The 110,891-nt window shown below is 63.7% G+C and carries 115 protein-coding genes and 3 pseudogenes (1 of these 118 running past the window's edge); 76 read left to right on the forward strand and 42 right to left on the reverse strand.

Annotated elements, in window-relative coordinates; translation table 11 throughout:
• Positions 1 to 128 precede the first annotated feature (128 nt).
• A complete protein-coding gene (locus tag IPF76_RS08275) occupies positions 129 to 650 on the reverse strand; it encodes a lipocalin family protein (protein ID WP_293842305.1) in 522 nt (173 codons plus the stop codon).
• A gap of 122 nt (positions 651 to 772) precedes the next feature.
• Between IPF76_RS08275 and IPF76_RS08280 the strand changes: the two genes are divergently transcribed.
• Complete coding sequence (locus IPF76_RS08280; protein WP_293842308.1) at positions 773 to 1,102, forward strand: hypothetical protein; 330 nt, start codon at positions 773 to 775, stop codon at positions 1,100 to 1,102.
• Between the two features lie 24 nt (positions 1,103 to 1,126).
• On the opposite strand, the gene IPF76_RS08285 is transcribed toward IPF76_RS08280, so the two are convergent.
• From IPF76_RS08285 to IPF76_RS08295, 3 genes are all read right to left on the reverse strand, one after another.
• Positions 1,127 to 1,330, reverse strand: coding sequence for a hypothetical protein (locus IPF76_RS08285; protein ID WP_293842311.1), 204 nt, complete (start codon positions 1,328 to 1,330; stop codon positions 1,127 to 1,129).
• A gap of 185 nt (positions 1,331 to 1,515) precedes the next feature.
• Positions 1,516 to 1,779 (reverse strand): DksA/TraR family C4-type zinc finger protein, encoded by a 264-nt coding sequence (locus IPF76_RS08290; protein ID WP_293842313.1) that lies wholly within the window; start codon positions 1,777 to 1,779, stop codon positions 1,516 to 1,518.
• Between the two features lie 88 nt (positions 1,780 to 1,867).
• Positions 1,868 to 2,125: a hypothetical protein gene (locus tag IPF76_RS08295; RefSeq protein ID WP_293842316.1), complete on the reverse strand. Its 258-nt coding sequence runs from the start codon at positions 2,123 to 2,125 to the stop codon at positions 1,868 to 1,870.
• A 750-nt stretch (positions 2,126 to 2,875) separates the two neighbouring features.
• Between IPF76_RS08295 and IPF76_RS08300 the strand changes: the two genes are divergently transcribed.
• The 3 genes from IPF76_RS08300 to IPF76_RS08310 all read left to right on the forward strand — a co-directional run bounded on the left by IPF76_RS08300 (position 2,876) and on the right by IPF76_RS08310 (position 4,442).
• Positions 2,876 to 3,355 (forward strand): GFA family protein, encoded by a 480-nt coding sequence (locus IPF76_RS08300; protein ID WP_293842319.1) that lies wholly within the window; start codon positions 2,876 to 2,878, stop codon positions 3,353 to 3,355.
• A gap of 75 nt (positions 3,356 to 3,430) precedes the next feature.
• The gene (locus IPF76_RS08305) at positions 3,431 to 3,781 is read left to right on the forward strand and encodes a response regulator (RefSeq protein ID WP_293842322.1); all 351 of its coding nucleotides are present in this window, start codon (positions 3,431 to 3,433) and stop codon (positions 3,779 to 3,781) included.
• Positions 3,782 to 4,157: 376 nt separating this feature from the next.
• The gene (locus tag IPF76_RS08310) at positions 4,158 to 4,442 is read left to right on the forward strand and encodes a DUF1153 domain-containing protein (RefSeq protein WP_293842325.1); all 285 of its coding nucleotides are present in this window, start codon (positions 4,158 to 4,160) and stop codon (positions 4,440 to 4,442) included.
• Positions 4,443 to 4,729: 287 nt separating this feature from the next.
• Here IPF76_RS08310 and IPF76_RS08315 read toward each other — a convergent pair whose 3' ends face one another.
• Entirely contained in the window at positions 4,730 to 5,092 is a 363-nt protein-coding gene (locus IPF76_RS08315; RefSeq protein ID WP_293842328.1) for a hypothetical protein, read from the reverse strand.
• A 146-nt stretch (positions 5,093 to 5,238) separates the two neighbouring features.
• Positions 5,239 to 5,901, reverse strand: coding sequence for a dienelactone hydrolase family protein (locus IPF76_RS08320; RefSeq protein WP_293842331.1), 663 nt, complete (start codon positions 5,899 to 5,901; stop codon positions 5,239 to 5,241).
• Between the two features lie 313 nt (positions 5,902 to 6,214).
• Here IPF76_RS08320 and IPF76_RS08325 point away from each other — a divergent pair, with 313 nt between their 5' ends.
• Positions 6,215 to 6,976: a histidine phosphatase family protein gene (locus IPF76_RS08325; protein WP_293842334.1), complete on the forward strand. Its 762-nt coding sequence runs from the start codon at positions 6,215 to 6,217 to the stop codon at positions 6,974 to 6,976.
• Positions 6,969 to 7,853, forward strand: a complete 885-nt coding sequence (locus tag IPF76_RS08330) for an NAD(P)H-hydrate dehydratase (protein WP_293842337.1) — start codon at positions 6,969 to 6,971, stop codon at positions 7,851 to 7,853. The genes IPF76_RS08325 and IPF76_RS08330 overlap by 8 nt, the downstream gene beginning before the upstream one ends.
• 157 nt (positions 7,854 to 8,010) lie before the next feature.
• Here IPF76_RS08330 and IPF76_RS08335 read toward each other — a convergent pair whose 3' ends face one another.
• Together IPF76_RS08335 and IPF76_RS08340 are read right to left on the reverse strand one after the other, a co-directional pair.
• Positions 8,011 to 8,415, reverse strand: a complete 405-nt coding sequence (locus tag IPF76_RS08335) for a response regulator (RefSeq protein ID WP_293842340.1) — start codon at positions 8,413 to 8,415, stop codon at positions 8,011 to 8,013.
• Positions 8,382 to 8,771, reverse strand: coding sequence for a response regulator (locus tag IPF76_RS08340; protein ID WP_293842343.1), 390 nt, complete (start codon positions 8,769 to 8,771; stop codon positions 8,382 to 8,384). The genes IPF76_RS08335 and IPF76_RS08340 overlap by 34 nt, the downstream gene beginning before the upstream one ends.
• A 380-nt stretch (positions 8,772 to 9,151) precedes the next feature.
• Here IPF76_RS08340 and IPF76_RS08345 point away from each other — a divergent pair, with 380 nt between their 5' ends.
• Positions 9,152 to 9,802, forward strand: a complete 651-nt coding sequence (locus IPF76_RS08345) for a TIGR02281 family clan AA aspartic protease (RefSeq protein WP_293842346.1) — start codon at positions 9,152 to 9,154, stop codon at positions 9,800 to 9,802.
• Between the two features lie 205 nt (positions 9,803 to 10,007).
• Here the strand turns inward: IPF76_RS08345 and IPF76_RS08350 are convergent, their stop codons facing one another.
• Complete coding sequence (locus IPF76_RS08350; RefSeq protein WP_293842349.1) at positions 10,008 to 10,907, reverse strand: hypothetical protein; 900 nt, start codon at positions 10,905 to 10,907, stop codon at positions 10,008 to 10,010.
• Positions 10,908 to 11,465: 558 nt separating this feature from the next.
• On the opposite strand from IPF76_RS08350, the gene IPF76_RS08355 reads away from it, so the two are divergent.
• Positions 11,466 to 13,316, forward strand: a complete 1,851-nt coding sequence (locus IPF76_RS08355; protein WP_293842352.1) for an EAL domain-containing protein — start codon at positions 11,466 to 11,468, stop codon at positions 13,314 to 13,316.
• A 245-nt stretch (positions 13,317 to 13,561) separates the two neighbouring features.
• Here IPF76_RS08355 and IPF76_RS08360 read toward each other — a convergent pair whose 3' ends face one another.
• Both IPF76_RS08360 and IPF76_RS08365 read right to left on the reverse strand, forming a co-directional pair.
• Positions 13,562 to 14,677 carry an AraC family transcriptional regulator gene (locus IPF76_RS08360; RefSeq protein WP_293842355.1) on the reverse strand — a complete coding sequence of 372 codons (1,116 nt, stop codon included), beginning with the start codon at positions 14,675 to 14,677 and terminating at the stop codon, positions 13,562 to 13,564.
• Complete coding sequence (locus IPF76_RS08365) at positions 14,674 to 15,240, reverse strand: TetR/AcrR family transcriptional regulator (RefSeq protein WP_293842358.1); 567 nt, start codon at positions 15,238 to 15,240, stop codon at positions 14,674 to 14,676. Before IPF76_RS08365 ends, IPF76_RS08360 begins: the two co-directional genes overlap by 4 nt.
• Before the next feature lie 328 nt (positions 15,241 to 15,568).
• On the opposite strand from IPF76_RS08365, the gene IPF76_RS08370 reads away from it, so the two are divergent.
• From IPF76_RS08370 to IPF76_RS08395, 6 genes are all read left to right on the forward strand, one after another.
• Positions 15,569 to 16,261, forward strand: coding sequence for a hypothetical protein (locus IPF76_RS08370; RefSeq protein ID WP_293842361.1), 693 nt, complete (start codon positions 15,569 to 15,571; stop codon positions 16,259 to 16,261).
• A 44-nt stretch (positions 16,262 to 16,305) separates the two neighbouring features.
• The gene (locus IPF76_RS08375) at positions 16,306 to 18,348 is read left to right on the forward strand and encodes a M13 family metallopeptidase (protein ID WP_293842364.1); all 2,043 of its coding nucleotides are present in this window, start codon (positions 16,306 to 16,308) and stop codon (positions 18,346 to 18,348) included.
• 53 nt (positions 18,349 to 18,401) lie between these two features.
• Entirely contained in the window at positions 18,402 to 19,211 is an 810-nt protein-coding gene (locus IPF76_RS08380) for a hypothetical protein (RefSeq protein WP_293842367.1), read from the forward strand.
• 86 nt (positions 19,212 to 19,297) lie between these two features.
• On the forward strand, positions 19,298 to 19,849 hold the full coding sequence (locus tag IPF76_RS08385; RefSeq protein ID WP_293842369.1) for a hypothetical protein: 552 nt from the start codon (positions 19,298 to 19,300) through the stop codon (positions 19,847 to 19,849).
• An 18-nt stretch (positions 19,850 to 19,867) separates the two neighbouring features.
• Positions 19,868 to 20,290, forward strand: coding sequence for a hypothetical protein (locus IPF76_RS08390; protein WP_293842372.1), 423 nt, complete (start codon positions 19,868 to 19,870; stop codon positions 20,288 to 20,290).
• Between the two features lie 426 nt (positions 20,291 to 20,716).
• Positions 20,717 to 23,371: a CPBP family glutamic-type intramembrane protease gene (locus tag IPF76_RS08395; RefSeq protein ID WP_293842375.1), complete on the forward strand. Its 2,655-nt coding sequence runs from the start codon at positions 20,717 to 20,719 to the stop codon at positions 23,369 to 23,371.
• 62 nt (positions 23,372 to 23,433) lie between these two features.
• On the opposite strand, the gene IPF76_RS08400 is transcribed toward IPF76_RS08395, so the two are convergent.
• From IPF76_RS08400 to IPF76_RS08420, 5 genes are all read right to left on the reverse strand, one after another.
• Positions 23,434 to 23,649, reverse strand: a complete 216-nt coding sequence (locus IPF76_RS08400; protein WP_293842378.1) for a hypothetical protein — start codon at positions 23,647 to 23,649, stop codon at positions 23,434 to 23,436.
• A 59-nt stretch (positions 23,650 to 23,708) separates the two neighbouring features.
• Positions 23,709 to 23,921: a hypothetical protein gene (locus IPF76_RS08405; RefSeq protein ID WP_293842381.1), complete on the reverse strand. Its 213-nt coding sequence runs from the start codon at positions 23,919 to 23,921 to the stop codon at positions 23,709 to 23,711.
• A 4-nt stretch (positions 23,922 to 23,925) separates the two neighbouring features.
• Positions 23,926 to 24,393 (reverse strand): hypothetical protein, encoded by a 468-nt coding sequence (locus tag IPF76_RS08410; protein ID WP_293842383.1) that lies wholly within the window; start codon positions 24,391 to 24,393, stop codon positions 23,926 to 23,928.
• On the reverse strand, positions 24,390 to 24,770 hold the full coding sequence (locus IPF76_RS08415; RefSeq protein WP_293842385.1) for a hypothetical protein: 381 nt from the start codon (positions 24,768 to 24,770) through the stop codon (positions 24,390 to 24,392). The genes IPF76_RS08410 and IPF76_RS08415 overlap by 4 nt, the downstream gene beginning before the upstream one ends.
• A gap of 144 nt (positions 24,771 to 24,914) precedes the next feature.
• Entirely contained in the window at positions 24,915 to 25,955 is a 1,041-nt protein-coding gene (locus IPF76_RS08420) for an XdhC family protein (protein WP_366499416.1), read from the reverse strand.
• A gap of 3 nt (positions 25,956 to 25,958) precedes the next feature.
• On the opposite strand from IPF76_RS08420, the gene IPF76_RS08425 reads away from it, so the two are divergent.
• Complete coding sequence (locus tag IPF76_RS08425; RefSeq protein ID WP_293842391.1) at positions 25,959 to 26,525, forward strand: nucleotidyltransferase family protein; 567 nt, start codon at positions 25,959 to 25,961, stop codon at positions 26,523 to 26,525.
• 13 nt (positions 26,526 to 26,538) lie between these two features.
• Here IPF76_RS08425 and paoC read toward each other — a convergent pair whose 3' ends face one another.
• The 3 genes from paoC to paoA are packed head-to-tail and all read right to left on the reverse strand — an operon-like array spanning position 26,539 to position 30,341.
• Positions 26,539 to 28,746: an aldehyde oxidoreductase molybdenum-binding subunit PaoC gene (paoC, locus tag IPF76_RS08430; protein ID WP_293842394.1), complete on the reverse strand. Its 2,208-nt coding sequence runs from the start codon at positions 28,744 to 28,746 to the stop codon at positions 26,539 to 26,541.
• A gap of 3 nt (positions 28,747 to 28,749) precedes the next feature.
• Complete coding sequence (locus tag IPF76_RS08435; RefSeq protein ID WP_293842397.1) at positions 28,750 to 29,700, reverse strand: xanthine dehydrogenase family protein subunit M; 951 nt, start codon at positions 29,698 to 29,700, stop codon at positions 28,750 to 28,752.
• On the reverse strand, positions 29,697 to 30,341 hold the full coding sequence (gene paoA / locus IPF76_RS08440; RefSeq protein ID WP_293842400.1) for an aldehyde dehydrogenase iron-sulfur subunit PaoA: 645 nt from the start codon (positions 30,339 to 30,341) through the stop codon (positions 29,697 to 29,699). The genes IPF76_RS08435 and paoA overlap by 4 nt, the downstream gene beginning before the upstream one ends.
• Before the next feature lie 757 nt (positions 30,342 to 31,098).
• Between paoA and IPF76_RS08445 the strand changes: the two genes are divergently transcribed.
• The 3 genes from IPF76_RS08445 (at position 31,099) to IPF76_RS08455 (ending at position 34,573) form a co-directional block, all read left to right on the forward strand.
• Positions 31,099 to 31,302 (forward strand): hypothetical protein, encoded by a 204-nt coding sequence (locus tag IPF76_RS08445; RefSeq protein ID WP_293842403.1) that lies wholly within the window; start codon positions 31,099 to 31,101, stop codon positions 31,300 to 31,302.
• Between the two features lie 67 nt (positions 31,303 to 31,369).
• Positions 31,370 to 33,982, forward strand: coding sequence for a PAS domain S-box protein (locus IPF76_RS08450; RefSeq protein ID WP_293842417.1), 2,613 nt, complete (start codon positions 31,370 to 31,372; stop codon positions 33,980 to 33,982).
• Positions 33,983 to 34,336: 354 nt separating this feature from the next.
• Positions 34,337 to 34,573, forward strand: a complete 237-nt coding sequence (locus IPF76_RS08455; RefSeq protein WP_293842419.1) for a hypothetical protein — start codon at positions 34,337 to 34,339, stop codon at positions 34,571 to 34,573.
• Positions 34,574 to 34,866: 293 nt separating this feature from the next.
• Here the strand turns inward: IPF76_RS08455 and IPF76_RS08460 are convergent.
• Positions 34,867 to 37,029 (reverse strand): annotated as a pseudogene (locus tag IPF76_RS08460) (catalase); the annotation flags it as partial.
• Positions 37,030 to 37,308: 279 nt separating this feature from the next.
• Here IPF76_RS08460 and IPF76_RS08465 point away from each other — a divergent pair.
• The 4 genes from IPF76_RS08465 to IPF76_RS20750 all read left to right on the forward strand — a co-directional run bounded on the left by IPF76_RS08465 (position 37,309) and on the right by IPF76_RS20750 (position 39,375).
• Positions 37,309 to 38,058: a Crp/Fnr family transcriptional regulator gene (locus IPF76_RS08465; protein WP_293842421.1), complete on the forward strand. Its 750-nt coding sequence runs from the start codon at positions 37,309 to 37,311 to the stop codon at positions 38,056 to 38,058.
• Entirely contained in the window at positions 38,055 to 38,249 is a 195-nt protein-coding gene (locus IPF76_RS08470; protein WP_293842423.1) for a hypothetical protein, read from the forward strand. Before IPF76_RS08465 ends, IPF76_RS08470 begins: the two co-directional genes overlap by 4 nt.
• Positions 38,250 to 38,382: 133 nt before the next feature.
• A complete protein-coding gene (locus tag IPF76_RS20745; protein WP_366499360.1) occupies positions 38,383 to 38,562 on the forward strand; it encodes a hypothetical protein in 180 nt (59 codons plus the stop codon).
• Between the two features lie 90 nt (positions 38,563 to 38,652).
• On the forward strand, positions 38,653 to 39,375 hold the full coding sequence (locus IPF76_RS20750) for a PRC-barrel domain-containing protein (RefSeq protein ID WP_366499362.1): 723 nt from the start codon (positions 38,653 to 38,655) through the stop codon (positions 39,373 to 39,375).
• Here the strand turns inward: IPF76_RS20750 and IPF76_RS08480 are convergent.
• On the reverse strand, positions 39,273 to 41,618 hold the full coding sequence (locus IPF76_RS08480) for a glycosyltransferase family 4 protein (RefSeq protein WP_293842425.1): 2,346 nt from the start codon (positions 41,616 to 41,618) through the stop codon (positions 39,273 to 39,275). The two genes, IPF76_RS20750 and IPF76_RS08480, sit on opposite strands and share 103 nt — an antisense overlap.
• A gap of 426 nt (positions 41,619 to 42,044) precedes the next feature.
• Between IPF76_RS08480 and IPF76_RS08485 the strand changes: the two genes are divergently transcribed.
• The 4 genes from IPF76_RS08485 to IPF76_RS08500 all read left to right on the forward strand — a co-directional run bounded on the left by IPF76_RS08485 (position 42,045) and on the right by IPF76_RS08500 (position 45,317).
• Complete coding sequence (locus tag IPF76_RS08485; protein ID WP_293842427.1) at positions 42,045 to 42,728, forward strand: SRPBCC family protein; 684 nt, start codon at positions 42,045 to 42,047, stop codon at positions 42,726 to 42,728.
• A gap of 10 nt (positions 42,729 to 42,738) precedes the next feature.
• Positions 42,739 to 43,962, forward strand: coding sequence for a zinc-dependent alcohol dehydrogenase (locus IPF76_RS08490; protein ID WP_293842429.1), 1,224 nt, complete (start codon positions 42,739 to 42,741; stop codon positions 43,960 to 43,962).
• Positions 43,949 to 44,731: an SDR family NAD(P)-dependent oxidoreductase gene (locus IPF76_RS08495; protein ID WP_293842431.1), complete on the forward strand. Its 783-nt coding sequence runs from the start codon at positions 43,949 to 43,951 to the stop codon at positions 44,729 to 44,731. The genes IPF76_RS08490 and IPF76_RS08495 overlap by 14 nt, the downstream gene beginning before the upstream one ends.
• A 166-nt stretch (positions 44,732 to 44,897) precedes the next feature.
• A complete protein-coding gene (locus tag IPF76_RS08500) occupies positions 44,898 to 45,317 on the forward strand; it encodes a DUF1810 domain-containing protein (protein WP_293842433.1) in 420 nt (139 codons plus the stop codon).
• Here the strand turns inward: IPF76_RS08500 and IPF76_RS08505 are convergent.
• Positions 45,314 to 45,664 (reverse strand): YciI family protein, encoded by a 351-nt coding sequence (locus IPF76_RS08505; protein WP_293842435.1) that lies wholly within the window; start codon positions 45,662 to 45,664, stop codon positions 45,314 to 45,316. The genes IPF76_RS08500 and IPF76_RS08505 overlap by 4 nt on opposite strands.
• A 598-nt stretch (positions 45,665 to 46,262) precedes the next feature.
• Here IPF76_RS08505 and IPF76_RS08510 point away from each other — a divergent pair.
• Positions 46,263 to 47,570 carry an MBL fold metallo-hydrolase gene (locus IPF76_RS08510; protein WP_293842437.1) on the forward strand — a complete coding sequence of 436 codons (1,308 nt, stop codon included), beginning with the start codon at positions 46,263 to 46,265 and terminating at the stop codon, positions 47,568 to 47,570.
• A gap of 36 nt (positions 47,571 to 47,606) precedes the next feature.
• Here the strand turns inward: IPF76_RS08510 and hutU are convergent, their stop codons facing one another.
• Genes hutU through hutI form a run of 4 tightly spaced genes read right to left on the reverse strand, consistent with a single transcriptional unit; the run spans position 47,607 to position 52,802 of the window.
• Positions 47,607 to 49,274, reverse strand: a complete 1,668-nt coding sequence (hutU, locus tag IPF76_RS08515) for a urocanate hydratase (RefSeq protein WP_293842439.1) — start codon at positions 49,272 to 49,274, stop codon at positions 47,607 to 47,609.
• Positions 49,271 to 50,074 (reverse strand): N-formylglutamate deformylase, encoded by an 804-nt coding sequence (gene hutG / locus IPF76_RS08520; RefSeq protein ID WP_293842441.1) that lies wholly within the window; start codon positions 50,072 to 50,074, stop codon positions 49,271 to 49,273. The genes hutU and hutG overlap by 4 nt, the downstream gene beginning before the upstream one ends.
• The gene (gene hutH / locus IPF76_RS08525; protein WP_293842443.1) at positions 50,074 to 51,594 is read right to left on the reverse strand and encodes a histidine ammonia-lyase; all 1,521 of its coding nucleotides are present in this window, start codon (positions 51,592 to 51,594) and stop codon (positions 50,074 to 50,076) included. Before hutH ends, hutG begins: the two co-directional genes overlap by 1 nt.
• Entirely contained in the window at positions 51,591 to 52,802 is a 1,212-nt protein-coding gene (gene hutI / locus IPF76_RS08530) for an imidazolonepropionase (protein ID WP_293842445.1), read from the reverse strand. Before hutI ends, hutH begins: the two co-directional genes overlap by 4 nt.
• 32 nt (positions 52,803 to 52,834) lie before the next feature.
• Here hutI and IPF76_RS08535 point away from each other — a divergent pair, with 32 nt between their 5' ends.
• From IPF76_RS08535 to IPF76_RS08545, 3 genes are all read left to right on the forward strand, one after another.
• On the forward strand, positions 52,835 to 54,181 hold the full coding sequence (locus IPF76_RS08535; RefSeq protein WP_293842448.1) for a formimidoylglutamate deiminase: 1,347 nt from the start codon (positions 52,835 to 52,837) through the stop codon (positions 54,179 to 54,181).
• A complete protein-coding gene (locus IPF76_RS08540) occupies positions 54,178 to 54,882 on the forward strand; it encodes a UTRA domain-containing protein (RefSeq protein ID WP_293842451.1) in 705 nt (234 codons plus the stop codon). Before IPF76_RS08535 ends, IPF76_RS08540 begins: the two co-directional genes overlap by 4 nt.
• A 158-nt stretch (positions 54,883 to 55,040) precedes the next feature.
• Positions 55,041 to 57,014, forward strand: coding sequence for a transglycosylase domain-containing protein (locus IPF76_RS08545; RefSeq protein ID WP_293842831.1), 1,974 nt, complete (start codon positions 55,041 to 55,043; stop codon positions 57,012 to 57,014).
• 146 nt (positions 57,015 to 57,160) lie between these two features.
• Here the strand turns inward: IPF76_RS08545 and IPF76_RS08550 are convergent, their stop codons facing one another.
• The 4 genes from IPF76_RS08550 to IPF76_RS08565 are packed head-to-tail and all read right to left on the reverse strand — an operon-like array spanning position 57,161 to position 64,000.
• On the reverse strand, positions 57,161 to 58,270 hold the full coding sequence (locus IPF76_RS08550; protein WP_293842454.1) for a DNA alkylation repair protein: 1,110 nt from the start codon (positions 58,268 to 58,270) through the stop codon (positions 57,161 to 57,163).
• A gap of 12 nt (positions 58,271 to 58,282) precedes the next feature.
• Positions 58,283 to 59,683 (reverse strand): efflux transporter outer membrane subunit, encoded by a 1,401-nt coding sequence (locus IPF76_RS08555; RefSeq protein WP_293842456.1) that lies wholly within the window; start codon positions 59,681 to 59,683, stop codon positions 58,283 to 58,285.
• Positions 59,676 to 62,840, reverse strand: a complete 3,165-nt coding sequence (locus IPF76_RS08560) for a multidrug efflux RND transporter permease subunit (RefSeq protein ID WP_293842459.1) — start codon at positions 62,838 to 62,840, stop codon at positions 59,676 to 59,678. The genes IPF76_RS08555 and IPF76_RS08560 overlap by 8 nt, the downstream gene beginning before the upstream one ends.
• Before the next feature lie 11 nt (positions 62,841 to 62,851).
• Positions 62,852 to 64,000, reverse strand: a complete 1,149-nt coding sequence (locus IPF76_RS08565; protein WP_293842461.1) for an efflux RND transporter periplasmic adaptor subunit — start codon at positions 63,998 to 64,000, stop codon at positions 62,852 to 62,854.
• A gap of 139 nt (positions 64,001 to 64,139) precedes the next feature.
• Here IPF76_RS08565 and IPF76_RS08570 point away from each other — a divergent pair, with 139 nt between their 5' ends.
• From IPF76_RS08570 to rplA, 7 genes are all read left to right on the forward strand, one after another.
• Positions 64,140 to 64,745, forward strand: coding sequence for a TetR/AcrR family transcriptional regulator (locus IPF76_RS08570; protein ID WP_293842463.1), 606 nt, complete (start codon positions 64,140 to 64,142; stop codon positions 64,743 to 64,745).
• A gap of 95 nt (positions 64,746 to 64,840) precedes the next feature.
• A complete protein-coding gene (locus tag IPF76_RS08575) occupies positions 64,841 to 66,193 on the forward strand; it encodes an MFS transporter (RefSeq protein ID WP_293842466.1) in 1,353 nt (450 codons plus the stop codon).
• A gap of 159 nt (positions 66,194 to 66,352) precedes the next feature.
• Positions 66,353 to 66,550, forward strand: coding sequence for a preprotein translocase subunit SecE (gene secE / locus IPF76_RS08580; protein ID WP_120215766.1), 198 nt, complete (start codon positions 66,353 to 66,355; stop codon positions 66,548 to 66,550).
• A 35-nt stretch (positions 66,551 to 66,585) separates the two neighbouring features.
• Positions 66,586 to 67,122 carry a transcription termination/antitermination protein NusG gene (gene nusG, locus IPF76_RS08585; protein ID WP_293842472.1) on the forward strand — a complete coding sequence of 179 codons (537 nt, stop codon included), beginning with the start codon at positions 66,586 to 66,588 and terminating at the stop codon, positions 67,120 to 67,122.
• 53 nt (positions 67,123 to 67,175) lie between these two features.
• Positions 67,176 to 68,108, forward strand: coding sequence for an acyl-CoA thioesterase II (locus IPF76_RS08590; protein WP_293842475.1), 933 nt, complete (start codon positions 67,176 to 67,178; stop codon positions 68,106 to 68,108).
• Between the two features lie 447 nt (positions 68,109 to 68,555).
• Positions 68,556 to 68,987 carry a 50S ribosomal protein L11 gene (rplK, locus tag IPF76_RS08595; RefSeq protein WP_077028838.1) on the forward strand — a complete coding sequence of 144 codons (432 nt, stop codon included), beginning with the start codon at positions 68,556 to 68,558 and terminating at the stop codon, positions 68,985 to 68,987.
• A gap of 4 nt (positions 68,988 to 68,991) precedes the next feature.
• A complete protein-coding gene (gene rplA, locus IPF76_RS08600; RefSeq protein WP_293842481.1) occupies positions 68,992 to 69,690 on the forward strand; it encodes a 50S ribosomal protein L1 in 699 nt (232 codons plus the stop codon).
• Positions 69,691 to 69,897: 207 nt separating this feature from the next.
• Here rplA and IPF76_RS08605 read toward each other — a convergent pair whose 3' ends face one another.
• From IPF76_RS08605 to IPF76_RS08615, 3 genes are read right to left on the reverse strand one after another with little or no spacing between them, the layout of a single operon-like run.
• The gene (locus IPF76_RS08605; protein WP_293842484.1) at positions 69,898 to 70,545 is read right to left on the reverse strand and encodes a heme exporter protein CcmB; all 648 of its coding nucleotides are present in this window, start codon (positions 70,543 to 70,545) and stop codon (positions 69,898 to 69,900) included.
• Complete coding sequence (ccmA, locus tag IPF76_RS08610) at positions 70,542 to 71,126, reverse strand: heme ABC exporter ATP-binding protein CcmA (protein ID WP_293842487.1); 585 nt, start codon at positions 71,124 to 71,126, stop codon at positions 70,542 to 70,544. Before ccmA ends, IPF76_RS08605 begins: the two co-directional genes overlap by 4 nt.
• Positions 71,123 to 71,554 carry a metallopeptidase family protein gene (locus tag IPF76_RS08615; protein ID WP_293842490.1) on the reverse strand — a complete coding sequence of 144 codons (432 nt, stop codon included), beginning with the start codon at positions 71,552 to 71,554 and terminating at the stop codon, positions 71,123 to 71,125. The genes ccmA and IPF76_RS08615 overlap by 4 nt, the downstream gene beginning before the upstream one ends.
• A gap of 30 nt (positions 71,555 to 71,584) precedes the next feature.
• On the opposite strand from IPF76_RS08615, the gene IPF76_RS08620 reads away from it, so the two are divergent.
• The 6 genes from IPF76_RS08620 (at position 71,585) to IPF76_RS08645 (ending at position 77,227) form a co-directional block, all read left to right on the forward strand.
• Positions 71,585 to 71,893, forward strand: coding sequence for a 4a-hydroxytetrahydrobiopterin dehydratase (locus IPF76_RS08620; RefSeq protein ID WP_293842493.1), 309 nt, complete (start codon positions 71,585 to 71,587; stop codon positions 71,891 to 71,893).
• 4 nt (positions 71,894 to 71,897) lie between these two features.
• Positions 71,898 to 72,542 carry a DUF1275 family protein gene (locus IPF76_RS08625; RefSeq protein WP_293842497.1) on the forward strand — a complete coding sequence of 215 codons (645 nt, stop codon included), beginning with the start codon at positions 71,898 to 71,900 and terminating at the stop codon, positions 72,540 to 72,542.
• 65 nt (positions 72,543 to 72,607) lie between these two features.
• The gene (locus IPF76_RS08630) at positions 72,608 to 74,008 is read left to right on the forward strand and encodes an amino acid permease (protein ID WP_293842499.1); all 1,401 of its coding nucleotides are present in this window, start codon (positions 72,608 to 72,610) and stop codon (positions 74,006 to 74,008) included.
• A 368-nt stretch (positions 74,009 to 74,376) separates the two neighbouring features.
• Entirely contained in the window at positions 74,377 to 75,516 is a 1,140-nt protein-coding gene (locus tag IPF76_RS08635; RefSeq protein ID WP_293842502.1) for a site-specific DNA-methyltransferase, read from the forward strand.
• A gap of 109 nt (positions 75,517 to 75,625) precedes the next feature.
• Positions 75,626 to 76,756 carry a dihydropteroate synthase gene (gene folP / locus IPF76_RS08640; protein ID WP_293842505.1) on the forward strand — a complete coding sequence of 377 codons (1,131 nt, stop codon included), beginning with the start codon at positions 75,626 to 75,628 and terminating at the stop codon, positions 76,754 to 76,756.
• Positions 76,757 to 76,843: 87 nt separating this feature from the next.
• Entirely contained in the window at positions 76,844 to 77,227 is a 384-nt protein-coding gene (locus IPF76_RS08645; protein WP_293842508.1) for a host attachment family protein, read from the forward strand.
• Between the two features lie 5 nt (positions 77,228 to 77,232).
• Here IPF76_RS08645 and IPF76_RS08650 read toward each other — a convergent pair whose 3' ends face one another.
• Positions 77,233 to 77,949, reverse strand: a complete 717-nt coding sequence (locus IPF76_RS08650; RefSeq protein WP_293842511.1) for an SDR family oxidoreductase — start codon at positions 77,947 to 77,949, stop codon at positions 77,233 to 77,235.
• Positions 77,950 to 77,967: 18 nt separating this feature from the next.
• The gene (locus IPF76_RS08655; RefSeq protein ID WP_293842514.1) at positions 77,968 to 79,401 is read right to left on the reverse strand and encodes a sigma-54 dependent transcriptional regulator; all 1,434 of its coding nucleotides are present in this window, start codon (positions 79,399 to 79,401) and stop codon (positions 77,968 to 77,970) included.
• Between the two features lie 155 nt (positions 79,402 to 79,556).
• Between IPF76_RS08655 and IPF76_RS08660 the strand changes: the two genes are divergently transcribed.
• From IPF76_RS08660 to IPF76_RS08690, 7 genes and pseudogenes are all read left to right on the forward strand, one after another.
• Positions 79,557 to 79,757, forward strand: a complete 201-nt coding sequence (locus tag IPF76_RS08660; RefSeq protein ID WP_293842518.1) for an aa3-type cytochrome c oxidase subunit IV — start codon at positions 79,557 to 79,559, stop codon at positions 79,755 to 79,757.
• A gap of 13 nt (positions 79,758 to 79,770) precedes the next feature.
• Positions 79,771 to 80,887: pseudogene (locus IPF76_RS08665) on the forward strand (NAD(P) transhydrogenase subunit alpha).
• Positions 80,887 to 81,255, forward strand: a complete 369-nt coding sequence (locus IPF76_RS08670) for a PH domain-containing protein (protein ID WP_293842521.1) — start codon at positions 80,887 to 80,889, stop codon at positions 81,253 to 81,255. The pseudogene IPF76_RS08665 and the gene IPF76_RS08670 overlap by 1 nt, the downstream one beginning before the upstream one ends.
• Positions 81,256 to 81,437: 182 nt before the next feature.
• Positions 81,438 to 82,061 (forward strand): fasciclin domain-containing protein, encoded by a 624-nt coding sequence (locus IPF76_RS08675; RefSeq protein WP_293842524.1) that lies wholly within the window; start codon positions 81,438 to 81,440, stop codon positions 82,059 to 82,061.
• A 165-nt stretch (positions 82,062 to 82,226) separates the two neighbouring features.
• Positions 82,227 to 82,508 carry a proton-translocating transhydrogenase family protein gene (locus tag IPF76_RS08680; protein ID WP_293842527.1) on the forward strand — a complete coding sequence of 94 codons (282 nt, stop codon included), beginning with the start codon at positions 82,227 to 82,229 and terminating at the stop codon, positions 82,506 to 82,508.
• 1 nt (position 82,509) lies between these two features.
• Complete coding sequence (locus IPF76_RS08685) at positions 82,510 to 83,994, forward strand: NAD(P)(+) transhydrogenase (Re/Si-specific) subunit beta (RefSeq protein WP_293842530.1); 1,485 nt, start codon at positions 82,510 to 82,512, stop codon at positions 83,992 to 83,994.
• A 134-nt stretch (positions 83,995 to 84,128) separates the two neighbouring features.
• Positions 84,129 to 84,827 (forward strand): amino acid racemase, encoded by a 699-nt coding sequence (locus IPF76_RS08690; protein WP_293842533.1) that lies wholly within the window; start codon positions 84,129 to 84,131, stop codon positions 84,825 to 84,827.
• A 144-nt stretch (positions 84,828 to 84,971) separates the two neighbouring features.
• On the opposite strand, the gene IPF76_RS08695 is transcribed toward IPF76_RS08690, so the two are convergent.
• Positions 84,972 to 85,385: a DUF2147 domain-containing protein gene (locus tag IPF76_RS08695; protein WP_293842536.1), complete on the reverse strand. Its 414-nt coding sequence runs from the start codon at positions 85,383 to 85,385 to the stop codon at positions 84,972 to 84,974.
• 99 nt (positions 85,386 to 85,484) lie between these two features.
• On the opposite strand from IPF76_RS08695, the gene IPF76_RS08700 reads away from it, so the two are divergent.
• From IPF76_RS08700 to IPF76_RS08740, 9 genes are read left to right on the forward strand one after another with little or no spacing between them, the layout of a single operon-like run.
• On the forward strand, positions 85,485 to 86,696 hold the full coding sequence (locus IPF76_RS08700; protein ID WP_293842539.1) for a parallel beta-helix domain-containing protein: 1,212 nt from the start codon (positions 85,485 to 85,487) through the stop codon (positions 86,694 to 86,696).
• Complete coding sequence (locus IPF76_RS08705) at positions 86,693 to 87,721, forward strand: SO2930 family diheme c-type cytochrome (protein WP_293842542.1); 1,029 nt, start codon at positions 86,693 to 86,695, stop codon at positions 87,719 to 87,721. The genes IPF76_RS08700 and IPF76_RS08705 overlap by 4 nt, the downstream gene beginning before the upstream one ends.
• Positions 87,722 to 87,728: 7 nt before the next feature.
• A complete protein-coding gene (gene maiA, locus IPF76_RS08710) occupies positions 87,729 to 88,361 on the forward strand; it encodes a maleylacetoacetate isomerase (RefSeq protein WP_293842545.1) in 633 nt (210 codons plus the stop codon).
• A complete protein-coding gene (locus tag IPF76_RS08715; protein ID WP_293842548.1) occupies positions 88,358 to 90,427 on the forward strand; it encodes a TonB-dependent receptor in 2,070 nt (689 codons plus the stop codon). Before maiA ends, IPF76_RS08715 begins: the two co-directional genes overlap by 4 nt.
• Positions 90,428 to 90,463: 36 nt before the next feature.
• Entirely contained in the window at positions 90,464 to 90,910 is a 447-nt protein-coding gene (locus IPF76_RS08720) for a MarR family transcriptional regulator (RefSeq protein ID WP_293842551.1), read from the forward strand.
• 31 nt (positions 90,911 to 90,941) lie between these two features.
• Entirely contained in the window at positions 90,942 to 91,184 is a 243-nt protein-coding gene (locus tag IPF76_RS08725) for an HPr-rel-A system PqqD family peptide chaperone (RefSeq protein ID WP_293842554.1), read from the forward strand.
• Positions 91,181 to 92,047, forward strand: a complete 867-nt coding sequence (locus IPF76_RS08730) for an HprK-related kinase A (RefSeq protein ID WP_293842557.1) — start codon at positions 91,181 to 91,183, stop codon at positions 92,045 to 92,047. Before IPF76_RS08725 ends, IPF76_RS08730 begins: the two co-directional genes overlap by 4 nt.
• A complete protein-coding gene (locus IPF76_RS08735) occupies positions 92,044 to 92,322 on the forward strand; it encodes a hypothetical protein (protein WP_293842857.1) in 279 nt (92 codons plus the stop codon). The genes IPF76_RS08730 and IPF76_RS08735 overlap by 4 nt, the downstream gene beginning before the upstream one ends.
• Entirely contained in the window at positions 92,211 to 93,062 is an 852-nt protein-coding gene (locus tag IPF76_RS08740) for a nucleotidyltransferase family protein (RefSeq protein ID WP_293842833.1), read from the forward strand. The genes IPF76_RS08735 and IPF76_RS08740 overlap by 112 nt, the downstream gene beginning before the upstream one ends.
• A gap of 118 nt (positions 93,063 to 93,180) precedes the next feature.
• Here IPF76_RS08740 and IPF76_RS08745 read toward each other — a convergent pair whose 3' ends face one another.
• Positions 93,181 to 93,849, reverse strand: a complete 669-nt coding sequence (locus IPF76_RS08745) for an HAD-IA family hydrolase (protein ID WP_293842560.1) — start codon at positions 93,847 to 93,849, stop codon at positions 93,181 to 93,183.
• Positions 93,850 to 93,908: 59 nt separating this feature from the next.
• On the opposite strand from IPF76_RS08745, the gene glmU reads away from it, so the two are divergent.
• The 7 genes and pseudogenes from glmU to IPF76_RS08780 all read left to right on the forward strand — a co-directional run bounded on the left by glmU (position 93,909) and on the right by IPF76_RS08780 (position 99,066).
• Positions 93,909 to 95,270, forward strand: coding sequence for a bifunctional UDP-N-acetylglucosamine diphosphorylase/glucosamine-1-phosphate N-acetyltransferase GlmU (gene glmU, locus IPF76_RS08750; RefSeq protein WP_293842563.1), 1,362 nt, complete (start codon positions 93,909 to 93,911; stop codon positions 95,268 to 95,270).
• Between the two features lie 4 nt (positions 95,271 to 95,274).
• Positions 95,275 to 95,814, forward strand: a complete 540-nt coding sequence (locus tag IPF76_RS08755; RefSeq protein WP_293842566.1) for a GNAT family N-acetyltransferase — start codon at positions 95,275 to 95,277, stop codon at positions 95,812 to 95,814.
• Complete coding sequence (locus IPF76_RS08760; protein WP_293842569.1) at positions 95,811 to 96,125, forward strand: hypothetical protein; 315 nt, start codon at positions 95,811 to 95,813, stop codon at positions 96,123 to 96,125. Before IPF76_RS08755 ends, IPF76_RS08760 begins: the two co-directional genes overlap by 4 nt.
• A gap of 31 nt (positions 96,126 to 96,156) precedes the next feature.
• Complete coding sequence (locus tag IPF76_RS08765) at positions 96,157 to 96,534, forward strand: ribbon-helix-helix protein, CopG family (RefSeq protein WP_293842572.1); 378 nt, start codon at positions 96,157 to 96,159, stop codon at positions 96,532 to 96,534.
• Entirely contained in the window at positions 96,531 to 96,911 is a 381-nt protein-coding gene (locus IPF76_RS08770; protein ID WP_293842575.1) for a PIN domain-containing protein, read from the forward strand. The genes IPF76_RS08765 and IPF76_RS08770 overlap by 4 nt, the downstream gene beginning before the upstream one ends.
• 18 nt (positions 96,912 to 96,929) lie before the next feature.
• Positions 96,930 to 98,656, forward strand: a pseudogene (gene glmS / locus IPF76_RS08775) (glutamine--fructose-6-phosphate transaminase (isomerizing)).
• Positions 98,653 to 99,066 carry an aldehyde-activating protein gene (locus tag IPF76_RS08780; RefSeq protein WP_293842578.1) on the forward strand — a complete coding sequence of 138 codons (414 nt, stop codon included), beginning with the start codon at positions 98,653 to 98,655 and terminating at the stop codon, positions 99,064 to 99,066. Before glmS ends, IPF76_RS08780 begins: the two are co-directional and overlap by 4 nt.
• An 8-nt stretch (positions 99,067 to 99,074) precedes the next feature.
• On the opposite strand, the gene IPF76_RS08785 is transcribed toward IPF76_RS08780, so the two are convergent.
• Positions 99,075 to 99,263, reverse strand: coding sequence for a hypothetical protein (locus tag IPF76_RS08785; RefSeq protein ID WP_293842581.1), 189 nt, complete (start codon positions 99,261 to 99,263; stop codon positions 99,075 to 99,077).
• A gap of 59 nt (positions 99,264 to 99,322) precedes the next feature.
• On the opposite strand from IPF76_RS08785, the gene IPF76_RS08790 reads away from it, so the two are divergent.
• Positions 99,323 to 99,994, forward strand: a complete 672-nt coding sequence (locus tag IPF76_RS08790) for an HAD family phosphatase (RefSeq protein ID WP_293842584.1) — start codon at positions 99,323 to 99,325, stop codon at positions 99,992 to 99,994.
• Positions 99,995 to 100,271: 277 nt separating this feature from the next.
• A complete protein-coding gene (locus IPF76_RS08795; RefSeq protein WP_293842587.1) occupies positions 100,272 to 101,141 on the forward strand; it encodes a dienelactone hydrolase family protein in 870 nt (289 codons plus the stop codon).
• A 5-nt stretch (positions 101,142 to 101,146) separates the two neighbouring features.
• On the opposite strand, the gene IPF76_RS08800 is transcribed toward IPF76_RS08795, so the two are convergent.
• Together IPF76_RS08800 and IPF76_RS08805 are read right to left on the reverse strand one after the other, a co-directional pair.
• On the reverse strand, positions 101,147 to 102,163 hold the full coding sequence (locus IPF76_RS08800) for an aldo/keto reductase (protein WP_293842590.1): 1,017 nt from the start codon (positions 102,161 to 102,163) through the stop codon (positions 101,147 to 101,149).
• A 63-nt stretch (positions 102,164 to 102,226) separates the two neighbouring features.
• A complete protein-coding gene (locus IPF76_RS08805; RefSeq protein WP_293842593.1) occupies positions 102,227 to 102,841 on the reverse strand; it encodes a LysE family translocator in 615 nt (204 codons plus the stop codon).
• A 49-nt stretch (positions 102,842 to 102,890) separates the two neighbouring features.
• Between IPF76_RS08805 and IPF76_RS08810 the strand changes: the two genes are divergently transcribed.
• Positions 102,891 to 103,343 (forward strand): Lrp/AsnC family transcriptional regulator, encoded by a 453-nt coding sequence (locus tag IPF76_RS08810; RefSeq protein ID WP_293842596.1) that lies wholly within the window; start codon positions 102,891 to 102,893, stop codon positions 103,341 to 103,343.
• A gap of 67 nt (positions 103,344 to 103,410) precedes the next feature.
• On the forward strand, positions 103,411 to 104,397 hold the full coding sequence (locus tag IPF76_RS08815) for an LLM class flavin-dependent oxidoreductase (RefSeq protein WP_293842599.1): 987 nt from the start codon (positions 103,411 to 103,413) through the stop codon (positions 104,395 to 104,397).
• 7 nt (positions 104,398 to 104,404) lie between these two features.
• On the opposite strand, the gene IPF76_RS08820 is transcribed toward IPF76_RS08815, so the two are convergent.
• Both IPF76_RS08820 and IPF76_RS08825 read right to left on the reverse strand, forming a co-directional pair.
• On the reverse strand, positions 104,405 to 105,310 hold the full coding sequence (locus IPF76_RS08820) for a cation diffusion facilitator family transporter (RefSeq protein ID WP_293842602.1): 906 nt from the start codon (positions 105,308 to 105,310) through the stop codon (positions 104,405 to 104,407).
• Entirely contained in the window at positions 105,307 to 105,762 is a 456-nt protein-coding gene (locus tag IPF76_RS08825) for a hypothetical protein (protein WP_293842605.1), read from the reverse strand. Before IPF76_RS08825 ends, IPF76_RS08820 begins: the two co-directional genes overlap by 4 nt.
• A gap of 128 nt (positions 105,763 to 105,890) precedes the next feature.
• Between IPF76_RS08825 and IPF76_RS08830 the strand changes: the two genes are divergently transcribed.
• From IPF76_RS08830 to queE, 6 genes are all read left to right on the forward strand, one after another.
• Positions 105,891 to 107,078, forward strand: a complete 1,188-nt coding sequence (locus IPF76_RS08830; protein WP_293842608.1) for an aspartate aminotransferase family protein — start codon at positions 105,891 to 105,893, stop codon at positions 107,076 to 107,078.
• On the forward strand, positions 107,075 to 108,001 hold the full coding sequence (gene argF, locus IPF76_RS08835) for an ornithine carbamoyltransferase (RefSeq protein WP_293842835.1): 927 nt from the start codon (positions 107,075 to 107,077) through the stop codon (positions 107,999 to 108,001). Before IPF76_RS08830 ends, argF begins: the two co-directional genes overlap by 4 nt.
• Before the next feature lie 10 nt (positions 108,002 to 108,011).
• Positions 108,012 to 108,929, forward strand: coding sequence for an Hsp33 family molecular chaperone HslO (locus IPF76_RS08840; protein WP_293842611.1), 918 nt, complete (start codon positions 108,012 to 108,014; stop codon positions 108,927 to 108,929).
• Between the two features lie 115 nt (positions 108,930 to 109,044).
• A complete protein-coding gene (locus IPF76_RS08845; RefSeq protein WP_293842613.1) occupies positions 109,045 to 109,449 on the forward strand; it encodes a hypothetical protein in 405 nt (134 codons plus the stop codon).
• 139 nt (positions 109,450 to 109,588) lie between these two features.
• Entirely contained in the window at positions 109,589 to 110,338 is a 750-nt protein-coding gene (gene queC / locus IPF76_RS08850; RefSeq protein WP_293842616.1) for a 7-cyano-7-deazaguanine synthase QueC, read from the forward strand.
• 3 nt (positions 110,339 to 110,341) lie between these two features.
• Positions 110,342 to 110,891, forward strand: the 5' portion of a protein-coding gene (queE, locus tag IPF76_RS08855) for a 7-carboxy-7-deazaguanine synthase (RefSeq protein ID WP_293842619.1). It continues 83 nt past the right edge of the window; only the first 550 of its 633 coding nucleotides appear in the window; the start codon lies at positions 110,342 to 110,344; its stop codon lies beyond the right edge, outside the window.

Genomic DNA, 110,891 nt, shown 5'->3' on the forward strand with positions numbered 1-110,891 from the left:
GCCGCCCGCGCTGCGCATCGGCCACGCCTCTTGAAAGACGTGCCTTATCCGGGTTGACGGCCGTGCATTGCCGCAACGACGAGTCCATTGCTGGTGCGGCGATTCAACCTGGGTTTGGAGCCGGGGGGTTAGCTCGCCTCGAATGCGCTGTCGGGGATCATCTGCCCCGACTGCCGGGGCGTAATCAGCCGGTCGAGGTTGAAGCCCTGCGACTTTGCCAGCGCGAGGTAGTTTTCGACCGTCTCCGTGGGTAGCGCGGCGGTGCGGGCGATCAGCCAGAGATGTTCGTGGTCGGGCGTGCCGACGAGCGCCACCGAATAATCGGGTGCGACGCCAAGGATCCAATAATCGCCCTGCGTGAAAGGAATCCAGCGAAGATATTCGGGGAGAAAGCTGACCTTCAACTTCGCATGGCTTGCGTCCTGCGGCACCGCGATGCCGATCGAGCGATCGGGCTTGCCATCCTTGTCGAGGCAGCGGTTCTCGACCCTGATACGTCCGTCGGCGGTCTCGCTATAGGTCGCGCTGATGTCGCTCGCGTCGGCATCTTCCCATTCGAGCGGCAACCGGCAAATTTCGAACCAGTTGCCGAGATAGCGCTGAAGATCAATGCTCGGCACCGCGACGACATCCGTTTCTGAACCTTGCATATTGTTTTCCATGCTTGGGGAAACTTCGCAGGGCCTGACTCGTTCCTTTCCCGTCGGACGCGCGACGATCGCGCACGCGTGTGCCGATTGCTCGGCGTTCGGCCGCGCGAGGGGAGAGCGACTTGAAATTTTTTACGCTGATCATTGCCACCGGATTGACCCTTGGCGCTTGCCAGGGACCCGCGGCGCAAGCGGGCGCCGACAAGGACAAGGCTGCCGCCGAGGCCGCCGGCCAGACCTATGACGGTGACGGCCCGAATGAACGTATTGGCGCCGCGCGCGACCGAGCGGCGGAGGCGGCAGAGGATGCGCGCGAGGCTCAGGCCGAAGCGATCGAGAAGGAGCGCGACAGCATTCGCTCGGCGGCCGACATTGAGGCCGAGCGCCTGGAGCAGCAGGCGGAGGCGGTGCGCAAGGCGGCCGACCAGCGCGCCGATGCGGTCACGCAATAGGTCGCTCGGCGATAGGCGGCCGCGTCAGTTCGACTGGCCGGTCATCCCCCGGCTTTGGGCCCAGCCGTAAAGATCGGCGATCATTCCGCGCTCGGTCTCTGCCTGGAGGAACACGACAACCGCCGTCTCCGCCTCATGATCGATGAACCGCATCGTTGCAAAAGTTTGACCATCACGCTCGGTGTCGCCGCCCTCGATCGCGTCCGGCCAGATTTCAATCGTCCGCACTTTCTCCTCCCTTCTGTGGGTCAGACTCAGCGAATGATCCGAAAATGCCGCGACGGAAAAATGGTTGCATCCCCGGCCAAAGTGGGCGCGAGAGCTGATTGGTTGACGCTTGCCGGTGAAGGAGGGCGGGCGGCCTGCGCGACGCGGCTTTGCGCAGCTCGACCCCGAGTCCCGCGTAGCCTGTATCAGCGCAGCTGGCTGTCCTTGCTACCGCGGCGATTGAATCCGGGAGGCCGTAGCGCGCCGTCGCGTTTGGACTGGCAAGCTACGCAGGTGCGAATTCCCGGAAGCGCCTTGCGCCGGCCCTTCGGAATGTCTTCACCGCAATCGTCGCAATAGTCGGCGCCGTCGCCTGCCGGCTGGCGCGCACGCGCGCTTTTTACCGCGTCCGAAACGGTATCGTCGATCTGATCCTGCACCGCGCCATCGCGGGCCCAGCCGTTGGCCATATCCTGTCTCCGACAGGATAACGCCCATGCTGGGTATAAGCTCCCGGATGCGCAGCTCGCGCCCTTAATCGCTTGAGCCTGGAAGCTTTTATAGCCCGGCCTTTTCGAGCGCGGCGGCGAGTTCAGCGTCCATTGCGCCGCTGCCCTTCGCGGTCAGACGATTGAGCACGGTCTGCACGCGCTTTTGCGCGACTTGTAATGTCTTGTGCCGCACTTCGCGGATCTGGTTGGTTCGCCAGGACCGGCTTTCGCCGAGCAGCGCCGACCATTTGGCTTCTTCGGCGGCGAGCACTGCAAGTGCCAGCCGCAGGCCATCGCGCTGGCCATGAGCATGTTCTTCCGACATTGCACACATCTATAAGAAATCATGGTCCCACGGCAATGGCGCGTCGGCAAAGCGATGGCCGACGGGAGACCTCCACGCGACGCACCCCTAAAACCCGCGCGCGTCTTTTCATCTCGGCCGACAAATGCGCCAGCACTTTTTCTGCCGCGACCGGTTTGCAGAAGATGAGGACATCGACACCCGCCTCGCGCAAGGATGATGGCAAACCGGTTCCGGTCTGGACGACCAGCGGTTAGTCCATCGCGATAAGCCGCAGCGCGACGGGGAGCAAACACTGGAGTCCGGTGACGACCAAGCCCCCCCCCAAAAACCCCGCCCACCAAAGACCACCCCCACAGTTTGCGGGAGGGTGAAAGAAACCGAGAAGGGGGGGAAAGACGGGCCGTGATATCACGGCGGTGGCGGCGAGGAAGGCGAGAGCTTGCTCGCGCGTCAAGCCGCATGAAGGCGGGACCAGGGCGCCGCTTTGAATTTCTGCGCTGGGCCGGCGGGTATGAGTTAATTCCAGCCGTGTTTGTGCGAGGGAGGCTTCGAACAAGCCCATCGCGCCCACAACGCAATGGCTTGCCAGGGCTTTGCCGCCGACCGTGTGGTGCGGCACCGGTCTGAAACGCTCTTGGTGCGCTGCAAGCGCTGGCCGGCAAGGTCGAGGGAACAATGGGCCGCATGAGGAATTTCTGAGGTCGCGATGGCTGCAAGAAAGGCCTCGGCCGGACGCAGTTTCGAAGCGCGGAGAGAGGACAAGAGCGGATGGCCGAACGACAGGGTGAGCCGACGCGCAATGATGATGCGCCCCTGGAAGGGGGCTGCGCATGCGGCGCGGTGCGCTATCGCCTGGAAGCGGCGCCCTATGACACCGGCTGGTGCCATTGCCGCGTTTGCCAGCGTGTATCGGGTTCGGGCGGGATGGTGTTCACGACGGTGCACCTTATTCAGTACCGCGTGGTCCAAGGCGAGGACGATGTCGGCAGCTTTGCCTCGACGGACTTCGGCACCCGCACCTATTGCCGGCAGTGCGGATCCCCGCTGACGATCCATGTTCGCCACCAGCCGGACGAAATCGACATTGCGGCGGGAACCCTCGATGATCCAGAGGAGGTCGCACCGAGCTTTCACATCTATGCCGCGGAAGCGCCCAGCTGGATGCCGATGATGGCATTCCTGCCTCGCTACAAAGCGCTGCGGCCTGATACGCGCGGGCTCAAGGAAGGTCAGACGGAAGTTGGCTGAGGAAAATCTCGGTTGTTCCATTCGTTCTAAGACTGCGGGCATGGCCGCTTGCCGTCGCGACACTGAAATGAACCCATGCACAGATATATCTTCATAGTTGAAGACGACCCGCTCGTTGCGATGATGCTCGAGAATTATCTCGACGCGATCGAGCGGCAGACCGTCGGCTGCGCCGAGGATGTCGCGAGTGCGCTCGCAGCCATTGCGGAGCTCAGCTTCGACGCCGCGATCGTTGACCTACATCTTGCCGGCGGTGAGACCAGTGAGCGCGTTGCCGCGGCGCTGAAGGCCGCGAACATTCCGTTTATCATGACAACGGGTTCGGGTGTGAGTAGCGATGCCGCTTATGACGGGACGCCTTTTCTTCTGAAGCCCTTCACGCTCGCGAGCCTTGAGGCGGCCCTGTCCGAGCTGCCTGGAACCTGACCGCAAAAAAGACGCCCGCCAGATCGGGATCGGGCGGGCGTCAGATGAAGATCTCTGGTTTCCTGAAAGGAAAGAGCTCTCCTGGGTCGCCCGGCGCGGATAGATCCACGAGGCGGCAGATAATTGTACCGCAGCGCCAAAAACGGACTTGTCTCGAAATGCGACAGTGGAGCTTGCAGGCGGTCGGCCCTGCAAAGGCGCACGCTCGCTGGCCGCGGCAAAAGTGCTAGATGCCATGCGAGGCCGCGCTCGTGCCTTGGCAAGGCACGTCTCACCGCAGGGAACAGCCGGCGGAAAGATTTTGTTAACCCTGTGGGGAGCACGTCGTGAGCGGGGGGCACAAAGCGGCGAAAGCCGCGCGAATGGAGCGTTCGCTGTGCTTGAAATCAATGGTGGTCGGCCAAAATCGGTCATGGGTCCGCTTGGCCCCCTCACCCTGGACGACTTGCCGTCGTCCATCACCACCCATTGGGTCAGTCGCCGCAAGGCCGAGCTTCTGGCGGCCATCGATGGCGGATTACTCACGGTCGAAGAGGCCTGTGGCCGATACCGGCTCAGTCTGGAGGAACTTGCGGCGTGGCGGCGATCGGTTGACCGCGCCGGAATAGCGGGGCTGCGAGTCACCCGGCTCCAGCAGTATCGAAAACCCTTCAGTGACTGAGTTTCGGCCGTTGCCGCGTTTCCAACCTTCATCAACAGCGCCGAGCAAGACCGAGCGAGCCTGATCGCCCGATCGCGCCGTGCCTTTTCCGTCGCGCATGGCGATATTGAGGAAGCGCCTTTTGCCGAGTTTCCGCGGCTCGCCGACGCTTTCGGCGACGCTCTCGGCGATCAGAGGATGTGGTGGTGGTGGCAGCGCTCGATGACGCTGATCGTGTCGATCGCTCGGGTCAGGGTGTCGAGCGGGATCCCCCGGCAATGGGTTTGCGGACTTACGCGCGGCCGTGCTTACTGATAGCGCAAGGTTTTCTCGAACCCTTCATTGGCCTTTGTCATCTTTGCCAGTTTCCGGAGGTGACCGCGAACATTTCGGTGGAAGCGCGCATCGTCGTAGATGCCCGTCGCGGGATAATCCTCCTGCGCGGCCAAGCTCTTGATATGCGCCGCGAATGCTGCCTGCTCATTTATGGAGTCCGCGCGTTTAAGCGCTCGGCAGACCCATTCCTCGGCCGCCGCCTTGTCATAGTCATCCTGCGCGTCATAGCCGCGCCGGTCGGCGGCCGCCTGATCCAGCTTCGAAGCCTCGAAGCGGCGCTCCAGCCAATTGCGGACCTGCTCCCCATTCCATGCTTTGTCCGGATTGTTTACCATAAGGCTCTCCAAGTGATTTCAGCTCCGCTCAAAGAGCTGCCGCATCGGGCAAGCCTCAGCCTAGAGCCGAGGATGTGAAGGGCTCGTGGCGGGCAGGGACTTTGCCGCGAGCGGGCGAAGCGGGGAGCGATCTGGACGTCGCGCGATCAGGAAGCAAGCTTGAACGCGTCCGCCACGAAATCGCGGCCCAGCCGCAGGCCGACCGGGTCGACGCTATGGGCGACCCCAAAGGCAATATGGGTCGTGACGGCGACGCCCAGCCGTTTGAGCTCGCTCTCCGCCATATGCAGCGCCGCGATCGGGACCACCGGATCGGCCGTACCATGGACCAGCAGCACCGGCGGTTTGGAAAAGTCACGGTGCGCCAGCTCGGCGGCCCCGGTGAGCATTCCCGAATAGCCCACGACCGCCGCGACCGTTTGCGGTCGGCGCAGCGCGACATGAAGCGCCATCATCGTCCCCTGGCTGAAGCCAACCAGCGCGAGATCCGCCTCGGTCAGTCCATATTGCGCGAGCTTGCGGTCGATGAAGGCGTCGATCGCCGGCGCCGCTGCAGCCGCGCCCGCCGCGAGCGCCGACGGTGAAAATCCCGACAGCCCCCACCACTGATATCCTGCGCCCATCATTCCGCAGCGCTGCGGCGCATGCGGCGCGAGGAACAGGGTGTCTGGAAGCGCATCCTGCCATTGCGGCGCGAGCGATATCATGTCGGTCCCGCTGGAACCGAAGCCGTGGAGGAGCAGCACGATCTTGCGGGGCGCTGCTCCCGAGCGCGGCTTCAGGCTGGCGCCATTGACGATCTTGGACAAGGATGGGCTCTTTCAATTCATGGAGGCGACCTGCTTGCCCGGCGGCGAGCGGCGAAATGGCGGTCGATTCTGCAGCTTCACGTGTTTCATCGGTCTGTGTGGCCAAGGCCTATTCGAGCGAGACCGGCGGTTCGGACCGCGAAGCGCTCCGCTCGAAAAATATTCGAGCAAGCCATATCGGTAGCCAGGTCCGAACATCAAGCCCGGTAGCACTCTTATGCAGATCGCCCATCGACCAACGTCATTGGTGTCGCGTGTCCCTGGCAACCCGCCGCGGCCTTCGGCGTTGATCCGTCATGCAAGGCCTGTTTTCATGACCCCCCGCTGGCCCGCTACCCTCTGGGTCGTCCGTCACGGTCAGAGCGCTGGCAATGTCGCGCGCGATGCCGCGCACGCGGCCCGCGCAGCGCGGATCGAGCTCGACCACCGCGATGTCGATGTGCCGCTGTCGAAGCTCGGAATGGAGCAGTCGCGCGCGCTCGGCGAATGGTTCGCGGCGGGCGAAGAGCATGGCCGACCCGAGATCATGCTCGCCTCGCCCTACGTCCGCGCGGTTCAAACGGCCGAGATTTTCCGCAAGTCCGGAGGATGCGCGCCCGATGAGAAAATCTGTATCGACGAGCGGCTGCGCGAAAAGGAGTTCGGCATCCTCGACGGGCTGACCCGGTTCGGCATCGAGGGTGTGCATCCTGAACAGGCGGAGTTTCGCAGTCTGCTCGGCAAATTCTATCACCGCCCGCCCGGCGGCGAGAGCTGGTGCGATGTCATCCTGCGGCTCCGTTCGCTGCTCGACACGGTTTCGCTGCATTATGGCGGACGCCGGGTGATGATCGTCGCGCACCAGGTTGTCGTGCTGTGCCTGCGGACGATCATCGAAAATCTCGGTGAGGCCGAGATCCTGGCCATTGATAAGGAGGGCGATGTGGCAAACTGCGCGATTACCGAATATCGCTTCGACCCCGATGTCGGCCGCGACGGCAATCTGGTGCTGGCACACTATAATGTGACCGCGCCGATGAAGGACGAAGTGCCGGTAACCCGGGAACCCGATGCGATGGTCGCCGCTCGTGGCTGACCCAGTCGCGCTCGACACCGCCTGGCTCAAGGCCAACCCGCTGCCCGACCATCACGACAATATCGACAAAAATGGTCGAGGGCGCGTGCTGGTGATCGGCGGGTGCCGCCGCGTTCCCGGCGGCATGTTGCTGACCGCCGAAGCGGCCTTCCGTGCGGGCGCCGGAAAGGTGACGATCGCCACCATTGCCTCAGCTGCGATCCCGATGGGGATCGCCTTTCCTGCGTGCGCGGTGGTGGCGCTGCCCGAGACCGAAAGCGGCGAGATCGCGCCCGAGAGCGCTGACCTATTGATCGCCGAACTGGCGCTTCATGATGCGATTGTTTTCGGTCCGGCAATGATCGACGACGACATCGTCGCCGCGCTGCTTGCCGCGCTCCTGGCCGCGCTGCCGGACGATCTGTTCCTACTCCTCGATGCCGCCGCGCTCCGCGCCGCGGCGGCACATGCCAATACGATTTCCGCCCGTGGGAGCCGAACCATATTGACCCCGCACGCGGGCGAACTTGCAGCCCTGCTCGGGGCAGACAGGGACGCGGTGGCGCGCGATCCGCTCACGGCGCTGCGCGAAGCGGCCGGACGCTACGGCGCGGCGGTCATGGTCAAGGGGGCCACCAGTCATCTCATGGCCGGCGACACATGTCTCGCTTACGCCGGAGGCGGGCTGGGCCTTGCCGTCAGCGGGTCGGGCGACGTCCTGGCGGGCCTGATCGCCGGACTAGGCGGGCAGGGCCTCGGTCCGCTGCAAGCCGCCGCCTGGGGTATTTGGCTTCATGGCGAGGCCGGGCGCCGTTTGTCGGAAACGATGGGGCCGATCGGATATCTGGCGCGCGAACTCGCGCCGCTTGCGCCGGGACTGATGCGCGGGGTTCGATAAGCCGAGGCAAAGGCTCTCAGTCATTGCCGTGGCTCCGTGATCGCCAAGGCCAGCCGGCACAGAACCGCGCCGTTCGGCGCGCGAACGTGAAGACGCGCATCACGCTTCCGAAAGCGCAGCAGCTACTCCTGACCGGCGATAGCGACAGAAAGGCCTGTTAGCGCTTTTGGCCCCTGGTCGCTGCCAGCAGCCGCTTGATGTGCGCCGCCACGCTTTCCGGGTCATAGGGCCGCTTGAGATGCGGCCCCTCGTCGCATAGCTGGCCGGCGGCCTTTGCCGCCGCGTCGACGTTGCCGGCCAGCACCACCTCGACACCGGGATGATGGTCCTTGACCCAGATCCGCAGCTCGAAAACATTATAGCGTCCCGCGAGGTCGGCGTCGGCGAGCAGCGCGTCGATCTGCAGCGTGCCCTCCTCGAGCGCGATGACGACCTCGTCCGACGTCGCCGCTTCAAAGACCTTGTAGCCGCAATGCCGCAGATATTCGGCGAGCGCGTTGCGGACGAGGACGTCGGCGTCGGCGACAATCAGGCACTGTGGATCTGGGGTACCGTCTGCCATGGATCTCCTATCAGCCGGGCGATCAAGCCGGCGAGCGCTTCGAAACTATAGGGCTTGGTGAGAAATTCGTCGGCCGGATGAGATTCGGATCTGAGCAGGTCCGCCGAACACACGATGACTGGCCGAGCGGGCGCCAGCGATTTGGAGCGGCGCGTCAGATCCATCCCGTCGATGGTGCCAGGCATCCGAACATCGGTGACGATCAGATCGACGGCCTGTCCCGTCAGGAGGATGGCGAACCCTTCGTCGCCATCCACCGCTTCCAGCACCTGATATCCCAGTTCGCGAAGCGAGTCGGCCAGCATGAAACGGATGAGAAATTCATCCTCCACCACCAGTATCGTTTGTGCGCCCACCTTCGGTCCTCATCCACTCTGCGAAACCAGCGAATCCGGTGGAACCCGCACCCGTCGCGTCGTGGATAGAAGCTAAACGTCTGTGGATAAAGGCGGGTTCCGCTAAAGCGGCCGCGATATGCGCTGATCATCGTTCGGCGCTCTCGTCGCGAAGTCCGGAGGGCAGGGCGGTGTCTTCGACCAATCGGCCTGCCGCCACGACAGGCCAAGGCGAGCGCCTGTCGCCATCCGCTGCGATGATCCCAGGGCAAACAGCGGCCAGCGGCGCGTCTCTGCCGCGTCTCGCTTTTCGGGCGATCGTGATAGCCGCAGGCCTGCGCGGATGGACAAAGCCCTTGCGGCGCCGACGCCGAAACCCAAGCCGATAGTGCGAAGACGGCATGGCAGATCGCGCGGCCAATCCCTACATGACTTGGATGCCCACCTTCGCAACCGACTTGCCGTGGCAGCAAATTGCCATCTACGCCGCTGGCGCGGCGCTGATCCTCATCCTGCTGTTCAAATTGCCCTATGTCGGGCGGGCCTTGCGCGCGCTCTTTTCATTCGCACTGCTCGCTTTCGGCATCTTTCTTGTTCTGCAGCAAGCGCCTTTCGACCCCATCCTCTCGCGCGCCGCCGCCGACCTCGGCTTCGACCGCCAGCAGGTCGTCGGCGACGAGGTGCGCATTCCGATGGCCCCGGACGGACATTTCTGGGCGAAGGTAAGCCTGAATGGCGCCGAGCGGCGCATGCTCGTCGACAGCGGAGCGACAGTGACGGCGCTCTCAGAGGCCACGGCGCAAGCCGCTGGCGTCGAAGCCGACGCCACGCTCGTCCCGCTGCTCATGAAGACCGCAAACGGAACGGTCCGGGCGGCCGGCGGAACCGTCGAACGGCTCGAAATTGGCGGGATCGAGGCGAAAGCGCTGAAGGTCGTGATCTCGCCCGGGCTCGGCAACACCGACGTGCTGGGCATGAACTTCCTCTCGAAGCTGCAATCCTGGCGGGTTGAAGGCCGCACCCTCATTCTCGTGCCCGAGGCGCAGGAATAGCGCGGGGTCGATGCGCAGACCTGCGATAATCCACCCGGGCGCGTCTGCATCGCTGAACCTGTGATGCCGCGCCGATCGCGGTGCGCCGGACCGAAGCTTAAAGGTCACGGGTTGCAGCGGACGCGATGTTGGTCGCGCCCGGCGCATCGAACCGCGTAAACTCTGCAGAATGTCCGCTGCGCCGAAGCGCAACGAAACAACGCGATTAGCGGCGGCTATTGGCAAGCATCTGGTCGAGCTCACCATAACGCCGCGTCAGATACGTCCGCTCGTCGGCACTGTAGCCGCCGGTCGCATAAGCGGCATCGAGCCGCACCAGATCGCTGAGCTGGGCCCGCACCTGCATCGCATCGTTACGGCTGATACTGCCGCCGCGTTCGGACGCAGCCAGACGCGCTTCCAGCTGGCTCCACCTCGCGCTGTTGCCGTCATTGCCAAAGCTGCCGCCAAGGCGGCTGTCGATCGCATTGTACCGCGACCACAGATCGGCCTGCTCGCGTGCATCGAACCCGCCGCGCTGATAGCTGGCCTCGAGCTGCGCCAACGACCGCCAATCGCTGCGAAGCCGCGTGGCCTCTGCCTGCGTCAAGCTACGATTTCGCAGTCCTGTCGATATCCGCTGTTCGAAGTCTGCGTTCCGCGTGGACAGCATCTGCCAGCGACCTTCATTCTGATAACCACCCTGGTCGGCAGGCTGACCGGAATACTGACCGCCGATCCGCTGGTTCAAGGCCCGGTACCGCATCCGCAAATCACTGCGCTGCTGCTGCGACATATTGCCATTTACCGAGTATTGCGCCTCGAGCCGAACGATCTCGTTATATTCTCTGCGCATCTGATCGGCCTCGCTTCGGCCGAGCGAGCCGTCGCGCACAGCGCTGTCGATCCGCTGCTCCAGTGCGGCTCGGCGCTGAGCGAACGGCCGCCGCCCCTGGTTCCAATCAGATTCCAGCGTTTGCTCGCTTGCCTGTTCGTTGGTGCCGAACACCGAACCCAGCAGCTGCTCGAGGATATTGCCCTGCTGCTGACGCTGCTCCTGCGCCATGGCCGTCGTGGAGAGCAGGAGCGCGCTTGTAGCGGCGCCTAGGACAAAGATGCTTTTCATGGGCTTGGACCTTCATTGAATGAGCGGACGGCTCTTTGGCCGGAGACTTGGGGGCAGATCCGCTGCTATCGCTGCCGGAAGTTCATTCCTCACAAGCCGAGCGGATATCCCTGATCGCCATCCAACGCTCTGGTGGTGCCTCGGTTGCAAGGCAGCATGAATTGTGGACACGCCGAACTGCGATGGCGGCCAGTGGGGATAGCGCGGTGGAGCCGGCCGGCGTTGGGCGTGAGCCGCACTCGCTCGCTGCCGGGCAAAGTGGTCGATCGCGGTCAGGCGGCTTTTCGGCGACCTCTTGGGAAAAGCTGGTCGAGCGCGTGGCGCGCTGGCGGAACATCGCGACGGAACCTGGTTCAGGCGACGACTGGTACCGTGCCGCTGGTCATTTGGCCGACAGCGTAAAACGCTGATATTCAAGAAAACGAGCGACCATGCATACTTAGTCCCGCATGAAGCGTTGAAACGCGATGAGGGAGAATCTTAAGCTTAGTGTCACAAGCTTCGGGCCTCGGTCCGATCCCCATCATGATCGCTGCTGGCGCCGGGCCTGAGGAGATCATGTTAAAGCTTCAGAACATCATTCTCGAGATGATCGCCAAGGGTGACACGCTGGTGAATACGGCTACGTGGCTGTGCATCGAGGCGGAGACCCTCGTCCCGGATGCCATCTGCTCGGTGCTGACGGTCGATGCCGCCGGGATGATCCATCCGCTCGCCGGTCCAAGTCTTCCGGCGCACTATTCGGCGGCCCTCGATGGCCTCCAACCCGGTCCAACCGCAGGATCGTGCGGAACCGCGGCCTATCTTCGCTCCGAGGTCACCGTAACTGATATCGCAAGCGACTCGCGATGGGCCGGCTATAAGCATCTCGCGCTGCCGCTCGGCTTGCTCGCCTGCTGGTCGAGCCCCATCTTGGACGCTACTGGCGAACCAGTCGGGACCTTTGCCTTCTATTACCGTGAACGGCGGGGTCCGACCGAGCTTGAACGACAAATCGTCAGGCAATGCGTTCATCTGTGCGCGATCGCGCTTGAACGCGAGCAGCGTATGGAAGCCCATCAGCTGCGCGCGTTCACCGACGCGCTCAGCGGGCTTCCGAACCGGGCGGCGTTCAACGCCGCGCTGGGAGCCCTGGACTGCGGCGCGCCGGGCGACTGGGCGCTGCTTGTCATCGATCTCGACAATCTCAAGGTCGCAAACGACACCTTCGGCCATCACGCAGGCGACTGCCTTCTGAAGATCGCTGGCGAAAGGATCGCTGCAGCGGTGGCCCCGAACGCAGCCTTTCGCATCGGCGGTGACGAATTCGCGGCCTTGCTCCGATCGCCGGCTACTCTCGAGGATCTGGATGGCACCGCCGAGCAGATCCTTGCCGCGCTCGCAGAACCTGCGGAATGCGGTGATCATGTCATTGTGCCGCGCGCGACAATCGGCGGCGCCACGCTTGCCCTTGGCGACCGGGTTGCCGAGCGGGTGCGGCAGAATGCTGACTTCGCGCTGTATCACGCCAAGGAAACCGGGCGCGGCGGCTTCGTGCGCTACTGGCCAGGCCTCGGCACCAATATCACGCGCCGCCTCGGCGAGATCCGCGATGTCGACGCAGCACTTCGCGATCACAGGATCGATGCCTATTATCAGCCCGTCGTGCGGCTCGACACGCGCGAAATCGTGGGCCTCGAGGCCTTGTGCCGGATGCGGATTGGCGACCGGGTCATTCCTGCGGCCGACTTCCAGGAAGCGACCAAGGATGTGCATGTCGCGGCCGCAATGACGGCGCGTATGATGGCACTGGTTGCAGCGGACGTTCGCGCATGGCTGGACATGGGAATTCCCTTCCAGCACGTCGGCATCAACGTGTCGTCGGCGGATATGCACGGCGGAATGCTCGACCGCTTGCTGGCGGCAGCGTTCGATAAAGAGGGCGTGCCTTTGCACCACGTCATCCTCGAGGTCACCGAAACGGTTTACATGGGTGAAGGCGACCGCCTCGTACAGCGCGCCGTTGAGGCACTCCGCGCCAAGGGCCTGCGCGTCGCGCTCGACGATTTCGGAACGGGTTATGCCTCCCTCACGCATCTTTTGACCGTCCCTGTCGATATCCTCAAGATCGACAAGAGCTTCATCGCGCGCCTCGCACCCGGCGATGCCAGCATGGCGATTGTCGAGGGGTTGATTCAGATTGCCGGCAAGCTCGATATGCGCGTGATTGCGGAAGGGGTCGAAACCGAAGATCAGGTCCGCGAACTGATTTCGGCCGGCTGCCTGCTCGGCCAGGGATATCTTTTTTCTGAAGCGGTCGACCGTGTAGCCACGACCGCGCTGCTGCTTGGCGGCGCACAGCGGCTCTCCGCGTCTCCTATTCGCCCGGCCGGACGGATAAAGCATAAGGTTCACGAAATATCCCGCTGATCGGAGAGGAAGCGCCGCTAGACTTCGGCGGTGGAATGCCTGAATTTTGCCGGGGAGGGGACATGCCAGCCGGCTGGTGTGACCCAATTGTCAAAAACAGGCACCGCAGCAGCGCCGGAAACTGCGCGGCTAGTGCACCGTGCTCGTTTCCCCGAAGCACTCAAGAAGAAGGCCGCCCCGTCGGCTTCCCGCCCTATGTCGACCGTTCTCGTTTTTAATTGCTGATGCCAAAACCGGTCATGCAGTCAACTGATGGTTGAAGCTCCTCTTTCGCCGTTGCGAAACCGCCCAGGCGTTTGACCGAACCATAAGCGAAAGGATCGGCCGAAACTCGACATATCGGTGAATCCCAACGAGGTCGCGATTGTCTGGAGGCTGAGCGAGGGATCGTTGATTAGCTTTGAGGCGCGGTACCGGCGTTCCTGTTCGACGATTTCGTGAAAGCTGGTTCCCTGCGCCGCGAGCAGACGGGTAATGGTACGCGGCGAAACTCCGGTTTCGGCCGCCATCTGCTTGAGCCGCGGCGCGCGATGTCTATCTGACAGGATTTGAGCGACTTTGACGCGAATTTCCATCAGCGCAGCGGACGGCGATCGTTCTCGCTCGGCATGGGCAATCTGCTCGTTGGCCAGCTTCCACAAGCTGTCGTTAAATGAAATATTGGCCTTGTCGGCCCAGTGCAGCGGCATCAAGAGCCCGTTCGCCGGGGCTCCGGTCACAATCTTGCACTGAAAGAGAGTGCCGATTGCCCGGGCGTGGCGGTTATTGGGATATGTCGAGTTTAGGACGAGATCCTGCGAGAGGTCGAACTTCGACGACGCGATCAACCGATAGGCATAAATCAGCTTCGTAAGCCCCAGGAGATCGGACGTGCGACCAAGCGGCACGACATCCTCCAGATTGAAATGCAAAATGGCGCCGGTTTTCTCCAGCGACGCCCGCAGATGCCCGCCGTTCAGGTTGATAAGCCTGACGAGCGCTTCGAGTGCGTGGCCCAATGTCGGCGCGTTCGCGAACGAGAGTTCGGCGAAGGGCCCGGTCGGTTGATGAACCTCCTGCATGATCCGTTTCAGAAACTGGTCTTCGCCGACATGTTCGATGATATTGGCTGTGATATTGAGGTCATCGGCCAGCGATATAAAGGGCGGAAGGGGTCCCGAACCGCTGAGCGAGGTGCCGTCCCGCAGCCAGTCCGGCCATTCCAGCCATTCGCCGAAATGTCCAAGGATGACCGTCGGAACACTGTTTTCGGCAACGAGGCCGAGGTTCGCGATCGTATGATTCACATGCGTCCGAAACGACGAAAGCCGTTGGATGTTCGAGTTTTTCCGTTGAGGCGTCGACCGTTCCGTCAGGCTCATTGTCGTTTGCCCTTTTGTGACAAGGGCTCGGCCAAGAGATGCCGGGTCACGCTCCGCAGATTATCGGGAGAATTTGGCCGGAGGCCTAGGTAACGGAAAAAGGCTGATCCAAAAGCAAGGGATACGGCGGCGAAGGCACGGTCGTGCTCCTGCTCGGCGGTTGCCAAAGTCGACACCTTGATAACCAATATTTCGTAAACCGAGGCCAGTCGCTGTCGCAGCCGGGCGTCGCGAAGTGCAAGGTACCAAAGTTCCATAATCACAGCGTTGGTGGTGGGATCGTCGAACACATGTTCGAACAGGAGTGTCAGAACCTGTTCCACTGAATCGTTCTCGGGAATGGCCTGCAACTGAGCTTCCGCGCGCTCAAGCAGCCGGTCGATCAGCGCTCCGATCATGTCTTCGCGGTTGCCGATGAAATAGCGCACTAACGAGCGTTGCTGTCCCGCTTCCTCCGCTACGTCGGCCAGGGTCGTCTTAGCAAAGCCGCTTCGGATCACGCACGCTTCAAAGGCGGCGAGGATTTGCTCCCGGCGTTCTGTTCCCACACGCGGCCTTGCCATCGCGGAACCCTCCAACACCTATTTTGTCACCATTGACAATAAACGATTTGCGAACATCGAGCAAGGGCGCGAGCTTTGAAAAGCGCGGCTCCACGATCGCAAATGGCGCAATTCGTCCAACCGCTGTCCGCAATTGTCGATAGTTTGTCGCGCCATGACGTGAGACACAATTGGGACATCAGAAAAGCTGGGCGCAGCGAAATTTTAGAGTCGGGGGCTGTGGAAGCCTCCATTGCGGCGGGCCGCTCGGCCCGATCGCATTGACGAGTCCATGCCTTTGGGCGGCGCAGGCCGTTCCAGCCGCAAACACTGCAGGGGAGTGTTTTCGATGCTGTCTGAGAAAATTCGGATGAGCCTGCTCGTCGCAATGACGGTCATGCTGGCGGGATGCGGCGCAACCGATGGTCCCGGCAATGAAACGGAGGGGGCGTCGCGCGCATCCGCTCCTGCGGGGTGGCCAAGCTCGCTCAACGCCGTCGGCGACGGTTTCCCGACGCCGGGCGCGCCGTGCCGCATCGTCGGTGAGAGCGAGGCGACCGTCAACCTGCTGGATGATAGCGCCACGCTTGTCGGTTGTCCTTCCGAAGCTGACGCGGCCAAACTCGGCGGCAAAATCATGACCAATGTCGACGGCATCACGCTGGTTTCCGTTCCGCGCAACGCAGGGCTCCAGTCGCCGGTTGGCGACGACCAGAGCGACGCCAAAGTTGCCGGCACCGACTATAATGCGACGGCCGAGGTCAGATGCACCGGTTATCGCAAGCATCCGCCCGGCAGCTGTCCCGCGGGCGTGAAGCGCAATGGCGAAGGCGGGATGACGATCGTCGAGATCAAGTGGCCGGCGGGTGACAGCCGGACGCTATTTTTTGACAAAGGCGGCAAGCTCGTCACCGCCGATACATCGCAGGCCGATGGTTCGGCTGCCTTCCCGCCAAAGGGCATGAAGCAGGGCGACGTCACGATCGTGACGATCGGTCCCGAGCGATACGAAATCCCCGACGTCTTTGTCCTCGGCGACTGAGCGAATTCGGGCGGATCCGCATGGCAGGGTAGCGGGAGCGTAATATGAGGCAGCGATTTGTAATCGGCTTGGTCGTCTTGTCCCTTGCAGGCGTTTGGACGACCGCGGCCGCAGGAGAACCGGCACCGCAAGCGACGCTGGGTAAATGGGGCATTGAAACGGACAGTTTTTCCACGACGGTGAAGCCCGGCGACGATTTCTATCTCTATGTCAACGAAGGCTGGCTCAAGACCGCAAAAATCCCTGTCGGCCTCGATTCCTATGATGACCCGACCAAATTATACCTCGGCAATCAGGATCGGATTAACGAGATCATCAAGACCGTGTTGGTAAAGCCCTATCCTAACGGCTCGGACGAACAGCAGATTGCCGATACCTATCGCGCCTATTTCGATGTAGCGGCGCAGGACAGGCGCGGCCTTGAACCCATTCGCGGCGACTTGGCCGCGATCGCCCGGGTCAAGACGCGGACCGATCTTGCGATACTGATGGCAACCCCTTGGCAGGGCGGCCCGTTCGCATCGGGCGTCCTCCCCAACGCGGCCGACCCGCAGCATTATATCGCTGCCGTCGTCCAGTCGGGGCTGACACTGCCCTCCGACTATTATCTGGCGGCAGGCGAACCTTACGCAACGAACCGGGTCCAACTTAAGGCCTACATCGCCGATTTGCTTTCGCGGGCGGGCGTGAAGGACGCGGGCGCCAAGGCCGGGCGTATCGTCGCGCTCGAAATCGAGATCGCCAAGCTGCACTGGACAGCCCAGCAGCGACGCGACGTCGTCAAGATGTTCCATCCGATGTTACCGGACGAACTGGCGAGTTTCGCACCCGGCTTCGATTGGCCTGCCTATCTCAAAGCGCGGGGATTTGGCGGCATTTCGCAGATCGACGTGGGCACCGACACGGCGGTGCAGGGTCTGGCCCGTCTTTTTGCGGCGACGCCGGTCGATGTGTTGAAGGACTATCTCACCTTTCATCAGCTCGACAATTGGGCGGAAAATCTGGGCGCCGATTGGCAGGAAGCCCATTTCGATTTTTATTCGCGCAAGCTGCGAAACGTGCCGCAGCAGCGCACTCTCGAAGAGCGCGCGGTTGAGGCCACAAATGCTGCCGTGAGCCAGCAGATCGGCAAGATTTTCGCGCGGCAGTATTTTCCCGCCACTTACCGCGCGCAGGTCGACGAGATGGTGGGGTACATCCGCCAAAGCTTTGCCGACCGGATCGACAAGCTGCCGTGGATGGACGCCCCGACCAAGTCGGAGGCGCGAGCCAAGCTTGCAAAGGTCGCAAGTCACATCGGATATCCAGATCAGTGGCACGACTATAGCAGCATCGAGATCCGCCCGGACGATCCGATCGGCAACGCAAAGCGCACCATCGAATGGAGCCGCGCTGACGAAATCCGCCAGCTCGGCGAAACACGGCGCGATTGGGAATGGCCTTATCCGCCGCAGGAAATCAACGCCGGCTATGTGCCCTCGTTAAATTCGATCACCTTTCCGGCGGGAATATTACAACCGCCATTTTTCGACCCCGCCGCCGATCCGGCGGTAAATTTCGGAGCCATTGCCGCCGTGATCGGACATGAGTTCGGTCATGGGTTCGATGATCAGGGCAGTCGCTCCGACGGCGACGGCAAGCTACGTGACTGGTGGACCGCCGGATCGCGTGCCGAGTTCGAACGGCGGACCGAGGGACTGGTCGAGCAGTACAATGCCTATGAGCCCGTTCCGGGGGTTCATATCAATGGGCGCCAGAATCTGGGCGAGAATATCGGCGATCTTGGCGGGCTGTCGATTGCCTATGCCGCCTACCGGCGCTTCGTCGACGAAAAGCAGGGCGGGAAGGCGCCGGTAATCGACGGCTTCACCGGCGATCAGCGTTTTTTCCTGTCGTGGGGCCAGGTTTGGCGCGGCATTCGCACCGAGGCCGAGGAGCGCCGCCGCGTTCTCACCGATAACCATAGTGCTACCCGCTTCCGGGTGAACGGCGTCGCTCGTAATGTCGACGCCTGGTACGTTGCCTTTGACGTGAAGCCCGGAGACAAGTTGTACCTGCCGCCCGAACAGCGGGTGAAGATCTGGTGAAAGATAACCGCTTGAGGTCCCGGCCGATTAGGTTTGAGTAGAGGAGACGTCCGATGAATACCAAGTTAAGAACAGCGTTCTTGGGCTGCGCTGCACTGGCCACAGCGGCCAGCCCGACATTGGCGATCGCCAAGAGCGCGAGCGCTCTTCAGGATTTAGTGGGGGCAAAAGCCGGGGGCGCCGAAAGCGACCTCCGATCGCGCGGCTGGGTAATCACCGACGGCCACAAGGGATCGAGTTCGTCGTACACCTATTGGTGGAACGGGTCGCGGAATGATTGCGTGATGGTGACGACCCGCGATGGCCGCTATGCGTCGATCGCCGATGTTCCCAACACCGACTGCAATCAGCACAAGGGCGGATCGGACGGAGCGGTCGCGGCTGTCGGCGCCGTCGCGGCCATTGCCGCGATTGCGGCCATCGCCTCGCACAAGTCGGGCCACCACGACAATGGGCAGCATTATTCGGATAACCAGCAGGAGGCCGAATATGAGCGCGGTTATAATGACGGCCTCTACAGCGAGCCCTATCATAATTATTCGCGCAACGATTCCTACAGTTCAGGATACCAGAACGGGGTCGAACAGAGGCGCAACAACACAAGCTACCGCAACGATCACCGCTGGGGCGCGGGCTATGCCGCGTCGGCCGACGTGTCCGATCTGAACGGCGCGCGCGCCGCTGGCGCCGAGCGCGAGCTTCAATCGCGCGGTTTCAGGAGCGTCGATACCTTCGCATCGGGCGGCGACGGACGGGGGACGATCTGGTGGAACGGCCGGACCTACCAATGTCTGCAAGCGATCGTTGTCAATGGCTATGTCGACAGCATTTCCGATATCGGCAGCCATCGCCGCTGTCGCTGAACCGGGGTGGAAGGGGATGGCGGCGCCATTCCCTTCCGCCGTCATGATTGCGGCGGAGCCACATCATTCTTGCAGCATCGCTCTATTTGATCGGCCTGACGGCTATCAACGTGCAAGCGGTACCGCCGCCTGCCGAGCAGATCGGCGCGAACTGCGCGGCGCCGGTTTATGCGTCGGACCGCCTTGTGTGTGACGACGTTGAATTGCGCGCGATCGATACGGCGAATGTTCGGGCTTCCGCCGCCTTCGCCTCGCTCCCGCTTGCCAACGGAAGTCTGATCGAAGCCAATGCGCCATGGTTTCATCGCAGAAGCCTCTGTGCTTTCGAAGGCGAGCATCGGGCTTGTTTGCTCGAAGCTTATGGTGATCGCGCGTTGATCCTGCAAGGCGCCCTGGCGAGCGGCGGCATCGGCCGGCGCCTGCGATGCCAGGGAGAATGGAGCAAGCGAGCCCTTCAAATGACAATTTCTGGCAACGGTGCCATTTTGCTTGCCGACGCAGGCCAGCTCTTCGCCGCCGCGACCCCGCAACGACCAGATGCCATCTGGCAGCCCGCCGTAATCTATCAACAGCGCGGCAAGCGCTTTGCTTTCGAACCGCGCGGCAAAGCGGCGATCATCTGCCATTCTGATAGCTGACGATGGAGGAAATGAGTCATGACATCCGCTCTACGCTTCACGGCTGCGGCGCTCGCGAGCGTCTGCATATTGGCCCCCATCGCTATTCACGCGCAGGCACCGACCCCGAAGCCCGAGCGCGTGCAGTTTGCTAAGGGCACGTCGTCGAAAATCATCAAGGGTTCGATCAAGGGCGACCGGTCACGCCTCTTCTTGATCAATGTGCGTGCCGGGCAGACTCTGAAGGTCAAACTGGTCAGTTCAAACGCGTCGGCCAATTTCAACCTCACCGCGCCGGGCGCGGCGCAAGCGCTGTTCATCGGATCGACTTCGGGCAGCGACTTCGAAGGCGTCGTCCCTTCTTCCGGCGACTACAAGATCGACCTGTTTCTGATGCGCAATGCTGCGCGGCGCAACGAAACCGCGAATTTCACCCTGACAATCGGAGTAAACGGCCGATGACGAATGCGGCGGCGCAATGCCGCCATCTTTTCTTCGTGTGGCGCGCAATTGCTATTCGGTGGCGTGCTTTTCTATGCCTTGTCACTGGCAATTTTCGCCGATGCGGCGCGGCCATTTAGCAATGTCGTGGGAGCCTGACAGCGTACCGAAGCGATTTTAACCAGAAGGGACACGGGTTTGGCTATTATCAGTTTTAACCGGATCCTGTTTGCGCTTGCGGCAATGGTTCCAACAACGGCGGTTCCTGTCGTCGCCCAACCCGCATCCAGAACGAGCGCGCCCCCCTGGCTGATTTCGAATGGCGAGACGGATTCAGAAATTTATGTTCCGCGCGATATCGAACGACTTTACCAGAGTGGCACGAGGAGCCGTGATGGCAAACCCGGACCAATTTATTGGCAGAACCACGCGACGCATAAGATTAAGGTGACGCTCGCTCCGCCGAACAAGCGCGTGCAGGGCGAACAGGAGATTATCTACACCAACAACAGCCCCGACCCGATGCCGCTGCTGATTTTCCGCCTGTATTTGAATGCGCACCGGGCGGAAGCACTTCGCGAACTGCCAACCAGCAGCGACTTCATGACGTCCGGCATTGCCGTCGAAGAGTTCAGCATCAACGGCAAGACGGTGCCCTGGAACGATCCGGCCAGCCCCCTCGGTTCTATCAACTTCCTTGGCAGTACCATGCATGGCATCGTCCTGCCCACGCCGCTGGCGTCCAAAGCCAGTGTCTCCATCAAGATGCGCTGGAGCTATGATCTTGTCCGCGACAAGGGGTGGAAGGAAGGGGCACTCGACGAGAACAGCTTCTTCCTCGCCTATTTCTTTCCGCGGGTGACCAACTACAGCGATGATGGCGGCTGGGACACCAAGCTGTTCACCATGGGGCGCGAATTCAACAACGACTTCGCCGATTTTGAGGTCGAGGTCGTCTCGCCCCGCGACTATGTCGTTTGGGCCACTGGCGAGCTGCAGAATGCCGCGGAGGTTCTTCGTCCCAAGATCGTCGCCAGCCTGAAAAAAAGCCGGACAAGCGATCGTGTGCTGACGATCGCCGAGTCTCCCGACATCCGCGGCGGCCAGGTTACCGCTCGTGCCGATACGCTAAGCTGGAAGTGGCGCGCCAACCATGTCCCGGATTTCGCCATCGCGCTCAGCAATCACTATCGTTGGCAGGCGTCGAGCGTCGTGGTCGATCCTGCAAGCGGCCGGCGTGCCAGCGTCCAGGCGGCCTATCCCGACGATGTGGCGGACTTCGAGCCGATGGTCGAATTTGCCAGGCAAGCGTTGCGCTTCGGCTCGACCAAATATCCGGGCGTGCCCTATCCTTACTCCAAGACGACCATCGTGCTCGGCAGCGCCGACGAAGAATATCCAATGATGGTCAACGACGGATCCAACATTGGAAATCCTAGTGCCGCCAAGCTGCCTGAAAATGCCTTTACGGGCTTTGTCGCAACGCACGAAATTCTGCACAGCTGGTTCCCCTTTTTCATGGGCATCAATGAGAAGCGCTATCCGTTCATGGATGAGGGATGGACGACCACTTTCGAGTATCTGCGTAATCGCGAGGAGCTCGGCGTCGCCGTCGCGGATCAGCTGTTCAAGGATTTCCGGGTAAACGGGCCGGGCTGGCCTCAACCGAGCTCTGGGAACGAGCTCCCGATCATCACGCCGCACGATTCCTTGTTCGGGCAGACCCCTGTTTTTGCTTTCAACCAATATGGCAAAGCGGCGCTGGGCTATCTGGCGCTGAGGGACCTGATGGGCGATCGGGCGTTCAAGATGGCCCTGCACCAGTTCATGGAACGCTGGCACGGTAAGCGCCCGCTGCCTTGGGATATGTTCAACAGTTTCAACAATGCCGGCGTCGGGAACCATAGCTGGTTCTTCAAGAACTGGTTCTTCGGGTATAATTATATGGATCTGGCGCTCGGCGACGTGCGCAGCGACGAAGGCGGGCATGCGATCGTGGTGCGCAATACAGGGGGCATGGCGATGCCCTTCGATCTGGTCCTGACCTATGTCGACGGCAGCAGCGAACGGGTGCATCGGACACCTGCCGTGTGGCAGGAAAACGCACGTGCGACAGAGGTCAAGTTGCCCCGGGCAAGGCGCTGGCTTCGGTCACGCTGGACACTGGAATCTTCGTCGATTTCAACCCTGCAGACAATGATTGGAAGCGCTGACATGAACGATATTTCAGAGCCGAAGCCAGCCTGGCTGCGGGTGGTGCAATTTCCCGTGACCCGCCTGATCCTGCTCGGCGGATTCATGTTTTTCATGATCGCAGTGAACGGGACCATCTTGCTGAAGTTCGCTGACTCGCCCATTCTCGCCGCGTTGCTTGTCATCGCCATGGATGCGGTCGGATTTGCGACATATTATGCGTTCGTGCGGTACATCGAAAGGCGACCAGTCAGCGAACTGGCGCTGCGGGGCATGGGGCGAGAGCTTGGCATCGGTTTGCTGATCGGGGCGGGGCTTTATTCCCTTTGCGTCCTGATCCTGATGATCCTGGGCATTTATCGCATCGACGGGTTCAATCCATGGTCCTTCCTGTTGCCGGCAGCGGCGATGGCGCTCAGTTCGGGCGTGTTCGAGGAGCTGTTGTTCCGCGGGGTGCTTTTTCGCATCGTCGAAGAATCGCTGGGAAGCTGGATCTCGCTGGCGATATCGTCCTTCGTGTTCGGGTTCCTGCATCTGCTGAATCCACAGGGGACGGTAACGGGCGCGCTGTTCATCAGTATCGAGGCCGGGGTCCTGCTCGGCGCGGCCTATATGGCGACGCGTCGCCTCTGGATGAGCATCGGCTTTCATATCGCCTGGAACTACACGCAATCGGGCATCTTCTCGGGCATCGTTTCGGGCAATGACGCCAGCCCGGGGCTGATCAAGTCGACCATCGACGGCCCCGCAGCGTTGACGGGAGGCAGCTTTGGCCTCGAATCCTCGCTGATTGCCTTTTTGCTCTGTACGACGACGGGGATCGTCTTGCTTATTCTCGCGGTGCGCCGTGGAAATATCATCCCTCCGGTTTGGAAGCGAACACGCTCGGCGAGCGCCTTCATCCCTTGAATGCAAGAGCAGCTCGCGGAGCGACTTCAGTGGAATGCGGAAATTAGCAGCCTATTGCGCTGTTATGCGGTCGCCGCAGCGTGCCGTTCGTGACGCAAAACTGCCTCCAAGACGATGCTCGCCAGAATGTAGGTGCCGAATTGAAGCACGGGGGACAGCAGCGGCGTCTGCCCAGCTGGCTGCACGCTGAAAGAAGTGAAATCGCACGCACCGTGCATGATCAGTTGACCGAGCGCAAACGCAGACCAGCCGGCAGCCGCGCCGTTCACCAGGACCATCCCGATCTCCCCGTCAATATCAGCGGCAGCGCCCAATTGGGACCCCCCCGCAGGGTGTCCTACAGCGCGGGTCGCCACCAGCCGAGCCACGTTATCGCGCCAGCCATGAACAGGGCACCAAGGCCCGGCGGAAGAGCGAGGCTTGCAAAGGCAACATGTTCGGACACCATGTCGGTATATCGGGCACCGGCAGTGGCCAAAGTCGCAAAGATGATGCCGTTGTAAGCGAGATAAACGCAGACGGCGGGTCGCCAGTTCGGTCTGACGCTCACGCGCCTATTTCGCCCAGATAAGATGGGCCGCCTTGCCGCTGCTGCGTTCTTCGCTGGCAGCCTGACAAAAGGCCTGATGATCATTCGCCGAAATCGCGATCTGAGCACCGAAGGCCATGCCAAGCGCCAAGGTAGCCTTGCGTTCCAGTTCCGTGCGCTGGCTGCTATCAAGACTTCGCGGCTTTCCGGATGAGTCGTCATAGACCAGATCAAACTCGTTCGAGAAAGCCTTCGGATCGATCTCGAAGCCGGTGCAGGTCGCCGCGACCGCCTGCTGGTGGCCAAGCGCCTGCAGCATCGCAATATGACCTTCGTCAAAGGTGCCATCGAGCATCGACCGGATCGCGTCGGCCGCGGCTAAGTCCATCTTTACAGTGTTCGGTGCCGCGGCGGGTGCTTTTGACTGCGCGGCAACCGACGGTGCCGCCGTGAGCGCGGCGATGAGCAAAAGGTGACGAATGGCCATGATCAATATCCCCGCCGATGCGGATCGTAGCCGAACTGACTATCGGTCCAGCCGTAGGAAAACTGGCCGCGGACGAAGCAGCGTCGCTCGCCGCGGTAACAGCTTACGTCAGGCGCCGGAGAGAAATAATCGCTGCCATAGCTGCCGCCATATCCATATCGGTAGGTGTCGCGCTGCTCTTCAGTCTTGCGCTTCTTTTTTGCTGAAATGGCGGCGGCGATCCCGACGAGGCCGATAGCGAGCGCAGCGCCTGCAGCAGCGTCGCCATCGTGATCCCGATAGTGATGGTGATCGCGGTGCCAGTCGTCATGTCGAGCATAGGCTGGCGCGGGAAGAAGAAGAGCGGCAACGACGGCCGCACCGAGAAATCTGGAACGCAGCATGACACTGAACCCCTTCTGTTGCGCCGCGAATAGACCACAGATTCGGGTTTTTATAAAGGAGAATCGGGGGCGAGCGGCTTAGCTTTCCTCGGGCAATCACGTCTTACCACGGTCGGTGCGGTTGAAAAAGTCGGCCAAATGTCGTCAGAAGCGACCTATCAACTGGTTTGCTTCTTCGTCGAGACCGACAAGAGGCAGCGCTGCATCAACCGTGAATTCCTGAACAATTTCGGCGAGGATTGAGGCCGCGAGCGTAGACGGGTCTCGCGTCGAAGGCACAAGCCCGATAGGTGAGCGTATTGCCTGGATTGCCTCGTCCAGAACACCCGATGCAGTGAGCATCTCGCAGCGCTTTTTGTGCGAAAGCCGACTACCAAGCGCCCCGATATAGAATGCGGGTAGGGCAAGAGCCCAAGGGATCAGGGCCTCTTCCCAGTCCCTATCGTGAAAGACAAATATAATCGCGGACCACGGGTCGGAAGCAAGTCCGGGCTGGGCCGCGCGGAATTCGAGAAGCGTTGCCTCGATTGATTTGGCGCGCAGGGTGCGAATATCCCGCGCTGACGGCGAATAAGCCTCGGTTTGAGCGCCGAATGCGTGAGCAAGTTGCGCCGTGGCGGTGAGTTCCTCGCCTTGTCCAAATATGATGAGCCGCAGCCGCGGGGGATAGGTCACCACGAATGCGTCGCCGCGCCAGCCTGTCGGGCCGCGTGCTTCGACGGCGCGGACGCCTCCACCGGTGATTTCGAGCGATACCGGTTCGCGGCGGTCGAGACGGGAAATGGCCTCCGCGATGGCTGCCGGATTTGGGCTTGGTGTGAAGAGGAGGTCGATGCCGCCGCCGCACGGCAAACGAATATCGATATAGGGCGATCCTGCGCCAAAGCGCACCTGCCGCGGACTTCGGCTGGCTAGTGCGACCAGAGCTTCCTCCACAACAGCGGCTTCGATGCAGCCGCCCGACAGCGATCCGATATAGTCTCCGTCCGACGCGACCGCCATCTGGGCACCAAGCACGCGAGGCGAAGCGCCGCAAATGCCAACGAGCGTCACGAGGACGCTTCCGCGCCCGTCCTGCGCGCAGGCACTCAGAAATCTGAGGATATCCTCCGGCGAGCTTGCGAGGCCTGTCATTTTCGACAACCATCGTTTCCGAGCGGCAATGGGGCCGCCGCCGGAGTCCATTCGATGATCGATCCTGCCGACGTTGCCGTGCTCTTGCTTGCAGCAGGGCAGTCTGGACGCTTCGGCAGTGACAAGTTGCTCGTGCCGCTGGGCGGTGCGCCGATGGCGCTCCACGCTGCGAACCGGTTGGCCGAACTTGGGACAGGATGGAGGATCGCTGTCTGCCGCGAGGCAGGCTCGCTTGCCAGGGAATTGGAAGCACTCGGTTTTGAAGTCGTCGTCAATCCTGAACCCTCGCGCGGGTTGTCCTCGTCGCTGGCATTGGGCATCGAGCGCGCAGAAACAGTCGGTGCGAAGGCCGCGCTCGTCGCACTGGGCGATATGCCGTTCGTCAGCCCGGCCCATTTTGCTGCGCTGGTCGCGGCTTTCGATCCAGCGACTGCGCCGATCGTAGCGTCGGACAGGGCAGGCGTGGCCATGCCCCCCGCCGTGTTCGACAAGACTGTTTTCGCAGATTTGCGCAACGGCGAGGGCGACCAGGGCGCGCGCGCCCTGATCCGCGGGGCCGCGCTCGTCGCAGCCGACCCGCACGAGCTCGCCGACATCGATCGGCCCGAGGATATCCGATAGGATCGGCCGATCATCATGCGACGTCCGGAAGCTTGTCGATCAGCTTATCGAGCGTGACGGGGTAGTTGCGCACGCGAATCCCGGTCGCATGATACACCGCGTTTGCGACGGCGGCTGCGACGCCGCAAATTCCAAGCTCGCCGACGCCTTTTGCTTTCATCGGCGACGTGGTCGGATCGACCTCGTCGAGGAAGATGACCTCTTGCGAGGGGATGTCGGCGTGGACGGGCACTTCGTAGCCCGCAAGGTCGTGGTTGACGAAAAAGCCGAACCTCTTGTCGACCGCCAGCTCTTCCATCAACGCGGCGCCGGCGCCCATCGTCATCGCGCCGATGACCTGGCTTCTGGCAGCTTTGGGATTGAGGATGCGACCCGCCGCGCAGACTGCGAGCATGCGCCGGATCCGGATTTCGCCGGTCGCCGCATCGACCGCGGCTTCGACAAAGTGCGCGCCGAAGGTCGACTGCTGGAACTTCTGGCCGAGGTCGCCATATTCCATCAGATCTTCGGCGACGATCTCACCGCTCGCAGCCGCCTTTGCGAGCGCGATGCTCTTACCGCGTGAGCGGACCTTGCCCTTATCGAACACCGCATCGGCGGGATCGAACCTCAGCTTATCAATAATCGCGGTGCGCAGCTTCATACAGGCGGCATAGACGCCCGCGGTCGAGCTGTTAGCGCCCCATTGGCCGCCTGAGCCTGCGGAAACCGGGAAAAGCGAGTCCCCGAGGCGCACCTCGACCTGGGTCAGGGGCACGCCGAGCATCTCGGCGGCGGTCTGTGCGATGATCGTGTAGCTCCCGGTGCCGATGTCTGTCATGTCGGTTTCGACGATGACCATGCCATTGCGGTCGAGGCGCACGCGCGCGGCCGATTTCTCGTTGATATTGTTCCGAAACGCGGCGGCGACGCCTGTGCCGACAAGCCAGCGGCCGTCGCGCGTCAGGCCTGGTTTGGGACTGCGGTCTTTCCAGCCGAATTTTTCGGCGCCCATGGTCAGGCATTCGTTCAAGCGCCGCTGCGAGAAAGGCCGTTCAGGCTTCTCGGGATCGACTTGAGTGTCATTGAGGATGCGAAAAGCGACTGGATCGATGCCCAGCTTTTCCGCCATCTCGTCGATCGCGATTTCCAGCGCCATCAACCCGGGGGCCTCGCCCGGCGCGCGCATCGCATTGCCTTCGGGTAGGTCCAGGACAGCCAGGCGCATCGCGGTCATGCGGTTGGGCGCGGCATAGAGCAGCCGCGTCTGTCCGACCGCAGTTTCGGGACCCCCGCCTTTGAGGTCGCCCGACCAGCTTTCATGGCCGATCGCGGTGAGCTTGCCATCGGTGGTCGCACCGAGCCGGATGCGCTGGATTGTCGCGGGGCGGTGCGTCGTATTGTTGATAATCAGCGGCCGTTGCAGCGCGACTTTGACCGGCCGCCCCGCTGCCTTCGCGCCGAGCGCTGCGAGGATGGCATCGGATCGCACAAACAATTTTCCGCCGAAACCGCCCCCGATATAAGGTGATACGAGCCGGACCTTTTCCTTGGGGATTCCCAGCGTCTTTGCGACGTCACCGACCGACCAGGCGATCATTTGGTTCGATGTCCAGAGCGTTAGCTTGTCGCCGTCCCAGCTCGCGATCGAAGCATGCGGTTCCATCATCGCATGGCTGTGGTCGGGGGTGGTGTAACGGGCATCGAGCTTGACCGGCGCGCTGGCGAACGCCGCATCGAAATCGCCGAACCTGCTGTCGGCTTCGGCGCCGAAGGAGGCGGGGGGCTTGATCGCGCCGTCCAGCGACTTGGCGAGATCGAAATTGCCTTTGCTGCGCGTATATTGGACGCGAACAAGCGCGGCAGCGGAACGCGCCTGTTCGAAGCTTTCCGCGACGACCAGTGCGACCGCTTGATGATAGTGCTGAATCTCGGGCCCGCCCAGCAGCTTTGCGGTATTGAAATCGCCCTTGCCGAGCATTCCTGCGCTGGCGGCGGTTACGACGGCGAGAACGCCAGGCGCCGCCTTTGCCTCCTTCAAGTCCATGGAGGCGATCTGTCCTTTGGCGATTGCCGAACCGACGACATAACCATAGGCCTGATTCGGGACGACATCGTGCCGCTCGTAGGCATAGGGCGCGGTGCCACTGGTCTTCAGCGGACCATCTACACGATCGGTGGGTTTGCCGATGATTTTCAGCTGGTCGATCGGGTTGTCGGTTGCGGGCGTGTCGAACTTCATGGTTCAACCTTTCGCTTGTGCCAGCACACTGGCGAGCGTGCGCTCGACCAGAGGCAGCTTATATGCATTTTCATGGGTCGCCTTCGCGTCCGCGAGCAGCACCGCGGTCGCGGCTTTAGCCCCGCGCGGCAGCTCGGCATCGGCCGACCTTGCGCGCCACGGCTTGTATCCGACCCCGCCCAGCGCGACCCGGCCACTGCCGTCGCGCTGGACGACCACGCCGACCGAGATCAGCGCAAAAGCGTAGGACGCGCGGTCGCGGACCTTGTGATAAATATGCGTGCCGCCGATCGGCTTCGGCAGTGTTACCGCAGTGATCAGCTCGCCCGGTGCCAGCACCGTTTCGAGCTGCGGGGTATTTCCGGGTGCGCGGTAGAGATCGGCCAGACCAATGCTGCGGGTCTCGCCTGCTGCATCGACCGTCTCAACCGCCGCGTCGAGCACCTGCATTGCGACCGCCATGTCGCTGGGGTGCGTCGCGATACAGGCATCACTGGCACCGACGATCGCATGATTGCGGCTGAACCCTGCAATCGCCGCACAACCGCTGCCGGGCTTGCGTTTGTTGCACGGCTGGTTGGTATCGTAGAAATAGGGACAGCGCGTGCGCTGGAGCAGATTGCCCGCGGTCGTCGCCTTGTTGCGGAGCTGCCCTGATGCGCCCGCGACAAGCGCGCGCGCGATGAGGCCATAGTCGCGCCGGATGCGCGCGTCGGCGGCGAGATCGGTGTTACGGACCATCGCGCCGATACGAACGCCGCCATCGCTGGTCGGCTCGATCTTGTCTAAACCGAGCCGACTGACGTCGATCAGGTGACCGGGAGTTTCGATTTCGAGCTTCATCAGGTCGAGCAGGTTCGTCCCGCCGGCAATGAAGCGTGCTCCGGGCGTTCGAGTGAAAGCCATGGTCGCCGCGGCAGGCGAGTCGACGCGTTCGAAGGTGAAGCTCTTCATGCTTTCCCTCCCGCGACATCGACGATGGCATCGACGATGTTTGAATAGGCGCCGCAGCGGCAGATGTTGCCGCTCATCCGTTCGCGCAGTTCAGGCCGTGTGACGGTCGGCGCGCCGGTGAGGTCGGCAGTGACATGGCTCGGAATGCCGGCCTTGATCTCGTCGAGCACTGCGACGGCCGAGCAGATCTGACCCGGCGTGCAATAGCCGCACTGATAGCCGTCGTGCACGACGAATGCTTGTTGCATCGGGTGGAGATTGCCAGGCAGGCCCAGCCCCTCGATCGTGGTGATCATGTCGCCGTCGTGCATCACCGCAAGCGACAGGCAGCTGTTGATCCGCCGTCCGTCGACGATGACGGTGCAGGCACCGCACTGCCCGTGGTCGCAGCCCTTTTTGGTGCCAGTCAGCCGAAGATGCTCGCGCAGCGCATCAAGGAGCGTCGTTCGCGTATCGAGTTCGAGGTCGTGCGCCGTGCCGTTGACGTTGAAGGCAACACGAGCCGTCGGTGGCCGAGCTGCCGCCTTGTTGGGCACGGCTACCACGGTCGAAGGCGACGCTACGGACACCGCAGCAACAGACACAGCACCTCCTGTGATAAGTCCACGTCTGGAAACGGGAAATTCTTCCGGTGTCGCCATGATATGTCCCCGATCATCTTCAATGTCCGCGGACTGCAGTCCCCGCGGAGCCTTGGCATTTCAATGCTTGGAGGGACGATGCGTTGCCGTCCGTGAACAATTTTGACTGATTTGAGAAGCCATCACGCGGCAGGGTATATCTTCGATTGCCGTTCAAAGTTGCGCAGCCCCTCATCGTCCAGGCCGCGTCGATGTCCGCTTCAAGTGCTAAGTGGCAGAAAGCTGCCAGCAAGCGATCGGCCAAATCAGGCGGTCTCCGGAATTGATCATTGTGCGAGCCTGTCGGAACGCAGTCCCCGCAGATGGCTTGCATCGCTGTCCCAATGGTTCGCAATCGCGCCGGTGGAATTTCTCAGCCAGTATTCTTATGCCGCGATCCACCGGTTTGTCCGCTCATTCGGGCAGCGCCGCGTCGCGCTTTCGTGGGTGTGCGTCGCGACGCCGCTGGCAGCCCGGCCTGACCGATTCATCGAATTCTACCTTGGCGAACGCTTCCGGATCAGCGTTGGCAACAACCCATCGACGCATGCCCCGCAAACCGCAGTGGTCGGGCGCAGACGCGACGTGGGCTGCAACTGCACGTGCGCGGCGACATCGACGTTTTTGCGATCCGATTTCGGCCGACCGGGTGGCATCGGCTGTTTTGGGCCCCCATGCCTAGCCTGGCAGACCAAGGAATCGTTATCAGGGACATTTTAGGACATGCCGCGAGCGGCCTAGACGGCGCGATCTCGGGCGCTGAAGGCTTTATGCTCGGATGATGGCGGCGCGGCAGTGGATTGAGAGAGGCGTCCTGCGAAGCAGACGAGAGAGCGGCCTCGACGACGCAGCCCGTTTGCAAGTGGATACGCGCGGCCGCACGAAGATCGATGCAATCGCTGGAAAATCTGGTCTGGGCGACGCGGACATACAGGATCGCGCGATGTTCGCCGTGATCGAGAAGGCCATTTCCGAAAGCTGAACAGCCGGCTGGAACGGTCTTGCGGGACCGTCGTTAGGACAGGCGAGAAACGCAGGGGACAAAAAGGATGTGGAACGCCTGGGGAAACGGAAACGGCGACGGCGACCGCGACTTTCTCCGCCACGACGGGGAAATGGGCCGGCTGATCGATGCCTATGACTGGTCGGAGACCGCGCTGGGGCCGATCGGCAACTGGTCGCCGAGCTTGCGCGCCATCGTTGCCTTCCTCATCCATACACCCGTGCCGATGGTGATGCTCTGGGGCGAGCCCGGGACGATGATCTACAATGACGGCTATTCGGTGTTTGCCGGCGAAAACCATCCGCGCATCCTCGGACTGCCTGTTCGCGAAGCCTGGCCCGAGGTCGCCGATTTCAACGACAATGTCATGAAGGTCGGGCTTGCCGGCGGCACGCTCGCCTACAAGGATCATCTGCTCCAGCTCGACCGCACCGGCGGCCTCGAGGATGTCTGGATGAACCTCGACTATTCCCCGGTGTTCGGCGACGATGGCGCGCCCGCAGGCGTGCTCGCGGTCGTCGTCGAGACGACCGAGGCGGTCGGGGCCGCCGCAGCGCTGCGTGAAAGCGAGGCGCGGCTGCGCTTCCTTGATGACCTCGGCCGCCAAACGATGTTGAGCACCGATGCCGACGAGATATTGGCAACCACCACGCGGATGGTCGGCGAGGAACTCGGCGTCTCGATCTGTGCCTATGCCGACATGGACGAGGATGGCGACGGCTTCACGATCCGCGGCGACTGGGCGGCCGAAGGTTCGGCATCGATCGTTGGCCATTACCGCCTCTCGGCTTTCGGCGAACTGGCGGTTCGCAATCTGAATGCGGGCGATCCGCTCGTCATTCACGATAATGGCAGCAAACTTCCTGCGGCGGCGGCGGCGACCTTTCGCGACATCGGCATCGCCGCGACGATCTGCATGCCCCTGGTGAAGGAGGGGCGGCTCACGGCGCTGATGGCGATCCATCACCGCGAGCCGCATGTCTGGAGCGATTATGAACTCGCGTTCATCCGCGACGTGGCCGATCGCAGCTGGGCGCATATCGAACGCGTCGGCACCGAGGAGGAACTGCGCAAGACCGCCGAACGGCTGCGTGATCTCAACGAGACGCTCGAAATGCGCGTTGCCGACCGCACCGCTGCGCTCGATCGCAGCCAGACCCAGTTCCGCCTGCTCGTGCAGGGGGTGACCGACTATGCGATCTATATGCTCGACGGCGAAGGCCATGTCTCGAGCTGGAACGCGGGGGCCGAGCGGATCAAGGGCTATCGTCCCGACGAAATCATCGGGCACCACTTTTCCGCCTTCTACGAGGAGGCCGACCGCGCGGCGCTGGAGCCGCAGCGCGCGCTCGAGACGGCGCGGCGCGAAGGCCGCTTCGGCGCCGAAGGCTGGCGGATCCGCAAGGACGGAACGCGCTTTCGTGCGAGCGTCGCGATCGAGGCGATCCATGGCGACGACGGCGCGCTCATCGGCTTTGCCAAGATCACCCGCGATATGTCGGAGCGCGAGGAAGTGCAGCAGGAACTTGAGCTCGCCCGCGAGGCCCTGTTCCAGTCGCAAAAGCTTGAGGCGATCGGCCAGCTTACCGGCGGGATCGCGCACGACTTCAACAATCTCTTGATGGCGATCCGCAGTGGCCTCGAACTGCTGCGCAAACGCCCCGGTCTCGAACCGCAGGCGGCGAAGCTTCTCGACAATTGTCTCCAGGCGACCGATCGCGGCGCCGCGCTGACCCAGCGCATGCTTGCCTTCGCGCGGCGCCAGGAACTCTCGACCGAGGCGGTGATCCTCGCCCAGCTCGTCGGCGGCATGATGGAACTGCTGCAACGTGCGCTCGGACCCGCGTTCGTGATCGAAACTCGCTTTCCTGCCGCGCTCGCGGCGGTTGCGGCCGACGTCAACCAGCTCGAAATGGCGCTCCTCAATCTCGCGGTCAACGCGCGCGACGCGATGCCCGGCGGCGGCGCGATCGCGATCGGCGCCGTAGAACAGGATGTCCGGCCCGGCGCGGTCGCCGACCTCGCGCCGGGCCGTTATGTGCGGCTGTCGGTCACCGATAATGGCGCGGGCATGGACGCCGCAACGCTCGCCCGCGCCGCCGACCCCTTTTTTACCACCAAGGGTATCGGCAAGGGCACCGGCCTCGGCCTGTCGATGGTCCATGGGTTTGCCCAGCAGCTCGGCGGCGCGCTGCAGATGGAGAGCGAGGTCGGGCGCGGCACGAGCGCGCATATCTGGCTGCCCCTGAGCGATGCGCAAACCGGTGCGGCGGTTCCCGACACCGAGCCCGTCGAGGCGGCCAGCACCGCATGCCGGCGCATCCTCGTCGTCGACGACGATGCAATCATTCTGATGAACACCGCGGCCCTGCTCGAGGATCTCGGCCATCAGGTGATCGAAGCGGGATCGGGCGAGGAGGCGTTGGAACTGCTGCGCGCGCATCCCGATATCGCGATCCTCATCACCGATCAGGCCATGCCCGGCATGACGGGCAGTGAGCTGATCGCCGCCGCGCGCGCCGAGCGCCCCGCGCTCCCGGTCATTCTTGCCACCGGCTATGGCGAGACCCCGGCCGATGTCACGCAGGGCCTGCAGCGGCTCGGCAAGCCCTTCGGGCAGAAGGATCTTGAGCGCGCGGTCGCGCAGGCGGCGGCGTAAGGAACGGGTGCGGCGGCAGGGAGACGATCCTGTATGTTCCGCCGCTTGTTTATCCCGGCCGCCGAACCGATCGAGCCCGGAGAGGCGGAGGCGTTTGCGAAGCTCCCCCGAGCGCCACTTTACGGCCTTTGCAGCGTCCCCAAGGACGCCGCCGCCTTTGCGGATTGCCTGTGGATATCGATCGCATAACAGATATCGATTCCGCGACCGCCGAAGTCACCAGCGAGATCTACTGTCTCGTCGTTGGCACGGCCCCGCTGGCCTCACCGCTGCAATATATCTTGCGCGTAGGCGCTCGGCGGCGGTCGGGAAAGCTGAGCAAGCCGAAGCGCTAGCCGACCGGCGGCTTTGCTAATGTCCGATCTGCGACGGGCTGCGGTGACCGATCTAACTATTGCGGTTCTGGGCCCGCGCGAGCGCGGCTGCAACGAAGCTGTTTTTCTGCGAAGCTTTGCCGCCGATATCACGCTGGTGTCGCCGGGGGCTCGTGATGAGCTTTCGGAAGCGAAACGCCCGAAGTTGCGCGATGCCGGTGTGGCACGGAGAGGGCACTGCACCGCGAGCGCGCTTGCCGAGGGCGACTGTGCTTGAGGCCGATGGCCGATCAGCTTGTTTCGATTGTCTCTTTCCCGCGCCGGGCTCGGCCATTTGTTCGGTGCTCGCGGCCGAGGTTGGAGCCGCCGTGACCGCGGCAGCCTGTCTACGCCTTCACGGCGATCAGCGCACCGATGCGCCAGAACTCTATGCGGCGGGCGACGTCATCCTCGGCCTCGACCGGATCAGTCACGCGATGGGGGCGGGCGGCGTCGCCGTGACCACGATCGGAATCGACCTGGCCCAGCAGCCGCCGCTTCGCCGCTAACTCCTGCCTTGGGTGCGGGAGCTGCGTCGAGATCGACTTGCAGTTCCCGCCTCCAGAAGCGCAGCGCGCGCGCGGCTTCAACGAAGGGCGCGGCATCGCCGGCCTTTTCAAGAAGCATGCAGGCGTCGTCGAGGTCATCGGCCAGCCCGACCGCCGCGAAAATCGCCGCAGTTTCGGCGGTCATGCCGATAAACTTGCAATGGGCGAACGCGTCGCTCACGAAGTCCTTCGCCGCGGCGTCGGCGGCCAGCTCTGCGGCGCCTTCCTCGGATACGATGATCGCGACGGCATCGAAGAGTACCGAAGGCCCGCCGTCGATCTTGTGGCGCGCTGCGACCTTGGTCCCGTCGGCGAGCGTCACGCCGCCGATCTTGGGCGCGACAACCTCATAGACGGCGCCTTCGGCATCGAGCGCCTTGACGAGCGCCTTGAAGATCGTCGGATTGGCGCCGTCGCTCATCAGGATGCCGAGCTTGCGGCCCTTGAAGCTGTCGGGGCCGTTTTTGAGGATGCTGAGCGCATCCGAGGGGGGCAGATCGGTAATCGGCTTGCGCGCCGAGACCGCAGCGTCGGGCAGGTCCATGCCGAGACCGTCGGCGACAGTGGCGGCCAGCGTCTCGTCGATGTTGCGCAGATGCGAAACGGTGCGCGAGCGGATGTCGGGGCGTTCGACCTTCGACAGCTCGAATACAAGCGCGTCGCCGATATGCTTCTGCTCGATCGGCGTCTGGCTGACGAAAAATTGCCGCGCCTGGCTATAATGATCGGCGAAGCTTTCCGAGCGTACCCGCTGCTTGGGTCCGTCGGCCTCTTCCTCGAAGCTCCGGAAGCCGCGCACCGGATCCTCGCGCGGGCCGCCTTGCGCCGCGCCCCAGCTGTTCGGCTCGTAATTCACGCGGCCAACCGGATTGCGCATCGCCATATGTCCGTCCTGCTGGAAATGCGCCATCGGGCACTTGGGCGCGTTGATCGGGATATGGGTGAAGTTGGTGCTCCCCAGACGTTTGATCTGCGTATCGAGATAGGAGAAGTTGCGGCCCTGGAGCAGCGGATCGTTCGAGAAATCGATGCCCGGCGGCACATTCTGGGTCATGAAGGCGACCTGCTCGGTTTCGGCGAAGAAATTGTCGACCACGCGGTCGAGCACGAGGCGGCCGACAATACGGATCGGGACAAGTTCTTCGGGGATCAGCTTGGTCGCATCGAGCACGTCGAAGTCGAAGCTGTCAGCGAAATCATCGTCAAACAGCTGGACGCCGAGCTCCCACTCGGGAAAGTCGCCACTGTTGATCGCATCCCACAGGTCGCGGCGGTGGAAATCGGGATCGGCACCATTGATCTTGACCGCTTCGTTCCAGACCACCGACTGCAACCCCTGCTTGGGCTTCCAATGGAATTTGACAAAGGTCGACTTGCCCTTGGCGTCGAGCAGGCGGAAGGTGTGGACGCCGAAACCTTCCATCGTCCGGAACGAGCGCGGGATCGCGCGGTCGGACATCGTCCACATGATCATGTGGAAGCTCTCGGGCATCAGGCTGATGAAGTCCCAAAAATTGTCGTGCGCCGAGGCTGCCTGCGGAAAGGCGCGGTCGGGTTCAGCTTTTACCGAATGGACGAGATCGGGGAATTTGATCGCGTCCTGGATGAAGAAGACGGGGATGTTGTTGCCGACGAGATCCCAATTGCCCTCCTGCGTGTAGAGCTTGACCGCGAAGCCGCGAACATCGCGAGCGAGATCGAAGCTCCCCTTCGAACCGGCGACAGTCGAAAAGCGCACGAAGGCGGGGGTGCGTTCGCCTACGCGCTGAAAAACATCGGCGCGGCTGACATCGGACAGGCTGTCGGTGAGTTCAAAAAAGCCGTGCGCGCCATAACCGCGCGCGTGGACGACACGCTCGGGAATACGCTCATGGTCGAAGTGGAAAATCTTCTCGCGGAAGTGGAAGTCCTCGATCAAGGTCGGGCCGCGCGCGCCCTGCTTCAAGCTATTCTGGTCGTCGGCGATCGGAGCGCCGTGCTGTGTCGTCAGCGTCGCGACATCGCCTTCGGCGACCTGGTGCGTCTCGCCGCCTTCGCTCAACGGCCCGTCGAACGCAAAGCTGATCGCGGCGTCGCCGGGAATGGCCGGGGCTTTGTGCGGGCTTTCGCCGCCGATGTCGGCGCCCGCAATGTCCGCCGGGGTCATGGTGGACCCTGACCGGCCGGAGGGGTTTTTCGAAGAAGTTTTTTTGGCCATGGTGCACTTTTGCCGATCATTTGGAGGAAGCAGGACGCCCCGGGATGCTCCAAGCGAGCGACGAGGCGGCGGTACAGGCTTAACCACCAGATGCCCTGCAAGTTGCGCCGTTTGACGCGAAATTAATCTGCATCATCACGATTGCGGGTCGCTGCGTGCAACGCGCTGCCGCATCGACCGTTGGGAGACAAGACAAGTCATCCCGCAAGACCCTGAGGTTCGTCATTCATGTTCACCGAACGCTTTTTGAGAGACAAGCGCGGCGCGAGCCTGACCGCCGACGAGCGGGCACGGATCGAAGGAGCGATCGGCGAAGTGAAGACCCTCGCGCCGCGCAAGATCATCGCGCGCGCCGGCGAGCCGCTCCACCAAAGCACGTTGCTCATCGAAGGCGTGATGTCGCGCTATCTCGACGACCGCCAGGGCCTGCGCCAGCTCGTCGCGATCCACCTGCCGGGCGATTTTCTCGACCTCCATGCCTTTCCGCTCAAGGTCCTCGAGCATGACGTCGCGACGCTGACGTCCGCAACCGTTGCGACGATTTCACATGCCCAGCTTGAAGCGATCACCCAGGATATGCCTGAACTCACGCGCAAGCTGTGGTTTGCCACTCTCCTGGACGCGGCGATCCATCGCGCCTGGCTGTTCAGACTCGGGCGTCTCGACGCAACCGGCCGCATCGCGCACTTTTTGTGCGAGACCAACGCGCGGCTCTTCTCCGCCGGACTGAGCGACGGCCGTCGCTTCGCGCTCGCACTCACCCAGGCCGATCTCGGCGAGATCTGCGGCTTGACGACGGTTCATGTGAACCGCGTGATGCGTCAGCTGCGCGAGAAAGGGCTCTGCAGCTTTCGCGCTTCGCTCGTCGAGATTCCCGATCCCGTGGCGCTCGCGGCACGGGGTCAGTTCGATCCCGACTATCTCTATATGGAAACGATCCCCGATTTTCTCTCGAACGTAAAAAGGCCACGATCATGACGCCAGATACCGCCGGGCCGCAGCCCGAGACCGAACCCGGTACCGCCACCGCCGAGGGTGGCCTTGTCTTTCTCGAGGGTCCCGACGGCGTCGCGGCGACCATGACGGCGGACGCGGCCGCCCGGACAGGTCAGCGCCTGATCGATGCCGCTACGGTAGCGGCGACACAGCAGACGTCCGGCAGCGATTGAGCCTCGAGTTGGGCCGCGGCCGGGTGCTTTCGCGGGTGGGTCACCGGCTCGCGCATGCGGGCCGCAGTAAAGGAGAGGTACGCTGGAGGACAGCGCGGGTCTGATTGCCGCCATCGCGACCATGATCGCCGCGATGATGACCGCCTCCAACCTTGGTGCGCGCATCACCGGCTGGGGCTTTGCCGTCTTCACCATCGGATCGATTTGCTGGTCGCTCGTCGGGTTTTGGTCGGGGCAAACCCATCTCGTTGCGACAAATGTTTTTTTGACTTTGGTGAACCTCGTCGGCATCTGGCGCTGGCTCGGGCGGTAGCGAGCTTATGAAGAGGGCGCGCAGGCAGCGACGCGGGCAAGCCGCAAAACGGCGACGCCGACGCTGATCGCGGCGACAGGCGTGCCGGGCATGCAAGTGATCGATGTGCGGGGCGAGGCGCTGGGCCACGCGGTCGATGCGCTGATCGAATGCCGGGCCGGTCATATCAGCTATGTCGTCGTCGCAACGGGCGGCATGGCCGGTATCGATGAGAAGCTGAGAGCAGTCCCCATGGCAGCAGTCGATTGCCGCGCCGATGGCTTCGTGGTGCTCGAAACTTGCGCAGAATTCGAGCAGCGCCAAATCCTTGAGCCGGGGCAATGGCCAGGCCGCGAACCGCCCCCCCCAGCGCGCGACGGCGACGCTGTCTTCACGCAGCGCAGCGCCGCTCTTGATATAGTCAAAACCTGTGCCGGGCCGATCCGGCGCAATGCCGAAGGGGACGGGCCGGTTTTCGCGCGCCAGCGGCGCGCCTCGGTCGATGGCAATGTGAAAGGCCGGCACATCGGGGATGACATGGCCCGATCAGCAGACGACGAGCGGGTCGGCGAAGGCGCGTCCCGCGACCCGCGCCAGCGTGCCGTTGAAGAGGCTCGCATCGTCGACAATGTCGAGGACTTGCTTGGCGTGCTCGCCGCGGGACGCAGGCTACAGGCGGGTTCCGGCGCCACCGCAAAGGACCACGGGTTGTACCGCGTCGTGCAAATGGCTCAGCCGGCGAGCTCGGGCACCGAGGTGGAGAGACTCCGCGCGCCAACCTCGGGCATCGCTTCGCGCCAGAATTTCGCGGCCATCGTCTGCGAAGCGAGCTGATAAGCGAGGACCGATTCCGCGCCGCTGTTGCTGTTGACCCCGTGTGGAGTCAGGCCATCGACGCAGCGTCCGGAGTTGGGGTCTGCCAGAGCAATAGCGCGATCATTGCGGCCAAAAAACCAGGCATAGGCGGTCTCGGCATGGGCGCGCCATGCCTTGCTCCGCGTCGCATCGAATGCCGTTGCGCAGGCGTCGATCGTCGCCCAGGCTTCGAGCGGCTGCTGGTCGAACGGAAAGCTTTCCCCGGCCCGGTCGAAGCTGTCCGACCCTACCGGACGAAAATGACCCTCGCGAGCGGTCTGGAAATCTGCGAGCCAGTCGAGCGCGGCGAGACCGGCTTCCTCGAGCGGGAGCGAGCGGAGCCGCTGCCCCGCGCGGATCAGCGCTTCTGCCAGGCGGGCATTATCGTAGGAAAGCCCGGCTTCGAACCAGTCCCAGCCCGGCCGGCGTGCAGCTTTCCACAACGCGCACAAAAACGCGCCGCCGCGCTCGACGATCGCGTGCGCCCGGGCGTTGCCAGGTTCATGCGCGAGCCGCGCATCGGCGCCGAGGACCGCAAAGGCGACCGCGCGCGGACTCTTGAACCGCTCGCCCATCGGTGCGGCGAGATCGAACAGGTCCGCGGCCCAGTCGCGCATCGCGGGCGAGGCGGCATGCGCTGCGGCATGACCGAGCGCCCAGAGCGTGCGCCCGTTACTGTCCTCCGAGCCTTCATCCTCGAGCCAGCGGCGGTCGTAACCCATGAAATTGCGAAACACGCGGCGATCGGGATTCCAGCCATGTTGGATAAAGCTGGCGAAGGAAAGCGCGCGCGATTGCGCCAGGACCTGCCCGCGCGCCGGCAAGCCGTGCACAAGCATCAACGCGCGGGCGTTGTCGTCGATGCAATAGCCGTGGCGGCGATCAGGAACGCGATGGATACTGTGCTGGAACATGCCGACATCGTCGCAAAGCGCCCAGGCGCCCTCGATCGCGGGCATGCGGCGCGTGCCCGCGGGGGGCTCGGGCAGGGCGACACCATCGACCAAGGTCGCGCAGGCGCGCGCGATCACGTTCCATGCGGTGCGGCGTCCCCGGGCATAGGCGCGCCGCTGCAATGTACGGCGTTCTTCGGGAACCGCGAGCAGCAGGAGCACGGCTTCGGCGATCGCATCGCTGTCGATTCCGGGGAGCAGGATGCCCACATCGTCGGCAAGCAGTTCGCGAGCGTGAACAAAGGGCGTCGAGACTACGGCGCGGCCGAGCGCCACCGCATAGGCGAGCGTGCCCGACGTGATCTGTTGCAGATTGGGATAGGGTGCGAGGTAGATGTCGCAAAGCTCGATCTGGTCGAGCAGTTCTTCGGTGTCGAGAAAGCGGTTCTCCCACGCGACATTGCCCGCGACGCCGAGGCTTTCCGCGAGCTGCTCCAGACTTTCGCGATAGGCCTCGCCTTCGGCTGCAACGAGATTGGGATGGGTCGCGCCCACGATCCGGTAGAGGACGTCGGGATATTGTGCGACGATCAAGGGCAGCGCCCGGATTGCGGCTTCGAGGCCTTTGCCGGGCCCGATCAGGCCGAACGTCGAGATCACGGGGCGATCGGCGATGCCGAGCGCCTCGCGGAGCGGCGCGATATCGACAAAAGGCCGGTCGGGCGTCCCATGCTCGATATGGACGATCTGAGCGGCGCTCGCGCCATAGACGTCGCGCAAGGTTTCTCGACCATAATCGCTCATGACGACAAGCTTGCTGGCGCGCGCAACGAGCCGGTCCATCACGCGGCGTTGATCCGCACTGGGAGCGGCGAGAACAGTATGCAGCGTTACGATCAACGGCGCAGCAACACGATCGACCAGTTCGAATATCATTTCGCCGGCGGCGCCGCCGTAAATGCCGAATTCGTGTTGAAGCCAGATGGCTTGTGCGCCGCTGGCGTTGATCGCCTCGGCTGCGGCCCGATAATCTGCCGGCGCCTGTTCGTTAATCGCGAGCGAAACCTCGCTGCCCATATCCGGATCGGTGCGGCTGCGCATCGCATAGATGTCGATCGCCAGATCGCAGCGCGCAGCGCGAAGATGATCGTAAGTGTCGGCCGTGAAGGTCGCGATCCCGCATTGGCGCGGTCGAAAACAGCCGATGAGGGCGAGCCGGTGTGCCTGGCGGATCGGCGGTACCTTATCGGCAGGAAGGGAGACCGGAGAGGAAGAATGATGGTCGAGGGAAATATCGCGGAAAAACCGGTCATCGCTATCGTGCTTCATATCCGTCCTCATCGTCAAATGCCACGTGCACGCTTTCGGCCGCGCGTGTGGGCACGCGGGTCTGAAACCGGGCGTTCGACCGGCCTAGCTGTCAGTTTGATCGTATGCCGGAGCAACGCGCCTCCCGGCTCCGGGTTGCAGTGCAACAAGCGAGAATGCGTTTCGATTAACACAGGTTATGCCGATTTTTAACGAAGCTGGAAAAATGCCGCAAAATCGGTCCCACTCGCGCGCGCCCCGTCCGCCGAAGGTGCCGATGGATGGCAACTGCCCGGCTTCCGCCGGAACTATTGGACCGCGCGTGCGTCCCTTTGCCATCGGCTGCGCAGCTGTACGAAAATCCTCAACCCCACTCGAGGTGCCGGCGTTCCCGGCGTCTCGTCGACAAATGCACGTTGGTCGATATCGGCGGGCAAGGAGATGTCTATGCGTATGTTCACCGACCGTTTTGCCGGCAGAGGCAAGCCTGATCCCTTCGCAATAGCCGTTGCCGGCGCGGGCTTGGCCTTTGCCGGAATGGGCTACGCGTTCTGGCGGCGTCGGCAAAAAAGAGGGGCCGAGCCCGAACGCATCGCCACTGACGCACCCCACTGGACGCTCGACAAGCGGTCGGCGCGTGCGCTCTTCGGCAAGTCGGTGCTGGTCAATCGGCCCCGCGAGGAAGTGTTCGCGGCGTGGAAGGTCGAACGCTTCCCCGAATTCATGGAAAATGTTGTCGCGGTCGAGCCGCTGGGCGGCGGGTCCGCGCGGTGGACCATTAAGGGCCCGGCGAGACGCGAGGTCCATCTGGTCAACAGTATCACCGAGAGCATCGAGAATGAGACGATCAGTTGGCACAGCGACGCCGAAAGCGAGATCGCGAATAGCGGCGAGGTCCGCTTCGCCGATGCCCCCGCCGGGCGCGGCACCTATGTGACCCTGATCCTCGCCTACGATCCCCCCGGGGGCAAGCTTGGCCGTCTCGGCGCAAAACTGCTCCAGCGCGAACCCGAGGTGCAGGCGCGCCGCGATCTTCACCGCTTCAAGCAGCTGATGGAGACCGGCGAGGTGACGAGCAATGCCTCGCCATCGGCGCGAAAGTCCGAATCCCCCGTTGAACCCCATATCTGAGGACCAGTTCATGCGAGCAGTCACCTGGCAAGGCCGCCACAAGATCAGCGTCGAGACGGTGCCCGATCCCGAGATCGTCAATCCGCGCGATGCGATTCTTCGTGTTACATCGACCGCGATCTGCGGTTCGGACCTTCACCTTTATGATGGCTTTATTCCTGGCATGCGCGCCGGCGATATTGTCGGTCATGAGTTCATGGGCGAGGTCGTCGAGGTCGGTTCGGGATCGACCCTCAAGCAAGGGCAGCGCGTTGTCGTACCCTTCACGATCAGCTGCGGCTCCTGCTTCTTTTGCGAGAAGCAGCAATATAGCGCCTGCGACAACAGCAACCCGTCAGAGACGCGCGATGCGTCAGAGCTGTTGATGGGGCATGCAATGGGCGCGGCCTTCGGCTACGCGCATTTGACCGGCGGCTATGCCGGCGGACAGGCCGAATATGTGCGTGTGCCCTATTCGGACGTCGGCCCGGTCATCATCCCCGATGACCTTCCTGACGACGATGTCCTGTTCCTCTCGGACATTCTGCCGACCGGCTGGCATGCCGCGGTCAACGCCGATATCGAGCCCGGCGACACCGTCGCGGTGTGGGGCTGCGGACCGGTCGGACTGTTCACGATCCAGTCGGCCTTGTTGCTAGGCGCCGGACGCGTGATCGCGATCGATCATTTCCCCGCGCGCCTGCGGCTTGCAAAGCAGCTCGGCGCCGAGATCCTTGACTACACGCAGGTCGACGTTCGCGAGGCGCTTAATGAGATGACCGGAGGGATCGGGCCCGACGCGTGCATCGACTGCGTCGGCATGGAGAGCCACGGCTTCACCCCTGACAACATACTCGATCAGGTCAAAGTCCAGATTTATTCGGTTACCGAGCGACCGCATGCGCTGCGGCAGGCTATCCTTGCGTGCCGCAAGGGCGGACGTGTTTCGATCCCCGGTGTCTATGGGGGCTTCGCTGACAAATTCCCGTTGGGACAGCTGATGGAGAAGGGGCTCACCGTTAAGAGCGGCCAGACGCCGGTCCAGAAATATAGCGGGGAGCTGCTGAAGATGATCCAGGACGGCAAGTTCGATACGACCTCGCTCGTCTCGCATCACGCCGCGCTCGAGGATGCCGCCGAGATGTACCGCCACTGGCACGGCGAGCAGAACGACTACACCAAGATCATTTTGAAGCCCGGGCTCGAGAAAGGCGCGGTGCAGGCCCGGAAGGAGAGCGAACATGCCGATGCGTAAACTCGCCCTCATCACCGGCGCCTCGAGCGGTATCGGCCGCGAAATCGCCAGGCTCGCCGCCGCCGATGGCTATGACCTTGTCGTCGCGGCCGACGAGCCCATCGTCGACGCCGCGGCGGGACTTTGCGGCCAGGGCATCGAGGTCCAGACGGTCGAGGCCGACCTCGCCACGCCCGCCGGCGTCGAGAAACTGCTCGCCGCCGCGTCGGGACGCCAGATTGATGTGCTTGTCGCCAACGCGGGCCATGGTCTCGGCCGCGGCTTTCTCAACCAGGATGTTGCCGAGTGGCGCCACGTCATCGACACCAATATCACAGGCACCCTGCTACTGCTTCAGCCGGTGCTCAAGCAGATGGTTACGCGCGGCGAGGGCAAAGTGCTGATTACCGGCTCAATCGCGGGCCATCTCGCAGGCTCGTTCCAGGCGGTCTACAATGGCACAAAGGCGTTCGTCGACAGCTTCGCCGCGGCGATCGGGAATGAGCTGAAGGATAGCGGCGTGACCATCACGTGCCTCAAGCCCGGCGCCACGGAAACGAATTTTTTCGCGCGCGCGGGTATGCTCGATACCAAGGTGGGACAGGCGAAGAAGGACGATGCTGCCGATGTTGCGGTTACCGGTTGGGTGGCAATGAAGAACGGCGAGCACTCGGTCGTCCACGGCCTCAAGAACAAGGCGCAGGTGCTGGCTTCGGGCGTCCTCAGCGAAGCGGCGACCGCCGAGATGCACCGCAAGCAAGCCGAACCCGGCTCGGCCGGTAAGCACTGACGGGAAGGTTTTCGTCGTAAACATTGCCAAGCTGCCTACGATCGCCGTCGAGAAGCCGTGGGGCGTCGAGGGTCTGCCTGAACCTTTTGTGTCTGCAATGGCTGCCCGAGAGCAGCCTCGACGTGACCCAGGTTTATGGCAAACCACCGGCCAGGGCGCTTGCGCTATGAGCGAAAACGAAGGCCTGGAGCGATTCGTTGCCGCGCAGGAAGAAACCTATCCTCGCGCGCTCACCGAGATCAAACGCGGCGCCAAGCGCTCGCACTGGATGTGGTTCATTTTCCCTCAGCTCGCCGGTCTTGGTCGAAGCGCTGCTGCGCAGCGTTTCGCAATCCATTCGGCGGACGAGGCGCGAGCCTATCTGGCTCATCCGTTGCTCGGCGCGCGCTACCGCGAATGCGTCGCGGCGCTCCAGAAACTGGACGCGAGCGACCCGGATGCGGTGTTTGGCAAAATCGATGCCGTGAAACTGGGCTCATCGCTGACATTGTTCGAGGCGGTCGATGGCCATCCCCTGTTCGCTGCCGCGCTCGATCGCTGGTTCGGGGGCGAACGCGACGCGCGAACGCTGGACTTGCTCGGTTAACGACCGCTTTGATGTCCGCTGTTTTCGACAAGCGGCCAGACCTCGATCACGCCATGCGCCACCGCGCAGGGCGAATGCTGCGCCAGCTGAATAGCTTCGCCAAGATTGGCGGCTTCGATGAGCGCGAAGCCAGCGACCGGGAGCGAGGACGACAGATAGGGACCAGTCGTGGTCTGCACGCTATCGCCTTCGGGATTGCGGACCTGGATCGGCAGGCCAGCGATGCCCATGACCGCACCGCTTTCCTTCAGTCGATCGTCATGGGCGTGGGCCGCGTCGCGAATGTCTTGCGGGGTCCGCTGATAGCCCGCTTCGTCGCCATAACCGATCGTCACGAATTTGGGCATGTCGCACTCCTTCTCCTTCCACAACCGGGGACGCGCCTTGTCGTTCCATGACGCAGGCGCGGGATCGTTTATTGTTCCGCGGGAGCGAACCGCAGCGGAGCGTCGCGAGTGCGACGCTTTCGCGCCTATTTCAGAATGTCTCATGGAGGTCCGGCGTCTGTGTTTATCCAGCTGCGGCCAGTCCTATTGCCTCCGGGTTTATCGGCTTTGTCGGCTTGGCGCGTGCTTTGGCAGGTTTCGAGCGCGCGGTGTGCCCGCAAAATCGGGCGGGGCGCCTTTGAGGACACGGCGTGCGGACGCTGCCGGGGTGATCGGCGCAAGCCCAATAGATCCGGATGTGCGTGAAATGGCCTTTCCTACAATATTTCGCTGTGCCATTCCTGCTGCATGGATAGCGAACCGAACTGGAAAACCCGCGCAATTGCGGGCGAATATTGGCTCGCGGCTCTATTGGTCGCGGGATCCTTCCCTGCCGGACTGATCGGCGCCATCCGCTCTATGCTCGGCTGAAAAACGGATTTGATTTGCCGCATTCGCTGCGACGTCGGCGGCTCGAGGGGCATGAACGGATGGCCACGCGGCAAGAAGGAGGGGTTTGATGACGCTTCGAAACTGGTCTGCCGCGCTGCTGCTCGGCACCGCCGCGCTGGCTGCCACTCCGGCGATGGCGGATGACGTCGCTCCCAGCGCGCGTGTATCAAGCGCCGTTCTGGTGCGCGAAGGCCCGTCGACCAACACCGCCATTCTTGCGCGCTTGCGCCCCGGCGACAGCGCTACACTCGTCGGCGAAGTCAGCGGCTGGTACATCGTTGAACTTCCGGGCGGTACGCGAGGCTATGTGAGCAAGGCGTGGACGATTGTGCGCGCCGCCGACGGCGATGCGGCGAGCGCGGCAGGGCGTCACACGATCCATGTCATCGATGTCGGCACCGGGCTTGCGGTGTTCGTCGAGGGACCAGGCTTCGCGCTGCTGTATGACGCCGGCAGCCAGGACGACCTGCACGGCGGTGAAGAGAACCGGGTGGTCGCCTATATCCGCGCGGCGCGCCCCGACCTCACCCGCCTCGACCACCTCATCCTCAGCCATCCGCACAAGGACCATCTCCAACTGATGCCCGCGGTTTTCGAGACGTTTCAGATCGCCCACGTCTGGGAATCGGGCCGCGTCAACAAGACCGACGGCTATTGTCATTTCTTGAAAGCGGCCATGGCGGAGCCCGGCGCGCGCTATCACGACGCGATCGCCGCGAATACCACGCGCAGCGTGACCTTCACCGGCAGCGGCTGCAACGGAACCGTGACCGTGAATCAGGCCGACATGATGACCGAAGCGCCGGTAGCGCTCGGATCCGGTGCATCGATGCACTTTCTTTACCGCGACGCGCATCCCTATTCCGATCCCAATGAGAACAGCGTCGTCGTGCGGCTCGATCTCGGCGGCAAACGCGTCCTGCTGACCGGCGATGCCGAAGGCGGCGGGCGCGAGCTTCCGGCAATGCCGCCCAGCCCGCGCAGCATTGAAGGACAATTGATCGCCTGCTGCGCTGCCGAGCTGAAGGCTGATGTGCTGGTGGTCGGCCATCATGGCAGCCTGACCTCGTCGCGTGCGGCTTTCCTCGATGCGGTGGGCGCGTCGATTTACGCGATATCCTCGGGACCCTATCCCTATCATCGCGTCCGACTGCCCGACGCCGAGGTGGTCGCCGAACTTGCTACGCGTGGCCAGCTGCTGCGCACCGACCGCGAGGATGGCTTTCGCCTCGACGACGATGCGCGCTCCTGCGAAATGCGTCAGCGCAAGGTCGGGCCGGATGCCGACGAGACACCGGGTGGGTGCGACAATATCCTGATCGTGATCGAGCGCAATCAGCCGATCGACGCAGCTTATTCCGCTCTGGTCGATTGACGCGGCCGGCGCTTGGAGGGCGCAATCCTCGCCTCGTCACCCCAAGCTCGGCAAATCCAGCCCCTTGTCGCGCGCGCAGTCGATCGCGATGTCGTAACCCGCGTCGGCGTGGCGCATCACGCCGGTGCCGGGGTCGTTCCACAGCACGCGCTCCAGCCGCTTGGCTGCTTCGGGAGTGCCGTCGGCGACGATCACCATGCCGCTGTGCTGCGAATAACCCATGCCGACTCCGCCGCCGTGGTGGAACGACACCCAGGTCGCGCCGCTTGCCGTGTTGAGCAACGCGTTGAGCAGCGGCCAGTCGCTGACCGCATCCGATCCGTCGCGCATCGCTTCGGTTTCGCGATTGGGGGAGGCGACCGAGCCTGAATCGAGATGGTCGCGACCGATGACGATCGGGGCTTTGAGCTCGCCCGATGCCACCATCTCGTTGAACGCGAGGCCCAGCCGGTGGCGGTCGCCGAGCCCGACCCAGCAAATACGCGCCGGAAGCCCCTGAAACCGGATCTTCTCGCGCGCCATGTCGAGCCAGTTATGAAGGTGCGTGTTGTCGGGCAGCAGCTCCTTCACCTTGGCGTCGGTCTTGTAGATGTCCTCGGGATCTCCCGACAGCGCCACCCAGCGGAACGGGCCGATGCCGCGGCAGAACAGCGGGCGGACATAGGCGGGGACGAAACCCGGGAAGTCGAAGGCATTTTCGACGCCTTCATCCTTTGCGACCTGGCGGATATTATTGCCATAGTCGGTGGTCGGCACGCCCGCGGCCTGCATGTCGAGCATCGCCCGGACATGCACCGCCATCGACGCCTTGGCGGCTTTCGCGACCGCGGCGGGGTCGCTCTCGCGCTTCGCAAACCACTCTTCGAGGCTCCAGCCAGCGGGAAGGTATCCGTTGACCGGATCGTGCGCCGAGGTCTGGTCGGTGAGCAGGTCGGGGAAGACGCCGCGGGTGACCATTTCGGGGAGGATTTCGGCGGCGTTGCCGAGGAGGCCGACCGAGACGGGCTTGCCCGCAGCGTGGCTCGCTTCGATCATCGCCAGCGCCTCGTCGATGCCGGACGCCTGCATGTCGAGATAGCCGGTACGCAGGCGCATCTCGATACGGCTCGGCTGGCATTCGATCGCGAGGCACGAGGCGCCGGCCATCACCGCCGCGAGCGGCTGCGCGCCGCCCATGCCGCCAAGCCCGGCGGTGAGCAGCCAGCGGCCCGCGAGACTGCCGCCATAATGCTGGCAACCCATTTCGACAAAAGTTTCGTAAGTGCCCTGCACGATGCCCTGGCTGCCGATATAGATCCAGCTGCCCGCAGTCATCTGACCGTACATCATCAGCCCTTTGCGATCGAGCTCGGAGAAATGCTCCCAAGTCGCCCATTGCGGCACCAGGTTGGAATTCGCGAGCAGCACGCGCGGCGCATCGGTGTGCGTACGAAAGACACCGACGGGCTTGCCCGACTGGATGAGCAGGGTTTCATCGTCATTGAGGCGCTTCAGCGTCTCGACGATCTTGTCATAGCTTTCCCAGTCGCGTGCGGCGCGTCCGATGCCGCCATAAACCACCAGCTCGTGCGGCGCTTCGGCGACGTCGGGGTGCAGGTTGTTCATCAGCATCCGCATCGGCGCCTCGGTGAGCCAGCTTTTCGCGCTGATCTCGGTGCCGGTTGCCGGGCGGATCACGCGGCTGTTGTCGAGGCGGGTGGTCATGATTTTCCTTTCGCAAAATCGAGCGTTGCGGCGATAACTTGTTCCAGCACGGGCTGGATCGCGGGGTTCGGGTCGATGGGGGAGGGCCAGTTGACGTAGGTAATATCGGCGGGCTCAACCATGTAACCGCGCTGCGCGAGCTCCATCTGGATCGCGTGGATGCCGCCGTCGGGCCGGCCATAATGACGCGTTGTCCAGCCGCCCTTGAAACGGCCGTTGACGACGTGGCTCTCTCCGCTGGCAGCGCAGATATTCGCGACAATGGTTTCGAGTTCGGGCGCACAGGTCGCGCCGCCGTTGGTACCGATGTTGAACTGCGGCAGTTCGCCATCGAACAGCCGCGGGACATGGCTGCGGATCGAATGCGCGTCGTAGAGCACGACTTTGCCGTGCAAGGCTTTCAGGCGGTCTAGCTCGCCCGCGAGCGCGTCGTGATACGGTCGGTGGTACGAATGCAGCCGCTGCATGATCTCGGCTTCGTCAGGCTCGCCGAAGCGGTACAGCGGTTCGCCGTCGAAGGTTGTCGTCGGGCAGAGTTCGGTGGTCGCCTGCCCGGGGTAGAGGGACGCTCCCGACGGGTCGCGGTTCATGTCGATCACGCTGCGAGAAATATCGGTCGCGACCAATGTCGCGCCCAGACCGGCGGCGAAGGCATAGAGATCCGCGATCCACCAGTCGGTGTCGAGCTGCGCGCGCCAGGGCGACACGAACTGGTCGTCGAGCCCGGCAAGGTCCGTCCCGCCGTGCGGAAAAGCAATGACCAGCGGCGCGTCGCCGCAATGGACGCGCAGCCAGTCCATCAGGCGAGGCCCGGCAGGTCTGCCGGAACCGCCGCGACCAGGCTGCCTGAGCGAACCAGCGCGGTGGCAGCCTCCATATCAGGGTGGATATGCCGATCGTCTTCGAGCGTCGGCACCGCGGCGCGCAGATGCTTGTGCGCGGCCTCGAGCGCGTCACTCGACGACAGCGGCGCGTGGAAGTCGATGCCCTGGCACGCGGCGAGATATTCGATCCCGATCACCGCGCTGACATTGTCGGCCATCTCGAGCAGGCGGCGGGCGCCATGCGCTGCCATCGACACATGATCCTCCTGATTGGCCGAGGTTGGAATCGAATCGACGCTGGCGGGATAGGCGCGCTGTTTGTTTTCGCTGACCAGCGCTGCGGCGGTGACCTGCGGGATCATGAAGCCCGAATTGAGGCCGGGACGCGGGGTGAGGAAGGCGGGAAGGCCCGACAGCGCCGGATCAACGAGCATTGCGATGCGGCGCTCGGCTATCGAACCGATCTCGCACAGCGCCATCGCGATAATGTCGGCGGCAAAAGCAACGGGTTCAGCGTGGAAATTGCCCCCCGATAAAGCTTCGTCGGTGTCGGCAAAAATCAGCGGATTGTCCGAGACGCCATTCGCCTCGACACCGAGGGTGGTTGCAGCTTGGCGCAGCAGGTCGAGGATCGCGCCCATCACCTGCGGCTGGCAGCGCAGGCAATAGGGATCCTGCACGCGCGGATCATCAACGGCGTGCGAGGCGCGGATCGCCGATCCCGCCATCAGGCCGCGCAACGCATCGCCGACCTCGCGCTGCCCGGCATGGCCGCGCAGCGCGTGAATGCGCGGGTCGAATGGCGCGTCGGAGCCTTTGGCGGCCTCGGTCGACAGCGCGCCAGTGATCAGCGCCGATTGGAACACGGTTTCGGCGCGGAACAGGCCGGCGAGCGCATTGGCAGCCGAAAACTGCGTGCCGTTGAGCAGCGCGAGGCCTTCCTTCGGCCCGAGTTCGAGCGGCGCGAGGCCCGCCTGTGCCAGTGCCTCTGCGGCGGGCCGGGTCTGCTCGTCGAACGCAATCGCGCCGACCCCGATCATCGCCGCTGCCATGTGCGACAGCGGCGCAAGGTCGCCGCTTGCGCCGACCGATCCCTGCGACGGAACGACGGGGGTCAGGCCTTTGGCCAGCATCGCCTCAAGCATCGCCACCGTTTCGCGCCGCACCCCCGATGCACCGACGCCAAAGCTCGCGAGCTTGAGCGCCATCATCAGTCGGACGACGGGGACAGGCGACGGCGCGCCGGTGCCCGCGGCATGGCTCAGCACGATGTTGCGCTGGAGCGTCGCCAGATCGTCGCTGGCGATCCGCACGCTTGCCAGCTTTCCAAAGCCGGTGTTGATGCCATAGACGGGTGCGCCCTTGGCGACGATCCGCGCCACCGCGGCGGCGCTCGCGTCGATCGCGCTCCACGCTTCGTCGTTCAGCGTAGCGCTCGCACCTTCATAGATCGCGCGCCAGTTGGCGAGCGTCATGGCGCCGGGGTTGATGATCATTGTCCGTCCTTGATACGTCGGTGCAGCGGATTGAAGCCGATGCGGTAAACCAGCTCGGCGGGGTCGGTGACGTTCCAGATCGCAAGGTCACACGCCTTGCCGGACTCCAGCGTCCCGGTCTCGGCGCCAAGCCCCAGCGCAGCGGCGGCATTGACCGTCACCCCGCGCAGCGCCTCGACGACGGTCAGCCCGAACAGCGTCGCGCCCATATTGAGCATGAGCAGCAGCGAGGTCGTCGGCGACGTGCCGGGATTGTTGTCGGTCGCCAGCGCGATCTTGACCCCGTGCCGACGCATCGCGTCGATGGGCGGCAATTTGGTCTCGCGCATGAAATAATAGGCGCCGGGCAGCAGCACCGCGACCGTTCCCGCCGCCGCCATCGCGGCGACATCGTTGTCGGTGGCATATTCCAGATGGTCAGCCGACAGCGCGCCGTGGCGCGCCGCGAGCGCGCTGCCGCTCAGCGCCGACAATTGTTCGGCGTGCAGCTTGACTGCCAGCCCATGCACCTGCGCCGCTGCGATCACGCGCGTGCATTGCGCGGGCGAAAAGCCGATGCCTTCGCAAAAGGCGTCGACCGCGGTGGCGAGCGGCGCGGCGGCGGGAATCATCTCACTGCAAACGAGGTCGATATAGCCGTCGCTGTGGTTCCGATACTCGGGGGGCAGGGCATGCGCGCCAAGGAAGGTCGGCTCGACGCGGACCCGACGCCGCTCGCCCAGCGCACGCGCGGCGCGCAGCATTTTCAGCTCGTTTTCGGTGTCGAGGCCATACCCCGACTTGATCTCGATCGTGGTCACCCCCTCGGCGATCAGCGCGTCGAGGCGGGGGAGTGCGGTATCGACCAGTTCGACTTCGCTCGCTGCACGGGTCGCGCGCATCGTTGACACGATGCCGCCCCCCGCCCGCGATATATCCTCATAGCTTGCACCTTCGAGCCGCATCGCCCATTCATTGGCACGATTGCCGCCGTGGACCAGATGAGTGTGGCAATCGATCAGCCCCGGGGTGATTAACCGGCCGCCGCAATCGGTGATCTTCGCGGCCGCCGTCGGCGCGCCATCGGCAGGGCCGGCGTAGGCAATCCGTCCGCCCTGCGCCGCGACGACGCCATCGTCGATCAACCCCAGGCCGTCTCCGGCCATCGTCGCGAGTCGGGTGTTGGTCCAGATCTGCTCCATCTGGACAACATCTCGCGGTTGGGCCATTATGTCTAGACATAATATGAAGGCTCCCGACGATGGCTTACTGGTTTCAGCGCGCATGGATCGATAATCAGTGGCAGCGCGATGTGCGGCTGACGGTCGCCGAAGGGCGGTTTTCGGCGCTTGAAACCGGTGTTGACGCCGCCCCCGATGACGAGCGCCATGCCGCGGCTTTGCCCGGACTGTGCAATGTCCACAGTCATGGCTTCCAGCGCGGCATGGCGGGGCTTTCGGAGCGCCGCAGTCACCCCGACGACAATTTCTGGAGCTGGCGCGAGATCATGTACCGCTTCCTCGACCAGCTGACCCCCGACGATGTCGCGGCAATTACCGCGCAGGCCTATGCCGAAATGCTCGAGGGCGGTTTCACCCGCGTCGGCGAGTTCCACTATCTCCACCATGACCCCGCCGGCGCGCCCTACGCCGATCCTGCCGCAATGGCGGGCGCGATCGTCGAGGCGAGCGCGGCGACCGGCATCGGCCTCACCTTGCTGCCGGTCTTCTACGCCCATGGCAATTTCGGCGGCGCGGCGCCGAGCCCCGGCCAGCGGCGCTTTTTGAGCGATATCGATGGTTTTGAGCAGCTGCTCGATGCGTCGCGCGCCAAGCTGATCGGCGACGCCAATATCGGCATCGCGCCGCACTCGCTGCGCGCGGTGGCGCCCGACCAGCTGGCGGCGCTGCTCGCGATGTCACCCAGCGGCCCGGTCCATATCCACGCCGCCGAACAGGAAAAGGAAGTCGCCGACTGCGTGGCATGGAGTGGCGCGCGTCCGGTCGCATGGCTGCTCGACAATGTCGGGGTCGATGCGCGCTGGTGCCTGATCCACTCGACCCACCTCGACGCGCGCGAAGTGCTGCGGCTCGCCGCGAGCGGCGCGGTCGCCGGGCTCTGCCCGATCACCGAGGCCAATTTGGGCGACGGCATCTTCCCCGCCGTCGATTATTTGACCGCCGATGGCCGCTTCGGGATCGGCACCGACAGCAATATTCTGATCGACGCAGCGGGCGAGCTGCGCGCGCTCGAATATTCGCAGCGTCTCGCGCGCCGCGCCCGCGCGCTTCTCGCCGCAACCCGATCGCCTTTCGTTGGCGCCAATCTCCACGCCCGCGCGCTCGCGGGCGGCGCGCAGGCGCTGGGCGTCGAGGCAGGCTTCGCAATCGGCCAGTCCGCCGACATCGTTTCGCTCGATCTCGATCACCCCAGCTTCGCGGGAACCGACGATGCGACGCTGCTCGACCGCTGGATTTTTGCCGGCGGGGCAGGGACGATCGACTGCGTCTGGCGCGCCGGGGTCAAGCGCGTCGAAGGCGGGCGCCATGTCGATCGCATGGCGATTGCTGCTGCCTACCGCAAAAGCGTTGCGCGGATCGTCGCGTGACGCGCGCGGCGCCGAACCCGGCGCGCCGGATCCGCGAGGATATCGAAGGCCGCATCCATTCGGGCGAATGGAAACCGGGCACGCGCATTCCGATCGAGCAAGAGCTCGCGGCGCGCTATGGCTGCGCGCGCGCGACGGTCAGCAAGGCGCTGGGCGAGCTCGTCGCCGCCGGGCTGGTCGAACGGCGACGCAAGGCGGGCTCGTTCGTCGCGCACCCGCCGGTGCATTCGGCGGTGATGACCGTCCCCGATCTGGCCGAACTTATTGCGGCGCGCGGCGAAGCCTATCGCTGGGAAGCGCGCGCGATCGTCCGCCGCAAAAATGCTGACGAAGCCGACACGCTCCAGATCGACGGCGTTCATTTCGCCGCCGAGGAACCCTTCGCGCTCGAACGCCGGACGATCGAACTCGCCGAAGTCCCCGCCGCGGCGGGGGCGGATTTTGCCGTCGAGGCGCCGGGCACTTGGCTCCTCGCGCATATTCCGTGGACCTCGGCGCGCCACGTCGTGCGCGCCGTCGCCGCCACCCGCACCGAAGCAAAGGCGCTGGCGACCGGCAACGGCGCCGCCTGCCTCCAACTCGAACGCGATACCTGGCGCGGCGATCGGCCGGTCACGCACGTCCGCCAGCTTTTCCGCGGCGACCGCTTCGATCTGGTCGCCGAGTTTCAGGCCGGGATGCCCCGGCGCGAAGGCGAATAAAATCTGCGCGGTATCTTGGACGTTTTCTCTCTTTCCTGCGTAGCGGTGCATAAGCCATTTGCTTATGCTGTATTGCGATATTAATACGGTGGCTGAGCATGACCTGGTTCCGTAAATCCAAAACTCCCGATCCGGCGCCCGCCGCGCCGCCGCTTTCCATGCCCGGCGCGCCCGTTTTCGAGGGGCCACCCCCGGTTGTACCGGAAAGCCGCCGTCGCAAATGGCTGCGGCGCTTTTCGCGCGGCTTTGCCATTTTCTGCATCCTGCTGATCCTGCTCGTCGGCTGGCTCGCGCTCACCGCGCCGCTGTCGAAATCGCTCGAACCGATCGTGCCGCCGCAGATCACCTTGCTGGCGTCGGATGGAACGCCGATCGCGCGGTCGGGGGCAATCGTGGACAAGCCGGTGAAGGCGAGCGCGCTGCCCAAGCACGTCACCGGCGCCTTTCTCGCGATCGAGGACCGGCGTTTCTACAGTCATATGGGCGTCGATCCGCGCAGCATCGCGCGCGCGGTGTGGAGCAACGTCAGCGGCGGGCGGACGCAAGGCGGCAGCACGATCACCCAGCAGCTGGCAAAATTCACTTTCCTCACCCCCAAGCGGACGCTGGGGCGAAAAGCGCGCGAGGCACTAATCGCCTTCTGGCTGGAAGCGTGGTTGACCAAGGACGAGATTCTCGAACGCTATCTGTCGAACGCCTATTTCGGTGACAACACTTACGGTTTGCGCGCCGCGTCGCTGCATTATTTCTATCGCCAGCCCGAAAAGCTGACCCCGGCGCAGGCGGCGATGCTCGCGGGGCTGGTCCAGGCGCCGTCGCGCCTCGCTCCCACCAAGAATCCCGATCTGGCGGCCAAACGCATGCAGCTGGTGGTCAATGCCATGGCCGACGAGGGCTATATTACCGCCGCGCAGGCGACGGCGATCCGCACCCCGAGTATCGATGTCCGCTCGCGCAACACGCTGCCGACCGGGACCTATTTTGCCGACTGGGCGCTGCCCGAGGCGCGCAAGCTGAGCGACGTCGGCTATTCGCGCCAGACGATCAAAACCACTCTCGACGCGCGGTTGCAAGCGGTGGCGCGGCGGGTGACGAGCCGCGCCGGCGTCGGTCAGGCGCAGGTCGCCCTGGTCGCGATGCGCCCCAATGGCGAAGTCGTCGCGATGGTCGGCGGCAAGGATTATGCCGCGTCGCCGTTCAACCGGGTGACACAGGCGCGACGCCAGCCGGGATCGACCTTCAAATTGTTCGTCTATCTCGCCGCCCTGCGAGCCGGGTGGGAACCCGATGACATAATCGACAACCAGCCGATCGAAACCGGCTCGTATCGGCCGAAAAACTCGGGTGGCGCCTATTCAGAAACGCTCACGCTGGAGGACGCGTTCGCGATGTCGAGCAATGTTGCCGCGGTGCGGGTGCTGCGCGAGGTTGGCGACGACAAGGTGATTGACATGGCGCGCGACCTGGGCGTCACCGCACCGATGACCAGGGGTGACCCCAGCCTCGCGCTCGGTACGTCGAGCATGACCTTGCTTGAACTTACCGCGGCCTATGCCGCGGTCGCTGCGAACAGCTATCCGGTCGTCCCGCACGCCTTTCCGGACGAGGAAAAGGGCTGGCTGGAAAATCTGATCTCGGGGCCGCGCCGCTTCGGATCGAGGGTCCATAACGACATCGAACAGATGCTCCGCGCCGCAGTCAATCGCGGCACCGGCCGCGCTGCGCGGCTGCCGCAGGCGAATTTCGGCAAAACCGGGACCAGCCAGGACAATCGCGATGCGCTGTTCGTCGGTTACGCTAACGGCCTCGTCGTCGGGGTATGGATCGGCAACGACGATAATTCGCCGCTGCGCGGCATTTCGGGCGGCGGGCTTCCGGCGCGGATCTGGCGCGATTTCATGACGCAGGCGTCGGGCCAGAAAGCGGCGCCGCCGCGACCCGCCGACCCGCGCGGCCCCGTCGAACCGCAGGACATTCCCGACATCGATGCGATCCCGGTTGGCGAGAATATGAGCGTCGGGATCGAGGGCGACAGTGCCGTAATTTCGACCGAAATCAACGGCAGTCGCATCGATTTGCGGGTGCCGATCCCGAAAGAAGCGCCTGCGGAACCGGCACCCGCGCCCCCGTGAGGGTGCGAGCAACCTCGGCCCAGGATCCGTTTGTGCTGAGCTTGATGGGCCACCTTAGTTTTTTGGTCAGACGGGGAAGAACAGAACGGTCCGTCGACGAGCCCAGGGCAAACGGTTCATAGCGGGCACTAAATGAGCCTGAGTGGTCAACCGGGGTCAGCCAGCAACTCGAACCCGCTGGTCGCCATCGTCTGGCCGTTGACGATCAGCTCGACATCGTGCCGCCCCGGATGATGCCGCCGCGTACTGAAATCACGAATGATCTGACTGATACGCAGTGCGACGGTGTCGCCCCCCGCGAGCTCGAACGTCTTCCACTTGAACACCTTCGCCGCGCTTTTACCGCCGGCGCGTGCATAATGGACGCGGTAATCGACAACCAAAGGCTGATTCGCAATCGAATCCGAAACAACTTCGGCGGTGATCGCGATCCGATCGCCCAGCCGCACCGCCGATGGATCGATCGCAAACTTGCGCACCGTCACGGCCGCGCCATGGCCGACGCCGATCAGCGCCAGCGCGCGCGCCTCGCCCTGTTTGATCAGGGTGCGCAGTGCGTGACGGATGATCCAGGCCGTGTGAACGTTGTCGCTTGGCCAGTCCGCCAGCCGATCGAGCAGCCAGTCGGAGCGGTCCTTGGCAATGTCGTTGAGATGATTGGCGACCGATTTGCGCACATAGAGGCTGGGGTCGGCTTTCAGCGCCTCGAGAATATGCGCCGCGCGGGTCGGATCGGCTTTTAGCGCGGGAACGCGCGCCGCCCAAGGCAGCCGCGGGCGCGCGCCTTCGCTCGCCAGCCGCCGGACATGCTCGTTGTCGCTGCCTGCCCATCGCGCCATCGTAGCCAGCGCGCGGTCCGCGTCCTGCGCCAGATACGGCCGGATCGCGAATTCGGCGGTGCCAAAGCGCGTCAGCGTGGCGAGCGCATCCATCGACCGGTCAAACTCGTCAACGCCGTATCTCGCCACATATTCGGTCACCGCGATCGCCTGAAACCCGTGCGTCAGCCGTGGGGCCATCGCCCCGATGATGTCCAGCGCCGCCGCATAGTCGACGGGTAACGCGCGATACAGGGCGTCGGCGATGTGGCGGACCCGTTCCATGATCGAGAGCGTGTCGAGGCCGTTGGTGGCCGACGCAAGGAATGCCGTCCGGTCAAATCGCGGCGAAGCGGCGGCGCCCGCATTGGCGATCGTCACCAGGGCTTGCGGACCCAAAATGTCCTTCAGCAAGGCAGGGCTGGAGCTGTCCGTCATCGGCCTGGCCGCTCAGCGCCGCTCGACCAGCCCGCCGCCCAGCGCGACATACAGCGTCACCAGGTTGTCGACCTGCGCGCGGCGCAGTTCGATCAGCGTCTGTTCTGCCGCGAACAGATTGCGTTCGGCATCGAGCACTTCGAGATAGGTCGACACACCTTCGCGGTACCGCTTGCGTGCCAGGTCGGCGATCTGGCGCTGCGCCAGCGTGCCGCGCTCCTGCCCCTCGACCTGCTCGGCCAGATAGCGGCGCCCGGCGAGCGCATCGGCGACTTCGCGGAACGCGCCCTGGACGGTGCGTTCATAGGTCGCGACCGCGATATTCTCGCGCGCCTCGGCGACGGTCAGATTGCCCTTGTTCCGCCCGAAGTCGAAGATCGGCAGACTGATTGACGGGCCAAAGCTCCACCCGAATCCGTCGTTGCTGAACAAATTATCGAGCGACCCCGATGCGAAGCCGAGATTGCCGGTCAGCGCGATCGACGGGAAAAAAGCTGCACGCGCGGCGCCGATATTCGCGCGCGCGGCGCGCAACCGTTCTTCCGCTGCCAGGATGTCGGGACGTGCGACCAGCAGATCCGACGGCAGGCCAGCGGTCAGCAACGGCGACTGACCCTGCGCGACGAGCGGCAGCGGCGCGGGCAGGGGGCCGGCCACGGGTCCGCCGGTCAGCACGGTTAGAAAATTATCGGCCTGCGACTTGCCGAGCTTCAGGCTGGCGAGCTGGGTTTCGGCCTGCGTCAGCAGCGTTTCCGATTGGCGGTAATCAAGTGCCGAGGTCACCCCCGCGTCGAGCCGCCGCCGGGCGATCCGCAGCCCTTCCTTGCGGCTGGTCACCGTTGCTTCGGCGAGCGCGATCTGTTCGGTCGCACCGCGCGAGGCGAAATAGGTCGACGCCACATCGCGGATCAGCGCCAGCCGGAACGCCCGCTCGGCCTGCTCGGTCGCCAGATACTGGCTGCGCGCCGCTTCGGACAGGTTCTTGACGCGTCCCCAGAAATCGAGCTCGAACGAGGTCACCCCGACCCCGACCGAATAGCGGCTGGTCGTGTCGGTCCCGGCGCCGGTCAGCGACGGCCCGCGGCTGCGCGCCGCATCGGCGCTGGCCCCCACCGTGGGCAGGCGGTTGGCGTCCTGGATCCGGTACAGCCCACGCGCTTCCTCGATCTGCGCAACGGCCACAACGATGTCGCGGTTGCGCTCGATCGCCTGCGTGATCAGCACTTCGAGCTGCTGGTCGGCGAAGAAATCCTGCCACGCCACATCGGTCGCGCGCTGGCCCAGCGTCACATCGCCGGCGAACGCCTGCGGGTATTGGGGCGCGGTGGGCAGCGCCGGGCGCTCGTGCGGCGGCGCCATGTTGACGCACCCGGCGAGCTTTGTCGACGCGACGAGTGCGATCAGCTTACGCATGTCCGGGCTCCTCATGATGGCCTTTTTCTCCCGGTGCTGGCGGTCGTTTGCGGCTGATCCACTGGCGTACCGACAGATAGAATAGCGGGATGAAAAAGATGCCGAGCAGGGTCGCCGCGATCATGCCGCCCATCACGCCCGACCCGACCGCGATCCGGCTCGCCGCACCCGCACCGCTCGCGATGACGAGCGGCACCATGCCGAGGATGAATGCCAGGCTGGTCATGATGATCGGGCGCAGGCGCAGCTTCACCGCTTCCATGACTGCGTCGTGGGTCGATTTGCCTTCGGCTTCCTGCTCGATCGCGAATTCGACGATCAGGATCGCATTTTTTGCCGACAGGCCGATGATCGTGATCAACCCGACGTTGAAATAGATGTCGGCGCTAAGCCCGCGGAACATCGAGAACAATACCGCGCCAAGAACGCCGAGCGGCACCACCAGCAGCACCGATACCGGCACCGACCAGCTTTCGTACAGCGCCGCGAGCAGCAGGAAGACGACCACCAGTGACAATCCGAGCAGCAGCCCGATCTGCCCAGCCGACTGCTTCTCTTCATACGAAATGCCGGTCCACTCGTACGCGAACCCCGCGGGCAGCGCCTGCGCCAGTCGCTCCATCTCCGCCATCGCCTCGCCGGTCGACTGCCCCGGCGCGGGTTCGCCCGAAATCGTCATCGCGGGATAGCCGTTGTACCGCTGGAGCTGCGGCGCCTCGGCGGTCCATTCGGCCGTGCTGAACGACCCGAACGGCACCATGTCGCCGTTGGCGCTGCGCACGCGCAGTTCCACCACATCCTGCGGCGTCATCCGGCTCGCGGCATCGGCCTGGAGCAGCACGCGTAGGACGCGGCCTTCGCGGGTGAAGTCATTGGCATAGGCACTGCCAAAGGTGATCGCGAGCGTCGCATTGACGTCGCCGATCGACAGCCCGAGCGCGCGCGCCTTGATCCGGTCGATGTCGACCTTCAGCACTGGCGCATCCTCCTGTCCTTCGGGACGAACATTGCCAAGCAGCTTGCTCTGCATCGCGCCGCCCAGCATCTGGTTGCGCGCACCGATCAGCGCCGCTCGCCCGTTGCCGGCGCGGTCCTGCAGTTTGAAGGTAAAGCCGCTCGCGGTACCCAGTTCGGCAATCGATGGCGGGCTGAGCGAAAAAACGAACGCCTCCTTGATTCCCGAAAACACCCCCATCGCTTTGCCGGCAATCGCATCGGCACCATCGCCGTCGCCCGTGCGCTCGTCCCAGGGTTTTAGCGGCGTGAACATGATCGCATTCGCCTGGCCCTGCCCGAAAAAGCTGAAGCCGTTGACCAGCACGACATTGGCGACCTGCGGCTGCTCGGCGAAAAAGGCTTTGACCTGCTTGGTCGCTTCGTTGGTGCGCTGGGTCGTCGCGCCGGGGGGCGCCTGGACGACGGTGATCAGATAGCCCTGATCTTCTTGCGGCAGGAACGAGCCAGGCAGACGCGTGAACAAGAGTGCAGTGACCGCGACGAGCGCCAGGAATACCCCCAGCCAGCGCAGCGGTGCCGACAGCATCTTACCGACCCCGCCCTGATAGCGATCGGTGGTGCGTCCGAACCAGCCATTGAACCAGCCGAAGAAGCGGTCGGCGCGCTCACCGATCGGCCCGCTGCGCTTGGTCTGATCATGCGGCTTCAGCAGCGTAGCGCACAGCGCCGGGGTCAGCGTCAGCGCGAGCAGCGCCGAAAATGCAATCGAAATTGCCAGCGTTATCGAAAACTGGCGATAGATGCCGCCAGTCGATCCAGGGAAGAACGCCATCGGGATGAACACCGCGATCAGCACTAGCGTGATACCGATGATCGCGCTGGTGATCTGCGTCATCGCCTTCACCGTCGCCTCATAGGGCGACAGATGTTCCTCGTTCATCAGGCGCTCGACATTCTCGATCACGACGATTGCGTCGTCGACCAGAATGCCGATCGCCAGCACCATGCCGAACAGCGTCAGCACGTTGATCGAAAAACCGAACATCCACAGCCCCAGGCACGCGCCGGCCAGCGCAATCGGGACCACGATCGTCGGGATGACGGTCGCGCGCCAGTTCTGCAGAAAGAGGAACATCACCAGGAACACCAGCACCATCGCTTCGGCCAGCGTGATAACGACCTCTTCGATCGACAACTGGATGAAGGGGGTCGTGTCATAAGGGATCGACCAGCTGATGTCGGGCGGGAAGCCTTTCGACAGTGTCTCCATCCGCTCGCGGATACCCGCCTCGGTCGACAGCGCGTTGGCGCCGGGGGTCAGCTGGACCGCCATGCCCGCCATCGGCTTGCCGTTGAGCTCGGAGGAAAACAGATAGCTGGCCGAACCCAGCTCGACGCGCCCGACATCGCCCAGCGTCACCGCTGAGCCGTCAGGGTTGGCGCGCAGGATGATGCCCGCAAACTGCTCCGGGGTGGTGAAGCGGCCCTGCGTCGTGATCACGGCGTTGAGCTGCGCGCCCTTGGCGAGCGGCTGGTCGCCCAACTGCCCGCCCGGTGTCTGGCTGTTCTGTTCCTGAACCGCACCCAGCGCTTCGGCGGGCGACAGGTTGTAACTCGACAACTTTTGTGGATCGAGCCAGATCCGCATCGCATATTCGGGCGCAAACGCCTGCACATTGCCGACGCCGTTCACCCGCCGCAGCTCGTCGAGCACGCGTGTATTCGCGAAATTATTGACCTCCATCGGGTCGGTCTCGCCGCTTTTCGAGGTGATCGCGACGATCAGCAGAAAACCCGAATTGGCCTCGGTCACCGAAACGCCCTGGCGGCGGACATCCTCGGGCAGGCGCTGTTCGACGCGGCGCAGGCGGTTCTGCACCTCCATCTGGGCGTTATCGATATCGGTCCCCGCCTCGAAGGTCAGGGTAATCGACGCGGTCCCGTTCGATTCGCTGGTCGAGGCCATATAGAGGAAACCCTCCACCCCATTCAGTTCCTGCTCGATGACCTGGGTGACATTCTGTTCCAGCGTCTTGGCGTCGGCGCCCGGATAGGTGACCCCGATCGTCAGCGACGGCGGCGCCACCGAGGGATATTGCTCGACCGGCAGACTGCGCAGCGCGATGATGCCCGACAGCAGGATGCCGATGGCGATGACCCACGAAAAAATCGGGCGGTCGATGAAAAAGCGGGGGGTCATGATCGCTCCCGTCAGCGCTTCGACGCGGATTTGGCCGCCGTCGGGCTGGCGATCCGCACCGGCTGCCCCGGCTGAATCTTTTGCAGTCCGTCCACGACCACCCGGTCGCCCGGTTTCAATCCCTCCAGGATCGCCCATTGCCCGGCCAGCATGGTGCCGAGTTTGACCGGGCGCGCCGTCGGGATATTCTTGGCGTCGAGCACCATCACCGTCGCCGCATCGGCGGTCAGCTTGACGGCGCGCTGGGGGATCAGGACGCCGTCGGACCGATTGCCGACGAACATCCGCGCGCGCACGAACTGACCGGGCAACAGCGCGTCGGCCGGGTTGGGGAATTCGGCGCGCAGCGCGGCGGTGCCGGTGCCTTCGTCGATCGACAGGTCCAGGAAATCGAGATGGCCGACGATCGGATAGGCGCGCCCGTCTTCCAAAATCAACTGCACCTCGACGCGCTCGAGCTCGGGCACCCGCAGCTTGCCCGATGCAACATCGCGGCGGATCGCCATCAGGTCCGAACTCGACTGGCCGAAATTGACATAGACGCGGTCGATCTGTTCGATCGTGGTCAGCAAGGTGCCGGCCCCGGCGCTGACCAGCGCCCCCTCGGTCACTTCGGCGCGCCGCGCGCGGCCCGAAATCGGGGCGGTGACGGTGGCATAACCCAGGTTGAGACGCGCCGATTCCAGATTGGCCCGCGCTGCTGCGACATCGGCCTCGGCGGTGCGTTGCTGCGCGATCGCGGCGTCATATTCCTGCTTGCCGATTGCCTGGTCGGCGAGCAGCGGCTGGTATCGGTTCACCACCTGCCGCGCGTTGGCCGCAGTCGCCTGCGCGCGGGCCAGCTGGGCGCGTGCGGCATTGGCACTGGCGCTGAGCTGGCGGGGGTCGATGTGGAACAGCGCGGTGCCGGCGGATACGACACTGCCTTCGTCGAACAATCGCCGTTCGACGATGCCGTCGACCCGGGCGCGCACTTCAGCGGTACGGAACGCCTGCACGCGGCCGGGCAGTTCGATGACATTGGGCACCATCTGGGTGCGGATCGTGACGATGGTCACTTCAGGCGGCGGCGGGGGCGGGGGCGCTTCGGGCGCGCAGGCGGTGAACACCAGGGTGAGCGCAGCGATGCTGGCGCTGGCAAAGGAACGAGCGCGACTCATAAGAACCCCTGAATAATGCTGTAATGTGATGCGTGGATGGCGCAAAAATACCTTGCGCAAAGCGGCGTGTAATTTACATTACAGAAAAGCACAAGGGAGAGAAACACGGATGCAACCGTCCGACTTGCTGGATTGTCCGATGGAGCCGTTATCGCTGCGCGAGCGCCGCCGCGATGCGATCCTCGACGCCGCCGAAGCGCTGTTCCTCGAACAGGGCTATGAGCGGACCAGTCTCGCCGAAATCGTCAAACAATCGGGCGGATCGCTCGCGACGCTTTATGACTTGTTCGGCAACAAGCAGGGGCTGCTCCACGCCATTGCGTCGCGATGGGGCAATGAAGCCCGGTCCCAGCCGGCCGAATGTATGGCGATGACGGATTTGTCGAATGTCGAATTGCTGAAGGGCTATGCACATCGACAATGCGACCGGATGCGCTCGCCGCGCTCCGTCGCCTTGATGCGGATGCTGATTTCGGAAAGCTTGCGCGATCGCGATTTCGCGCTGCAAATTTATCGCGACCTGCACATCCCGGCGACCGAGGAACTGTCGACGCTGTTCGCCGAATGGGCGGCAACAGGTCAGGCCGAAATCGACGATCCCGAAGCGGCGGCGAAATTGCTGCTCAGCATCGTGATCGGCGATTCCATGCTCCATACGCTTGCGGGGCTCGAAAACGAATGGCTCGACAATGAAGAGCTCGACTGGCGGCTCCAGCCGTTTCTATCGCATTTCAGAATCATTTAGGGTGCTGACGCCAGGTGGCATCGACGGCGCGCGCCTGTTGACATGACTGTCAATAATTGAAAGCCTGCGCCTTTCGGTATCGGGAGCATCGCATCGTGGCCAGTACCGTCCTGTCATTGGCTGGCCAGCCCGACCAAGCAGAGGCGTTGCGCTCGCGCACCGTCGCCGCCTACGCCGCCACCGCCGGACCAACGGTCATCCTCGGCCTGCCGTTCAGCGTGTATCTGCCGCCCTATATTGCCGAGGGCGGGGTGATTTCAGTGGCGCTGGTCGGGCTGCTATTTTCGCTTACGACGATCTGGGACGGGGTCGTCGACCCCCTGATCGGGACGATGGTCGACCGCGTTCGCACCGGACTCGGCGCCCACCGCCGCTGGATGCTGCTCGCGCTCGGGCCGCTCGCACTGCTGTTGCTCGCACTGGTGACAGTCGGTGATCGGCTGCCCTTTGCCGCGCTGTTCCTGATGATGGTGCTCTTTTACTCGAGCTACAGCCTCTATGAAGTCGCGCAATTGTCGTGGGGCTCGGCTTTGGTGCGCAACCCGCGCGAGAGCGCGCTGCTATACGGGATGCGTGACTGGTTCGCGAAGATCGCGCTGATCCTGGCGTTTGCAGCGCCTGCCGCGGCCCAAATGCTGATCCCCGGAGTCAGTTTGCAGGGCCGGATCATGGCCTATGCCAGTCTCTTCATGCTGATGGTGCCGATCGCGCTCTACGCCATCCGCCTCGTCCCGCCGCGGGCGGTCGTTGTTGAAACCAGCATCGGCTGGCGCAGCGAGCTTCGCGCGTCGCTGGCGTTTCCGCCGCTGATGCTGCTGCTCGGGGTGCAATTTCTCAACAGCTTCGCCTTTGGCTCGCTGACGTCGCTGTTCGTCTTCTTCGCCGCCGCGGTGCTCGATCTTGACGGGCAGAGCGCGGTATTGCTGTTCGCCAGTTTCATCGGCGGGGCGATGACTTCGCCGGTCTGGACCATGCTGGCGCGCCGCTTCGGCAAACCGCCGATGATGATGGCGATGGGTGCGCTGATCTCCGGCCTGCTGGTCGCGACATTGTTTCAACAACCTGACGGCATCGCGCAGGCGACGGGATTTTCGCTGACGCTGGGCACCGGCTTTGTCGGGCTGCTGTTCACCTACTCGATGCTCGCCGACATCATCCCGGGCGATGCCGCGCGCTGCGGACGCCCTCGCTCGGCGTTCCTCTTCGCTTTGCTCAACCTGATGCAGAAATTCGGCGTCGCGGCCGCGATTGCGGTCAGCTACCTCCTGCTCGATGTCGTAGGTTTCGATCCGAAAAATAGCCAGGCGGCGGCGCGCGAACTCCATCTCGTTTTCGTGCTCCAGCCGACGATCAGCTGGGTGATCATGATCGTACTGCTCCTATTGATGCGCCGGGCGCTGGCGCGCGAAGCCGACCCTGCACTTGCAATCGCCGCGGTGCGCCAGTAAAGGCCGCTTTCATTCGGACAGATGCGCCGTTTTCGTTCCGCCTTTCGCCGACACGCTCGGGGAGGGTGGGCGGACTATTGCCCAAAAGCGCGCTTGACGCGGGGGGCGCGGCAACCCATCTGGCCCGAACCAGAGTATTTGTAGGACAGGACGATCGACATGGCGAAAACCAGCCCGGCTGAGTTCATCAATCAGGTGCGCGCCGAAGCCAAGAAGATCGTCTGGCCCACGGGACGCGAGACGGTGCAGACGACGATCATGGTGCTGATCATGACGACGATCCTGGCGCTGTTCTTTTTCGGCGTCGACACGGTTTTCAACGCGATCGTCAGCTGGCTGACGTCGCTCGCGCGCTAAACGCCGCGGCTTTCAGGGACAGGATACGGACACACATGGCGCGCTGGTACATCATTCACGCCTATTCGGGTTTCGAAAACAAGGTGCGCGATTCGGTGCTTTCCGAAGCCGAACGCATGGGCCTCACCGAATTTGTCGAAGCGGTCGAAGTGCCGGTGGAAACCGTCACCGAGGTAAAGCGCGGCAAAAAGGTTCAAGCGGAACGCAAATTCTTCCCCGGCTATGTCCTCGCCAAGCTGACGATGACCGACGATGTTTATCACCTCGTCAAGAATACGCCGAAGGTTACAGGCTTCCTGGGCTCAATGGGCAAGCCACAGGCGATCAGCGAAGCCGAAGCTGCGCGCATCCTGAACAGCAAGGAGGAGGCCGCGGCCCGTCCGAAGCAGGAAATCCGCGTCGATTACGAAATCGGCGATCAGGTCAAGGTGCTCGACGGTCCTTTTGCCAGCTTCAACGGGCTGGTCGAAGAACTCGATTTCGAAAAGGCGCGCGTCAAGGTGTCGGTGTCGATCTTCGGTCGCGCCACCCCGGTCGAACTCGACTTCGAACAGGTCGAACGCATGAAATAATCGGCGTCGCCCCCGCAAAGACGGGGGCGATGGATAGGGGCTAGCCCGTCGTTATGAGTTCGCTGACTCCCGCCGAGATTCAGGCCCGCATCCTTCGCGCCCGCGGCATTCAGGCTGCCGTCTCTCCTGAAAAGGTCGTCGGGGCGGTCACCAGCCTGTTCGATCTCGTCCCCGCCCCAGAGCCGGACGAATATACATTCCCGGCGTTCGAGAAGCCATCGCGCGACCGTATTTTTGGCGGACAGGTGATCGCACAGGCGCTGGTTGCCGCGGCGCGCACTGTCGATCCGGACAAGTCGGCGCACTCCCTTCATGCCTATTTCCTGCGCGGCGGCGACGAAACCAAGCCGCTACACTTTCGCGTCCACCGCGATTTCGATGGGCGCAGCTTCGCCAACCGCCGCGTCGTCGTGCGCCAGGACGGCAAGGTGATTTTTAACCTCACCGCGTCTTTCCACGCGCCCGAACCCGGGGCGACGCATCAGGTGTCGATGCCCGACCTGCTGCCACCCGAACAATGCGTCGAGTTCACCGAAAATCTCGCCGCCGACCCCAATGTCAGCGACTCGCAGCTCGACCGCATGGCACGCCTCCGCCCATTCGAGATGCGCAGTTTTCGGCCACCCTCGACCGAAAAGGCGTCGGCGCATTATCAATGGTATCGCCTCGCCGCACCGATCGGCAACGATCCGCTGCTCCACCGCGCGTTCCTCGCCTATGCGTCGGACATGGGGCTGCTCTCGTCGTCGCTGTTGCCGCACGGCTTTACCTGGTCGACCCCGGGGCTGTTTTCGACCAGCCTCGATCACGCGATGTGGTTCCACGACGACATCCGCGTCGATCAATGGTTCGCCTATGTCATGGACAGCGACTGGACCGGCGGCGCACGCGGCATCAACCGCGGCCTCATCTATCGCCAGGACGGCTCTCTGATCGCCTCGGTGATGCAGGAGGGCTTGCTGCGCTTGACCCCGCCTGCGGAATAGCGAGGCTGGCTGGCGACGCGGATCGAGCGATGTTTACGAGCCGCACCATGGGACCAACGTCCGTATAATCATTTTCGTGCCAGCCCCAACAGGGCGGAAAAGGGCGGGTCGCGGCAGGTCATGTGGTGCGGCGCGGGCGCGATGGACGGCGCAGCGAATTGCAGATGTCGGACCGAACAACCGTGCCGGCTGCGGCGTCGTATCGAACAGCGGTCAACGCGCTTTTCGCGGGTGGCGGCGCCTCGCTCGCTCCGTCAAGCCGATCCGTTCAGACGTTGTCCGGAGCGCAATAAGGCTTTCTTTTTCGGCCGTTTGCGCATATGCGCGCGGCTTCGCGTCAGATACGGGCGTGATTCCGCGCGGGAGGAGGGGGTGATGCCCTTCTGTTCGACCGCTTATTTTGAGTTCCGGACCAGTTCCGGGGCGACAGAAAGATAGGAGGCCATCATGGCTAAAAAGATCAGCGGCTATATCAAGCTGCAAGTTCCGGCAGGGACCGCAAACCCCTCGCCGCCGCTCGGGCCGGCCCTCGGCCAGCGCGGTGTCAACATCATGGAATTCTGCAAGGCGTTCAACGCCGCGACCGACTCCATGGAAAAGGGCACCCCGACCCCGACCATCATCACCGTGTTCGCCGACAAGAGCTTTTCGTTCGTCACGAAGACGCCCCCGGCGACCTATCTGATCAAGAAGGCCGCAAATCTGAAGTCGGGTTCGAAAGAGCCGGGCAAGATCAGCGGCGGCAAGATCGCCCGCTCGAAACTGACCGAAATCGCCGAGATCAAGATGAAGGATCTCAACGCGAACGACCTGGAACAGGCAACGAAGATCATCGAGGGCAGCGCGCGCTCGATGGGCCTCGAAGTGACGGAGGGCTGATCCGATGGCAAAGCTGACCAAGAAGCAGAAGACCCTCGAGGGCAAGGTTGACAGCCTCAAGCTGCACACCGTCGACGAAGCGCTCAAGACCGTGCGCGAACTGGCCTCGGCCAAGTTCGACGAAACGCTCGAAGTTGCGCTCAACCTGGGTGTCGATCCGCGCCACGCCGATCAGATGGTGCGCGGCGTTGTGACGCTTCCCGCCGGGACCGGCAAAGACGTCAAGGTTGCCGTGTTTGCGCGCGGCGACAACGCCGACAAGGCGCTGGCGGCCGGCGCCGACAAGGTCGGTGCCGAAGACCTGATGGAAGACATGCTCGCAGGCAACCTCGACTATGGCCGCGTCATCGCGACGCCGGACATGATGGGCATCGTCGGCCGCCTCGGCAAGACGCTGGGTCCGAAGGGCCTGATGCCGAACCCCAAGCTGGGCACTGTGACCCCGAACGTCGCCGAAGCCGTGAAGGCCGCCAAGGGCGGTCAGATCGAATTCCGCGTCGAAAAGGCCGGCATCATCCACGCTGGTCTGGGCAAGTTGTCGTTCGGCGAGGAAAAGCTCCGCCAGAACTTCGACGCCTTCGTCGACGCGATCGTCAAGGCCAAGCCGGCCGGCGCGAAGGGCAAATATGTCCGCAAGATCGCGCTGTCGTCGTCGATGGGCCCCGGGATCAAGGTCGATACCGCCGACGTCACCGGCGCCTGATTTCAGGCATATGATTTAGCGAAGGGCCGGGGGAAACTCCGGCCCTTTTCCTATGGGCGATGGCGGCTTTGGGGTGAAAGCAGCCTTTCCCGTTTCGTCATCCCGGCGACGGCCGGGATCTCAATCTCTCGGGATTTACGCACTGGCGAAATCCCGGCTTTCGCCCGGATGGCGAGGTGGTAGGTGGCCGCAACTGGTCGTTGGCGGTCATTCCCGCAGCCCCCGCATCGCCGCCGCCGCGGCAAACGGTCCGATCATCGTCAGCAGCAAGCTCGCCGCGCCAAGTAGCTTGATCGCCCCGCGCCCCGACGGGTCGAGCATCCCGGCGCCGAAGATCAGCAGCGGTACCGCAAGCGGCAGCACCAGCAACCCGCCGATCGCACTGCCGCCTTTCAGCCCTGCGGTCAGTGCCGCGCTCAGCACCGCCAGCGACGCCAGCGCCGGGATCGCAATCGCAATCCCTGCTGCGAGCACCTCGACCCGCGCCGCGTCCTGCGCCAGCAACGCCGCGGCCGGGAACAAAGCGATCATCAACGGCAATCCGAACGCAATAGCGTGCGCCAAAATCTTCACTGCCGCGATCACCTCATCGGCGATCCCGCGCACCGCGAGCTGGTCGAGCACCCCGGCGTCGCGGTCGGGGCGCACCAGCCGGTCGATCGGGAGCAGCGCGGCGAGCAACGCCGCGACCCACACCATCCCGCCACCCGCGCGGCGCAGCAGCGGGGCATCCGGCCCCACCGCAAAGGGAAAGGCGGTCGCCACCAGCAGAAAGAACAGCACCGGCAGCCACAGCGCCCCGCTGCCCCACGCCCGCCGCAGGTCGCGCCAGAACAGAGCGAGGAGGGTCGTCATGCCAGCGCCCCCATATTGAGCTCCGCCAGATCACCAATCCCCAGCGCGAAATGCGACGCCAGCAACACCGCCCCGCCGTTCGCCCGATGCGCCGCGATCGCCGCAACCAGCCGTGCCTGTGCCGCATCGTCCATCCCGTTCGCCGGCTCGTCGAGCAGCCAGATGGGTGCGCCCGACGCGATCACGCGCACCATCGCGGCGCGTTTGCGCTGCCCGGTCGACAGCATCGCCACCGGAACGTCGCTCAGCGGCACCAGCGCCATCGCCGCCATCGCGCGGTCGACCGCATGGCCGTCGACGGTATCGATGCGCGCCCAGAAATCGAGCGCGCGGCGCAGCGGCAGTTCGGCGTCTAGCGCGGAGGCCTCGTCGATCAGCGCGCAGCGCCCGCGGCGCTCGACCGTCCCCGCCGCGGCGCGCAGCAACCCCGCGGCCAGGCGGATCAGGCTCGACTTGCCCGCGCCATTCGGTCCGCGCAGCCACAACGCTTCGCCGGGTTCCAGCGCCAGCGACAGATGTTCGAACAACAGCCTGTCGCCGCGAATGCACGCCACGCCATCGAGCCGCAAAAGCGCGCTCACGCCATATCCTCGAGCGCGTGCATATCGTCATCGCTAAAACCGAAGTGATGCCCGATCTCATGGATCAGCACATGCCGTACCAGCCGGTCGAGCCGCTCACCGGTCTCGATCCACTCGACCAATATCGGAATGCGATACAGCGTCACTCGGTCGGGCATACCGCCGCTCTCGCCGATGCTGCGTTCGGTCAGCGGTCGCCCTTCGTACAGTCCGGTGAGGTCATAGGGGTGCTCGATGGCGAGCGATTTCAGGATCTCGTCGTCGGCAAATTCTTCGATCACGATCACCACACCCTGAATATGCGGCAGAAACATCGCGGGCATCGTCTCCAGCGCAACCTCCGCCATTGCGAACATTGCGTCGGGATCGGGGGCGGTCCCGGTCCATGCGCCGGGCGGCTCGAGGGGCAGGCTGCTCTTGTCGCTCATCGCGCCCTTCCTTATGGCGAGTGCGACACATTGACCAGCGGGAGAAGAAACATGGTCCAGAAACTCGATGAAGAAGCCCGCAGCACCCTGCTCGCGCGTTTCCCCGGCTGGACGCACGAACCCGCGCGCGACGCAATCACCCGCCGCTTCAAATTCGACGACTTCGCTCAGGCGTTCGGATTCATGACCAGCGTCGCGATCCTCGCCGAAAAAATGGATCACCACCCCGAATGGTCGAACGTGTATAACCGCGTCGACATCCTGCTGACGACGCACGACGCCAACGGCCTGTCGGAACGCGATGCAATGCTGGCCGAAGCCATCGAGCGGTTGGTCTAGGCGCTTGATCCGCTTTGACCCTTCGCAACAGATACTTGCTGTCGGGGTCGCGATCCTTGCGGGTTTTGTCGATGCGATAGGCTTTGTCGAATCGGCGGGCTTTTTCGCATCCTTCATGACAGGCAACGCGACCCGGCTCGCGGTCGGGCTGGTGGACGGTCAGCATGCGGCGCTGGTCGCCGCCATGATCATCGCGGTGTTTGTGGCGGGCGTGGTGGCAGGGTCGTTGGTCGGCGCGTGTGCCGGGGCGCGTCGGGCGCCCGCGGTTCTGCTCGGCGTCACCATTTTGCTGGGAATTGCTACGATGTTGCGGCTCGAAGGCGAAGGCTGGAGCGCCATTCTGTCGCTTGCGCTCGCGATGGGCTTCGCCAACGGGCACGACGGATCGGTCGTCGGTGTCGCCTATATGAACGGCACGTTGGTGCAGCTAGGGCAGAAGATCGCCAATGTTGTGCGCGGGGAGGGCGACCGCCGGTGGCTGCACCACCTTGGCCTATGGGCGGCGCTGGTCGGCGGCGCAGTGCTTGGCGCGCGCGCGGTAATCTTGTCCGCGCCCCTCGCCTATGCGTTCGCCTCCGTCTTGGCTGCGGCGCTCGCGCTCCGCGCGGGCTGGATCATCCGGCGGAGTGACTCGACCGTCACGGTGTGATCTTGCCATCGCCCGTCATCCGTTCCAAACCACCGAAATAAAGTCATAATAGGGAGCCCGCGAGAATGAACGACAGCCTGCTGCGCCGTAAGCCGATCGTTCCGGAGAAGCACGAGGGACAACACACCCTCGCTCGGACGCTCGGCTGGCCGCATCTGATCGCGCTCGGCGTCGGCGCGATCGTCGGCACGGGCATCCTCACCCTCATCGGCGTCGGCGCCGACAAAGCGGGCCCCGCGGTGATCCTGTCTTTTGCGATTGCCGGACTGATCTGCGCCTGCGCCGCGCTCGCTTATGCCGAAATGGCGACGATGATCCCGGCGTCGGGCAGCGCCTATACCTACAGCTACGTCGTCATTGGCGAACTCATCGCGTGGGTCGTCGGATGGAGCCTGATTCTCGAATATTCGCTGGTCGTCAGCGCGGTTGCGGTCGGCTGGTCGGGCTATGCGGCGCCCTTGCTTCAGGCCTGGGCGGGCGTGCCGATGGCGGTGATGCAGGGTCCCGAACTCGGCGGTATCGTCAATTTGCCGGCGATCGCGATCATCGCTGTCGTGGCGGGGTTGCTGCTGGTCGGCACGCGCGAAAGCGCGACGCTCAACGCGGTCCTCGTCCTCGTCAAGATTGTCGCATTGATCCTTTTCGTGGCGGTTGCGCTCCCCGCCTTCAATGCCGCCAATCTCGAACCCTTCAGCCCCTATGGATTTGCCAAACATATGGGCCCCGACGGCGTCGAACGCGGTGTGATGGCCGCCGCCGCGATCATCTTTTTCGCCTTCTACGGCTTCGACGCCATCGCTACCGCGGCTGAGGAAACACGCAATCCCGACCGCGATCTCAAGATCGGCATCGTCGGATCGATGTTCGTCTGCGTTATCATCTATATCGCCGTCGCGGTCGCCGCGGTGGGGGCAATCACCTATACCCGCTTCGCCAACAGCCCCGAACCGCTGGCGCTGATCCTGCGCGAACTCGGTAGCCCGCTCGCGGCGCAATATCTCGCGGTTTCGGCGATCATCGCGCTGCCGACAGTGATCCTTGCCTTCTTCTATGGGCAAAGCCGCATCTTCTTCACCATGGCGCGCGACGGGCTCCTCCCTGCCAGCCTCGCAACCTTGTCGTCGCGCGGCACCCCGGTGCGCATCACCATCTTCACCGCGCTCGTCGTCGCGGTGCTCGCGGGTTTCATCCCGCTCGGTGAGCTTGCGGCGCTGGCCAATGCGGGGACGCTCGCGGCGTTCACCGCGGTCTCAATCTGTATGATGATCATGCGCGTCCGCGCGCCCGACGCCCCGCGCACCTTCCGCGCCCCGATGCCGTGGGTGATCGGCGGCATCGCGGTGTTCGGCTGTATCTATCTGTTCTTGAGCCTGCCGGCGCAGACGCAGCTGTGGTTCCTGGTGTGGAACGCCCTCGGGCTGGGGGTCTATTTCATCTACGCCCGGCGGCATGCGGTGGTTGGTTGATTGCGAACTTCCCTATGACTGGGCGTTCGGACTGGACGGAAACCTTCGAACGGCATCGCTCCACGGCATCTCCAATGAAACGCGAGGCCTGCAAATGATGTCTGCGAACAGCTGAAAACGATGTCCCCGGTCTAAACTCGAAGCCATGGGGAGGACCAACAGGAATTATTTTTGTCACTGAGTCCTCACCGCAACACCACCACCCGTTGAGTCCGCGAGTCGCGGCGGACTCCATATCCTGTGTCTGACTCGTTTCGTTCTCATCCCGTTAACCAGTTAGTGACGCGGAATCCCTAGACTTCTGCGCTTGACGGCGGATGTCGCCGGACTCATCAGGGGCTTCTTTCGGATCTGCGCGGGGGCAAAACATGGGTGTGATGGAACGGGTAAAGACCCCGGCGGCAAAGCAGCGGGAGGCGAAAGCGGCGCCCGTCGAACTACCGCTCGACAGCATCCTGCAGGGCGATTGCATCGAAATGATGCGTTCGCTGCCCGCCGCGTCGATCGATATGATTTTCGCTGATCCGCCGTACAACCTCCAACTCGGCGGCGACCTCCATCGTCCCGACGGCAGCCAGGTCGATGCGGTCAACGATGAATGGGACAAGTTTGACAGCCTCGCAACCTATGACCGCTTCACCCATGCTTGGCTGGCCGAAGCGAAGCGGATCCTGAAGCCCGGCGGCAATATCTGGGTGATCGGCAGCTACCACAATATTTTCCGCGTCGGCGCAGCGCTGCAGGATCAAGGTTATTGGATCCTCAACGATATCGTGTGGCGCAAGGCGAACCCGATGCCCAATTTCAAGGGCACCCGCTTTACCAACGCGCATGAGACCCTGATCTGGGCGTCGATGGGCGAGAAAGCGCGCTACACCTTCAACTATCGCGCCATGAAGACGCTGAACGACGAATTGCAAATGCGCAGCGACTGGCTGATCCCGATCTGCGGCGGACAGGAGCGGTTGAAAAAGGGCGGGACCAAGGTTCACCCGACGCAGAAGCCCGAAGCCTTGCTCTATCGCATCCTGCTCGCTTGCTCGAACCCCGGCGACGTCATTCTCGACCCCTTCTTCGGGACCGGCACGACCGGTGCCGTCGCGAAGCGGCTGGGGCGGCATTTCATCGGGATCGAACGCGAGGATGACTATATCGCTGCCGCGCTGGAACGCATCGAAATGGCGCTGCCGCTGGACGAGAGCGCGGTCAAGACGATGATGGCGCCGCAAGCAGCGACGCGCGTCGCGTTCGGCATGCTGGTTTCAGACGGCCTGATTGCGCCGGGAACGCAGCTCACCGACGCCAAGCGGCGCTGGAGGGCGAAAGTTCGCGTCGATGGCAGCCTTGACTGCGAAGGCCAGCCCGCGGGGTCGATCCACAAGGTCGGCGCGGCGGTGCAGGGCGCGCCGAGTTGCAACGGCTGGACCTTCTGGCATGTCGACGACGGCAAGGAATTGCGCGTGATCGATGCAGTTCGGCAGGATTGGTTGCTGGCCAACGAGGCTTGATCTTGCTCACATTGTCATTGCGACAAGCGAAGCGACGCGGCAATCCAGAGTAGGCGTAAACCGCTCCGGACGGCTTCGCTCTGCTCGTCATGACGATTAGGAGATGCCGATGTTCCGACCGCTAATCAAACCCGACTTCGGCAATGCATCCGCAGCTGCAAGCATCTATTGCCGCCCGACCTGCTTCATCGATCGACCGCACGAACTCGACGACGATTGCTTGCGGATTGCCGACACGATGCTGTGGTTTGCCGCTTGGCATATCAGTTTGCGCGATGGGGCCAGCGTCAAAGCGGCGGTGGTGAACGTGGCCGAATGGGCCGACTGGATCGCGGCGATGCCCGACCGTTTGGCGCAGGCAGCAACCGCGCAGCGTATCGCGGTTCTGCGGGTGCGCGGCGCGTTGCAGCTGGGCGAACGCACGGTGCGGTTGAACGAGCCGCAGTTGATGGGTATCCTCAACGTCACCCCCGACAGCTTTTCCGACGGCGGCAAACATGTCGATGCCGAAGCGGCGGCTGACGCGGGCTTTGCGATGGCAAGCGCGGGGGCAGCGATCATCGATGTTGGCGGTGAATCCACCCGCCCGGGCGCGCCGCTGGTCTGGGATGGCGACGAGATCAAGCGCGTCGAAGGCGTCGTCGCGGCGCTTTCGCGGGGCGGGGTTGCGGTATCGATCGACACGCGCAAGGCCGCGGTGATGGAGGCGGCGCTCGCCGCCGGTGCGCGGATCGTCAACGATATCTCCGCGCTGCGTTATGACGACCGCGCGATGGATGTGGTCGTGCGCGCGGGGTGTCCGGTCGTGCTGATGCATGCGCCATCGGCAAAGAGCGATCCGCACGACGGCGGTGCATATGCGCATATCCTGTTCGACGTGTACGACATGCTCGCCGCGCGGGTATCAGCGTGCATCACGGCGGGGATCGATCCCGCCCGGATCATCGTCGATCCCGGGCTGGGATTCGGCAAAAGCGTCGCGGACAATCTGGCGCTCATCAACGGCCTTGCCCTGTTTCACACATTGGGCTGCCCGATCCTGTTCGGGGCCAGCCGCAAGCGGATGATCGGTGCGCTCGACAATGAGGCACACGCCGACCAGCGGCTCGGCGGCACGGTCGCGCTGCATTATCAAGCGGCGGCGCAGGGCGCGCAATTGCTGCGCGTCCATGACATCGCCGAGAACCGGCAGGCGCTGCGCATGTGGCGCGGGCTGCGCGACGCGGCGCTCACCGGCTGAGGCGCGCCGAGGCAACCCTCGCCGAACTCCCGCGTATCTCCGGAGACCACGGGCGCCAGCGCGGCGTCAATCCCCACAGGAGATATTATGCAACTTCCCTCCGGCTCGCATGTCGCCGTCGCCGACGGCACCCAGTTTCAGCTATTCCGCAACAGCGGCACCGAACAGGAACCGAGCCTGAAAGCGGTCGACCTGCCGACAAGCGATGAATCGGCGCACAACGCCGGACAGGGCGATTCTCCGCGCCAGAATGAGGAAGCGGGCCATGCTGCATCGGTCGCGTCGGCTTTGAATGCCGCGGTGCTGTCGAACAAGATCAAGGATCTGGTCGTGATTGCCGATCCCAGCACGCTGGGCGAGATGCGCAAGCAGTACCACAAGTCATTGGAAGCGGCGTTGGTCGGCGAGATTGCCAAAACGCTGACCAGCCAGTCGACCGACGATATTTTGAAATCGATCGCGAACGCCTGACGGGTCTAGAGGCTGTAGCCACCGTCGCTGGTCAGCACGCTGCCGGTGATGGTGGCGGCGGCATCGGAGAGCAAGAATAAGATCTGTGCGGCGGTCTCTTCGGCGGTGGCGTAGCGACCGAGCGGCGTTGCCATTTTGGCCATCGCTGTCATTGCGGCGTCGCGTGAGCCTTCGCTCGCAATCAGATCGGTGAAAAAGGGCATATCGTCCCAGATCGGGGTGTCGACCCCGCCAGGCGCAATCGCGTTGACGCGGATGCCGTGCGGCGCACCTTCCTTGGCGGCGACCTTGGTGAGCTGGATCAGCGCCGCCTTGGACGCGCCATAGGCGCCGGTGCCGGGTTCGGCCTTGATCCCCGAAATCGATGCCGTGGTGACGATCGCGCCGCCGCGGCCATGCGCCATGATCGCGCGCATCGCGGCCTGCAAGCTCAGCATCGCACCGTCGAGATTGACGGCCAGCAAGCGCCGCCACGCCATGAAATCGATATCGACGATCGCGGCGGCGTCACTGATCCCGGCGTTGACGACCGCGAGATCGACCGCGGCGAGGCTGTCAGCGCGTTTGAGCCACGTTTCGGGGTCGGCAACGTCGTCGCTGCGGCTGCGATCGATGCCGATCACGGTGGCGCCCGCGGCGCGCAAGGCGTTTGCGACCGCGAGCCCAATCCCCGAGGCATCGCCCGTGACAAGCGCGGTTCTTCCGGAAAAATCAGAGGTCATTGCCGCAAAATATCGTCGTCAGGCGGCGGTGTCGATCCCGAGATCGCTGAGCTTGCGATAAAGCGTCGAACGCCCGATGCCGAGGCGGCGGGCGACTTCGCTCATCCGGCCGCGATAATGGCCGATGGCGAGGCGGATGACGTCAGCCTCGATTTCTTCGAGCGGGCGCAAGTTTCCGTCGGGAAGATAGAGGGTCACCCCGATGGCTTCGCCGTTGATCGCGATTTCGCCTTCGCCGGTCAAGCTCCCGCCGCCAAGCGTCGCCTCGATTGCGTGGAAGTCGGCGCTGGTCAGCACGTCGGTCTTGCTGCCGACCGCGGCGCGGAACAGCACGTCCTGCAACTGGCGGACATTGCCGGGCCAGGCATAGGCGGCGAGCAGGCGCAGCGCGTCGTCGGTGATGCCGATCGGCCCCATGCCGGGCAGGCCGCCGATGCGCGCCAGCAGGTGGCGCGCGAGCGGGCCAACATCGCCGCGGCGTTCCGAGAGCGACGGCAATGTGAATTGCGCGCTCGACAGCGCGTAAAACAGATCTTCGCGGAAATGCCCGGCCTCGATCAGCTTTTCGAGCGGGCTGGTGCTGGTCGCGATGATGCGGACGTCGACGCTCTGGCGGATCGTGCCGCCGATCATCTGCACTTCGCCACTGCTCAAAAATTCGACCAGCTTGGCTTGGGTTTCGAGCGGGATGCATTCGACATGGTCGATGATGACGCTGCCGCCGTCGGCCTGGACGAGCCGCCCGACCTGGCGGTCGAAGGCGCCGGCAAAGGCGCCGCGCTCGTGGCCGAACAGGCCCGACCCGATGAGGCCGGGCGAGACCGCCGAACAATCGACCATTACCAGCGCACCGCGGGCGCGGGGGCTGGCGCTGTGGATGGCGCGGGCGAAGACTTCTTTGCCGGTACCGGGGCGGCCGTTGATCATCACTGGCACGCGAGCGCGCGCCGCCTTGGCGGCGATCGCGAGCGCGCTGCGGAAATTGGGGCTCGATCCGATGATTTCTTCAAAGGCGAGCGGGGCGCGGAGTTTTTCAGTCAGCGGGCGCAGTTCGCCCTGCGGGCCGCTGGTCGAGACGATCCGGTCGAGCGCTTCGAGCAGGCGATCGGGTGCGATCGGTTTCTGGACGAAATCACTCGCTCCGGCGCGCATCGCGCCAACCGCGACCTCGACCCCGTTGCGCATGGTGATGACGACGAGCGGTAGCGCGGGACGCCAGCGGCGCAGTTCAGCGACAAATTCGGCCATGTCCATGCCAGGCGCGCCCTGATCGACGAGCACCGCGTCGAGCGCCAGGCCTTCCTGGGTGCCGAGCTTGGCGAGCGCGGTGTCGGTGTCCGCCGCAATGATGCTGCGCCAGCCGCCGCGCGATACCAGCGCCGCCAGAAAGCGCTGCTGTGCCGGCTCGCTGTCGACGATCATCACTGTTCGCGTGTCGCGCGTCGTTGCCATCGTTATCGAATCCGCCCTTGGTTCGGCGTCGTAGTGCCGATTCATCCGCTCAAGCGCTGTGATGTACGCCACACCGGTAAAGGGGCGATTAAGGCCGTTGGGCTTTTGCCGCGCCGCGGTTTTCGCTTACCCGGCCCTTGAGCATGGCGCGGCGCGTGGCTAAGACCAAGGCGACAGCCGATTCTGGGCGCGCGGTCGCGCGCCCTTTGGGCAAACGCGTAAGGGGACACGTCATGGCGGAACAGGAAATGAAGGCAGCGCAAGAAACCTATTCGGGTTTCATCAGTCTGTTTAAGGTCGGCTCGATCATCACCGCAGTGGTGGTCATCGGTGTTGTCCTCCTCATCGCGTCCTGACCGGGCTTCGCGCATGCGCATCGCTGTCCTGAAAGAGCTCGCCGTCGGCGAGAGCCGCGTCGCCGCCACACCCGAAACTGTGAAGAAATTCATCGGCTTGGGCGCCGAAGTTGCCGTCGAATCGGGGGCAGGCGAGGCGGCCTCGGTCGCCGATGCCGACTATAGCGCTGCGGGCGCCAGTGTCGCCAGCCGTGCCGAGGTCCTGAAGGGCGCGAACATCATCCTCGCCATTCAGGGACCAGACCCTAAGGGACTGAGCGGCTTTGCCGACGGCGCATGGCTGGCAGCGGGGCTCAATCCGTTCGGCGAGCGCGCGCGTCGATGACTATGCGAAGCTGGGCATCGAAGCGCTGCCGATGGAATTCATGCCGCGCATTACGCGCGCGCAGTCGATGGATATCCTCTCCAGCCAGGCAAATCTTGCCGGTTACAAGGCCGTACTGATAGCAGCGAACGCCTATGGCCGGGCCTTTCCGATGATGATGACCGCCGCGGGTACTGTCAGCGCCGCCAAGGCGTTCATCATGGGCGTCGGGGTTGCGGGCTTGCAGGCGATCGCGACCGCACGCCGCTTGGGCGCCCAGGTCAGCGCGACCGACGTGCGCGCCGCGACCAAGGAACAGATCATGTCGCTCGGCGCGAAGCCGATCTTTGTCGAGAGTGTCGCCGGGATCGAAGGCGAAGGCGCGGGCGGCTATGCCACCGAGATGTCCGACGAATATAAGGCGGCGCAGGCCGAACTTGTGTCGTCGCATATCGCCAAGCAAGACATCGTCATCACCACCGCGCTGATCCCGGGGCGTCCGGCGCCGCGGCTGATTTCGGACGCGCAGCTCGCGACGATGCGCACCGGCAGCGTGATCGTCGACATGGCGGCCGAAAGCGGCGGCAATGTCGAAGGGTCGGTGTCCGGCGAAGCAAAGCGCATCCACGGGGTCACCGTGATCGGCGCGAGCAACATCGCCGCACTGATGCCTGCCGACACCAGCGCGCTGTTCAGCCGTAACCTGTTCAATTTCCTGTCGGCCTTCTGGGACAAGGACGCGGGCAAGCCGGTGCTCGACGAGGAAATCGGCAACGCGATCCGCCTGACGCAGGGCGGCAAGGTGGTGAACGAGCGCCTGCTCTGATGGGATTGTTCAGCGCCAGCGATCTGGACGTTTCATCGGCTTCGACCGAGTTTGGACACGCGTTGATTGCCGGTGAAAATATCCTGGCGGCGTTCCGCACGATCCGTGATTCCGTGCTGCTGACCGATCAGCGGTTGATCTATATCAACGTGCAGGGGCTGATCGGATCGAAGGTCGAGTTTCAGTCGGTGCCGTGGCGATCGGTGGTGCGCTTTTCGCTCGAAACAGCGGGAACATTTGATCTCGATGCCGATATGAAAATCTGGGTGTCGGGTGCGGCGGACCCGCTGCAAGTCAAGATTTCGCGCAAGAGCGATCCGCGCGTCATTCAGCGCATCATGGCCGAGCAAACGCTGCTCAAGCGATAGAGGCTTTTTTCGGGCGGCGGCAGTCATCCGGTTTGGAACGCACCGGTATTCCAGATGGGATGAAACTATTCCGCCTTGCGGTGCGTCTATTCGGCGGAGCGGACGTAGCTAGGTCCGCAAAGGCGCGGCCCGCCGCCGAACCGAACGATCGCTCAATGATGCGGGTTCAAAAGGAGAATTTTATGACGCGCGCTATGCTGTTTACCGCCGTTGCCGCGGCCGGACTGGGGCTCGCGGGTTGCAATGGCAATCCTGAAACGCCTCCGACCGAAACCACGACCGTCGCAGGCGGCGAGATGATGCCCGCCGACGAGGCCGGTACCAATCCGACGGTTGGCGGCGCTGAAATGCTACCGACCAAGAATATCGTTGAAAATGCGTCAGCCTCGCCGATCCACAAGACGCTGGTTGCTGCAGTGACGCAGGCTGGTCTGGTTGAGACCTTGTCGGGCGCTGGTCCGTTCACCGTATTCGCGCCGACTGACGCGGCCTTTTCGCAGGTTGCGCCAGTGACGCGTGACGGCTGGATGCGTCCGGCGCAGAAGGAAGTGCTGGCCGGCGTGTTGAAATATCACGTCGTCCCCGGCAAGGTGATGGCCGCCGATCTGGCCGCGCAAATCAAAGCAGGCGGCGGCAAGGCCGTGCTTAAGACGGCTGATGGCCAGGACCTGACCGCGACGCAGAGCGGCGACTCGATCATCCTGACCAGCGCCAGCGGTAACAAGGCGACCGTGACCCAGGCCGACGTGGGTCAATCGAACGGTGTTATCCACGTCGTCGACGCGGTGCTCGTACCGAAGATGTAATCCGACAGGCCGAACGAACGGCCGCCACGACATTTAATGTCCCGATCGGCCCGCATTTCTCATTTTTGAGAGATGCGGGCCTTTCTTTTTGGCTGCTTTGGAGTCGACACGCTGGCGTGTGCGCGGCAAGAGGTGCGCCAAGCGGAATCAGCAGGGGAGCGTGCCGTGGATTTCATCGCGATTTTTTCGATTTTCGTCCTGGCGTGTTTCGTCGGCTATTTTGTCGTCTGGTCGGTGACCCCGGCACTGCACACGCCGTTGATGAGCGTCACCAATGCGATTTCGTCGGTGATCATCGTCGGCGCGCTGATCGCCAGCGCGGCCGCGGGGTCGACCTCTTCGAAATGGCTGGGCCTCGCCGCGGTGGTGATGGCGAGCATCAACATCTTCGGCGGCTTTGCAGTCACTGCGCGCATGCTGGCGATGTACAAGAAGAAGGAGCGCTGAGATGGATTTTCAGTCGATCCTTTCCGCCGCGACCGGCGAACATGGCCTCGCCGTGAACCCTTGGGCCGCCATCGCCTATCTGATTGCGGGCGTCTTTTTCATCCTCGCGCTGCGCGGGCTGTCGAGCCCGGCGACGGCGCAAAGCGGCAACCGTTTCGGCATGATGGGGATGACGATTGCGGTGGTCACCACGCTGCTGACGCATGCGCCGGTTACCGTTGACGGCGCCCTCGACGCCATCGGCCTGATCGAAATCCTCGTGGCGATTGGGATCGGCGCGGTGATCGGCATCGTCATGGCGCGGCGGATCGCGATGACCGCGATGCCGCAGCTTGTCGCGGCGTTCCACAGCCTCGTCGGCATGGCCGCGGTCGCGGTCGCCGCCGCCGCCTATCTCAACCCGCAAGCCTTCGGCATCGCCGACGCGGCGGGACAGATTTACACGGTCAGTCGGATCGAAATGGGACTGGGCATCGCGATCGGTGCGATCACCTTCTCGGGTTCGGTGATCGCCTTCCTCAAGCTCAATGGCAATATGTCGGGCGCGGCAATCATGCTGCCCGGGCGCCATATCATCAACCTAGGCACGCTCGCCGCGATTATCGGGCTGGTCGCCTATTTTACCGTCGATCAGTCGCCATGGGTGTTCTGGACCGTCACGGGACTCAGTTTTCTGATCGGCTTCCTGCTGATCATCCCGATCGGCGGCGCCGACATGCCGGTCGTCGTGTCGATGCTCAACAGCTATTCGGGCTGGGCGGCGGCGGCGATGGGCTTCACGCTTGGCAACACCGCGATGATCATCACCGGCGCGTTGGTCGGCTCGTCGGGTGCGATCCTGTCGTACATCATGTGCCGCGCCATGAACCGCAGCTTCATCAGCGTGATCGCCGGCGGTTTTGGCGCCGACGCCTCGGCCGTGAGCAGCGGGTCGAAAGAACAGCGGCCTTGGAAGCCAGGCAGCGCCGACGACGCCGCGTTCCTGATGAGCCAAGCCGACACGGTGATCATCGTCCCCGGTTACGGCATGGCGGTCGCGCAGGCGCAGCACGCGCTGCGCGAAATGGGCGATCTGCTCAAGAAAGAAGGCGTGACGGTCAAATATGCGATCCATCCGGTCGCGGGGCGCATGCCCGGCCATATGAACGTGCTGCTCGCCGAGGCAAATGTGCCGTATGACGAGGTCTTCGAGCTCGAGGACATCAACGGCGAGTTTGCGCAAGCCGATGTTGCGTTCGTCATCGGCGCAAACGACGTGACCAATCCATCAGCGAAGACCGACAAGACCTCGCCGATCTATGGCATGCCCGTACTCGACGTCGAAAAGGCGAAGACAGTGCTGTTTGTGAAGCGGTCGATGGGCGGGGTCGGTTATGCCGGCGTCGACAACGACGTGTTCTACATGGACCAGACGATGATGCTGCTCGGCGATGCCAAGAAGATGACCGATGACATCGTCAAGGCGCTGAATGGCAGCGGACACTAGCCTACACCCATTTTCGTTCGTGCTGAGCTTGTCCAAGCACCGTCCTTCTTTTCGCGACTCCCGAAAGAAAGTACGGCCCTTCGACAAGCTCTGGGCGAACGGATATTTTGACCAAAGCATTCGGAGATTGAATTTTGCGTAAAATCGGCCTGATCGGGGGCATGAGCTGGGCATCGACCGAGCTTTATTACCGCCACCTCAACAAGGGCGTGCAAAAGCGGCTGGGCACCGCCTGTTCGGCGCCGATCATGCTCGAAAGTCTCAACTATTGCGATCTGTCGCGGCTGACCACCCCCGAGCAATGGACGCATGCCAAGGAGGCGCTGATCGCTTCGGCGCAGCGGCTGGAGGCGGCGGGTGCGACCGCGCTGATGATCGCAGCCAATTCGATGCACAAGGTGGCCGAGGATGTCGCCGCGGCGATCTCGATCCCACTGCTCCATATCGTCGACGAGACCGGCGAGAAGATGAAGGCCGATGGGATCAAGGCGGCGGCGGTGATCGGCACGCGCAACGTCATGACCGAAGCCTGGTTCCGCCAGCGGCTGGTCCGCCACGGGCTGACCCTCGCGCCTTACGACATGAGCCGGGCCGACGAGATCGACCGGATCATTTACGAAGAGCTGATGCAGGGCAAGGTGAACGAAAGTTCGCGGCGCACGATGAAAACCTTCATCACCGATATCGCCAAGCAGGACATTCAGGCGATCGTGCTGGCGTGTACCGAACTGGTGATGTTGGTCGATCCCGACGCCAATGTGCTGCCGATTTACGACACGACGCGGATCCATGTCGCAGCTGGAGTGGATTGGGTTTTGGGGAATGAAGGCTGAATAATCCTCCCTGTCCCGTAGGCATGGAGAGAGGGACCGTCCGCGAATCGGATGGTCATGGGGCACAACCTTGCGCCAGAGCTCCTTCGTCAGCGCGTCGCGCTGCCACCTCCCCATGGTTTTGCCACAGCGAGGATCACAGGTTTAACTCATCTTCGTCCACGTCACGGTCCGGCAGAATACGCTGACACAGCCTTTCATTGTCAGCTTGCCGCCCTTCACGCGCAGGTGCGCTTTGTAATAACGCCCGTCCTCCGGGCTATAGCCTTCGCCTTTCCAGCCGTCGTCGTGCGGAACGAGATCCCAATAGATTTGCAGACCCGTCACCTTGCGGTCGCGCTTGGCTTTGTCGGGGTTGCGTTCGTCGAGCTGGCCGCCCGCCGGCTGCTTGACAAGAATGCGCTCGATCCGCCCGCACATCTTGTTGCCGCATGCCGCCATGACGACGACGCCCTTGCCATCGTCGGTTTTCCAGCGCCCGGCGATCGGCGCCGGCGCGGCGGCCATCGATGGCACGGCAATCAGGGCGACCAGCGCCAATGCATATCTGTGAATCAAAGCGACCTCTCCCCGATTTATAGCTACACGCATGTCAGCAACCCGCTTGGCATCCGTCAAGTCTTGCCGCATGTTCTCCCAAAATCAGGGGAGAGAGTGATGCGATTCCATGGCTTTCACGCGGCAACGCTGGCCGTATTGGCTGTTTTAGCCGCTCATCCGGCGGTCGCCAAGACGATCAGCGTCAGTTCGACAACGCCCGACGCCAATGAAAAGCTGCAAGAGGCGCTGATCCTGGCCAAGCCGGGCGATATCGTGCAGCTGGGCGCGGGAGTGTGGAAGCTGGTCGACGGGCTTTCGCTCGACGTCGCCAACGTCACGGTGCGCGGTGCCGGAGCGGGCGAGGGTGGGTCGATCCTCGATTTCACCGGACAGCAAGGAGCCGGCGAGGGGCTGCTTGTCACGTCCGACGACGTGTATCTGACCAATTTTGCGGTGCTCAACACCAAGGGTGACGGGATCAAATCGAAGGGCGCCGACCGCATCGTCTATCACAAGCTGCGCGTCGAATGGACCGCCGGGCCGAAAGAAACCAACGGTGCTTATGGCATCTATCCGGTCGAAAGCACCGATGTGCTGATCGACAGCGTTTTCGTGCGCGGCGCGTCGGATGCCGGCATCTATGTCGGGCAGTCGAAGAATATCGTCGTCCGCGATTCGATCGCGACCGAGAATGTCGCGGGGATCGAAATCGAGAACAGTTATGACGCCGACGTCCACGACAATATCGCGACCAAGAACACCGGTGGCATCCTGGTGTTCGACCTGCCCAGCCTGCCGATGCAGGGGGGGCACAATGTTCGCATCTTCGAAAATATCGTCAACGACAACAGCACGCCGAACTTTGCCCCCAAGGGCAACATCGTCGCGAGCGTGCCGACGGGTACCGGGGTGCTGGTGATGGCCAATCGTCATGTCGAGATTTTCGACAATGTGCTTGCTGACAATGGCACCGCGAATGTGATGATTGTCGGTTATCGTTACGAGCATAAAGATGCCAAATATCAGCCGCTGCCGCGCGACATCGTGGTGCGCGGCAATCAGCATGGCAAGGCGGGCTATGCGCCGGCGTTCGAGGGCGGGGCACAGATAGCGGCGGCCCTTGGCGGATCGATCCCGCCGGTGCTGTGGGATGGCGCGGGCGATGCGGTGGTGCTCGACAAGGTGGGGGTGCTGTCGCTGAATCTTCCCGACGTCGCGACCCCGCGCGATCAGGCGAAGCCCGCACCCGCCGACCTGTCGAAGGGCACGCCGCCCGCGGCGTTGCCGACGATCAAGCTGCCCGACACAATGGAGGCGAAGGTCCGGTGAGACGCGTATTCGCCGCGCTCGCCGCGGCGCTTCTGTGTGCGAGCGGCGGGGCTGCGGGGTCGCTGCCGGGGGTCGATCAGGCGCTGGTCGAGAGCGATGCGATGCCGCCGAAGCTGTCGGCTTTCGGCCTGTTTCGCGGCAACGACCCGAAAACGCCCGCGACCGGCATCGGCTACGCGCTGCGCGCGCCGCTGTTCAGCGATTATACGGACAAGCATCGCTTCATCTCGATCCCGGTCGGCAGGAAGGCGAAGATTCTGGCCGACGGGACAATCGACTTTCCGCTCGGCACGGTGCTCGTCAAAAGCTTCGGCTGGACCGATGTCAATGCTGCTCGCCCGGTGGAAACGCGCCTGCTGATCCGCCGCGCGTCGGGCTGGGCGGCGCTGCCCTATATATGGGACGCCGACGGCAAGGATGCGACGCTGGCACTCGGCGGACGGCGCCTACCGGTGACCTTCAAAAGCCCCGACGGCGAGGTGCATAGCATCCGTTATGCGGTGCCGAACAAGAACCAGTGCAAGGAATGCCACAGCCTGAATGGCGAGATCGTGCCAATCGGGCCGAAGGCGCGAAATTTCATTCTTGATCCGGCCGCTTCCGCCAAACTGCGCGGCGTCTATTTCGAAAATCCGGCCGCGCTGAAACCCGCGATGCCGCAGTGGGACGACCCCAAAAGCGGCAGCGTCGCCGACCGCGCCCGCGCCTATCTCGACGTCAATTGCGCGCATTGTCACAATCCGGCGGGCAGCGCTTCGAACAGCGGGCTGTTCCTGCGCTGGACCGACAATCCGGCGGGGGTTAATTACGGCATCGGCAAGCGCCCGACCGCGGCGGGGCGCGGCAGTGGGGGCATGGATTTTGCCATCGCGCCGGGCGATCCCGCGCACAGTTTTCTGCTCTATCGCCTCGAAAGCACCGACCCCGGTATCGCGATGCCCGAACTCGGGCGATCGACGGTGCATAAGGAAGGCGCGGCGCTGCTGCGGCAATGGATTGCGGAGATGCCGAAAGCGTCGCATTAGGCGGGCCATGACACTGCTCATCCTCCACGACTATTTCCGCTCCTCGGCCAGCTTTCGCGTGCGCATCGCACTGAACCTGAAAGGCCTCGCCTACGAGCGCGTCGAAGTCAGCCTGATCGCGGGTGAGCAGCGCAGCGACGCCTATCTCGAACAGAACGCGCAGGGCTTTGTGCCGATGCTCGTCGCCGATGGCGAGCCGATTATCCAGAGCATGGCGATCATCGACTGGCTCGACCGCGCCTTTCCCGAGCCGCGGCTGATCCCCGAAGACGCCATGCCGCGCGCCGTCGCACTGGCGCAGGCGCAGGTGGTGGCGAGCGACATCCACCCGCTGAACAATTTGCGCGTGCTGAAATATCTGACCCGCGATCTTGGCCTGAACGAACAGACCAAGGACCGCTGGATCGCAACGTGGATCGCGCAGGGTTTCGAGGCGCTCGAGGCGATGGCGGGTGACGGGACCTATCTGGGCGGCAACACGCCGAGCATCGCCGACTGCTGTCTGGTGCCGCAGATGTATAATGCGCGCCGGTTCGAGGTGCCGCTGGATGATTATCCGCGGCTGGTGGCGATTGACGCGGCGTGCATGGAGCTGGAGGCGTTTCAGAACGCGCATCCCGACGCGGTAAAGACGGCGTGATTCGTCTGCTGACGGGGGTTGCCGCGCTGGCCATTCCGGCGGCGGCGGTGGCGCAGGATGCCGCAACTGCGACACCCATCGACAACGCTGGCGAGGACGTTATCGTCGGCCGCGCGCGGACGACACAGGAACGCTTTGAAATTGTCGTCAGTGGCTCGGGCGCACTGCCGCTGACATCTGCCGATGCGGTGCAGTCGACCACGCTGATTGAAGATTTGCGCCCCGGCATCGGGGCGCGCATCGAGAACCGCATGCGCGACGAGGCGGGGATTGTGCAGTTCCGCCGATCGGACGGACGCTCGGCAAACCCGACCAGCCAGGGGGTGACGCTGCGCGGGCTGGGCGGCAATGCGTCGAGCCGCGCGCTGGTGATGCTCGATGGCATCCCGCAGGCCGATCCGTTCGGCGGCTGGGTTGCGTGGACCGCATTTGACGCGATCAACCTGCGCGGCGCGACGATTACGCGCGGCGGCGGCAGCGGCGCCGATGGGCCGGGGGCGCTGGCGGGAACCATCGGGCTCAATTCCGATCTGACCTATGGCGGCACTGCCAGCCTGGCCTATGGCAGCCGCGATAGCTGGGATGCGTCGGCTTCGGTCGGCGGGGGACTGGGCGGCGGCGAGGTCGCGGTCGACGGGCGCTACGGCCGCGGCGACGGCTTTATCCCGATTGCGAAGGGCCAGCGCGGCAGCGTCGATCGCGCCGCGCCCTTCGAGCAGGGCGGGCTCGGCGTGCGAATGCGCTTCGACACGGGGGAGAGCGGCCGGATCGAGGCGAGCGTACGCGGCTTTTCGGACCGGCGAGATCGTGGGACCGATTTTACGACCAGCCAGGTCGACGGGATCGATGCGAGCCTGCGTTTCGTCCGCGATCCACACCGGACCAATCAACTGTTCGCGCTCGCCTATGTCCAGCTGCGCGATTTCGAGAGCGGCTTTGCCAGCGTCGCAGCGAACCGCAACAGCGTGGCGCCGGCGTTGTTCCAGCGCGTTCCGGCCACGGGGCTTGGCGCACGGATCGAATTTCGCCCGGTCATCGGCCGCGCCAACCCGCTGCGCGTCGGGGCCGACTGGCGCCGCACGACGGGCCGGACCGAAGAGGATTTCTTCTTTGCCGGGGCGGTTCCCGGTCGCCACCGAACGGCGGGCGGCGACAGTGACACGATCGGCGCTTTTGCCGAATGGACATCCGGATACCGCGACCATGGTCTGGTCTGGACACTCAGCGGGCGCGTCGATCGCTGGTGGCTGGGTGAGGGGTATCGGCTCGAACGCAATATCGCCGGTCCGGTGATCACCGACCTGCGCTTTGCCGCACGGCAAGGCTGGGAGGGCAGCGGTCGGGCCGGGGTGCAGTGGACGAAAAATGCCTTGTCGCTGCGCGCTGCGGCCTATCGCAGCTGGCGCCTGCCGACGCTCAACGAACTCTATCGTCCGTTCCGCGTCGGTGCCGAGGTGACGACGGCGAACGAGATGCTGAAGCCCGAAAGGTTGTGGGGCGGTGAGGTCGGCGTCGATTGGGGCAGGGATGACACCAAGCTGTCGGTGACGCTGTTCGTCAACCATCTGACCGGTGCGATCGCCAATGTGACGTTGGCGCCGAACTTGAACCAGCGGCAGAATCTCGATGCGATCGACACAAAGGGCATCGAGATCAGCGCCGAGCAGAAGATCGATTTTCTGACGCTGCGCGCGACCTATGCGTTGACCGATGCGACGGTCGATGCGTCGCGCGCCGCGGCGGCGCTCGACGGTCGCCGTCCGGCGCAGATCGCAAAGCATGGCGGCAGCGTCTCGCTGCGCAGCAACACGCGCGGACCGGTCCAGGGGTTTGCGACGCTGCGCTATGTCGGCAAACAGAATGAGGATGATCTGGGCCTGCTGGTTCTCGGCGATGCGCTGACGCTCGACGCCGGATTGTCGTGGCGGCTGGCGCAAGCGATCAGCCTCGAGGCGCGCGGCGAAAATCTTTTCGACGAGCTGGTCCCTGCGGCAATCTCGTCCGCGGGGATCGTCGAGCGCGCGATGCCGCGAACCCTGTGGATCGGCGCGCGGCTGTCGTTCTGACCTTCACAGGACGGCGATTGTCGATAAGAACAGGCCATGGCCGCCAAAAAACTCAACCTCGACAATTTCCTGCCCTATCGCCTGTCGATCGCGTCGAACGCCCTGTCCGAACGGATTGCCGCCGAATATCAGAACCGCTTCGGGCTGAAGATTCCCGAGTGGCGGCTCATGGCGGTGCTCGGTGAAGGCAAGCCCAAGACCCAGCGCGAGCTAGTCGAAGCGACGCGAATGGACAAGGTGACGGTCAACCGCGCGGCGAAGGCGCTGGCGGAGCGCCAGCTGATCGCGCGGCAGGCGCATGCCGTCGACGGCCGGTCGCATCATCTGGAGCTCACCGAAACCGGGCGCTCGCTGTATGATGCGATCGTCCCCGCGGCGCTGGCAAGTGAAGCGCAGCTCGAATCGAAGATCACTGCCGCCGAGCGCGCGACGATGATTGCGATCCTCGCCAAGCTCACCGCCGCCGCCGAAGACTATGCCTGACCCCTATTATCGCGCTGCGCCGTCGGGTGCTTTGCGCATCGAGCCGCTGGGCGAATTGACCGCGATTTTTGATCGCCGATCGATGCAGACGCACCTGGTGGTATCGCCGATGCCTGAAATCCTGCACGCGATGGGTGCGGATGATTGCGATGCGGCGACGGTCGCGGTGCGGCTCGCCGAGAGCTTCGACTTCGGCGGCGCGGAGGAGGTGCAGCCGATCCTGGCCGAGCGGCTAAGCGAACTGGCGGCGATGGGGCTGGTGGCGCGCGCGTGAGGCACAGCATTCGCATCGCGGTCGGCCCGGTGCAGTTTCGCATCGGCAGCGACTGGCCTGAGCCGATTGCGGCGTTGGCGCGATTGTACGCGGGCTATCCACACGACGAGGCGCGCCCCGCGGACGCCACCGTGCGGCTTTTCGCGGCGCGGCCTTGGCGACGCTGGATGCGCCCGTCAGTCCATATCGGCGGCGACTTCGTCGTTCCCGACGCGCTGCCGCTGCCGCTGTCTATGGGGCTGCTCGCCGCCGAGATGGGAATGAATTTGCAGGTCGCGCTGGGCTGGCGGCGGCACATGCTGCTCCACGCCAGCGCTGTCGCGCGGGGCGGCCGCGCGCTGATCATGTCGGGCGAATCGGGATCGGGGAAATCGACGCTCGCGGCGCTGCTCGGGGAGGCCGACTGGCGGCTGATGGGCGACGAGTTCACCCTGATCGATCCGGTGAGCGGCGACGCGCTGGCCTTTCCGCGCGCGGTCAGCCTGAAGAATGAAGCCATCGCCCCGGTCGCGGCGCAGGTCGATGCCGCGCGGCTGGGGCTGCTGATGGCGGGCACGCCCAAGGGCGATATTCGCCACCTGATCCCCCGGCCCGAAGCCATCGCCGCGATGCACGAACCCGCGCGCCCCGCGCTGCTGCTGTTCCCGCGCTTTGGAGGCGAAGCGGCGATCGAGCCGATGGGCGAGGGCGAGGCATTCGTGCGGCTGACCGAGGCGTCGACCAACTATGTCGCACTGGGCGAGGTGGGGTATGCCGCGCTGACGCGCTTCGTCCGCGAGACCCCCGCCTTTGGCATTTCCTACCCCGACAGTGCGACCGGAATCGCGCTGGTCGAACAATTATGGGCGGGCGCCGCGAAATGAGCGCGGTGCAGATCTTCGTCGACCTGCTGGCGGGCCGCCGCAATCCGGCCAGGCTGGCACCGCGCGACTGGGATGGCGTGATCGGCGTGGCGCGCAGCGAGGCGATGCTGGCAACGCTCGCGCACCGGGTGGAGGGGCCGATCTGCCACCGACGGTCGCCGCGCTGTTCGCCGATCAGCGCGCCGCGGCGGCAGTCGCGCAGCAACAGGCGCTGTGGGAGGCCGAGATGGCGCGGCGCGCGTTTGCGCCCGTCGGGATCGAGTTCGTGCTGCTGAAGGGCGCCGCCTATGCCGCCGCGGGCATGGCCTGCGCGGCGGGACGGCAGATCGGCGACCTCGACATTCTGGTGCTCGCGACGGACATCCGCCGTGCCGAGAACGCTTTGCTCAATGCCGGGTGGGAATGGGTGAAGTCCGACCCCTATGACGATTTCTATTACCGCGAACATATGCACGAGCTGCCGCCGCTGATCCACAAGTCGCGCGACCGAATGATCGACGTGCATCACACAATCCTGCCGCTCACGCATCGAATTACCCCCGACGCCTTGGCGCTGGTCAGCGACGCGGTGACAGGCGCGGGCGGCTTTGCGGTGCTGAATTCCGTCGACATGGCGTGCCACTGCGCCGCGCATATGCTCGCCGATGGTGATTTGCAGGGCGGGCTGCGCAATCTGTGGGATTTTCATCTGATGACGCGCGATTTTGCAGCGACTGATCCGGCGTTTTGGGAGCAGCTCAAGCGGCGTGCGCGATTGCATGGATTGCAGGGTGCGGTGCAGCGTGCGGCGCGGCTGTCGCGTGACGTGTACGGCGCAGCGCTACCCGAAGAGTGGGACGGACAGGGTGGAAAGGACCGTTGGTTCCGCCAGCGCTTGTTCGCCCGCGACGATTGGGGCCGAGTGACGCAGCCGCTTCTTGAGCAAGGCTTCTACATTCGTTCGCACTGGCTGCGGATGCCGCCGAAGATGCTGGCGCAGCATTTGTGGACCAAATGGCGGAAGAACCGGATTTAGACCCCCCCAAAAAAACCGCTTGTCCGGAGCTTATCGAAGGACCGTACGCTTTCTCAACCGTCGCGAAGAGAAGGACAGCCCTTCGACAAGCTCAGGGCGCACGGGAGGTGAGATGGGTTCACAGTCGTTCGAGCAGCGGGATAAGCTGGTCGAAATGGCCGATGACATGGTCCGCACCAAGCGCGTCGGCAGGCCGATCAAGAAAGCCGAAACTGACCGCTACACTGGTCACCCCGGCGCTTTTTGCCGCCATCACATCATAAATGCTGTCGCCGACAAATGCCGCACGCCCACCACAGCAGCGCTCAACCATCGCATGGATCGGCGCGGGGGAGGGCTTGGAGTTGCCCGGCCCGAGCGTATCGCCGCCGATGATCGTCGCCATCCGGTCGGCCAGCCCGAACTCGCCGAGCAGCTTGCGCGCCATGTCCTCGCGCTTGTTGGTGACCACTGCGGTGCGCACGCCCAGCGCGCCGAGCCGGTCGAGCGCGGCGATCAGGCCTGGAAAGGGGCGGCTGTGGATCGCGATATTCGCTTCGTAAAAGCGCAGCAGTTCGCGGTAAAGCCGCTCGAAATCGCCGCCGGGGATGCCACCGGTCGCGGCGAACCCCTGTTCGAGCATATGCCGCGCCCCCAGCCCGATCATCGGCCGCACCGCGGCCTCGGTCAGCGGCGCGCGCGCGGCGAGACCGAGCGCGTGGTTGACCGCGGCAGCCAGGTCGCCCGCGGTATCGACCAGCGTGCCGTCGAGGTCGAAGCCGACGATCGCGAAAGGAAATCCGTTCATCGGCTGCGCATGGCGGCTCGCTCTGGAAACCGCAATGATTTGCTGGCATGGCAGCGCGCATGAGCAATCCGATCGCCGCCATCGTCCTCGCCGCGGGCAAGGGCACCCGTATGAAGTCCGCCCTGCACAAGGTGCTGCACCCGATCGCCGGACGGCCGATGCTGCTGCATTTGATGGCGAGCGTCGATGAACTTAGCCCGGAGAAGAAGGTCGTGATCGTCGGTGATAAGGCCGACCAGCTCGCAGCGGCCCTCGCGGGCAGCGCCGACCTTGCGGTGCAGGAGCCGCAGCTCGGTACTGGCCATGCGGTGCAGCAGGGCGAGGGTGCGCTGGCGGGTTTCGACGGGGATGTGCTGATCCTCTATGGCGACGTGCCCTTCGTTCCCGCCGCGACGATGCAGGCGATGATCGACCGGCTGAACGCCCCTGACGCCCCGGCCGTCGTGGTCCTCGCGTTCGAGCCCGAAGATGCGCAGCAATATGGCCGCGTCATCACCGCCAAAGATTCCGAGGGGGGCGACCGCGTCACCAGGATGGTCGAGCACAAGGACGCCACCGACGCCGAGCGCGCGGTGCGCCTTTGCAATTCGGGATTGATGGCCGCGAAGTCGGCCGATCTGTTCGCGCTGCTCGCGCGCGTTACCGACGACAATGCGGCGAAGGAATATTATCTCGTCGATATTGTCAATATCGCCAATGCCGATGGGCGGCATTGTGCGGTGGTGGTCACCGACCCCTATGACGTCGCCGGAATCAACAGCCGCGGCGAGCTCGCCGCGATGGAGAGTGAATGGCAGGCGCGGCGGCGCATTCAGGCAATGGCGGACGGGGCCAGCCTGATTGCGCCCGACACGGTGTGGTTCGCCTGGGATACGCAGCTGGGCCGCGACGTGCTGGTCGAACCCAACGTGTTTTTCGGCCCCGGCGTAACGGTGGCCGACAATGTGAAAATCCGCGCCAATTGCCATATCGAGGGTGCAGCAATCGCGGCCGGCTGCGAGGTCGGCCCCTTCGCGCGTCTGCGCCCCGGCACTGTGCTGGGCGAGAAAGCGAAGATCGGCAATTTCGTCGAGACGAAAAAGGCGGTGCTGGGCAAGGGCGCAAAGGCGAACCACCTGACCTATCTGGGCGACGTCACCGTTGGCGCGGGGGCGAATATCGGCGCGGGGACGATCACCTGCAACTACGACGGTTATTTCAAATATCAGACGGTGATCGGCGAAAATGCCTTCATTGGCAGCAACAGCGCGCTGATCGCCCCCGTCACCATCGGCCGCGATGCGATCGTCGCTGCGGGCAGCGCCGTCTCGCGCGATGTCGCCGCGGGCGACCTGCGCATGGTTCGCGCCGAGCAGCTGATCAAACCCGGCTGGGCCGATCGCTTCCACGACACGATGCGCAAGAAGAAAGCGGGTAAGTAAGGACATGCCCGCGCCGACACTGACGACATCGCGGCTCGTGCTGCGCCAGATTCGCGCGTCCGACGCCGCCGCGCTGTTCCCCGTCCTGTCCGATCCCCAAGTGATGACATGGTGGTCGAGCGGCCCGCATCAGTCGCTTGCCGAGACCGCGGACTATGTCGCATCGAACGCGGCCGAAGGGCAGGGCTTTGCCTGTTGGGCGATTACCCTGCACGACGACGTGGCGATCGGGTGGGTGATCCTGATCGATGGCAAGCCCGATGTGAAAGAAATCGGCTACATCCTGCACCGCGATCATTGGCGGGGCGGGATCGCGCGCGAAGCGGTGGCGCGCGTCATCGACTATGGCTTTGTCCTGCTGAAACTACGCCGCATCTTTGCCGACACCGATCCCGACAACCTCGGATCGATCGCGCTGCTCGAACGTCTTGGCTTTCAATATGAAGGCCGGCTGCGCGGTGAGTGGGAAACGCATATGGGCGTGCGCGACTCGCTGATCTTTGGCTTGCTGCGCGACGAATGGATAATGGAGAAGAAGCCGTGACCGATCGCTACACTGACAAGCCGTTCTTGCGCTTCGTCGATGCCTGGGTGCTGAAGGCAATCGGGCATCTGGATCCCGCGACGGAAACCTATTGCAAAGCGATGGTGCCGCAGCTCGAACAGAGTTTCGGTTTGAAGGGCAGCTGGGAACAAATCGTCGAGCAGCAGATGAAATTCGGCCCCGAACTGCCCGCGCAGATCCGCAAGATCTGGACCGACGGCCAGGCGCGGTTCGAGGCGGGCAACGGCATGGCGGCCGATCCGGTGCAATTCGCCTATCTGTTCGTAGACAAGAACCTACAAAAAGCTTGACATGATATCATGATATGATATCAGTATATCAATGACCCGCATTCTTGCCGATCTGCCCGATGAAGACATCCAATGGCTCGACCAGCTTGCTGCTGAGCAGGGGAAGTCGCGGGCGGCGGTGCTTCGCGATGCCGTTACGGACTATCGGGCGCAGTCACAAGCGTCGCAGCGCAAGGACTGGCTCGATATTGGCTTTGGGGCGTGGAAGGAGCGCGTTGATATCGGTGATTCGGTAGAGTGGCAGCGGCGCGAACGCGCTGCCTCGACCCGCCCGTGGGATGATGACTACGAGGATGTCAAAGCGGAATTTCCGGACCTGTTCGACGCGGAGGATGATCGTCAGCGGCAGATCCATCTTGATATGCTGGCAGGAAAATATTCCGACCCTAAAAAGCCCGCTTCTCAGTGAGCGGTTTTAGCTTTGATTCCAATATCATCATTGATGCGCTGGCAGGATTCGCTCCGGCACGCGCAGAAATCGATCGCGCCACCGATTTCGGTTCGCGCGCGTGGATCAGCCGCGTCGTGTGGATCGAAGTGATGTCCAAGGGCGAGGGCGACGGTCTGCGGCGCGCCGAAACGCTTCTTTCCGGCTTCAGCGTGGATGAAGTCGATGCCGAAATCGGTCGACGCGCTGCTGCCTTGCGGCGCGAACGCGGTCGGCTCAAGGCGGTGGACGCCATCGTCCTTGCCACTGCGCTCACCCGCGGGCGCGTTCTGATTACCCGCAATACAAAGGATTTCCCGCCCAATATGCCGGGCATCCGTGTCCCCTATATTCTCTAAGACGAAAGCCAGACCCACATGTGCGGAATTATCGGAATTATCGGCAAGGACCAGGTCGCCGATCGCCTCGTCGATGGGCTGAAGCGGATGGAATATCGCGGCTATGACAGCGCGGGCGTGTGCACCGTGCAGGATGGCCAGCTGATCCGCCGCCGCGCCGAGGGCAAACTCGCGAATCTGGTCAGGGAACTCGCGGGTAACCCCGCGCCCGGAACCGTCGGCATTGCGCATACGCGCTGGGCAACGCACGGCGCGCCCACGACGAGCAACGCACACCCGCATGCGACGGGCGAGGTCGCGCTGGTCCACAACGGGATCATCGAGAACTTCAAGCCGCTGCGCGAAGCGTTGCAGGCGCGCGGCCGCAGCTTCGAGAGCGAAACCGACACCGAGGTCGTCGCGCATCTCGTCTCCGAACAGGTCGAGGCGGGCTTGTCGCCGCAGGATGCGGTCATGGCCGTGCTGCCGCAGCTGCGGGGGGCTTTCGCGCTCGCCATCGCCTTTCGTCAGCATCCCGATCTGCTCATCGGCGCCCGCCTGGGCTCGCCGCTGGTCGTGGGCTATGGCGAGGGCGAAACCTATCTCGGCAGCGACGCACTCGCGCTCGCCCCTCTGACGCAGAAGATCGCCTATCTCGACGAAGGCGACTGGGTGGTGATCACCCGCGATGGCGCACAGATCTACGACAGCACCAACAATCTGGTGACACGCGAGATCACCACCAGCGGCGTCACCGCCGCAGCGGTCGAAAAGGGCAATTACCGCCACTTCATGCAGAAGGAGATCTTCGAGCAGCCGACCGTGGTTGCGCAGACGCTCTCCTCCTACATCCGCCCGCTCGAACAGACCGTCGCGCTGCCGCAGATGGACTTCGACCTGAGCGCGATCGACCGTATCACCATCGTCGCCTGCGGCACCAGCTTCTACGCCGGCATGGTCGCCAAATATTGGTTCGAGACCTTCGCGCGTGTGCCGGTCGACATCGATGTCGCGAGCGAGTTTCGCTATCGCGACCCCGTGCTCCAGCCCGGCGGGTTGGCGCTCTTCATTTCGCAGTCGGGCGAGACCGCCGACACGCTCGCCGCGCTGCGCCACTCGAAATCGGCGTTGCCTCGACCAAGGCGTTCACCTGTCAGCTCGCGGTGCTCGCCGCGCTCGCGGCGCATCTTGCGCTCAAAAAGGGCAAGCTCAGCGCCGACGAGGAGCATGAGATCGTCAAACATCTGATAGAAGCCCCCGCCGCGCTCAACGCGGCGCTGAGTCACGACGACGACATCGGCGCGATGGCGCACCTGATCGCCCCCGCGCGCGACGTGCTCTACCTGGGGCGCGGCCCCGACTATCCGCTGGCGATGGAAGGCGCGCTCAAGCTCAAGGAAATCTCGTACATCCACGCCGAAGGCTATGCGTCGGGCGAAATGAAGCACGGTCCGATCGCGTTGATCGATGAATCGGTCCCGGTCATCGTCCTCGCGCCCAGCGGCCCGCTGTTCGAAAAGACCGTCAGCAACATGCACGAAGTAATGGCGCGCGGCGGCAAGGTCGTGCTGATTTCGGACGCCGACGGCATTGCCGAAGCCGGCGACGGCTGCATGGCGACGATCGAAATGCCCAAGGTCCACCCGCTGATCGCGCCGCTGGTCTATGCGGTGCCGGTGCAGCTGCTCGCCTATCATGTCGCGGTGGCGAAGGGCACCGATGTGGATCAGCCACGGAACTTGGCGAAGTCGGTGACGGTGGAATGAGCTGGAATGCCACCTGCCACTGCGAAGCGGTCTCTGTGCGGCTTGCCAAGGCGCCGGACGAGATTGCCGAATGCAATTGCTCGCTTTGCTTCTCGCATGGCATCCTCTGGGCCTATTATTCGCCGCGCGATGTCGTGATCGAGGGTGCGACGCGGACCTATAATCGCGTCGATCGCGAAAACCCCAATTCGGACCTGCATTTCTGCGCGACCTGCGGCTGCGTGACGCACTGGTCGGCGACCGACGGGCTCAATGAGCGGATGGGCGGCGAGCTCGATATGATGGGCGTCAATATGCGGCTGTTCGATCCTGCGCAGCTCAGCGGCTTGAAGGTCAGCTTTCCCGATGGACGCGGCTGGTCTGGCGAGGGGGAGTGGGGCTTCGTCCGTGAAGCCGCGGTATTACCCTGATCGGGCGCTCACTCCACGGCATTCGCCTGCGCCAAGATCGACGCCGCGATTTCGTCGATCTTGCCGGCGACCAGCAGCGGGGCGCCGCCGACCATGCCGACCTGGGTCTGGCCATTTTCATAGTCGCGGAGCCAGGCGACATTTTCGGCGACGACCAGATAATTGCCGCCGCGCGAGTTTAGGGTAATGAATTTCATCTTGCTGTCTCCTGACGCCGCCGCCTCTAGGCACCAATTATGAAGATTGTCGCATTCGCATGAGCTTCGCCGCGATCATTTTCGATTTTGACGGCGTGATCGCCGACAGCGAGGTGCGCGCGAACCAGTCGCTCGCCGAAAGCCTGACCGCGGTCGGGATGCCGTCGACCTACGACGAGTGTCTGCGCGATTATTATGGCCATAACTGGCAGGACACGCAGCGGCGGATCGAGGCGCGGTTCGGGCGGGCGCTGCCCGCCGATTTTCGCGAGCGGCATCGCGAGCGCGCGCGAGGCCGCTTCATGGATGGGTTCAACGCCGTCCCCGGCGCCGCCGATTTCCTCGCGACGCTGGGGCCGCTGCCGCGCGCAATCGCGTCATCCAGTCGCGGCGAATATATCGACTGGGCGCTGGGACTGTTCGGGCTCGGGCATCATTTCGGCGATCATGTTTACAGCGCTGACGGGTGGGATCGGGGCAAGCCGTTTCCTGACATCTATCTTGCTGCCGCCAAGGGGCTGGGGGCCGATCCGGCGCTATGTCTGGCGATCGAGGATTCGCCGACGGGGGCGCAGGCGGCCTTGGCGGCAGGCATGACGGTGGTTGGCTTTTGCGGCGCGGGGCATATCGTCGATCGCGCGGCACATGGAGACGCGCTGCGCGGGGTAGGGGTGCATCATGTGGCGCTGGCGTTCGACGAGATTGAAGTTCTGACGAGCGCGGAAGGATGATCCTTCCTGTCGCGTAGCAATGAGGAGATGGCAGCGCGGAGCGCTGGCGACGGGGCTACGGAGCCACGTTGTCGCGCCTCCACCACCCTTCGGGCGGTCCCCCTCCACACCGCTGCGCGGCAAGGAGGATTCGAACTGCAAAAACTGCTGTCCTACAAAGTCTGGCTCGATTAGCCTCGCATCCTGTTCGAGCCCGAGCCCGGGTCGACATATGAAATTGCGAGTGAAGTTGCGCAGTTTTCTGCGACTTTGCCCAAGACGCCCCAAGGAGCGAGCCATGTGCACCGAAGACACCGAAGCCGATCTGGACCGCGCAGGGATGTCGGTTGACCGCCGCAGCTTTGCCGCGCTGGCGGGAGTCGGCGCGCTGATCGCGGCGCTGCCGGCGCGGGCGATGGCGGGTCAACCTGTCAAAGGTCGTGACGTCGAGATTACAACCGCCGCTGGCATCTGCGACGCCTATTTCGTCGCTCCGACAAGCCGCAAGCATCCGGGGGTGCTGATCTGGCCCGACATTCGCGGGTTGCGCCCCGCCTTTCGTCAGATGGCCGACCGTCTGGCTGGCGAAGGCTATGCGGTGCTGTGCGTCAATCCCTTTTACCGCTGGCAGAAATCGCCGGTCGTCGATGCCGCTAATGACTGGAGCAATCCGGCGGTGCGTGAAAAACTGTTCGGTTATCTGAAACAGCTGACCAAGCCCGTTGTCGAAACCGATGCCGCGGCGCATCTCGCGTTCCTCGATGTGCAGAAAGAGGTCGACAAGACACGCAAGCTCGCCACCACCGGTTACTGCATGGGCGGCCCGATGACGATCTACACCGCGGCGTTGAAGCCCAATCGGGTCGGAGCGGCAGCGAGCTTCCACGGCGGCGGGGTCGGTACCGACAAGCCCGAGAGCCCGCACCTGCTGATCGCCGGCACTCGCGCGGGGTATTTGTTCGCGATCGCCGACAACGACGACAAGGAAGCGCCGAACGAAAAGGTCTTGCTGAAAGCGGTGCTGGAACCGCGCAAGCAGTGGCACGAGGTCGAGGTCTATGAAGGCGCCATGCACGGTTGGTGCCCGCCCGATGGCAGAGCCTACAATGAGGCCGCGGCGGAGAAAGCGTGGGGGCGGATGCTGGCGTTGTTCAAGGCGAGTTTATAGGCGGCTCATCCCATCGGGTAGAGGATGTCCTTGCTGACCTTGTGCAGCGCCTTCATCACATCGTCGCTCAGTACCAGATCCATCGCATCTAGGATCGGCTGGACCTGATCATCGGCGCTGACCCCGACGATCGTCGACGCGACGAAGTCATGCTGTTTCGACCAGGCGGTCGCCATCGTGACCGGGTTGAGTCCGTGTTCGTCCGCGATTTGCAGATAGCGCGCGGTCGCGGCGAGGCTCTTTTCGTTGACGAAACGGCGGCCCATAGCGGCCTGCCGCCCCTCCATCGCAAGATAGCGCGAGAAGCGCGCGCCTTCGGGCGTCGCGCCGCCCTGATATTTGCCGGAGAGCACGCCCCCGGCGAGCGGCGAATAGGGGATCAGGCTCACGCCTTCCTGTCGGCAAATTTGCGCCAGTTCGTCTTCGAAGCGGCGGTTGTTGAGGCTGAAATTATTCTGGATCGTGTGATAACGCGCGACGCCAAGTTTCTCCGACGCGGCGAGCGATTTCATCAGCCCCCAGCTCGTCTCGTTCGAGCAGCCGAGGATACGCACCTTGCCGATACGGACGAGTTCATCGAGCGCGTCCATCATCTCGTCATAGGGCGCGTCATGATCGGGCCAGTGCGTCTGGTAAAGGTCGATATAGTCGCTCTGCAGCCGCGTCAGGCTGTCGCCCACGGCCTGCATGATATTCCTGCGGTCGAGCGCGGTCATCCCGCTCCGGCACGGCGACTTGAACCACACATGGCTCGGCCCCGACACCTTGGTCGCGAGAATGATCGCGTCGCGCGGCTTGGTCTTCAGCCAGCGGCCGACGATCTCTTCGGTGCGGCCGACCCATTTGAGGTCGGGCGGCACTGGATAGCCTTCGGCGGTATCGTAGAAGTTGATCCCCGCGTCGAAACAGCGGTCGAGGATGCGGAATGCTGCGGCCTCGTCGGTCTGGCTGCCGAAGGTCATCGTCCCCATGCAGATGTCGGACACATGGATGGCGCTCTTGCCCAGACGGCGACTTTGCATGGCTGTTTTCTCCGGTCAGAAGAGGGGAGAGCCGTCTTTAGGTTGCGGGATGCAACCTTGCAATCAGATCAGCAGGGCAAGCGATCCGATAAGCAGCGCCGCCATCGTCCAATTGAACGCCTTGAGCCGCGCCGGGCTCGACAACCAGCCGCGCAGCACCTGACCCATCACCGCCCACAGGCTGGTCGACGGCAGGTTGATGATGCCGAAGACGATCACGACAAGCAGCACGGCGCCGAAATTGCGGTTGGGGGCATAAAGGGCGATCGCGGTCAGCGCCATCGACCAGGCCTTGGGATTGACCCACTGGAACAGCATGGCCTGCAAGAAAGTCATCGGCTTGCCGCGCGCGCCAGTTTCGGTATCGGGCGCCGCGGCGTTGGCGATCTTCCACGCGAGCCAGAGCAGGTAGAGGACGCTCACGACTTTGAGCACGGTGCCCAGCACCGGGAACAGATCGAACAATCCCATCAGCCCGACGCCAACGAGTATGATCATCAGCGTGAAGCCAAATCCGACCCCCAGCGCATGTGGAATGGTGCGGCGGAGCCCGAAATTGGCGCCCGACGCCATCAGCATCATATTGTTCGGCCCCGGCGTGATCGACGAGACAAGCGCGAAGGCGGAGAGCGCGACGAGGGTGGTTTGTTCCATGTCGCGCAACATAATGCGTTTCACCGCGCTATACATTGCAAAGATCGGCAGTAATCGGGTAAAACTGCAATCTGTGACCAAGATTGATGCCATAGGCCGCAAGATATTGCAGGAACTGTCTCGCGAGGGGCGAATCTCCAATCTCGAACTCGCCGAGCGCGTCGGGCTGTCGCCGTCGGCGTGCCTGCGCCGCGTACAGGAACTGGAGCGCAGCGGGGTGATCGCCGGCTACCGCGCGCGGATCGATCCGGCAAAGCTCGGGCTGACCTTCCTCGCCTATGTCACCGTCGGCCTGTCGTCGCACACCAAAAAGGCGCAGGCCGATTTCGAGGCGGCGATGGCAGACGCGCCCGAGGTGCGCGAATGCCACAATATCACCGGCGCGATCGAATATCTGCTGCGCATCGAAACCGCAGATCTTGCGGCGTACAAGCATTTCCACACCGAGGTGCTCGGCGTGCTGCCGCAGGTGCATTCGATCACCACCTATGTGCTGATGGACTCGCCGAAAGACGAGCGGGCATAGTTTTTCTTCGCGCGCCTCGCGAAGCGGTGAGCTTGAACCGCGCCGCGCCCGACCGCATATCGGTTTCATGACAAAACTCTCTTTCCTCGATCTTGTGCCCGTGACCGACACCGGTTCAATCGCAGAGTCGCTCGCCAACGCCGCCGATCTCGCCCGCCATGCCGAGGCGCTGGGCTATGGACGCTATTGGGTGGCCGAGCATCACGGGATGACGGGGATCGCAAGCGCCGCGACCGCGGTCGTACTCGCGCATCTTGGCCACGCGACCAAGAGCATCCGCATCGGCTCGGCGGGCATCATGCTACCCAACCACGCCCCGATGGTGATCGCCGAGCAGTTCGGCACCCTCGAGGCGCTGTTCCCCGGCCGGATCGACCTCGGGCTCGGGCGTGCGCCGGGATCGGACCAGCGCGTCGCACGCGCGCTGCGCCGCACGCTCGCCAGCGACGAACGCCAGTTTCCGCAGGATGTGCTCGAGCTGCAGGCCTTTCTGGCGGGTGATGAGCAGCTTGGCATTACCGCCGTGCCGGGGGCGGGTACGCATATTCCGCTGTGGATATTGGGATCCAGCACCTTCGGCGCGCAGCTTGCCGCGATGCTGGGGTTGCCCTACGCCTTTGCCAGCCACTTCGCGCCCGACGTGCTCGACGAAGCGCTCGATATCTACCGCCGCCAGTTTAAGCCGTCGGCGCAGCTCGCTGCGCCTTATGCGGCTGCGGCGTTCAACGCCTTCGCCGCCGACACGCGCGAAGAAGCCGAACGGCTCGCCTCGTCGCAGCAGCAGGCGTTCGTCGCGCTCCGCACCGGCAATCCGGGCAAGATGCAGCCGCCGCTTGTCGGCTATAAGGACAGCCTGCCGCCGAACGCACGCGCGATTCTCGACCATGTCCTGCAATGCTCGGCGGTTGGTACGACCGATGACATTGCGGCGGGGCTGCGGGCCTTTGTTGCGCGGACCGGCGTCGATGAGGTGGTGATCGCGTCGTCGATGTACGACCATGACGCGCGCAAACATTCGCTGGCGCTGACGATGGCGGCGGCGAAGGCGGTCTGAAAGCCCGCTATTGCGGTCGGAAAGTCAGGCTAGCCAGTCGCCAGGCCAGCGTCTTGCCCATAAGCTCTGCTGCGGTCGGGATAACACTCGGCGCTGCGCGATCGACTTCGGCGACAATATAGCGGCCCGTCTCGCGCAGCCGGATCTCGACGTCACCAAATCGCGCTCTGAGTGCGGCAGTTAGGTGTTCGCCGTCCTCGGAAAGGGCGTTGGAATCGAGCGTGCGCGGGGTGCCGTCGAGCAGCTCGGCAACAGCTTTTTCCAATGCTCCGATCGCGTCCTTGATGATCGACAGCGAAATGAACAGCGCCGCGGCAGCATCGGCCCACCACCAGCCCAGACCGATACCGATGATCCCGCCGATCCCGGCAAGCCCGGTCTGCCAGTCGGCCTTCTGCATCAGTGCGTCGGTATGGAGCACCTTGTCGCGGATGCGGGTCGCGATCGGGTGTTTCAAATGGCCGAGAATCATCGGCGGCACGACCGAATAGGCCAGCGCGGCAATCATCAGCCAGCCGAGCCAGATCGTGTGGCCGAATAGTGTGACGCCGCCGACCGTCGGATGCTCTTGCCGCACCAGCGTCGTGACGCTTTCATAAGCGAGGAAGCCGCCGACCGACAGCAACGCCGTGGCGGCGACCAGAAAGGCGAGGCTATTCGCACGGCGGTAGCCAAATGGAAAGCGTGGATCGGGTTGCTTGCGTTCCCAATGGGTCGACAGCAAGAAGACGATTGCAGGGACCAGGCTGAGCACATCTTCGATCACCGCGGCCTTCATGGCCTGGCTGCTGCCCATGACCAGCCCCATCACGAGAACGACGCTCGCCATCCAGCCGAGCGTCCACCATTCGAGCCGTTCGCCATGGCGGACGTCGTCGGCAATTGCGGTAGGAATCCCTCCGTGGAGGCTCATTTTGTCATCTCGGCGATTGAACGGTCGGTTGCGAGGATGAACGCATTTTCGCCATTGCGCCGGGCGATGCGGAGAACGGGCTGCTTGGCATCATCGGGTTCGCTGCGGCCGACGGGTTTGGAAAGCGCGACCTCGACCTGCCATGGTGACGCTTTGGCGAAATGGCCGACGACGGCATCGAGCTTGCCTTCTTCCAGCCAGCGCAGTGCATGTTCGCCATGCGCTGACACGCGCGTAAGCCGCGCGTCATGGCGTTTCGCATAGTCGCCGAGCAGGGCGAGGGCGGTCGCGGCATCGGGCGTTGCCGGCATCACCACGATTCGCATCTCACCGCTGCGCGCCATCCGTTCGGTCGTTTCCGAAGCATCACGCGGCAGGCTGTCGCAACCGGCGAGCGCGAGGAGGGCAAACGGAAGGGGCCAAAGCTGCTGCTTCACACACCGCAAACGCAAGCGCCATGGCTTGGTTGCGCCGCGCGGCGCTGTGTTGACGCACCTCGCGCTGCGGCAGTATAGGGGCGGCCCGACCAAGGGCGGCCCATCGGGGTCGCCTTTTTACTTTTGCCTGAAAGGTGCCTGCCATGTCGATCACGCCGCTGATGCCCGTTTATCCCCGGTGCGGTGTGCGTCCTGTGCGCGGCGAAGGCGCTTATCTGATCGGCGAGCGCGGCGAACGCTATCTGGACTTCGCGAGCGGCATCGCGGTCAATCTGCTCGGCCATGGTCACCCACATCTGACAAAGGCGATTCAGGATCAGGCCGCGACGCTGATGCATGTGTCGAACCTGTATGGCAGCCCGCAGGGCGAGGCTTATGCCGCACGGCTGGTCGAGAACACCTTTGCCGATACCGTCTTCCTCACCAATTCGGGCGCCGAAGCGGTCGAGTGCGCGATCAAGACGGCGCGCGCCTATCATTCGAGCGCGGGCAATCCCGAAAAGCACAATCTGATCACCTTCAACAACGCGTTCCACGGCCGCACGCTCGGGACGATTTCGGCGACCAATCAGGAGAAGCTGCGCAAGGGTTTCGATCCCCTGCTTCCAGGCTTTGCCTATGCGCCTTTCGATGATCTCAACGCCGCGCTCGATCTGGTCGACGACAATACGGCGGGCTTCCTGATCGAACCGATCCAGGGCGAAGGCGGCATCCGTCCGGCCTCGCAGCCGTTCCTGCAGGGGCTGCGCGACATCTGTAACGACCGCGATCTGATGCTTGTGTTCGACGAGGTCCAGTGCGGCGTAGCGCGTACCGGTTCGCTGTACGCGTATCAGGAATTCGGCGTCACCCCGGACATCATGGCGAGCGCCAAGGGCATTGGTGGCGGCTTTCCGATGGGCGCGTGCCTCGCGACCGAGAAAGCGGCGCGCGGCATGGTCATCGGTACACATGGGTCGACCTATGGCGGCAACCCGCTCGCCTGCGCCGCGGGGCAGGCGGTGCTTGATGTCGTCCTCGAAGAAGGCTTTCTTGATCAGGTCAAGGCGACCGGCGAGCGTCTGCGCGGCGCGCTCGAACAGCTGATCCCGAACCACGACCATCTGTTCGAAAGCGTGCGTGGCATGGGGCTGATGCTGGGCGTCAAGATGAAGAGCGACAGCCGTGCTTTCGTCGCGCATCTGCGTGACAATCACGGTCTGCTGACGGTGGCTGCCGGCGACAATGTGATCCGCATCCTGCCGCCGCTCAACATCGAACAGAGCCATATCGACGAGTGCATCGAAAAATTGTCAGCGGGCGCGGCGAGCTACACGCCGCCCGAATCCTGATGCCCAATTTCCTGAACCTGTCCGACGCGGGGGGCGATGCCGTTGCGGCGATGATCGCCGATGCGATCGACCGGAAGGCGGCACGCGGGGGTTGGCCAAAGGCGAAACCCGACGCCGATGCCCCGCTCGCCGATCATGTGCTGGCGATGATATTCGAAAAAAATTCGACGCGCACCCGCGCGTCGTTCGACATCGCGATCCGCCAGCTCGGCGGCGTGCCGATGATCCTCGACGCGGGTACGACCCAGCTTGGTCGAGGCGAAACGATCGCCGACACGGCGCGCGTGCTGTCGCGCTATGCCGATGCGATCATGATCCGTACCGACGATCACGCCAAGATCGAGGAGCTGGCCCACTATGCGAGCGTCCCGGTGATCAACGGCCTGACTGACCTGTCGCATCCGTGCCAGATCGTCGCTGACCTGTTGACGATCGTCGAGCAGGGCAAGACGCTCCCGGGGCTTGAGCTGGCCTGGCTCGGCGATGGCAATAATGTGCTGTCGTCGCTGATCGAGGCGGCGGGGCTGTTCGGTTTCCACGTCCGTGCCGGTTGCCCGCAAGGCTATGAACCCGATGCGAACTTTGTCGAAGCCGCGCGCGCCAAAGGCGTTCGCATCGACATCATGGCCGACGCTCGCAAAGCGGTCGCGGGCGCCGATCTGGTCGTCACCGACACCTGGGTGTCGATGGGGCAGGATCATGCCCACAACAAGGTTGCGGCGATGGCACCGTTTCAGGTCGACGAACGGTTGATGGCGGGTGCCAAGGGCGACGCGATCTTCCTCCATTGCCTGCCCGCGCACCGCGGCGATGAGGTCGTCGATGCAGTGATCGACGGGTCGCAGTCCCGCGTCTGGGACGAAGCCGAAAACCGCGTTCATGCGCAGAAATCGATCCTGCTTTGGGCGCTGGGCAAGCTGTGAGTTTGAAATCGTGAGCGACGAGATTATCGAGACCTGGTTCGACCAGCCGTTGTCGTTTACCATTGCGGCGCGTCATGTGCGCGGGCGGCTGGTGCGGCTGGGGCCGACGCTGAACACGATTATCGCGGCGCATAACTATCCGCCGGTGGCCGAGAAGCTGCTCGGCGAGGCGCTGGTGCTGACCGTGCTGCTCGGCTCGACCCTCAAGGACGAGAATGGCCAGATGACGCTGCAGGCACAGACCGGCGGCGGGCCGATCGAACTGCTGGTGTGCGACTATCGCGGCGGCGAGCTGCGCGGTTACTTGAAATTCGACGCCGAGCGGCTGGCTGCGGTCGGTCCCGATCCGACGTTGTTCGCGTTGTTCGGCGAGGGTTTCCTCGCGATCACCTTTGACCAAGCGACGACCGCCGAACGCTATCAGGGCATTGTCCCGCTCGAGGGCGCGTCCATCGGCGAGGCGGCCGAACATTATTTCGAGCAGTCCGAGCAGATTTCGAGCCTGATCCGGCTCGCCGCGCGGCACGACGCCGAGGCGGGCTGCGTCGCCGGCGGCTTGCTGCTCCAGCATCTGCCCGAGGGTGAGGTCGGGCGTGACCGCCTGCACGTTCGCCACGACACGCCCGAATGGGACCATGCGCGCATGATTGCGGTAACGCTGAAGCCCGAGGAACTCACCGACCCGGCGCATTCGCTGGAAACGCTGGCGTGGCGGCTGTTCCATGAGGATGAGGTGCGGGTCGAGCCGGGTGTGATGGTGTCGCGCGGTTGCCGTTGTAGCACCGACTATTTTGCTGGTGTGCTCGCGCAGTTTCCGGAAACCGAACGGGTCGATATGGCCGACGCAAGCGGGCAGATTGTGGTCGATTGCGCCTTTTGTTCGCGAATTTTCCCCATCTCGCTGGGCGAGATTTCCGCTCCGAACTGACGACGAAACGGTCTCGTTTAGCGCCAAGCGGTTGAATTTGCCGCGCGCGATTGTTATCTTTATCGAAACGGGGTCGCGTATCAGCCCAATATGGGCGCCCGATGGATAGGTAAATATGGCGATCGCTGCTCCCTTGTTTCGATGTTTGCTTGGCGCGTGCGCGCTCGCCGGCGCCACTGCGGTGCCGGCGCAGGCGCCGTCACTGGCAATGCTCGACGGGCTTGAAAAAGGCATCTGGCAGCTGCGCGAGCGTGGCAGCGATGCGGTGTTGCAGACGGTGTGTGTCGGCGACGCGCGGCGTATGATCCAGATCCAGCATCCGCGAGCCAATTGCTCGCGCTACATTATCGAGGACACCCCAAAATCGGTAACGGTGCATTACACCTGTCCCGGCGCAGGGCATGGCCGCACCAGTATTCGCAGCGAGACGAACCGGCTGGTCCAGATCGACACGCAGGGCATTGCCGACGGCAAGCCTTTTTCACAGGCGATCGAGGCACGCCGCGCGGGCCCGTGCTGAAACGCGCTACGCGGCTAACCAATTGTTAACCATCTCGCGCTAGTTCGGAGGGGTGACACGCTGATGTGTGTCCTTCTCCCTAACGGCTTTCATGCCGCACTGGGCCGTGTGACGAACGTCGCGCGGCCCATTTCTTTTGGTGCGGCGCAGCAAGGCGCCTCTTGCGCCGCTATTCGAGCGGGCGTATCGGGCGCCGATGCACGATGTTGCCGGAAAAACCCTGATCGTCCTGTTGTCGGGCGGGCTCGATTCGATGGTGTGCGCGGGGCTGGCGCGCGAAGCGGGCGCGCGGATCGTCGCGCTGACGATCGATTATAACCAGCGCCACCGTGTCGAGCTGGAATCCGCAGCGCGGATCGCCGCCACTGTCGGCGCGGCCGAACATATCGTCCTGCCGCTCGACCTGCGCCGTTTTGGCGGCTCGGCACTGACCGCCGACATCGACGTGCCGAAGGACGGGGTCGGCAGCGACGTGCCGGTGACTTATGTCCCGGCGCGCAACCTGATCTTCCTGTCGCTGACGCTGGGGCTGGCGGAAGCGCGGCGCGCGCAGGACATTGTTATTGGTGTCAACGCGCTCGATTATTCAGGCTATCCCGATTGCCGCCCCGATTTCATCGCCGGGTTCGAAGATCTGGCGCGGCTCGCGACGCGCGATGGCGACCAGGGCGTCGATTTTCGCATCCACGCTCCGCTCCAGCATATGACCAAGGCGGACATCGCCGCCGAGGCGGCGCGGCTGGGGATGGACGCGGGGATGAGCTGGTCATGCTATGACCCGACACCCGATGGATTGCACTGCGGATATTGCGACAGCTGCCGTTTGCGGAGCAAGGGTTTCGCTGACGCCGGCCTGACCGATCCGACGCGCTATGCGGTCGGCTCCTGACCGGTGACCTACGCCGTCAAAGAGATTTTCCTCACCCTGCAAGGCGAGGGCGCGCAGGCGGGGCGCCGCGCGGTGTTCTGCCGCTTTGCCGGCTGCAATTTGTGGACGGGGCGCGAACAGGATCGCGTCAAGGCAATCTGCAAATTTTGCGACACCGATTTTGTCGGCACCGACGGGACGCTTGGCGGCAAATATGCGGATGCCGCGGCGCTTGCGGCGGTGATCGCCGAATGCTGGGGGCAGGACGGCGACGATCGCTATGTCGTGCTGACCGGAGGTGAACCGATGTTGCAGGTCGATGCAGCCTTGATCGACGCGCTCCATGCGCAGGGCTTTTCCATCGCGATCGAGTCCAACGGGACGTTGGCGGTGCCGCGTAGCATCGATTGGATCTGCGTCAGCCCTAAGGCGGGCAGCGAGCTGGTCCAGGTGAGCGGTGACGAGTTGAAGCTGGTCTGGCCGCAGCCGGGCAGCGATGTCGATCGGCTCGCGTCGCTCGAATTTACACACCGGCTGGTGCAGCCGCTCGACGATCCGAACGCCGGCGCTAATG

The sequence above is a fragment of the Sphingopyxis sp. genome (assembly GCF_016704835.1).
Taxonomy (GTDB): domain Bacteria; phylum Pseudomonadota; class Alphaproteobacteria; order Sphingomonadales; family Sphingomonadaceae; genus Sphingopyxis.

What these genes read in the sequence shown, in the direction of transcription:
- rplA (WP_293842481.1), top strand. Translation starts at nt 68,992, where the DNA reads ATGGCAAAGCTGACCAAGAAGCAGAAGACCCTCGAGGGCAAGGTTGAC.
- IPF76_RS08605 (WP_293842484.1), bottom strand. Translation starts at nt 70,545, where the DNA reads ATGACGACCCTCCTCGCTCTGTTCTGGCGCGACCTGCGGCGGGCGTGG.
- IPF76_RS08560 (WP_293842459.1), bottom strand. Translation starts at nt 62,840, where the DNA reads ATGACCCCCCGCTTTTTCATCGACCGCCCGATTTTTTCGTGGGTCATC.
- IPF76_RS08815 (WP_293842599.1), top strand. Translation starts at nt 103,411, where the DNA reads ATGACAAAACTCTCTTTCCTCGATCTTGTGCCCGTGACCGACACCGGT.
- IPF76_RS08590 (WP_293842475.1), top strand. Translation starts at nt 67,176, where the DNA reads ATGAGTTCGCTGACTCCCGCCGAGATTCAGGCCCGCATCCTTCGCGCC.
- IPF76_RS08505 (WP_293842435.1), bottom strand. Translation starts at nt 45,664, where the DNA reads ATGCCCAAATTCGTGACGATCGGTTATGGCGACGAAGCGGGCTATCAG.
- hutH (WP_293842443.1), bottom strand. Translation starts at nt 51,594, where the DNA reads ATGATCATCAACCCCGGCGCCATGACGCTCGCCAACTGGCGCGCGATC.
- IPF76_RS08380 (WP_293842367.1), top strand. Translation starts at nt 18,402, where the DNA reads ATGAATACCAAGTTAAGAACAGCGTTCTTGGGCTGCGCTGCACTGGCC.
- IPF76_RS08325 (WP_293842334.1), top strand. Translation starts at nt 6,215, where the DNA reads ATGACCCCCCGCTGGCCCGCTACCCTCTGGGTCGTCCGTCACGGTCAG.
- IPF76_RS08795 (WP_293842587.1), top strand. Translation starts at nt 100,272, where the DNA reads ATGTGCACCGAAGACACCGAAGCCGATCTGGACCGCGCAGGGATGTCG.
- IPF76_RS08315 (WP_293842328.1), bottom strand. Translation starts at nt 5,092, where the DNA reads ATGGTAAACAATCCGGACAAAGCATGGAATGGGGAGCAGGTCCGCAAT.
- hutG (WP_293842441.1), bottom strand. Translation starts at nt 50,074, where the DNA reads ATGGACTGGCTGCGCGTCCATTGCGGCGACGCGCCGCTGGTCATTGCT.
- IPF76_RS08480 (WP_293842425.1), bottom strand. Translation starts at nt 41,618, where the DNA reads ATGAAGCACGATAGCGATGACCGGTTTTTCCGCGATATTTCCCTCGAC.
- IPF76_RS08785 (WP_293842581.1), bottom strand. Translation starts at nt 99,263, where the DNA reads ATGAAATTCATTACCCTAAACTCGCGCGGCGGCAATTATCTGGTCGTC.
- IPF76_RS08765 (WP_293842572.1), top strand. Translation starts at nt 96,157, where the DNA reads ATGACCCGCATTCTTGCCGATCTGCCCGATGAAGACATCCAATGGCTC.
- IPF76_RS08745 (WP_293842560.1), bottom strand. Translation starts at nt 93,849, where the DNA reads ATGAACGGATTTCCTTTCGCGATCGTCGGCTTCGACCTCGACGGCACG.
- IPF76_RS08570 (WP_293842463.1), top strand. Translation starts at nt 64,140, where the DNA reads ATGGAGCCGTTATCGCTGCGCGAGCGCCGCCGCGATGCGATCCTCGAC.
- IPF76_RS08290 (WP_293842313.1), bottom strand. Translation starts at nt 1,779, where the DNA reads ATGGCCAACGGCTGGGCCCGCGATGGCGCGGTGCAGGATCAGATCGAC.
- IPF76_RS08420 (WP_366499416.1), bottom strand. Translation starts at nt 25,955, where the DNA reads ATGGACTCCGGCGGCGGCCCCATTGCCGCTCGGAAACGATGGTTGTCG.
- hutU (WP_293842439.1), bottom strand. Translation starts at nt 49,274, where the DNA reads ATGACCACCCGCCTCGACAACAGCCGCGTGATCCGCCCGGCAACCGGC.
- IPF76_RS08300 (WP_293842319.1), top strand. Translation starts at nt 2,876, where the DNA reads ATGGCCGAACGACAGGGTGAGCCGACGCGCAATGATGATGCGCCCCTG.
- IPF76_RS08360 (WP_293842355.1), bottom strand. Translation starts at nt 14,677, where the DNA reads ATGAGCCTGACGGAACGGTCGACGCCTCAACGGAAAAACTCGAACATC.
- IPF76_RS08470 (WP_293842423.1), top strand. Translation starts at nt 38,055, where the DNA reads ATGACGCCAGATACCGCCGGGCCGCAGCCCGAGACCGAACCCGGTACC.
- IPF76_RS08550 (WP_293842454.1), bottom strand. Translation starts at nt 58,270, where the DNA reads ATGACGGACAGCTCCAGCCCTGCCTTGCTGAAGGACATTTTGGGTCCG.
- IPF76_RS08445 (WP_293842403.1), top strand. Translation starts at nt 31,099, where the DNA reads ATGATGGCGGCGCGGCAGTGGATTGAGAGAGGCGTCCTGCGAAGCAGA.
- IPF76_RS08495 (WP_293842431.1), top strand. Translation starts at nt 43,949, where the DNA reads ATGCCGATGCGTAAACTCGCCCTCATCACCGGCGCCTCGAGCGGTATC.
- IPF76_RS08735 (WP_293842857.1), top strand. Translation starts at nt 92,044, where the DNA reads ATGAGCGCGGTGCAGATCTTCGTCGACCTGCTGGCGGGCCGCCGCAAT.
- IPF76_RS08845 (WP_293842613.1), top strand. Translation starts at nt 109,045, where the DNA reads ATGGCGATCGCTGCTCCCTTGTTTCGATGTTTGCTTGGCGCGTGCGCG.
- nusG (WP_293842472.1), top strand. Translation starts at nt 66,586, where the DNA reads ATGGCGCGCTGGTACATCATTCACGCCTATTCGGGTTTCGAAAACAAG.
- IPF76_RS08565 (WP_293842461.1), bottom strand. Translation starts at nt 64,000, where the DNA reads ATGAGTCGCGCTCGTTCCTTTGCCAGCGCCAGCATCGCTGCGCTCACC.
- IPF76_RS08630 (WP_293842499.1), top strand. Translation starts at nt 72,608, where the DNA reads ATGAACGACAGCCTGCTGCGCCGTAAGCCGATCGTTCCGGAGAAGCAC.
- IPF76_RS08800 (WP_293842590.1), bottom strand. Translation starts at nt 102,163, where the DNA reads ATGCAAAGTCGCCGTCTGGGCAAGAGCGCCATCCATGTGTCCGACATC.
- rplK (WP_077028838.1), top strand. Translation starts at nt 68,556, where the DNA reads ATGGCTAAAAAGATCAGCGGCTATATCAAGCTGCAAGTTCCGGCAGGG.
- IPF76_RS08830 (WP_293842608.1), top strand. Translation starts at nt 105,891, where the DNA reads ATGTCGATCACGCCGCTGATGCCCGTTTATCCCCGGTGCGGTGTGCGT.
- IPF76_RS08465 (WP_293842421.1), top strand. Translation starts at nt 37,309, where the DNA reads ATGTTCACCGAACGCTTTTTGAGAGACAAGCGCGGCGCGAGCCTGACC.
- IPF76_RS08400 (WP_293842378.1), bottom strand. Translation starts at nt 23,649, where the DNA reads ATGGTCCTGGTGAACGGCGCGGCTGCCGGCTGGTCTGCGTTTGCGCTC.
- IPF76_RS08415 (WP_293842385.1), bottom strand. Translation starts at nt 24,770, where the DNA reads ATGCTGCGTTCCAGATTTCTCGGTGCGGCCGTCGTTGCCGCTCTTCTT.
- IPF76_RS08355 (WP_293842352.1), top strand. Translation starts at nt 11,466, where the DNA reads ATGTTAAAGCTTCAGAACATCATTCTCGAGATGATCGCCAAGGGTGAC.
- IPF76_RS08755 (WP_293842566.1), top strand. Translation starts at nt 95,275, where the DNA reads ATGCCCGCGCCGACACTGACGACATCGCGGCTCGTGCTGCGCCAGATT.
- IPF76_RS08820 (WP_293842602.1), bottom strand. Translation starts at nt 105,310, where the DNA reads ATGAGCCTCCACGGAGGGATTCCTACCGCAATTGCCGACGACGTCCGC.
- IPF76_RS08450 (WP_293842417.1), top strand. Translation starts at nt 31,370, where the DNA reads ATGTGGAACGCCTGGGGAAACGGAAACGGCGACGGCGACCGCGACTTT.
- IPF76_RS08500 (WP_293842433.1), top strand. Translation starts at nt 44,898, where the DNA reads ATGAGCGAAAACGAAGGCCTGGAGCGATTCGTTGCCGCGCAGGAAGAA.
- IPF76_RS08670 (WP_293842521.1), top strand. Translation starts at nt 80,887, where the DNA reads ATGGGATTGTTCAGCGCCAGCGATCTGGACGTTTCATCGGCTTCGACC.
- paoC (WP_293842394.1), bottom strand. Translation starts at nt 28,746, where the DNA reads ATGAAGTTCGACACGCCCGCAACCGACAACCCGATCGACCAGCTGAAA.
- IPF76_RS08720 (WP_293842551.1), top strand. Translation starts at nt 90,464, where the DNA reads ATGGCCGCCAAAAAACTCAACCTCGACAATTTCCTGCCCTATCGCCTG.
- secE (WP_120215766.1), top strand. Translation starts at nt 66,353, where the DNA reads ATGGCGAAAACCAGCCCGGCTGAGTTCATCAATCAGGTGCGCGCCGAA.
- IPF76_RS08780 (WP_293842578.1), top strand. Translation starts at nt 98,653, where the DNA reads ATGAGCTGGAATGCCACCTGCCACTGCGAAGCGGTCTCTGTGCGGCTT.
- IPF76_RS08490 (WP_293842429.1), top strand. Translation starts at nt 42,739, where the DNA reads ATGCGAGCAGTCACCTGGCAAGGCCGCCACAAGATCAGCGTCGAGACG.
- IPF76_RS08375 (WP_293842364.1), top strand. Translation starts at nt 16,306, where the DNA reads ATGAGGCAGCGATTTGTAATCGGCTTGGTCGTCTTGTCCCTTGCAGGC.
- IPF76_RS08510 (WP_293842437.1), top strand. Translation starts at nt 46,263, where the DNA reads ATGACGCTTCGAAACTGGTCTGCCGCGCTGCTGCTCGGCACCGCCGCG.
- IPF76_RS08675 (WP_293842524.1), top strand. Translation starts at nt 81,438, where the DNA reads ATGACGCGCGCTATGCTGTTTACCGCCGTTGCCGCGGCCGGACTGGGG.
- IPF76_RS20745 (WP_366499360.1), top strand. Translation starts at nt 38,383, where the DNA reads ATGATGACCGCCTCCAACCTTGGTGCGCGCATCACCGGCTGGGGCTTT.
- paoA (WP_293842400.1), bottom strand. Translation starts at nt 30,341, where the DNA reads ATGGCGACACCGGAAGAATTTCCCGTTTCCAGACGTGGACTTATCACA.
- IPF76_RS08305 (WP_293842322.1), top strand. Translation starts at nt 3,431, where the DNA reads ATGCACAGATATATCTTCATAGTTGAAGACGACCCGCTCGTTGCGATG.
- IPF76_RS08425 (WP_293842391.1), top strand. Translation starts at nt 25,959, where the DNA reads ATGATCGATCCTGCCGACGTTGCCGTGCTCTTGCTTGCAGCAGGGCAG.
- IPF76_RS08645 (WP_293842508.1), top strand. Translation starts at nt 76,844, where the DNA reads ATGCAACTTCCCTCCGGCTCGCATGTCGCCGTCGCCGACGGCACCCAG.
- IPF76_RS08350 (WP_293842349.1), bottom strand. Translation starts at nt 10,907, where the DNA reads ATGAAAAGCATCTTTGTCCTAGGCGCCGCTACAAGCGCGCTCCTGCTC.
- IPF76_RS20750 (WP_366499362.1), top strand. Translation starts at nt 38,653, where the DNA reads ATGCAAGTGATCGATGTGCGGGGCGAGGCGCTGGGCCACGCGGTCGAT.
- IPF76_RS08655 (WP_293842514.1), bottom strand. Translation starts at nt 79,401, where the DNA reads ATGGCAACGACGCGCGACACGCGAACAGTGATGATCGTCGACAGCGAG.
- IPF76_RS08370 (WP_293842361.1), top strand. Translation starts at nt 15,569, where the DNA reads ATGCTGTCTGAGAAAATTCGGATGAGCCTGCTCGTCGCAATGACGGTC.
- IPF76_RS08650 (WP_293842511.1), bottom strand. Translation starts at nt 77,949, where the DNA reads ATGACCTCTGATTTTTCCGGAAGAACCGCGCTTGTCACGGGCGATGCC.
- IPF76_RS08365 (WP_293842358.1), bottom strand. Translation starts at nt 15,240, where the DNA reads ATGGCAAGGCCGCGTGTGGGAACAGAACGCCGGGAGCAAATCCTCGCC.
- IPF76_RS08635 (WP_293842502.1), top strand. Translation starts at nt 74,377, where the DNA reads ATGGGTGTGATGGAACGGGTAAAGACCCCGGCGGCAAAGCAGCGGGAG.
- glmU (WP_293842563.1), top strand. Translation starts at nt 93,909, where the DNA reads ATGAGCAATCCGATCGCCGCCATCGTCCTCGCCGCGGGCAAGGGCACC.
- maiA (WP_293842545.1), top strand. Translation starts at nt 87,729, where the DNA reads ATGACACTGCTCATCCTCCACGACTATTTCCGCTCCTCGGCCAGCTTT.
- IPF76_RS08485 (WP_293842427.1), top strand. Translation starts at nt 42,045, where the DNA reads ATGCGTATGTTCACCGACCGTTTTGCCGGCAGAGGCAAGCCTGATCCC.
- IPF76_RS08335 (WP_293842340.1), bottom strand. Translation starts at nt 8,415, where the DNA reads ATGGCAGACGGTACCCCAGATCCACAGTGCCTGATTGTCGCCGACGCC.
- IPF76_RS08275 (WP_293842305.1), bottom strand. Translation starts at nt 650, where the DNA reads ATGCAAGGTTCAGAAACGGATGTCGTCGCGGTGCCGAGCATTGATCTT.
- IPF76_RS08555 (WP_293842456.1), bottom strand. Translation starts at nt 59,683, where the DNA reads ATGCGTAAGCTGATCGCACTCGTCGCGTCGACAAAGCTCGCCGGGTGC.
- IPF76_RS08435 (WP_293842397.1), bottom strand. Translation starts at nt 29,700, where the DNA reads ATGAAGAGCTTCACCTTCGAACGCGTCGACTCGCCTGCCGCGGCGACC.
- hutI (WP_293842445.1), bottom strand. Translation starts at nt 52,802, where the DNA reads ATGGCCCAACCGCGAGATGTTGTCCAGATGGAGCAGATCTGGACCAAC.
- IPF76_RS08535 (WP_293842448.1), top strand. Translation starts at nt 52,835, where the DNA reads ATGGCTTACTGGTTTCAGCGCGCATGGATCGATAATCAGTGGCAGCGC.
- IPF76_RS08790 (WP_293842584.1), top strand. Translation starts at nt 99,323, where the DNA reads ATGAGCTTCGCCGCGATCATTTTCGATTTTGACGGCGTGATCGCCGAC.
- IPF76_RS08685 (WP_293842530.1), top strand. Translation starts at nt 82,510, where the DNA reads ATGGATTTTCAGTCGATCCTTTCCGCCGCGACCGGCGAACATGGCCTC.
- IPF76_RS08390 (WP_293842372.1), top strand. Translation starts at nt 19,868, where the DNA reads ATGACATCCGCTCTACGCTTCACGGCTGCGGCGCTCGCGAGCGTCTGC.
- IPF76_RS08545 (WP_293842831.1), top strand. Translation starts at nt 55,041, where the DNA reads ATGCCCGGCGCGCCCGTTTTCGAGGGGCCACCCCCGGTTGTACCGGAA.
- folP (WP_293842505.1), top strand. Translation starts at nt 75,626, where the DNA reads ATGTTCCGACCGCTAATCAAACCCGACTTCGGCAATGCATCCGCAGCT.
- IPF76_RS08345 (WP_293842346.1), top strand. Translation starts at nt 9,152, where the DNA reads ATGGCAGATCGCGCGGCCAATCCCTACATGACTTGGATGCCCACCTTC.
- IPF76_RS08455 (WP_293842419.1), top strand. Translation starts at nt 34,337, where the DNA reads ATGTCCGATCTGCGACGGGCTGCGGTGACCGATCTAACTATTGCGGTT.
- IPF76_RS08615 (WP_293842490.1), bottom strand. Translation starts at nt 71,554, where the DNA reads ATGAGCGACAAGAGCAGCCTGCCCCTCGAGCCGCCCGGCGCATGGACC.
- IPF76_RS08700 (WP_293842539.1), top strand. Translation starts at nt 85,485, where the DNA reads ATGCGATTCCATGGCTTTCACGCGGCAACGCTGGCCGTATTGGCTGTT.
- IPF76_RS08295 (WP_293842316.1), bottom strand. Translation starts at nt 2,125, where the DNA reads ATGTCGGAAGAACATGCTCATGGCCAGCGCGATGGCCTGCGGCTGGCA.